The sequence below is a fragment of the Haloarcula sebkhae genome (assembly GCF_014647415.1).
Lineage (GTDB): Archaea > Halobacteriota > Halobacteria > Halobacteriales > Haloarculaceae > Haloarcula > Haloarcula sebkhae.
Window position 1 is genome coordinate 165762 of record NZ_BMPD01000003.1, and the last position, 111847, is coordinate 277608.

The 111847-nt window shown below is 62.9% G+C and carries 116 protein-coding genes and 2 tRNA genes (2 of these 118 only partly in view); 46 read left to right on the top strand and 72 right to left on the bottom strand.

Annotated features, from left to right (window positions below; translation table 11 throughout):
• Positions 1-544 carry the 3' portion of a universal stress protein gene (locus tag IEY38_RS10575; RefSeq protein ID WP_188977644.1) on the top strand. The gene continues 353 nt to the left of window position 1, outside the view, so 544 of the gene's 897 nt are visible here — the last part of the coding sequence; its start codon lies off the left edge, out of view; the stop codon is at positions 542-544.
• Between the two features lie 62 nt (positions 545-606).
• Positions 607-783 (top strand): hypothetical protein, encoded by a 177-nt coding sequence (locus IEY38_RS10580; protein WP_188977646.1) that lies wholly within the window; start codon positions 607-609, stop codon positions 781-783.
• A 52-nt stretch (positions 784-835) separates the two neighbouring features.
• On the opposite strand, the gene lysS is transcribed toward IEY38_RS10580, so the two are convergent.
• Positions 836-2473 carry a lysine--tRNA ligase gene (gene lysS / locus IEY38_RS10585; protein WP_188977648.1) on the bottom strand — a complete coding sequence of 546 codons (1638 nt, stop codon included), beginning with the start codon at positions 2471-2473 and terminating at the stop codon, positions 836-838.
• Positions 2474-3160 carry a UMP kinase gene (gene pyrH / locus IEY38_RS10590; protein WP_005536188.1) on the bottom strand — a complete coding sequence of 229 codons (687 nt, stop codon included), beginning with the start codon at positions 3158-3160 and terminating at the stop codon, positions 2474-2476. It abuts the gene before it with no gap.
• A gap of 419 nt (positions 3161-3579) precedes the next feature.
• Between pyrH and IEY38_RS10595 the strand changes: the two genes are divergently transcribed.
• Together IEY38_RS10595 and IEY38_RS10600 are read left to right on the top strand one after the other, a co-directional pair.
• A complete protein-coding gene (locus IEY38_RS10595) occupies positions 3580-3828 on the top strand; it encodes a DUF7123 family protein (RefSeq protein WP_004518404.1) in 249 nt (82 codons plus the stop codon).
• A 95-nt stretch (positions 3829-3923) separates the two neighbouring features.
• Positions 3924-5168, top strand: a complete 1245-nt coding sequence (locus tag IEY38_RS10600) for a site-2 protease family protein (protein ID WP_188977650.1) — start codon at positions 3924-3926, stop codon at positions 5166-5168.
• 30 nt (positions 5169-5198) lie between these two features.
• Here the strand turns inward: IEY38_RS10600 and thiL are convergent, their stop codons facing one another.
• Positions 5199-6065 (bottom strand): thiamine-phosphate kinase, encoded by an 867-nt coding sequence (gene thiL / locus IEY38_RS10605; RefSeq protein ID WP_188977652.1) that lies wholly within the window; start codon positions 6063-6065, stop codon positions 5199-5201.
• A 96-nt stretch (positions 6066-6161) separates the two neighbouring features.
• On the opposite strand from thiL, the gene IEY38_RS10610 reads away from it, so the two are divergent.
• The 4 genes from IEY38_RS10610 (at position 6162) to IEY38_RS10625 (ending at position 8823) form a co-directional block, all read left to right on the top strand.
• On the top strand, positions 6162-7196 hold the full coding sequence (locus IEY38_RS10610) for a lysylphosphatidylglycerol synthase transmembrane domain-containing protein (protein ID WP_188977653.1): 1035 nt from the start codon (positions 6162-6164) through the stop codon (positions 7194-7196).
• Positions 7197-7311: 115 nt separating this feature from the next.
• Positions 7312-7773, top strand: coding sequence for a 30S ribosomal protein S19e (locus IEY38_RS10615; RefSeq protein ID WP_188977655.1), 462 nt, complete (start codon positions 7312-7314; stop codon positions 7771-7773).
• A gap of 87 nt (positions 7774-7860) precedes the next feature.
• The gene (locus IEY38_RS10620; RefSeq protein ID WP_170097591.1) at positions 7861-8205 is read left to right on the top strand and encodes a DNA-binding protein; all 345 of its coding nucleotides are present in this window, start codon (positions 7861-7863) and stop codon (positions 8203-8205) included.
• Positions 8206-8823 carry a DUF7411 family protein gene (locus IEY38_RS10625; protein WP_188977657.1) on the top strand — a complete coding sequence of 206 codons (618 nt, stop codon included), beginning with the start codon at positions 8206-8208 and terminating at the stop codon, positions 8821-8823.
• Positions 8824-8858: 35 nt separating this feature from the next.
• Here IEY38_RS10625 and IEY38_RS10630 read toward each other — a convergent pair whose 3' ends face one another.
• Positions 8859-9524, bottom strand: a complete 666-nt coding sequence (locus IEY38_RS10630; RefSeq protein WP_188977659.1) for an RAD55 family ATPase — start codon at positions 9522-9524, stop codon at positions 8859-8861.
• 256 nt (positions 9525-9780) lie between these two features.
• Here IEY38_RS10630 and hisS point away from each other — a divergent pair, with 256 nt between their 5' ends.
• Both hisS and IEY38_RS10640 read left to right on the top strand, forming a co-directional pair.
• A complete protein-coding gene (gene hisS, locus IEY38_RS10635; protein ID WP_188977661.1) occupies positions 9781-11088 on the top strand; it encodes a histidine--tRNA ligase in 1308 nt (435 codons plus the stop codon).
• A gap of 61 nt (positions 11089-11149) precedes the next feature.
• On the top strand, positions 11150-11572 hold the full coding sequence (locus IEY38_RS10640; RefSeq protein ID WP_188977663.1) for an SHOCT domain-containing protein: 423 nt from the start codon (positions 11150-11152) through the stop codon (positions 11570-11572).
• 68 nt (positions 11573-11640) lie between these two features.
• On the opposite strand, the gene IEY38_RS10645 is transcribed toward IEY38_RS10640, so the two are convergent.
• Positions 11641-12147 (bottom strand): GNAT family N-acetyltransferase, encoded by a 507-nt coding sequence (locus IEY38_RS10645; RefSeq protein WP_188977665.1) that lies wholly within the window; start codon positions 12145-12147, stop codon positions 11641-11643.
• Between the two features lie 95 nt (positions 12148-12242).
• On the opposite strand from IEY38_RS10645, the gene truA reads away from it, so the two are divergent.
• The 6 genes from truA (at position 12243) to IEY38_RS10675 (ending at position 18770) form a co-directional block, all read left to right on the top strand.
• Positions 12243-13082 (top strand): tRNA pseudouridine(38-40) synthase TruA, encoded by an 840-nt coding sequence (gene truA / locus IEY38_RS10650; RefSeq protein WP_188977667.1) that lies wholly within the window; start codon positions 12243-12245, stop codon positions 13080-13082.
• 45 nt (positions 13083-13127) lie between these two features.
• Positions 13128-14918: an oligoendopeptidase F gene (gene pepF / locus IEY38_RS10655; RefSeq protein WP_188977669.1), complete on the top strand. Its 1791-nt coding sequence runs from the start codon at positions 13128-13130 to the stop codon at positions 14916-14918.
• A 148-nt stretch (positions 14919-15066) separates the two neighbouring features.
• Complete coding sequence (gene pan2, locus IEY38_RS10660; RefSeq protein WP_050037507.1) at positions 15067-16287, top strand: proteasome-activating nucleotidase Pan2; 1221 nt, start codon at positions 15067-15069, stop codon at positions 16285-16287.
• Between the two features lie 320 nt (positions 16288-16607).
• Entirely contained in the window at positions 16608-17822 is a 1215-nt protein-coding gene (locus tag IEY38_RS10665; protein ID WP_188977671.1) for an outer membrane protein assembly factor BamB family protein, read from the top strand.
• A 42-nt stretch (positions 17823-17864) separates the two neighbouring features.
• Positions 17865-18335: a pyruvoyl-dependent arginine decarboxylase gene (locus IEY38_RS10670; RefSeq protein ID WP_188977672.1), complete on the top strand. Its 471-nt coding sequence runs from the start codon at positions 17865-17867 to the stop codon at positions 18333-18335.
• An 81-nt stretch (positions 18336-18416) separates the two neighbouring features.
• Entirely contained in the window at positions 18417-18770 is a 354-nt protein-coding gene (locus IEY38_RS10675; protein ID WP_004593952.1) for a DUF5811 family protein, read from the top strand.
• A gap of 92 nt (positions 18771-18862) precedes the next feature.
• Here IEY38_RS10675 and IEY38_RS10680 read toward each other — a convergent pair whose 3' ends face one another.
• From IEY38_RS10680 to IEY38_RS10700, 5 genes are all read right to left on the bottom strand, one after another.
• Positions 18863-19177, bottom strand: coding sequence for a nucleoside triphosphate pyrophosphohydrolase (locus tag IEY38_RS10680; protein WP_188977674.1), 315 nt, complete (start codon positions 19175-19177; stop codon positions 18863-18865).
• 157 nt (positions 19178-19334) lie between these two features.
• Positions 19335-19529: a hypothetical protein gene (locus IEY38_RS10685; protein WP_005536162.1), complete on the bottom strand. Its 195-nt coding sequence runs from the start codon at positions 19527-19529 to the stop codon at positions 19335-19337.
• Positions 19530-19589: 60 nt separating this feature from the next.
• Positions 19590-19769 (bottom strand): hypothetical protein, encoded by a 180-nt coding sequence (locus IEY38_RS10690; protein WP_170097580.1) that lies wholly within the window; start codon positions 19767-19769, stop codon positions 19590-19592.
• 49 nt (positions 19770-19818) lie between these two features.
• Positions 19819-21624, bottom strand: coding sequence for a translation initiation factor IF-2 (infB, locus tag IEY38_RS10695; protein WP_188977676.1), 1806 nt, complete (start codon positions 21622-21624; stop codon positions 19819-19821).
• 94 nt (positions 21625-21718) lie between these two features.
• Positions 21719-22279, bottom strand: a complete 561-nt coding sequence (locus tag IEY38_RS10700; protein ID WP_188977678.1) for a plastocyanin/azurin family copper-binding protein — start codon at positions 22277-22279, stop codon at positions 21719-21721.
• A gap of 202 nt (positions 22280-22481) precedes the next feature.
• On the opposite strand from IEY38_RS10700, the gene IEY38_RS10705 reads away from it, so the two are divergent.
• Complete coding sequence (locus IEY38_RS10705) at positions 22482-22721, top strand: PRC-barrel domain-containing protein (protein ID WP_004518435.1); 240 nt, start codon at positions 22482-22484, stop codon at positions 22719-22721.
• Entirely contained in the window at positions 22722-23180 is a 459-nt protein-coding gene (locus IEY38_RS10710; RefSeq protein WP_004518436.1) for an NOB1 family endonuclease, read from the top strand.
• Here the strand turns inward: IEY38_RS10710 and IEY38_RS10715 are convergent.
• The 3 genes from IEY38_RS10715 to IEY38_RS10725 are packed head-to-tail and all read right to left on the bottom strand — an operon-like array spanning position 23177 to position 25856.
• Positions 23177-23323 (bottom strand): CopG family transcriptional regulator, encoded by a 147-nt coding sequence (locus IEY38_RS10715; protein WP_188977680.1) that lies wholly within the window; start codon positions 23321-23323, stop codon positions 23177-23179. The genes IEY38_RS10710 and IEY38_RS10715 overlap by 4 nt on opposite strands.
• Before the next feature lie 56 nt (positions 23324-23379).
• Entirely contained in the window at positions 23380-24522 is a 1143-nt protein-coding gene (locus IEY38_RS10720; protein ID WP_188977682.1) for a CPBP family intramembrane glutamic endopeptidase, read from the bottom strand.
• 23 nt (positions 24523-24545) lie between these two features.
• Entirely contained in the window at positions 24546-25856 is a 1311-nt protein-coding gene (locus tag IEY38_RS10725; protein WP_188977684.1) for a glucose-6-phosphate isomerase, read from the bottom strand.
• Positions 25857-25982: 126 nt separating this feature from the next.
• Between IEY38_RS10725 and IEY38_RS10730 the strand changes: the two genes are divergently transcribed.
• Positions 25983-26525, top strand: coding sequence for a hypothetical protein (locus IEY38_RS10730; protein ID WP_188977686.1), 543 nt, complete (start codon positions 25983-25985; stop codon positions 26523-26525).
• A gap of 95 nt (positions 26526-26620) precedes the next feature.
• Positions 26621-27088 carry a DUF5812 family protein gene (locus tag IEY38_RS10735; protein WP_188977688.1) on the top strand — a complete coding sequence of 156 codons (468 nt, stop codon included), beginning with the start codon at positions 26621-26623 and terminating at the stop codon, positions 27086-27088.
• Positions 27089-27111: 23 nt separating this feature from the next.
• Here the strand turns inward: IEY38_RS10735 and IEY38_RS10740 are convergent, their stop codons facing one another.
• Entirely contained in the window at positions 27112-27426 is a 315-nt protein-coding gene (locus tag IEY38_RS10740) for a hypothetical protein (RefSeq protein ID WP_005536152.1), read from the bottom strand.
• 100 nt (positions 27427-27526) lie between these two features.
• Here IEY38_RS10740 and secF point away from each other — a divergent pair, with 100 nt between their 5' ends.
• Both secF and IEY38_RS10750 read left to right on the top strand, forming a co-directional pair.
• A complete protein-coding gene (gene secF / locus IEY38_RS10745; RefSeq protein WP_188977690.1) occupies positions 27527-28414 on the top strand; it encodes a protein translocase subunit SecF in 888 nt (295 codons plus the stop codon).
• On the top strand, positions 28411-30030 hold the full coding sequence (locus tag IEY38_RS10750) for a preprotein translocase subunit SecD (RefSeq protein ID WP_188977692.1): 1620 nt from the start codon (positions 28411-28413) through the stop codon (positions 30028-30030). Before secF ends, IEY38_RS10750 begins: the two co-directional genes overlap by 4 nt.
• 145 nt (positions 30031-30175) lie before the next feature.
• Here the strand turns inward: IEY38_RS10750 and rnhB are convergent, their stop codons facing one another.
• The 3 genes from rnhB to IEY38_RS10765 all read right to left on the bottom strand — a co-directional run bounded on the left by rnhB (position 30176) and on the right by IEY38_RS10765 (position 33323).
• Positions 30176-30811, bottom strand: a complete 636-nt coding sequence (rnhB, locus tag IEY38_RS10755; protein ID WP_188977694.1) for a ribonuclease HII — start codon at positions 30809-30811, stop codon at positions 30176-30178.
• Positions 30812-30869: 58 nt separating this feature from the next.
• The gene (locus tag IEY38_RS10760; RefSeq protein ID WP_188977696.1) at positions 30870-32147 is read right to left on the bottom strand and encodes a tRNA pseudouridine(54/55) synthase Pus10; all 1278 of its coding nucleotides are present in this window, start codon (positions 32145-32147) and stop codon (positions 30870-30872) included.
• Between the two features lie 66 nt (positions 32148-32213).
• Positions 32214-33323, bottom strand: a complete 1110-nt coding sequence (locus IEY38_RS10765; protein ID WP_188977698.1) for a mechanosensitive ion channel family protein — start codon at positions 33321-33323, stop codon at positions 32214-32216.
• Positions 33324-33412: 89 nt separating this feature from the next.
• Here IEY38_RS10765 and IEY38_RS10770 point away from each other — a divergent pair, with 89 nt between their 5' ends.
• Both IEY38_RS10770 and IEY38_RS10775 read left to right on the top strand, forming a co-directional pair.
• Positions 33413-34225 carry an undecaprenyl-diphosphate phosphatase gene (locus tag IEY38_RS10770; RefSeq protein ID WP_188977700.1) on the top strand — a complete coding sequence of 271 codons (813 nt, stop codon included), beginning with the start codon at positions 33413-33415 and terminating at the stop codon, positions 34223-34225.
• 55 nt (positions 34226-34280) lie between these two features.
• Positions 34281-35147, top strand: coding sequence for a CheF family chemotaxis protein (locus IEY38_RS10775; protein ID WP_188977702.1), 867 nt, complete (start codon positions 34281-34283; stop codon positions 35145-35147).
• A 256-nt stretch (positions 35148-35403) separates the two neighbouring features.
• On the opposite strand, the gene IEY38_RS10780 is transcribed toward IEY38_RS10775, so the two are convergent.
• The 8 genes from IEY38_RS10780 to acs (IEY38_RS10815) form a co-directional block, all read right to left on the bottom strand.
• The gene (locus IEY38_RS10780) at positions 35404-35628 is read right to left on the bottom strand and encodes a hypothetical protein (protein WP_005536137.1); all 225 of its coding nucleotides are present in this window, start codon (positions 35626-35628) and stop codon (positions 35404-35406) included.
• Positions 35629-35842: 214 nt separating this feature from the next.
• Positions 35843-36058, bottom strand: a complete 216-nt coding sequence (locus tag IEY38_RS10785) for a hypothetical protein (RefSeq protein WP_170097564.1) — start codon at positions 36056-36058, stop codon at positions 35843-35845.
• Positions 36059-36110: 52 nt separating this feature from the next.
• Positions 36111-36584 (bottom strand): universal stress protein, encoded by a 474-nt coding sequence (locus IEY38_RS10790; protein ID WP_188977704.1) that lies wholly within the window; start codon positions 36582-36584, stop codon positions 36111-36113.
• Positions 36585-36588: 4 nt separating this feature from the next.
• The gene (locus IEY38_RS10795) at positions 36589-38259 is read right to left on the bottom strand and encodes a sodium:solute symporter family transporter (protein WP_188977706.1); all 1671 of its coding nucleotides are present in this window, start codon (positions 38257-38259) and stop codon (positions 36589-36591) included.
• Positions 38256-38690 carry a DUF4212 domain-containing protein gene (locus IEY38_RS10800; RefSeq protein WP_188977708.1) on the bottom strand — a complete coding sequence of 145 codons (435 nt, stop codon included), beginning with the start codon at positions 38688-38690 and terminating at the stop codon, positions 38256-38258. The genes IEY38_RS10795 and IEY38_RS10800 overlap by 4 nt, the downstream gene beginning before the upstream one ends.
• A gap of 44 nt (positions 38691-38734) precedes the next feature.
• Entirely contained in the window at positions 38735-40729 is a 1995-nt protein-coding gene (acs, locus tag IEY38_RS10805) for an acetate--CoA ligase (protein WP_188977710.1), read from the bottom strand.
• 70 nt (positions 40730-40799) lie between these two features.
• Positions 40800-42491, bottom strand: coding sequence for a bacterio-opsin activator domain-containing protein (locus IEY38_RS10810; protein ID WP_188977712.1), 1692 nt, complete (start codon positions 42489-42491; stop codon positions 40800-40802).
• A gap of 140 nt (positions 42492-42631) precedes the next feature.
• Positions 42632-44575 carry an acetate--CoA ligase gene (gene acs, locus IEY38_RS10815; RefSeq protein WP_188977714.1) on the bottom strand — a complete coding sequence of 648 codons (1944 nt, stop codon included), beginning with the start codon at positions 44573-44575 and terminating at the stop codon, positions 42632-42634.
• Positions 44576-44740: 165 nt separating this feature from the next.
• Between acs (IEY38_RS10815) and IEY38_RS10820 the strand changes: the two genes are divergently transcribed.
• The 3 genes from IEY38_RS10820 (at position 44741) to glmS (ending at position 48740) form a co-directional block, all read left to right on the top strand.
• Positions 44741-45601 carry a CheF family chemotaxis protein gene (locus IEY38_RS10820; RefSeq protein ID WP_188977716.1) on the top strand — a complete coding sequence of 287 codons (861 nt, stop codon included), beginning with the start codon at positions 44741-44743 and terminating at the stop codon, positions 45599-45601.
• A 158-nt stretch (positions 45602-45759) separates the two neighbouring features.
• A complete protein-coding gene (gene glmU / locus IEY38_RS10825; protein WP_188977718.1) occupies positions 45760-46950 on the top strand; it encodes a bifunctional sugar-1-phosphate nucleotidylyltransferase/acetyltransferase in 1191 nt (396 codons plus the stop codon).
• Entirely contained in the window at positions 46950-48740 is a 1791-nt protein-coding gene (gene glmS, locus IEY38_RS10830; RefSeq protein ID WP_188977720.1) for a glutamine--fructose-6-phosphate transaminase (isomerizing), read from the top strand. The genes glmU and glmS overlap by 1 nt, the downstream gene beginning before the upstream one ends.
• Positions 48741-49167: 427 nt before the next feature.
• Here glmS and IEY38_RS10835 read toward each other — a convergent pair whose 3' ends face one another.
• The 3 genes from IEY38_RS10835 to aglF all read right to left on the bottom strand — a co-directional run bounded on the left by IEY38_RS10835 (position 49168) and on the right by aglF (position 53046).
• Positions 49168-50283 carry a DUF4330 family protein gene (locus IEY38_RS10835; RefSeq protein WP_229775273.1) on the bottom strand — a complete coding sequence of 372 codons (1116 nt, stop codon included), beginning with the start codon at positions 50281-50283 and terminating at the stop codon, positions 49168-49170.
• A 277-nt stretch (positions 50284-50560) separates the two neighbouring features.
• On the bottom strand, positions 50561-51976 hold the full coding sequence (locus tag IEY38_RS10840) for a sugar transferase (protein WP_188977724.1): 1416 nt from the start codon (positions 51974-51976) through the stop codon (positions 50561-50563).
• A 314-nt stretch (positions 51977-52290) separates the two neighbouring features.
• Positions 52291-53046, bottom strand: coding sequence for a UTP--glucose-1-phosphate uridylyltransferase AglF (gene aglF / locus IEY38_RS10845; protein ID WP_005536118.1), 756 nt, complete (start codon positions 53044-53046; stop codon positions 52291-52293).
• 88 nt (positions 53047-53134) lie between these two features.
• Here aglF and aglM point away from each other — a divergent pair, with 88 nt between their 5' ends.
• Entirely contained in the window at positions 53135-54442 is a 1308-nt protein-coding gene (gene aglM / locus IEY38_RS10850; RefSeq protein WP_188977727.1) for a UDP-glucose 6-dehydrogenase AglM, read from the top strand.
• A gap of 5 nt (positions 54443-54447) precedes the next feature.
• On the opposite strand, the gene IEY38_RS10855 is transcribed toward aglM, so the two are convergent.
• The 7 genes from IEY38_RS10855 to IEY38_RS10885 form a co-directional block, all read right to left on the bottom strand.
• Complete coding sequence (locus IEY38_RS10855; protein ID WP_188977728.1) at positions 54448-54942, bottom strand: hypothetical protein; 495 nt, start codon at positions 54940-54942, stop codon at positions 54448-54450.
• Positions 54935-55408 (bottom strand): hypothetical protein, encoded by a 474-nt coding sequence (locus IEY38_RS10860; RefSeq protein WP_188977730.1) that lies wholly within the window; start codon positions 55406-55408, stop codon positions 54935-54937. Before IEY38_RS10860 ends, IEY38_RS10855 begins: the two co-directional genes overlap by 8 nt.
• A gap of 64 nt (positions 55409-55472) precedes the next feature.
• Positions 55473-57806, bottom strand: a complete 2334-nt coding sequence (locus tag IEY38_RS10865) for an STT3 domain-containing protein (protein ID WP_188977732.1) — start codon at positions 57804-57806, stop codon at positions 55473-55475.
• A 48-nt stretch (positions 57807-57854) separates the two neighbouring features.
• Positions 57855-58850, bottom strand: coding sequence for an NAD-dependent epimerase/dehydratase family protein (locus IEY38_RS10870; RefSeq protein WP_188977734.1), 996 nt, complete (start codon positions 58848-58850; stop codon positions 57855-57857).
• Positions 58843-59775, bottom strand: a complete 933-nt coding sequence (locus IEY38_RS10875; RefSeq protein ID WP_188977735.1) for an NAD-dependent epimerase/dehydratase family protein — start codon at positions 59773-59775, stop codon at positions 58843-58845. The genes IEY38_RS10870 and IEY38_RS10875 overlap by 8 nt, the downstream gene beginning before the upstream one ends.
• A gap of 2 nt (positions 59776-59777) precedes the next feature.
• Positions 59778-60950 (bottom strand): NAD-dependent epimerase/dehydratase family protein, encoded by a 1173-nt coding sequence (locus IEY38_RS10880; RefSeq protein WP_188977736.1) that lies wholly within the window; start codon positions 60948-60950, stop codon positions 59778-59780.
• Between the two features lie 123 nt (positions 60951-61073).
• On the bottom strand, positions 61074-61574 hold the full coding sequence (locus IEY38_RS10885) for a GDP-mannose mannosyl hydrolase (protein ID WP_229775274.1): 501 nt from the start codon (positions 61572-61574) through the stop codon (positions 61074-61076).
• A 57-nt stretch (positions 61575-61631) separates the two neighbouring features.
• Here IEY38_RS10885 and IEY38_RS10890 point away from each other — a divergent pair.
• A tRNA-Pro gene (locus IEY38_RS10890) sits at positions 61632-61704 on the top strand.
• A 178-nt stretch (positions 61705-61882) separates the two neighbouring features.
• On the opposite strand, the gene IEY38_RS10895 is transcribed toward IEY38_RS10890, so the two are convergent.
• The 3 genes from IEY38_RS10895 to IEY38_RS10905 all read right to left on the bottom strand — a co-directional run bounded on the left by IEY38_RS10895 (position 61883) and on the right by IEY38_RS10905 (position 64473).
• Positions 61883-63397 (bottom strand): hypothetical protein, encoded by a 1515-nt coding sequence (locus IEY38_RS10895; RefSeq protein WP_188977737.1) that lies wholly within the window; start codon positions 63395-63397, stop codon positions 61883-61885.
• 131 nt (positions 63398-63528) lie between these two features.
• Positions 63529-63945, bottom strand: a complete 417-nt coding sequence (locus tag IEY38_RS10900) for a CBS domain-containing protein (RefSeq protein WP_188977738.1) — start codon at positions 63943-63945, stop codon at positions 63529-63531.
• Between the two features lie 63 nt (positions 63946-64008).
• Positions 64009-64473: a nucleoside deaminase gene (locus IEY38_RS10905; RefSeq protein ID WP_188977739.1), complete on the bottom strand. Its 465-nt coding sequence runs from the start codon at positions 64471-64473 to the stop codon at positions 64009-64011.
• Between the two features lie 162 nt (positions 64474-64635).
• Here IEY38_RS10905 and trmY point away from each other — a divergent pair, with 162 nt between their 5' ends.
• From trmY to tgtA, 5 genes are all read left to right on the top strand, one after another.
• Entirely contained in the window at positions 64636-65232 is a 597-nt protein-coding gene (gene trmY / locus IEY38_RS10910; RefSeq protein WP_188977740.1) for a tRNA (pseudouridine(54)-N(1))-methyltransferase TrmY, read from the top strand.
• 128 nt (positions 65233-65360) lie between these two features.
• The gene (locus tag IEY38_RS10915) at positions 65361-67466 is read left to right on the top strand and encodes a hypothetical protein (RefSeq protein ID WP_188977742.1); all 2106 of its coding nucleotides are present in this window, start codon (positions 65361-65363) and stop codon (positions 67464-67466) included.
• Between the two features lie 41 nt (positions 67467-67507).
• Positions 67508-68053, top strand: coding sequence for an NUDIX hydrolase (locus IEY38_RS10920; protein WP_188977743.1), 546 nt, complete (start codon positions 67508-67510; stop codon positions 68051-68053).
• A 44-nt stretch (positions 68054-68097) separates the two neighbouring features.
• Positions 68098-68355, top strand: a complete 258-nt coding sequence (locus IEY38_RS10925) for a hypothetical protein (RefSeq protein WP_188977744.1) — start codon at positions 68098-68100, stop codon at positions 68353-68355.
• A gap of 120 nt (positions 68356-68475) precedes the next feature.
• Complete coding sequence (gene tgtA / locus IEY38_RS10930) at positions 68476-69948, top strand: tRNA guanosine(15) transglycosylase TgtA (RefSeq protein WP_188977745.1); 1473 nt, start codon at positions 68476-68478, stop codon at positions 69946-69948.
• A 26-nt stretch (positions 69949-69974) separates the two neighbouring features.
• Here tgtA and IEY38_RS10935 read toward each other — a convergent pair whose 3' ends face one another.
• Positions 69975-70850: an NAD-dependent epimerase/dehydratase family protein gene (locus IEY38_RS10935; RefSeq protein ID WP_188977746.1), complete on the bottom strand. Its 876-nt coding sequence runs from the start codon at positions 70848-70850 to the stop codon at positions 69975-69977.
• Positions 70851-70925: 75 nt separating this feature from the next.
• On the bottom strand, positions 70926-72071 hold the full coding sequence (locus IEY38_RS10940; protein WP_188978226.1) for an alginate lyase family protein: 1146 nt from the start codon (positions 72069-72071) through the stop codon (positions 70926-70928).
• Positions 72072-72436: 365 nt separating this feature from the next.
• Between IEY38_RS10940 and arcS the strand changes: the two genes are divergently transcribed.
• The 4 genes from arcS (at position 72437) to IEY38_RS10960 (ending at position 76059) form a co-directional block, all read left to right on the top strand.
• Positions 72437-74224 (top strand): archaeosine synthase subunit alpha, encoded by a 1788-nt coding sequence (gene arcS / locus IEY38_RS10945; protein WP_188977747.1) that lies wholly within the window; start codon positions 72437-72439, stop codon positions 74222-74224.
• 73 nt (positions 74225-74297) lie between these two features.
• Positions 74298-74705, top strand: a complete 408-nt coding sequence (locus IEY38_RS10950) for a VanZ family protein (protein WP_188977748.1) — start codon at positions 74298-74300, stop codon at positions 74703-74705.
• 38 nt (positions 74706-74743) lie between these two features.
• A complete protein-coding gene (locus IEY38_RS10955) occupies positions 74744-75820 on the top strand; it encodes an archaeosine biosynthesis radical SAM protein RaSEA (RefSeq protein WP_188977749.1) in 1077 nt (358 codons plus the stop codon).
• A 77-nt stretch (positions 75821-75897) separates the two neighbouring features.
• Positions 75898-76059, top strand: a complete 162-nt coding sequence (locus IEY38_RS10960; RefSeq protein WP_167320814.1) for a hypothetical protein — start codon at positions 75898-75900, stop codon at positions 76057-76059.
• A 32-nt stretch (positions 76060-76091) separates the two neighbouring features.
• Here the strand turns inward: IEY38_RS10960 and IEY38_RS10965 are convergent, their stop codons facing one another.
• From IEY38_RS10965 to IEY38_RS11000, 8 genes are all read right to left on the bottom strand, one after another.
• Positions 76092-76820 (bottom strand): TOBE domain-containing protein, encoded by a 729-nt coding sequence (locus tag IEY38_RS10965; protein WP_188977751.1) that lies wholly within the window; start codon positions 76818-76820, stop codon positions 76092-76094.
• An 84-nt stretch (positions 76821-76904) separates the two neighbouring features.
• The gene (locus tag IEY38_RS10970) at positions 76905-77669 is read right to left on the bottom strand and encodes an ABC transporter ATP-binding protein (protein ID WP_188977753.1); all 765 of its coding nucleotides are present in this window, start codon (positions 77667-77669) and stop codon (positions 76905-76907) included.
• Entirely contained in the window at positions 77669-78355 is a 687-nt protein-coding gene (locus tag IEY38_RS10975; RefSeq protein WP_188978229.1) for an ABC transporter permease, read from the bottom strand. Before IEY38_RS10975 ends, IEY38_RS10970 begins: the two co-directional genes overlap by 1 nt.
• Positions 78356-78387: 32 nt before the next feature.
• A complete protein-coding gene (locus tag IEY38_RS10980; RefSeq protein ID WP_188977755.1) occupies positions 78388-79350 on the bottom strand; it encodes a substrate-binding domain-containing protein in 963 nt (320 codons plus the stop codon).
• 460 nt (positions 79351-79810) lie between these two features.
• Complete coding sequence (gene purQ / locus IEY38_RS10985) at positions 79811-80488, bottom strand: phosphoribosylformylglycinamidine synthase I (RefSeq protein WP_188977757.1); 678 nt, start codon at positions 80486-80488, stop codon at positions 79811-79813.
• 52 nt (positions 80489-80540) lie between these two features.
• Positions 80541-80795 (bottom strand): phosphoribosylformylglycinamidine synthase subunit PurS, encoded by a 255-nt coding sequence (gene purS, locus IEY38_RS10990; protein ID WP_005536073.1) that lies wholly within the window; start codon positions 80793-80795, stop codon positions 80541-80543.
• 51 nt (positions 80796-80846) lie between these two features.
• Positions 80847-81506 (bottom strand): DUF7504 family protein, encoded by a 660-nt coding sequence (locus IEY38_RS10995; protein ID WP_188977759.1) that lies wholly within the window; start codon positions 81504-81506, stop codon positions 80847-80849.
• Positions 81506-82381 carry a GAF domain-containing protein gene (locus IEY38_RS11000; protein WP_188977761.1) on the bottom strand — a complete coding sequence of 292 codons (876 nt, stop codon included), beginning with the start codon at positions 82379-82381 and terminating at the stop codon, positions 81506-81508. Before IEY38_RS11000 ends, IEY38_RS10995 begins: the two co-directional genes overlap by 1 nt.
• A gap of 120 nt (positions 82382-82501) precedes the next feature.
• Between IEY38_RS11000 and IEY38_RS11005 the strand changes: the two genes are divergently transcribed.
• Positions 82502-83485: a formyltetrahydrofolate deformylase gene (locus IEY38_RS11005; RefSeq protein WP_005536070.1), complete on the top strand. Its 984-nt coding sequence runs from the start codon at positions 82502-82504 to the stop codon at positions 83483-83485.
• Between the two features lie 24 nt (positions 83486-83509).
• Here the strand turns inward: IEY38_RS11005 and IEY38_RS11010 are convergent, their stop codons facing one another.
• A complete protein-coding gene (locus tag IEY38_RS11010) occupies positions 83510-84544 on the bottom strand; it encodes a phosphoribosylaminoimidazolesuccinocarboxamide synthase (protein ID WP_188977763.1) in 1035 nt (344 codons plus the stop codon).
• Positions 84545-84706: 162 nt separating this feature from the next.
• Here IEY38_RS11010 and IEY38_RS11015 point away from each other — a divergent pair, with 162 nt between their 5' ends.
• Positions 84707-85723 carry a sodium:calcium antiporter gene (locus tag IEY38_RS11015; RefSeq protein ID WP_188977765.1) on the top strand — a complete coding sequence of 339 codons (1017 nt, stop codon included), beginning with the start codon at positions 84707-84709 and terminating at the stop codon, positions 85721-85723.
• Between the two features lie 105 nt (positions 85724-85828).
• Positions 85829-87181: a 7,8-didemethyl-8-hydroxy-5-deazariboflavin synthase subunit CofH gene (gene cofH / locus IEY38_RS11020; protein WP_188977767.1), complete on the top strand. Its 1353-nt coding sequence runs from the start codon at positions 85829-85831 to the stop codon at positions 87179-87181.
• 201 nt (positions 87182-87382) lie between these two features.
• Here the strand turns inward: cofH and cofG are convergent, their stop codons facing one another.
• The 7 genes from cofG to IEY38_RS11055 all read right to left on the bottom strand — a co-directional run bounded on the left by cofG (position 87383) and on the right by IEY38_RS11055 (position 94656).
• Positions 87383-88489: a 7,8-didemethyl-8-hydroxy-5-deazariboflavin synthase subunit CofG gene (gene cofG / locus IEY38_RS11025; protein ID WP_188977769.1), complete on the bottom strand. Its 1107-nt coding sequence runs from the start codon at positions 88487-88489 to the stop codon at positions 87383-87385.
• Between the two features lie 188 nt (positions 88490-88677).
• A complete protein-coding gene (gene sop1 / locus IEY38_RS11030; protein WP_188977771.1) occupies positions 88678-89388 on the bottom strand; it encodes a sensory rhodopsin I in 711 nt (236 codons plus the stop codon).
• On the bottom strand, positions 89388-90974 hold the full coding sequence (htr1, locus tag IEY38_RS11035; protein WP_188977773.1) for a sensory rhodopsin I transducer Htr1: 1587 nt from the start codon (positions 90972-90974) through the stop codon (positions 89388-89390). The genes sop1 and htr1 overlap by 1 nt, the downstream gene beginning before the upstream one ends.
• A gap of 83 nt (positions 90975-91057) precedes the next feature.
• Entirely contained in the window at positions 91058-91684 is a 627-nt protein-coding gene (gene cofC, locus IEY38_RS11040; RefSeq protein ID WP_188977775.1) for a 2-phospho-L-lactate guanylyltransferase, read from the bottom strand.
• The gene (locus tag IEY38_RS11045) at positions 91684-92460 is read right to left on the bottom strand and encodes a hypothetical protein (RefSeq protein WP_188977777.1); all 777 of its coding nucleotides are present in this window, start codon (positions 92458-92460) and stop codon (positions 91684-91686) included. The genes cofC and IEY38_RS11045 overlap by 1 nt, the downstream gene beginning before the upstream one ends.
• Positions 92438-93619 (bottom strand): tubulin/FtsZ family protein, encoded by a 1182-nt coding sequence (locus IEY38_RS11050; protein WP_005536054.1) that lies wholly within the window; start codon positions 93617-93619, stop codon positions 92438-92440. Before IEY38_RS11050 ends, IEY38_RS11045 begins: the two co-directional genes overlap by 23 nt.
• 137 nt (positions 93620-93756) lie before the next feature.
• On the bottom strand, positions 93757-94656 hold the full coding sequence (locus IEY38_RS11055; protein ID WP_188977779.1) for a complex I NDUFA9 subunit family protein: 900 nt from the start codon (positions 94654-94656) through the stop codon (positions 93757-93759).
• Positions 94657-94796: 140 nt separating this feature from the next.
• Here IEY38_RS11055 and tmk point away from each other — a divergent pair, with 140 nt between their 5' ends.
• Positions 94797-95384 carry a dTMP kinase gene (gene tmk, locus IEY38_RS11060; RefSeq protein WP_188977781.1) on the top strand — a complete coding sequence of 196 codons (588 nt, stop codon included), beginning with the start codon at positions 94797-94799 and terminating at the stop codon, positions 95382-95384.
• On the opposite strand, the gene IEY38_RS11065 is transcribed toward tmk, so the two are convergent.
• Positions 95381-95701, bottom strand: coding sequence for a hypothetical protein (locus IEY38_RS11065; RefSeq protein WP_188977783.1), 321 nt, complete (start codon positions 95699-95701; stop codon positions 95381-95383). The genes tmk and IEY38_RS11065 overlap by 4 nt on opposite strands.
• Before the next feature lie 52 nt (positions 95702-95753).
• On the bottom strand, positions 95754-95984 hold the full coding sequence (locus tag IEY38_RS11070; protein WP_170098490.1) for an Lrp/AsnC family transcriptional regulator: 231 nt from the start codon (positions 95982-95984) through the stop codon (positions 95754-95756).
• 140 nt (positions 95985-96124) lie between these two features.
• Here IEY38_RS11070 and IEY38_RS11075 point away from each other — a divergent pair, with 140 nt between their 5' ends.
• Positions 96125-96811 (top strand): potassium channel family protein, encoded by a 687-nt coding sequence (locus tag IEY38_RS11075; RefSeq protein ID WP_188977785.1) that lies wholly within the window; start codon positions 96125-96127, stop codon positions 96809-96811.
• Between the two features lie 2 nt (positions 96812-96813).
• Positions 96814-97044 (top strand): Lrp/AsnC family transcriptional regulator, encoded by a 231-nt coding sequence (locus IEY38_RS11080; protein WP_170098488.1) that lies wholly within the window; start codon positions 96814-96816, stop codon positions 97042-97044.
• A gap of 41 nt (positions 97045-97085) precedes the next feature.
• Here the strand turns inward: IEY38_RS11080 and IEY38_RS11085 are convergent, their stop codons facing one another.
• The 14 genes from IEY38_RS11085 to IEY38_RS11150 all read right to left on the bottom strand — a co-directional run bounded on the left by IEY38_RS11085 (position 97086) and on the right by IEY38_RS11150 (position 110302).
• Complete coding sequence (locus IEY38_RS11085; protein WP_188977787.1) at positions 97086-97598, bottom strand: DUF5813 family protein; 513 nt, start codon at positions 97596-97598, stop codon at positions 97086-97088.
• A gap of 251 nt (positions 97599-97849) precedes the next feature.
• Positions 97850-97934 (bottom strand) — tRNA-Leu (locus IEY38_RS11090).
• Positions 97935-98062: 128 nt separating this feature from the next.
• Positions 98063-98587 (bottom strand): DUF7529 family protein, encoded by a 525-nt coding sequence (locus IEY38_RS11095; RefSeq protein ID WP_188977789.1) that lies wholly within the window; start codon positions 98585-98587, stop codon positions 98063-98065.
• A gap of 37 nt (positions 98588-98624) precedes the next feature.
• Positions 98625-99032, bottom strand: a complete 408-nt coding sequence (locus tag IEY38_RS11100) for a DUF7555 family protein (protein ID WP_188977791.1) — start codon at positions 99030-99032, stop codon at positions 98625-98627.
• A complete protein-coding gene (locus tag IEY38_RS11105; protein WP_188977792.1) occupies positions 99025-100362 on the bottom strand; it encodes an ABC transporter ATP-binding protein in 1338 nt (445 codons plus the stop codon). Before IEY38_RS11105 ends, IEY38_RS11100 begins: the two co-directional genes overlap by 8 nt.
• Positions 100355-101566, bottom strand: coding sequence for an ABC transporter ATP-binding protein (locus IEY38_RS11110; protein WP_188977794.1), 1212 nt, complete (start codon positions 101564-101566; stop codon positions 100355-100357). The genes IEY38_RS11105 and IEY38_RS11110 overlap by 8 nt, the downstream gene beginning before the upstream one ends.
• On the bottom strand, positions 101563-103020 hold the full coding sequence (locus tag IEY38_RS11115; protein WP_188977796.1) for an ABC transporter permease: 1458 nt from the start codon (positions 103018-103020) through the stop codon (positions 101563-101565). The genes IEY38_RS11110 and IEY38_RS11115 overlap by 4 nt, the downstream gene beginning before the upstream one ends.
• Entirely contained in the window at positions 103020-104060 is a 1041-nt protein-coding gene (locus tag IEY38_RS11120; RefSeq protein ID WP_188977798.1) for an ABC transporter permease, read from the bottom strand. The genes IEY38_RS11115 and IEY38_RS11120 overlap by 1 nt, the downstream gene beginning before the upstream one ends.
• 112 nt (positions 104061-104172) lie before the next feature.
• Entirely contained in the window at positions 104173-106020 is a 1848-nt protein-coding gene (locus tag IEY38_RS11125; RefSeq protein ID WP_188978231.1) for an ABC transporter substrate-binding protein, read from the bottom strand.
• A 267-nt stretch (positions 106021-106287) separates the two neighbouring features.
• Positions 106288-106629, bottom strand: a complete 342-nt coding sequence (locus IEY38_RS11130; protein WP_005536032.1) for a hypothetical protein — start codon at positions 106627-106629, stop codon at positions 106288-106290.
• 54 nt (positions 106630-106683) lie between these two features.
• On the bottom strand, positions 106684-107472 hold the full coding sequence (locus tag IEY38_RS11135; RefSeq protein WP_188977800.1) for an MOSC domain-containing protein: 789 nt from the start codon (positions 107470-107472) through the stop codon (positions 106684-106686).
• A 39-nt stretch (positions 107473-107511) separates the two neighbouring features.
• Positions 107512-108060, bottom strand: a complete 549-nt coding sequence (locus IEY38_RS11140) for a peptidylprolyl isomerase (RefSeq protein ID WP_188977802.1) — start codon at positions 108058-108060, stop codon at positions 107512-107514.
• Positions 108061-108226: 166 nt separating this feature from the next.
• Positions 108227-109159 (bottom strand): alpha/beta fold hydrolase, encoded by a 933-nt coding sequence (locus tag IEY38_RS11145; RefSeq protein ID WP_188977804.1) that lies wholly within the window; start codon positions 109157-109159, stop codon positions 108227-108229.
• A 57-nt stretch (positions 109160-109216) separates the two neighbouring features.
• A complete protein-coding gene (locus tag IEY38_RS11150) occupies positions 109217-110302 on the bottom strand; it encodes an anthranilate phosphoribosyltransferase (protein WP_188977806.1) in 1086 nt (361 codons plus the stop codon).
• 109 nt (positions 110303-110411) lie between these two features.
• On the opposite strand from IEY38_RS11150, the gene ahbB reads away from it, so the two are divergent.
• Positions 110412-111449 carry a siroheme decarboxylase subunit beta gene (gene ahbB / locus IEY38_RS11155; RefSeq protein WP_188977808.1) on the top strand — a complete coding sequence of 346 codons (1038 nt, stop codon included), beginning with the start codon at positions 110412-110414 and terminating at the stop codon, positions 111447-111449.
• A gap of 73 nt (positions 111450-111522) precedes the next feature.
• Positions 111523-111847, top strand: partial view of a response regulator gene (locus tag IEY38_RS11160; RefSeq protein WP_188977809.1) — the 5' portion only. 275 nt of this gene lie beyond the right edge of the window; only the first 325 of its 600 coding nucleotides appear in the window; it begins with the start codon at positions 111523-111525; its stop codon lies off the right edge, out of view.

Consider the following 111847-nt stretch of genomic DNA (forward strand, 5'->3'; position numbering starts at 1 on the left):
CGGTGGTGTCACCGAACAGATCTTGCACCGAACTGCGGTGCCTGTACTCGTCGTTTCCGACGGGACACAGGTGGAAAGGGATGAGTTCGATTACTCGCAGATACTCCTCCCGACTGACGGCAGCGCGAACGCCGAAACGGCGACGCGACACGGCGCGGCGGTAGCAGACCGGTGCGATGCGACAGTCCACGTCCTCAATGTCGTCGATATCCAGGCCGCCGGCGGCGCGTTCAACGCTGGTGGCCTGAACGAGGTGTTCATCGAACGACTGGAAGACAACGGACGTGACGCCGTCGCAGCAACCGCCGACGAACTCGGACAGATATCTCCGGACGTATCAGTCCAAACTGCTGTGGAACAGACGACCTCGCTCGATGGCGTCGCCGCCGGCATTCAAGAGTACGTCTCCGATAACGACATCGACCTCGTCGTGATGGCGTCACACGGCCGTTCGAACCTGAAACGTCAGATACTCGGCAGTGTCACATCGCAATTGCTCCGAACTGTCGATATCCCCGTGCTAGTGACGCCCCGCTCGACCTGAGCGGGTGGACAAACCATCCGTTCTATGTATCGTGCGAACGTATCACAACACGGTGCCGGACAATGCCAGAAACCTGCGGGATCTGTGGCGAGACGGTCCCGTTCGACGCTACCGTCCACGCGATGTTTCACACGCACAGCGAGACGGGCGTCATTGACGTGTACGTCTGTCAGGACTGCTACGACGAGCGGCTCGGACCGATGTTCGAGCAGGCCGACACGCAGGAACAGTCGCCCTGAACGCGCCCCTTCGATGGGGTGGTACAGTCTGGTAAGACCTGCTTACCCAGGCTCACTCGTTCCGACGGAACCGCTCCACAACGAACTCCTGATCCAGCTTCGCGATGAACGTCCCGAGCTGTGGACCTTCGGTATCGTCGAACAGCAGCCGGTAGCCGGCCGAGAAGAACTCGCTGATGTCGATGTCGTTTCGCTTTGCCGTCTCGTATATTTCAGACTGAATCGCCTCGCCGTCGTGGCCTTCGGCGATGAAATCGGCCAGCTCGTCCAGCGCGGCCGCCGTCGCGTCGTCGAAGGACACGTCGGGCATCTCCGCTCGCTTGAGTTCGTAGTTGAACTCGTTGTTCGTCAGGCTGGCCCACTCTTGAGCACGCTCGACGCGAGCGAGCGCCTGTTCGACGGCCCACTCTGGTGCATCGTCCGGGATGTGCCCCTCTTTCCGGGCGATCTGCTCCCGCTGTTCCGGGTCGTCAGTCATCCCGAGCACGGCTGCGAACGTGTAGGGGATCCGAACCCGCTGTTCGCGCGGTTCGTCTACGACCATCGGGTAGGCCCGCTCGGCGAGTTCCACTTCGTCCTCGCTCCCGTCCGCCTCATCGAAGTAGCGCCGCTCGAACCGATCGAACTCGTCGACGAGCTGGTCGACGTTCTCGACGGAGAAGTCCCGCTGTTTCCGCGGGTCTTTCACGAAGAAGTACTTGAACACCTCCGGTTCGAGGATGTCGAGCACCTCGTCGACGGTGATGACGTTGCCCGACGACGAGGAGAGCGGCTCGCCGTCGAGCGTGAACCACTCGTACACCATCGGGACCGGCGGCTGGATGTCCAGCACGTTCTCGGCGACATCTTCGCCCGATGGCCAGGAGCCCTCGGCGTGGTCCTTGCCAAAGGGCTCGAAGTCGACACCCAGAATCTCCCACTGGCCGGGCCATTCGAACCGCCACGGGAGCTTCCCATCCCGGAGCGTCGCCGTCCCCTCGTGACCACAGCCCTCGATAGTCTGGTCGCCGGCTTCGACGTCTTCACAGACGTATTCGACTTCGCCGGCGTCGAGGTCGACCGCGGTGACGCCTTCGGTTATTTTCCCGCACTCTGCACACTGTGGCAGGAACGGGACGTAGTCGTCGTCGACCTTGTTCTGGTACTCCGAGAGCACGTCACGGGCTCGGTCAGCACGTTCGAGCACGCGGCGCGTGACTGCTTCGAACTCGCCGTCGGCGTACAGCTCGGTGTTCGAGACGAACTCCACGTCGACGCCGACCAGTTCGGCGCTTTTCCGGAGAAGGGTCGTGAAGTGAGCGCCGTAGGAGTCACAGCAACCGAAAGGGTCTGGAATGTCCGTGTAGGGCTTCCCGAGGTTCCGCCCGAGTGCGCCGGCGTCGACTTCGCCGAGACCGACGACGTTCCAGTCGAGGTCGGCGAGCTGGCGGGGGACCGCCCTGAGACGGTCCTTGTCGTCGGCGGTGAACACCTGCCGAACCTCGTGACCGCGGTCACGCAGGGCCTCAGCGACGTAGTAGCCCCGCATAATCTCGTTGAAGTGGCCGATGTGGGGGACGCCCGACGGGGAGACGCCGCCCTTGATGACGATCGGCTCGTCGGGGTCCCGTTCCTCGATGGCGTCGGCGACGGAGTCAGCCCAGAACGCCCGGGAACCGCCGCGGCCGACCTCGTAGGGGTCTTCCGCCATCTATGCCTCCGGGAGAATCTCGGACCCTTCGTACTCGCCGTCTTCGACCGCGCGCACGACGCGTTCGGGGTCAGTGCCGTCGAGCACTATTGTCCGGATGCCGGACCGCTGGATGATTTTCGCCGCCAGCAGGTCGACCGGTGCGCTGCTGCCGGCATCCATCTCGATATCGGCAATCACATCGACGAGCTCGCTCGCGCCGAGTTCGTCGAACCGCGTCGCGTCGTCGTCCTCGTTCGGGTCAGCATCGTAGACGCCCGGAACGGATGTCGCGTAGACGAGCAGATCAGCGCCGACGTACTCCGCGAAAGCGGCCGCCACGGCATCGGTGGTCTGTGCGGCGACGATGCCCCCGAGTACGGGGATATCTCCGCGACGGATGGCTTCCCGGCCCTCGTCGTAGCTCTCCGCGGGCGTCGGCGCGGCGCGGTCGTCTAGAGCAGCGATGAGTAGCCGGCCGTTCAGCCGCGTGACGGCGATGCCGAGCTGGTCGAGTTCGATCTCGTTCGCGCCGAGATCGCGGGCGCTGCCGATGTAGTCACGTGCGGTCGGGCCACCGCCGACGACGGTCCCGAGCGTGTGCCCCTGTGCATCGAGCGACTGGATGGCGTCGGCGTAGTCTGCAACCCGGTCCGCATCGAGATCCGGGGCCAGTACGCTTCCGCCAATGGAGACGACGACTTTCATTAGCCCGCCGTAACCGCGATGCACTCTTAAGGGTTGTCAAGCCCACTGACTCCCGTCTCTATACTCGGTCCCTTCTGGTCCCCACAGCGACTGCTGTCGGCCGCACACCGGTAGGAATCTCCGTATGACGTGTGCCCGACGTGCTGACGCACGTCTGACAGACCTGCTGTGCTACCAGTGAATAATGCTGTTTGTTGGGGACACAAAGGGTGATATCTCTCTTTCACAGACCGTTCAAACCACCACGAGACTAGACCCAATTCATCGGCTTAGAGGCCTTTGTAAAACGTCTAAAAGAATATGGAACGGTCGTAAAAAATGCGTTTTAGCTCGATTTGTCCTGAAAGTGACCGAAGTGGCCTGAAGGTTCCCCCCTTTATATACTCCCGGCGGGGTTACGAAGAAGTGAGGTGACAAAGATGAGCGCTACTGCAACGCCCTCCGGCGAGGAAGAGCCCTCCAAAGAAGAGCGACTGAAGTCGTTCCTCGCAGAGAAGGCAAGTGACGGCGAGATGTATTTCAAGAGCAAGTTCATCGCTGACGAAGTCGGTCTCTCCCCGAAAGAGATCGGTGCCCTGATGGTCAAGCTCAAGGACAGCGCGTCCGAGATCAACGTCGAAAAGTGGTCGTACACGAGCGCGACCACTTGGCGTATCGAACCGGCGTAGGCGACTGGTCCCCGTGTACAGTTTTCGGACGGAGTACCTGCTACCTATGTGATCGTTCGCGGAGTATTTGTGCCCGCATCGTTTACAAATAGTCGATGAGTGGCTCCGCCGCCGACCCGCCGTCGCCTGACCGACTGGCCGGCGTGTTCTCCGTCTCGTCAGTGCGGCGGGTGGACGGAACGGTCCAATATATTGGCGACCCGCTAGTGCCACCGGCTGCCGTCGCTGAGCAACTCAGGCCGGTGTTCAGACAGCAGGGCTACGACGTTCGGCTCGAAGAACTCGGTCCCGAATCGGCTGCGACGGCTGCCGCGACGAGCAATGGGGGCACTACTATTGTCGGTGATCTGGACGCCGATGACCCGATTACTCCCAATGGTTCGTTGAACGCACGCCAGAACCAGTACGCGTTGATTGCGGAACCCATGGACACGGACTCCGGCGTCCCGTGGCTCAACATCGGGCTCCTGCTGGCGACTATCGCGTCGACGCTCTACGTCGGCGCGACTGCCTGGTACTACATTCCGGTCGCCGAGGATCCGCTTCGCGTGTTCGAGGCCTGGCCGTTCGTGGTCGCGATGCTGGGCGTACTCGGCATTCACGAACTGGGTCACTATGCCGCCGCCCGCTACCACGGCGTCGACGTGACGCTCCCGTATTTCATCCCGTTTCCGTCGTATCTCGGCACGATGGGGGCGGTCATCAACATCCGGGGGCGCATCCCCGACCGGACGGCGCTGTTCGATATCGGTGTCGCCGGTCCGCTGGCCGGCCTTGTCGCGACGACAATCGTCACGGTCATCGGCCTCTCGATAGACCCGATCACGGTCCCGGAACGGGTGGCAAACAGCGACACCGGCGTCATCATCACGTTCAATTATCCGCTCCTGTTCCAGGCACTTGAGGCTCTGGTGAACGCACTGGGGCTCGGGACCGAGGTCGGCCCCGGCGAGTCGGTTCACCCGATCGTGTTCGCCGGCTGGGCCGGGATGTTCTTCACGTTCCTGAATCTGCTCCCAGTCGGGCAACTCGACGGCGGCCACATCGTGCGGTCCATCGTCGGGCAGCGCCAGGAGACCGTCGCCGCTGCGGTGCCCGGCGCGCTGTTCGCACTCGCCGGCTACCTGTATTTCACCCGCGACCCGCCGCCGGTCGGCTTCGGTGTCTGGGGGCTGTGGGTGTTCTGGGGCCTGTTCGCTACCGGGCTCGCGTATGCGGGTCCTGCCAGACCGACCGTGGACACGACGCTGGACCGGCGGCGGACGCTGCTTGGCGTGTTTACGTTCCTGCTTGGACTGGCCTGTTTCACGCCGGTCCCGTTCGAGATCAGCGCGATCTGACCGGTAGCCCGTGTCGCGACTGGACCGCCCTCAGTGTGAGTACCCTCGGTCTGGCAGCGTCTCGCCATCGAGTGTCACGCCGCGTTCGGTGGCCGTGCCGATCTGGTGGAGCGGGCACGGTACTGCCTCTCTGGCTTCGGGCACGTCGGACTCGGGCAGCGTACAGACCAGCTCGAAGTCCTCGCCGAAGAACACACCCAGCTCCCTGCGCTCCTGTTCAGTCTCCGCAAGCGCGTCGACTTGCGCGTCTATCGGCAGTGGCTCCTCGATAGCGAAGCCACAGCCGCTGGCCTCGGATAACTGGTGGAGCGAGCGGGCCAGCCCGTCGCTCGAATCCATCATCGCCGTCGCGTGCGGTCGGAGCGCAACGCCCGCACGTACGCGGGGTTCGAACTGGAATAGTTCGTTCGCCTGGTCGGCGTCCCCCCGGTCGAACAGTTCGAGGGCGGCGGCCGACCGGCCGAGCGTTCCGGTGACACAGACCGCGTCGCCGGGCGAAGCGCCCGAGCGCCGGACCGGGTTGGCTGTGGAGCCGATGGCCGTCGTCGCGACAGTGAACTCATCGTGGCTATCCAGGTCGCCGCCGACGTACTCCGCGCCGACCGCGTGACACACGTCCTGTGCGCCGTCGACGAACGCCGCGAGTTCGTCCGCCTCGAACGACGGCGCGCCGTACGCGGCCACCGCCGCCGTTGCCTCGGCTCCCATCGCCGCAACGTCCGACAGCGAGGCCGCGACAGCACGCCAGCCGGCTGTGTAGCGGGTCGTCCCCGCCGGGAAGTCCGTCCGCTCGTGGAGCATGTCGGTCGTGATAACTTGCCCATCCACGACGGCGCAGTCGTCGCCTGCGTCGGGAAGCCGGTCGGCCATCTCGGCGAGTGCGGCCCGCTCGTCCATACCCCGTCGTCGGGTTCCCGGGGCAAAACCTCCGGGGATATCCGCCGGCGGGACAGGGTCGGTGGGTTGAAACCGGAGACTGCCAATTCCACCCACATGGATGGGAACCGGATGGCGACTGTCGTTGGGTTCGCGGCGGCGCTCGCCGTCCTCGCAGGGCTGGTGTGGCTTGTCGGCATCAGCGAGACCGTGGACGCGCTCGCGACGGCAGATCCGTGGGCGCTTCTCGCTGTTGCGGGCATCGCCATGCTCTGGCTCGTCTCGTGGGGGCTGGCGCTGTGGACGGTCCTGCAAGCGCTCGGCGCACCGGTGGCGCCACACACTGCCGTGCTCGTGTTCGTCGCCGCCGTGTTCTCGAACAACGTCACGCCCTTCGGCCAGGCCGGCGGCGAGCCAGTGAGCGCACTGCTCATCTCGACGGCCGCCGACACCGAGTATGAGACCGGACTGGCGGCTATCGCCACCGTCGACACAGTCCACTTCCTCCCGTCGGTCGGGTACGCCATCATCGGCTTCACGTTTGTCGCCGCCGGTGCGGTCCAGCTAACACGGAATCTGGCGTTTGCTGCCGGCGCTGTCGCGGTGCTTGCAGTCGGTATCCCCACTGTTGCTGTCGTGGGCTGGCGACACCGGGACCGCGTGCAGGCGGCGGTCATTCGCGGTGTCGCACCGGCTCTGGCCGCGCTGTCGAACGTCGTGCCCCGATGGTCACCGCCCTCTGCGGCTAACATCGAGGCGCGAATTGAGGGGTTCTTCTCCGCCATCGAGCGAATCGCGACCGATCGGCGGACGGTCCTCCAAACCTTTGGGCTCTCGGCGTTTGGCTGGATCTGCCTGTCGGCGTCGCTGTGGACGTCGCTGTATGCCGTCGGGGCACCAGTTCCGGTCGAAGTTGTCCTGCTTGTCGTCCCCGTCGGGAGCATCGCCAGCGTCGTACCGCTTCCCGGCGGGTCCGGGGCTATCGAGACGGTACTCGTGACGCTGCTCGTCTCGACGGCCCCGATTTCGGCCGCGCTCGCTACCTCTGCGGTACTGATCCACCGTGTCGGAAGCTACCTGTTGCCGACGATTGTCGGTGGCGGCGTCGCCGCCGCGCTCAGTGTCGACCGGGCCACGTCGCCTGAAGAGTGACCGCCACGATTCAGGATGGGAGTGAGGGCATCGCTGCCCTATGGGCGAGTGAACGGTTCACGCCCGCCGACTGCGAACGACGCGTTTAAATGACGGCGACGGGAAGAAATCTGCAATGGCTACACTCTACGACGTTCCCCCCGAGGAACTCATCGAGGCACTCACGGAGACGCTCGCAGACGAAGACGACATCGAAGCGCCGGACTGGGCCGAGTTCACCAAGACCGGCGTCGACCGCGAACTCCCACCTGAGCAGGAGGACTTCTGGACGCGACGCGCCGCCAGCCTCCTCCGGAAGGTCGCTGTCGACGGCCCCGTCGGCGTCAACGCCCTCCGCTCCGAGTACGGCACCTCGAAGCAGGGGACGACCCGCTACCGAGTCCGCCCCCACCACAAGACCAAGGGCTCGGGCAACATCATTCGGACGGCGCTCCAGCAGCTCGAAGACGCCGGCTACGTCGAGACCAGCGAGAACGACGGCCGCCGTGTCACCGGTGAGGGCCGTAGCCTCCTCGACGACACCGCAGGCGACCTCCTGACGGAACTCGACCGTCCGGAACTCGAACGCTACGCGTAACTAACGCCTTTCTCGCTGTTTTTCACCTACCCCGTAGCCCCTGCTCCGAAATCGTTTTCCGACCGACTCCAGTATTTTCACACAACTATGAGTGGCGACCCCAGCGATGAGGAACTCGAAGAACTCCGGAAAAAGAAGATGGAGCAGCTCAAGGAACAGCAGGGCGACGAGGGCGAGGCGCAGGAGGCGGCCAAGCAGCAGGCCGACGCCCAGAAGCAGGCCGTCCTCAAGCAGAACCTCACCGACGGCGCACGCAAGCGGCTCAACACGGTGAAGATGTCGAAACCGCAGGTCGGCGAGCAAATCGAACAGCAGGTCGTCGCACTGGCCCAGAGCGGCCGCGTGCAGGGCCAGATCGACGAGGATCAGATGAAGGAACTCCTCTCGGAGCTGACCCCCGACTCCAAGAGCTTCGACATCAAGCGCCGGTAGATGGACTGTGCCCTGTTGTACAGCGGCGGAAAGGACTCGACGCTGGCAGCGCTCTTGCTCGACCCCTTCTACGACGTGACGCTCGTCAGCGGCTCTTTCGGCGTGCGTGACACTGAGCCTGCACAGGAGAGCGCAACGGCTGTCGGCTTCGACCACACGACGGTCGGTCTGGACCCGGACGTGGCCCACGCCGCCGTCGAGCAAATGTACGACGACGGCTACCCGCGAAACGGCATCCAGCAGGTCCACGAACACGCCGTCGAAACCGTCGCACGCGGTGACTGGCTTCCCGATGCAGGCGGTCTCGATACACTCGACGCCGTGGCTGACGGCACCCGCCGCGACGACCGGGTGCCGACCATCGAGCGCCCGCTCGCCCAGAGCGTCGAGGACCGCTTCGGCGTGGACTACCTCGCGCCACTTTCGGGCATCGGCCGCGGCGCTATCGACGCGATGGCCGCCGACAAACTCGTCGTCGAGAGCGGCCCCAGCGCCGAGATTCCGAAGGCCGACTACGAAGTCGAACTCCGCACGCTCTTGCGGGAGCGCTATGGTGAGGGTGCTGTAGCCGATGTCTTCCCCGAGCACACGCAATCTCGTGTGCAGGGCCTGCGGTAGCCGTGTCGGGTGTCTGCTCTACGTAGTTCGCCATCTCAGGCGATATCCCGGGTGGTGTCCACCCTGATGCGGTCGGTGAGGTCGAGGCATATCGGTTCGGTGAGCGCGCGGCCCCCGCGGAACTTCGGGACGAAGAGCCTGTTTTCGATAGCGTCGTCGTTTCGCTTTGTTTCGAGGTCGAGTACGACGTCGCTCGTGTACTCCGTCCGGTGGCGCTGTGACGGCGTGGCGCTGTGTTTGAGCGCGTACAGGACCGCAACGCTGTCGGTCTGTGTGAGCCTGGAGTGCAGCGTTTCGAGGAAGGCCCGAAATTCCCCCGTGTCGGCGCGTTCGAGCGGTTCGACCGGGTCGACGACGAGGAGCGATTCCTCGGTGACCTCCTCAGCGTGGGCGAGCGCATCGCTGACTGGGGCTTCCCGGTCCAGTTGGCTGACCGCGAGGTCGTCGTAGGTACCTCGCTGTGATCGCAGCGCTGACGTGACCGTCGTGGGTGCCTGTTCGCCGGAGAGATACACCGTCTCCTGCCGGGCGACGAACTCGGAGAGAAACAGCTCTGCCTGGCTCGCCGGCTCAGCGAGCAATGTGACGAGGCTGCCAGCTGGAATGCCGCCATCGAGCTTCCGGTCCAGTGCCCGAACTCCCGTCTCGAATCGTTGCGTCACTGTCTCACCCCGCGTGGCGTCCACCGGTTCACTGCCCATCCCATATAACGGGACTCAGTACCGCATGGCTTTGTTGTCCACCGTCTACCACGGATCGTCTTCTACACAGTGGGTCTCTAGCCCGCTCCCTACGGGCAGGTGTTAGTCACGCCCGACAGTTATGGGTAGAACGCTGGCAAGAGCAGCGGCCGCCCCCTCTTAGCGACTCTCTACCGGTAGGTGTCAGCCGTCGGTCTGTTGGTCGTGGCCAGCGTGAACAAACAGGTTCAAGCGAGCGCTCGCTGTAGACGCGGGTATGTACGACTCCGTCAAGGGCTTTCGCGATTTCTATCCCGAGGAGATGCAGGCTCGGCGGTGGGCCATGGACACGCTGGAAGACGTCGCACAGCGCTACGGCTTCCGGGAGATCGGCACGCCGGCGGTAGAACCGACCGAGATGTACGTCGACAAGAGCGGCGAGGAGATTGTCGAGGAACTGTACAGCTTCGAGGACAAGGGTGGGCGAGAGGTCGCACTTACGCCGGAACTGACGCCGACCGTCGCGCGGATGTTCGTCGCCAAGCAACAGGAACTCTCAAAGCCGATTAAGTGGGTTTCGACGCGACCGTTCTGGCGCTACGAGGAGCCCCAGCAGGGACGGTTCCGTGAGTTCTACCAGACCAACGTCGACATCTTCGGCTCGGCAGAGCCGACGGCCGACGCCGAGATTCTGGCTGTCGCCGTGGATATGCTCACCGACCTCGGGCTCACCGCCGAGGACTTTGAAATCCGCGTCTCGCACCGGGACATTCTCTCGGGCGTGCTGGAGTCGTTCGGGGCCGACGTGGACGTGCCCGAGGCTATTCGTGCGGTCGACAAGCGGGCGAAGGTCGACCACGACGACTACCTCGACGCGCTCGTCGAGGCGGGGCTCAACTACGGTCAGGCCGACAAGTTCGACGAGATGCTGCAGATCGACGCTCAAGAAATCGAAACGCTTGCGGACCTCACCGGCTCCGAGGATGTCCGCGCGGCGACCGACAATCTTCAGGCAGTGCTCGATGCGGCCGAGGACTTCGGCGTCCGCGACCACCTCACCGTCTCACTGACGACCGCACGCGGGCTGGACTACTACACCGGCGTTGTCTTCGAGTGCTTCGACTCGACGGGCGAGGTGTCCCGCTCGGTGTTCGGCGGCGGTCGCTACGACGACCTCATCGAGGGCTTCGGGGGCCAGCCGACGCCGGCCGTCGGGTTCGCGCCCGGCCACGCCACGCTTCAGTTGCTCTGCCAGCGCGCCGGCGTCTGGCCCGCCGAGGAGCTGTCGACAGACTACTACGTCCTGCAGGTCGGCGACACGCGCCCGACCGCGGCTCGCATCGCCCGTGACCTGCGTGAGCGGGGCCACGTCGTCGAGAGCGACGTTGCCGACCGGTCCTTTGGCGCGCAGATGGGCTACGCTGACGGTATCAACGCCGAAACGGTCGTCATCGTTGGCGAGCAGGATCTCGAAAACGACGAGGTAACGCTCAAGGAGATGGACGACGGCGAGCAGATCAGCGTCCCGCTCTCCGAGTTCCCCGGCGACCACGACCGGCCGACGTTCGAGGACTTCGCGGAGTAGCGCGACCCGGCAGTCGGGTTATGACAGTAATTTTTTGCGACTGCCGTGTTGAGTAGTCGACATGCAGCTCCCCTCCATCGCCCTCCCGAGGTGGAAGCTCGTCGCGACTATCGTGATCGTTTCGACGGGCGTCGCCATGCTCGGAGGGGCGGCCGGCCTCGGAAACGTGCTCACACCGCTGTCGATCATCCTCGGCTGGTTCATCCTGGCACCCCTCGTCGCCCTGTTGGGATCGGAACTGCCGATGATCGAGCCCCCGGAAGACGAGTCGGAGATGGACGGAACCGATGCGACCACCGCAGCGGAACCGACGGTAGACCCGGTCGACCAGCTCCGGGAGCGATACGCCCGCGGTGAACTGACGGACAGTGAGTTTGAGCGGCGACTGGACCGATTGCTGGAAACCGAATCACTCTCGGCGAACAGCGGAACGGAAAACGAGGTCCGTGAAACCAACAGAGAAGTCAGCCTCGAAACGGAATAAGATGGAGTCCGGCCACTACTTTCGTGTGACCACGATCCCTGCCTGAGGCCGTTCGGGAGTCAGTCCGGTCAGAGCGCCCGTTCCATTTCCATCTCCACGCGCTCTTTGGCGATCGTCTCGAAGCCGACCGACTCGTACAGCGCTCGGGCGACGTGGTTCGTGTTCGAGACGGAGAGCCAGACGCGGTCGAGCCCGTTTTCCTGCCCGTATCCGAGGAGCACGCGGATGAGCTGTGAGCCGATACCGGCGTGCTGGTAGTCCGGATGGACAAAAATCGCCAATTCCGAGGTGTCCTGATACGGGACGAGGACGGCGTGGCCGACGGCCCGATCCTCGTGCCAGACAACGACGTTCAGGCCGTCTTCGACAAGGTTCGGCAGCCAGTCGCGGATGTCCGCTTCAGTCCGGGGTGGGACGCCCTGTGACCGGGACTCAGTCCCGAAATCAGCATACATCTCCACCAGTGGGTCGATGTCGCCGTCATAGGCCTTGATTGTCACCGTCCGCCCGTCGTGGTCGGTGAACGTTTCGGGCGGGCGAGGGAAGTCGTGATCCGCCGCGGCGGCGTTGGACATGCTCCTGTCTTTGTCCTCAGGACGCCTAAGTTCGTCTATCCTTCCCAGCGACTGAGATTCGGGTGAGACAAGTGGCTCGCAGTCGACAAATCTGTATGCGCGCCTATCGCGTGGCCTACGACGGTCGACCGTATCACGGGTTCCAGCGCCAGCCCGACGTCGACACCGTCGAGGGGCGACTGCGCTCGGCGCTCGTTCGCCTCGGTGTCTGTGAGCGCGGTGGGGGGCTGCCCGGACGGTACGCGGCTGCAGGCCGGACTGACGCTGGCGTCTCCGCGCGAGCACAGACCATCGCCTTCGACGCGCCCGCGTGGCTCTCACCGGTGGCGTTCAACGGCGAACTCCCGGACGACATTCGGGTGTGGGCAAGCGCTGATGTCCCCGAGGACTTCCACGCGACCCACGACGCCACCGAGCGCACGTACACCTACTACCTGTACGCGCCGCCCGGAGACGACGTCCGCGTCGACCACTCCGACGACAGAACAGTCGACGACGAGCGGTGGGCCAAGGCCGTCGACGCACTCGCCGGGAGCCACGACTTCCACAACCTCACGTCCGACGACACCGGCACTCAGCGAACCGTCGACATCGACTGGGCACGGGACGGCCAGTTCCTCGTCGTCCAGTTCACGGCCGGTGGATTCTGCCGTCAGTTGGTCCGTCGACTCGTCTCACTCGCGGCGGCTGTCGCGGACGGCTCGGCACCGCTGTCGAAGGTCGACCGCATCTTCTCGCCCGAGCCTGTTAGCGGCCCTGACGGGGTTCCGTCGGCCTCGCCCGAACCGCTGGTGCTGACCGATGTCTGCTACCCGGACGTGCGCTTCACCCGAGACGAGGACGCCGTGGCTGACGCCCGAACGGTCTTTGCGCACCGGCGCGCGAACGCCTGCGCGACTGCACGGGTTGCCGGCAACATCACCGACGGGCTGTAGTTCCCGAAACGAAGGCTTACTTCGGCCCCGTCCCAAGAGCCGGCTATGAGTTCGGTACCCGCACGGAGCGACATCGACGAGGCGTACAAGTGGGACCTCGACTCCCTCTACGCCAGCGACGAGGACTGGGAAGCCGCCTACGAGGAGGCGGAGGCGCTAATCGAGGACCTGTCCGCCTACGAGGGACGGGCCACAGAGGACGCCGCCACCCTGCTTGCGACCCTGGAGACGTACGAGGAACTGATGCGGACGGTGTCGAACGTCGCGGCCTACGCTCGGATGCGCCGGGACGAGGACACGACGGACGACACCTATCAGGCACTGACCGCCCGCTCGCAGTCACTCTCCTCTGAGGCCAGTTCGGCTGCCTCGTTCCTCGACCCGGAACTGCAGGAGCTGGAGTACGACGATATCGAGGCGATGATTGACGAGGAACCGGCGCTGGAACCGTACGAGCACTACTTCGACGACGTGCTCCGGATGAAAGACCACACCCGCTCGGCCGAAGTCGAGAACCTGCTCGCCGAACTCGGCGAGGTCACCGGCGCGCCCGGCGAGGTGTACAACATGCTGGCCAACGCCGACATGGAGTTCCCGACCGTCGAGGACCCCGACGGGGAGCAACAGCCGATCACGCTCAACAACTTCACGACGCTGCAGAAACACCCCGACCGCGACTTCCGCCAGCGCGTCTACGAGGCGTTCTACGACGAGTGGGAGACTGTCCGCAACGCCGTCGGCACGGCCTACAAGAACGCCGTCAAGACGGACGTGAAGATGGCCAACGCCCGCAACTACGACACCGCCCGCGAGGCAGCACTGGACGGCCCGAACGTTCCCGTCGAGGTGTACGACACGCTGGTCGACACCGTCCACGACAGCCTCGATACGCTCCACCGCCACGCCGACCTCAAACGTCAGTCAATCGGTGCGGACGAGCTTCGGATGTGGGATCTTTACACCCCACTCGTGCAGGAGGAATCGCCCGAAATCGAGTACGAACAGGCCTGCGAGTATGTCACCGAGGCTGTCGCGCCGCTGGGCGATGACTACCAGTCGCGGCTCGCCGAGGGGCTGGACTCGCGGTGGGTCGATGTCTACGAGACCGAGCACAAGCAGTCTGGCGCGTACTCCGGCGGCACCTACGACTCCCAGCCGTTCATCCTGATGAACTATCAGGACGACGTGGAGTCGATGTACACGCTGGCCCACGAACTCGGCCACTCGATGCACTCCGAGTACACCAGCGAGGAGCAGCCCTTCGTCTACTCCGGCTACGAGATATTCGTCGCCGAGGTCGCGTCGACGGTCAACGAGACGCTGCTGACTCACCACCTGCTGGACACCGTCGAGGACGAGCGCCTGCGCCGACATATCCTCAACGAGTACCTCGAACGGTTCCGCTCCACCCTCTATCGGCAGACGATGTTCGCCGAGTTCGAGCACCGCACCCACGAGATGTCCGAGGCCGGCGAGCCGCTGACTCCCGACCGACTGGACGACCTCTACCGCGAGCTGAAAGGCGACTACTACGAGCCGGCGGTGCTCGACGACCGCATCGCCCGCGAGTGGATGCGTATCCCGCACTTCTACCGTGCGTTCTACGTCTACCAGTACGCGACCGGCATCTCGGCGGCCGTCGCGCTCGTCGACGGTATCCTCGACGAAGGCGAGCCCGCCGCCCAGCGGTATATCGACTTCCTCCGGAGTGGGTCGCGGCAGTACCCGCTGGAACTGCTTCGTGACGCCGGCGTCGACATGGCCAGTCCGGACCCCGTTGAGTCCGCGCTCTCGACGTACGGCGACTACCTCGACGAGTTTGCCGAGCTGTTGTAGGGTGGCCAGTAGCTATTCGGTGTCTGGCCGGCTGTTCGAGCCACCGGCCTAACCGAACGCTATAGCCCTGTCTCGACACGGATAACTGTTTCACCCCCTGTGACCCGAAGGCACTTTGTGTCTCAACCGTATAGTACCGACCATCCAAATGTCGCGCAGTCCCTCGCTTCCGGAACGACCACGGTTGGAACTTGATCCCGATATGACGCCTGACGAGCGTCTGGAGGCACTCCGGGAACATTTCAAAGAGATAGTACAGGTCAACGAACAGCTGACTGAGCAGCTCGACGCTGCCCGTGACCGGCAACACGACCTCACGGACGAGGTCGACCAGCTCGAACGGGAAAACGAGACGCTCAAGACCTCCTCGCTGTACATCGCGACGGCCGAGGAGCTGACCGACGACGGCGTCGTCGTCAAACAGCATGGCAACAATCAGGAAGTGTTGACGGAAGTCTCGCCGTCCATCCGTGACGGGCTGGAGGCTGGCGACCGCGTCGCCATCAACGACTCCTTCGGCGTCAAGCAGATCCTCGATCCCGAAACCGACGCCCGCGCGCAGGCGATGCAGGTCGACGGCTCGCCGGACGTTTCCTACTCGGACATCGGCGGCCTCGAAGAACAGATCCGCGAGGTTCGGGAAGCCGTCGAGGAGCCGCTGGTCAACGCCGAGCAGTTCCGCGAGGTCGGTATCGAACCACCGAGTGGCGTCTTGCTGCACGGCCCGCCCGGCACCGGGAAGACGATGCTGGCGAAGGCCGTCGCCAACGAGACCGACGCGACGTTCATCAAGATGGCCGGCTCCGAACTAGTCCGGAAGTTCATCGGCGAGGGGGCGCGACTGGTACGGGACCTGTTCGAACTCGCTGCCGAGCGCGAACCGGCTATCATCTTCATCGACGAGATCGACGCCATCGCGGCCAAGCGAACGGAGTCGAAGACCTCCGGTGACGCCGAGGTCCAGCGGACGATGATGCAACTGCTCTCGGAGATGGACGGCTTCGACGAGCGCGGCGAGATCCGCATCATCGCCGCGACGAACCGCTTCGACATGCTCGACCGCGCCATCCTCCGCCCCGGCCGCTTCGACCGCCTTATCGAAGTCCCGAACCCAGATGTCGAAGGCCGCGAGCGCATCCTCGAAATCCACACGCAGGAGATGAACCTTGATGACGACGTGGATCTGGGCGCGTTTGCCACCGAGACCGACGGCCTCTCTGGCGCGGAACTGGCCTCGCTGGCGACTGAGGCTGGGATGTTCGCTATCCGCGACGGCCGGACGACGGTCCAGCAGTCAGACCTCCACGACGCCTTAGAGAAGATCGAAGCCGACGACGACGCCAGCAGCGTCCCGGTCGCGTTCGCCTAACCACCTTTTTCAGCGTCGGGGTCGCGCTGAGCGCGCGACTCGCTCTCTGCTCACGGGCGCAAAGCGCCCGTTCGCATGGTCAGCGGAACCGGAGGTTCCGCTCGACTCGAAAAACGTGGGCGAAAAAGGCCGGCCGCTCGCTCTGCTCGCGGCCGGAGAAACCGCGGCCGTTGGCCGCGGTATGCTGACTGGACGATGCTATCGCTCTTGTTCTGTAGCAGTTTCGGCGCCTCGCTGGACCTGTTTGCACCGCTGTTGGTCTCACCGCGATAGCCCTTACTCCCGCCTGATTTAAGCCACCGCGCCCGGTATCGGCGCTCGTGACAGAGCGCGGACGGACGCGGCGGGTGTTTCTGGGGACGCTCGCAGCGACGACAGTCGGGTCGGTCGCGGGGTGTCAGTCACAGTTCAATCCGCTTGCATCGACGGCGCTCGACGAACACGCCGCCACGCAGTTCCGGCAGGGGCTCCTGAATCAGGGGTATCAGGACACGTCGGTTCCGGACGCCGTTTCGCGGGCCTGGGAACTGCCGACCAATCGCGGGGACCACACCGCTGCGAAAGGCAGTCCTGCGCTGGCACCGACAGGCGACCTGATTCTGGCCGACGATACCGGCCGCGTGCGGGCCATCGCGCCGGACGGCGAGGTCCAGTGGTCGACGATGATTACACAGGCGACGCGCGGGAGCCACGGCACGCCGGCCATCGCCAACGACACCGTCTACATCGGGGCCTACGACGGCGCGCTGTCGGCACTGGATCTCGAAACCGGGCGGCGACGCTGGCGGACGGAACTGGGTGATGCGATCGGTGCGAGTCCGACCTACTACAACGGGTCGCTGTACGTCGCTGTCGAGCACGCGGCTCCGAGCGGCAGCGTCGTCGCTGTCAGCGCCGCGACCGGCGACGTGCAGTGGCGCGACAGCCGGCCGACCGACCACCCCCACTCGACGGTGGCACTGGACCGCGAGCACGGCCGATTGTTGTTTGGCTCCAACGATGGCTACTGCTACGCGTGGTCGTTTCCGGGCTTAGAGCGACGCTGGCGGTACGACACCGGCGGCGACGTGAAAGCCCCCATTGCCGTCGCCGACGGGACAGCCATCGTGCCGTCGTGGGCCGAGACGGTCACCGCCGTCGACGTGACCGACGGCTCGGACCTGTGGACCTTCGAGGCCGACGCCGACGTGATGTGTGCGCCGGCGGTCCACGACGGCACCGTCTACGTCGGTAGCCACGACGACCGGGTGTACGCACTCGACCTCGCCAGCGGTGAGGAGCAGTGGCGGTACGACACTGGCGGGTGGATCATCGGGAGCGTCGTCGCCACCCCGGATCACGTGCTCGTCGGGTCCTACGACGGGCGGCTGTACGCGCTGGAGCGGGATTCGGGTGCGGTGGCCTGGACCACCGAGAACCGTGGCCACGTGACGAGTGCACCGCTGGTGACCGCTGACGGCATCTACTACACGGAGCGCGCCGCCGATGGCGACCCGGACCGCCCAGGGATGTGCTATGGGCTCACCTCGACGTAGCGAAGCGAAACCCCTTACATCGCGGACCGTCGACAGTCGGATATGAGTACCATCCGGGTCGTGTGGGGGACTGCGACCGGCCCGACCGCGCTAGCCGCGTACGATGCGGCACTCGCCGAGGCGGGCGTCCACAACTACAACCTCATCTCGCTCTCGTCGGTCATTCCCGCCGAGCCGACTATCGAGGTGGTGGAGACGGCACCGGACCTGGGACCGCCCGGCGAAGCGCTAGAGGTCGTCCAGTCCTCGGCAACCGCCGCTCCGGGCGAGCGCGGCGCAGCGGGCATCGGCTGGGCCCGCAGCGAGGAGGGGCCGGGTATCTTCTACGAGGTCGACGGCACCAGCGAGGACGCGGTTCGGATGGAAATCCGTGAAGGGCTGGCCTCCGGTCGGGACCTCCGAGACTGGGAGTTCGTCGAGGAGAACGTCTACGTCGAGTCGGCGTCCGACGAGGACGAGTACGCGAGCGCCGTCGTTCTCGCCACCTACGGCGAGAGCCACCCCGTCGTGTAGTGCGTGTGCCGACGGTGCCGGTCAGAACTGTGCTCGACACTGGGTTTTTAGTGCTCCCCCCCATAGAAACAGAGAACGTTCATGTACGGTAATACGTCGTTTGGTGGGGAGACTGAGGAAGTGACGCTGACCGCGGAACAGCGCGAGAACCTTCGCCGGGACCTCTCGAGCGTCGCCGCCCGGACCCGCGAACTCCTGCCCGGCGAGTTCGTCGTCGGCTCGGAAATCAGCAACAGCACGACAGGCCCACGGGCCACGATCGCAGTCCAGCCCCCGGTTGGGTCGGTTGTCAGCGCCGACTACACGCCCGAGGACCCGGAGAGCGCGAGCATCTCCGACGCTGAGCGCGACGACCTCGCGCAGGGTATCGCTGCCTCTGCCGCGCTGCAGGTCAAGCAAGTAATGGGCGACGACACATCGCCGACAGCACAGTAACAGCCGCCGCTATTTTTGTCGTTGCAGATGGACAAATAGAGCCTTCAGAACACTCGTATTTCAGCCCACAGAGAGAACGTAATATAGAACCTCTACTCGTCGACTCGTTTGAGAACAATACCCTCATCAAAGCGCCCTCTTTGTTCGGCTTTCAGTGCTCGCTCGTCCTGTAATTCCTCACGGGTTAGACCCCTGTCTTTTCGAATCGCATGGATTACTTCAAGAATATCTACCAGTTCCTCAATATCATGGCTTTCTCGATACTCTGCCACCTCTTCTTCTAACTTATCGACCAGTCGTTCGGAGTACTCGTCTTCGCCTGCAAGTGAGACTGTTGGCGTTTCCCCGTTGTGTTCAATCACTTTTGGAATCTTGTTTCGAACCAATTTATCAAATTTTCTCGCCATATCATCTAATTCTGACACTATCTCTTAGAGGTGGTGATGAACAATTCCCGGGAAATGTTGTTAGAAATATGACCGGCGCTACGGGGGATAACTCGTTTGTTAATAATTCTATCACATGCTCAAGCCGAAGCGGTGGGTAGATAGGGACACTCAGCCGTCAGGAGCGTTGCCCGTCCGGGACCGGCGGGTCGTAAAACAGCGCGTAGCCGATGGAGCCGGTCGCCGGGAGACTGCCGGCACTCAGTGCAGTCACGAAACTGATCGAGGTGACGACTGCGCCGAGCGACGCCAGTAGCATCGAGAGGGCGATGCTGGCAAGCACGAGGTCGGGCATCGACGGAGACCCGGTCATTCGTGTCTGTACAGAGACACGCCTCCTAATTAAATATTATTACTCGGTGCTCAGCACTCGTCAGGCGGCCCCCGTTCTATCAAGGTAGTTAGTCACAAGCATCGGTGCGATGACCCCGACGCCTAGGAGTATAGCGAGTGTGACAGTCGACGGGACATCCGTCAACATCGTGCTCGCGTACCCGAGGACGAGGGCTACGATGATGAAACCGCCGACGATTTTGTTCTCGCGGGAGACCATACGCTCCGCTACACTGGGTCAGTACAAAATCCTGTCGGGAAAATAACCGTTACTTCCCCCAGAAGGGGTCGCGGTTCCGGTGTTTTTCCAGATACATCGACAGCGCCTCGCGCTCGTCGACGGAGATGTCCTCCTTCAGTTCCTGTTCGAGAATTTTCGCGTGCTTCTCCGGGATTTCGACCCAGAGGTCGTCGCCTTCCTCGATCTGGCGGCCGACGGTCGGCCCCTGAATCGAGACGGCCATGCGCTCGCCGGCGCGGGCCGAGTCGACGTCCTCGCCCTCGTCCTGAATCGTTTTGAGGGTCCCGACGCGGTTCGCTTCGCCGCCGTCCCACCTGATGACGTTGACGTTCCGGCGGAGTTCACCGGAGAGGATTTCGACGCCGACGACGGCGGGGTCAGACTGGCGGAAGGTGTGGTCCTGCAGAATCCGGAACTTCGCGGGACGCGTGATGTTCTCCAGAATCTGCTCCTGCTGGGCCTCCTCGATGGCGGTAACGTGGTCGTCGTAGGACTCGACGAGCTGGTAGATGACGTCGTCCTCGAACAGTTCCACGTCCTCCTGTTCGGCGAGGTCCCGCGCGTCGTCGAGGACCTCGACGCTGAAGGCCAGAATCGCCTGATTGGTCGGCTCGCCGGCGGTTTCGGCGACTCGTACGTCCCGTGGGGCGACCGCGCCCACTTCGGCCCGCATCACCGGGATCTCTTCCTCTTCGAGCGTACTGGAAAGAGCTTCGAGCGACCCGAGCGTGTCGGCCTTGATGACGACCCCTTCTTCCTGGGTCGTCACCTCGATCTCGGCGAGTTCCTCCTCCACCTCGGCGATGACCTCTTTGCGGTCGCGGTTGCGAATGACGCGGATCGGCGCGCCGGCCATCGCATCGCCGAGCTCCGGCGCGGCGATTTTGACACCGTCGGCGGCCGCGACCTGCTCGACCTGTTCGAACTCCTGTTCGGTCCGGATCTCTTCAAGTGGGCGCGGGCGGAGCAGGGCGCGCACGTCGGTAACGATTGGGCCCTGAAGCCCGCCGACGACGATGGTATCGTCGTTGCGGATCGTCCCGTCGTAGATGATGGCGTCGAGCGTCGTCCCGAACCCCTGGGTGTCTTTCACTTCGAGGACGGTCCCGACGCCAGGACCGCTGGTGTCGATCTCCATCTCCTCTTTCATGTACCGCTGAGATAGCCCCATCATCACCGTCAGCAGGTCGGGGATGCCCTCGCTCGTCTCGGCCGAGACCGGAACGACACCGATGTTGGCCTGGAAGTTCTGGACGCGCCAGTACATATCCGCGGAGAAGCCGTTGTCCGAGAGTTCGCCGATAATCTCGTACAGCTTCTCGTTGAGGTCGGACTGGACGCGGTCGGACTGGGCGTCCATCGTCTGCTGGACCGGCTGCCCTTCGTTGGGGTTCCAGCCCGGGACAGTGTCAATCTTGTTTGCGGCGACGATGAACGGCGTCTGCGTTCGCTTGAGAATATCGATGGCCTCCAACGTCTGGGGCTGGAAGCCGTCGTTGACGTCGACGACGAGGATGGCGATATCGGCGAGCGCGCCCCCACGGGAGCGGAGCGTCGAGAAGGAATGGTGGCCCGGCGTGTCGATGAACAGCAGCCCAGGCAGGTCGAAGTCCGTCGGGTCGACCAGATCGCCCGCGATCTCCGAAATCACGTCCAGCGGAACGGCCGTTGCGCCGATGTGCTGTGTAATCGCGCCCGATTCGCCGGCGGTGACGGCTGACCCGCGGATCTTGTCGAGCAGGCTCGTCTTCCCGTGGTCGACGTGGCCCAGAACGGCGACGATGGGCGTCCGCAGGGTGTCGTCGGTGGCTGTGGTGGGGTCCGTGTCAGACATAGATGGCTCCAGAAGTTGTCAGAACCGAGTCGTCGGTGGCAGTTAAGTTCGTCGTCATCAAACGCGCGCGACCGAACGTGGGGCTAAGCGGGCGTCACTCAGTTACAGTGAACAACCCCGTCATGCCGAGGCTCTGGTGGGGGACACAGTGGTACTCGTACTCCCCGGGAACCTCGAACGTGTAGGCGTACTCGTAGCCCGAACTGTACGTCTTCCCGTCATCTCCGGGCGTCCCGGACCAGTCGCTACCGGACGGCGTCGCAGTCGGCTTGACGTTGTGGCCGCCGGCCTCCCATACCCACAGGACGGTGCTTCCGACAGGGACCTCGAAGGATTCGGGCTCGAAGACGAAATCGCCCGGCGCGACGGCGACTTCTTGATCGGCGTCGACCGGTGTTTCGGTGGGTGTCGGTGTCTCAGTGGCCGTGGCAGTCGGTGTTGCCGTCTCAGTCGGTGTTTCAGTTCGGGTGGCGGTCTCCGCTGGCGTCGTCACCGAATCAGTTGGCGTTCCCGTCGCAGTCCGGGTCGGTGCTTGCGTAGCGGTGGCTGTCTCCGTCGGGGACGGTTCACCGCTGTCGCCACCACTACAGCCCGCGATAGTCCCGGTGACGACGGCCGTGAGCGCGCCGAGGAACTGACGCCTGTTCCGGTCCATGTCGTACGCCTGGGGTGCCTGTCGCTTAGGGCTGCTGCCTGCTGTGACTGTGCCGATCCCGGTCACGGAGCGGCTTCACCGGCAATCTCGACACTCGCTGACGCATGGCTTCTATCCGTGACCGTCGCTATCGCCGGAGATCGTCGCTCACCTCTCGAACATCCCCGTGGCGTTTATGTAACCTCGTTCGGAACAAGGGGGTATGGCCGCGATACTTGCGGAAAACCTGTCGGGCAAAGACGTGATGGGGACTGACGGCGCTGAGATCGGCAGTCTCTACAACATCACGATGGACTTCTCCTCGGGCGCGCTGCACAACCTCGTCATCGACCCCGCGGAGTCGCTCCGCAACACGAACTTCGAGTACAGTGACCAGGGCCGCCTGCTTGTCCCGGTTGAACGGGTCAAGGCGGTGAAAGACCACATGATTGTCAAACGCTAGATGTACGTTCTTGACTCCTCGGCATTTATCAACGAGTATCACACCGACGAGCAGATAGCGACGATTCCACTCGTCAGAGAGGAACTGGAAGACGAGGCCGCCTATCGCTTCGACGCCCTCGAAGGCTCGGGGATGCACCTTCACATTCCCGAGGACAACACCGTCGAACGCATCGAGCGCGCCGCCAGCGAAACTGGTGACCTCGCGGAGCTCTCAGAAACTGACATCCGGCTGATCGCGGCCGCGTTCGAACTCGACAGCCGTCTCGTCACAGACGATTACGCGATGCAAAACGTCGCGGAGAAACTCGACGTGGCGGTTGAAGTCATCGCCCGTGAGGGGATCTCCGAACAGCGCGAGTGGCTGTTCCAGTGTGCCGGCTGTGGCCGCGAGTTCGACGAGAACCGCGACCGCTGTCCCATCTGTGGTAGCTCACTCTCGCGAAAGAACCCGGCTTAGACGGTCTGTTCGTCCCGGGCTTCGAGCCCGAGGTCGACCAGCTGCGACAGCACTTCTTCCTCTGTGATGCCGTAGCGACGCGCAAGCGTTTCGATAATCCGCGCTTGCTCGTCATCACAGACGATGGTGAACCGCCGAGCCATGCCATCGCCTACAACAGTCGTTTGCATAAATACCCGTCAGACAGCAGTCAGACGGCTCAAATCGCCGCATTTCCTGTAATCTCGATGTACAATGTGAGAAACTGGATGGCGTTGAACGCGCCGTGGATGAAGATCGGCACGAGCAGGTTCTCGGTCTTGAGATAGCTCAGGCCCAGCAGCGTCGAGAGGACGAACACCAGCAGCAATGAGAGGACAGTCTGTGTCGGCGTCCCGGTGCTGTACTGTCCGAAGTGAACGACGCCGAAAACGGCACTGGTGAGTATAATCGCCTGAAGACCACTGAAATCATCGTAGAGGTACTTCTGGATGAGGTTTCGGTAGATAAACTCCTCGCTCGGCGCGATAGTGAGAAACGCCAGCGGGATCATCACGAGCAGGAACGACGGGTCCTCGCGGGCCAGTTCCTCGACGCTGCTTCGCGCGGCTTCCAGCCCGAGTGCCTGAATGAGGTAACTGAAGCCAAACAGCGCGACCATGAGGACGACGACGCCGCCAACGCTGTAGCCGATGTCACGGAGGCTGGGTCGCCGCAGGTCCAGATCGGTCCAGGTCCGGTCCAGCCGGCTGGCGACGGCCGCCCCGAAACCGACGAAGCCGACGCCGATGCCGATAGTGAGCGTAACGTACGCGGGGCCGGTGACAGTCCCACCTTCCAGCGCCGCGGCGCTGACCAGCCCTCCCGCCGCGACCCCGAGAACGACGAACTGGGCGAACACCGTGCCCACGAGGAAGCCGGCCAGCCCGATCCCTGTTGCGACCGAGAGCGCTCTGGCAACCGTGTACAGCCGGTCGTTCGGCACGTCGGTCACCAGCGCCCAGCCCAGCGCAATCGTCACACCTCCGGCCAGCACCGTGAGATAGACCGCGATGCCGACGGTCGCCTCGACGCCAGTACGGAACTCCGGCCCGAAGAAGGCGACGAGCGTCGCGAGCGCTGCGATGACGGCCGCGCCTGTCGCGCCCAGCCCTGCCTGTCTACGGTCAAGTGCGCCGTGACGGACAAGTGAGAAAGCGAGCGCGGCGACGACGAATCCGCCGGCGGCGACCTGTCGGGCGGTGATCGGGCCGACAGTCGTCGGCGGTGTCATCCAGCCGACGACGCCAGTTTCTGTGGCGACGAGTACGACGAGACCGAGGCCAGCGGCGAGCACACCCCAGTTCGCGGCAGTGTCGTCCATTATCGGCAGTCCGTTGCGCCGGCCTAAAGGGACTCCGTTTCGCCGATCCGCAGTCGCTCACGCTCATCGATGACCGCCGTCTCGTCGGTCGCCTCGCCGCGGATGAGCGCCCGCGTGGCGTTTTTGCCCCACTCGACGGCCGGCTGAGTGAACGTCTCCACGTCCGCGAGTTCGCCGACAAGGACACAGGCGGCTTCCATCGCGTACAGCAGTTCGCCGACGCTTTCGGCGTCGAGGCGGTCGATTTCGACTTCCAGCGCGGGCCGCTCAGCAGCCGGCAGGCTCGCCACTGTCGCCTCGTACTCGGCGTCGATAAGGCCGCCGAGGTCGGTTCCGGCGAGATACGACAGGTCCTCGTGGTCCGGGTTGGGAATCGCCACGTCGGCGCGCTCCCGCGGCCGAACGAACGTGACGACTTTGTCGCGGTGGCCAGCGCGGTACAGCTGGAGCTGTGAGTGCTGATCGGTCGCGCCCAGCGCCCGCGCCGGCGTCTGGCCTCTCCCGTCCTTACCCAGACTCTCGGCCCAGAGCTGTGCGAACCACTCGCCGAAGGACTCCAGTCGCTCGGCATAGGGCATGACGGCGTTGACTGTCGCGCCCGCTTCTTCGAGTGCGTAGGTCATCGCGCCGTAGGCGTAGGCCGGCGAGTCGTACAGCGACGGTGCGAGGTCGTCAGCTGCTTTTCGGCCTCCGGCAAGTAGGCCCTCGATGTCGATGTCAAGAATTGCCGGTGGGACGAGCCCGACCGCCGACAGCGCGCTGAACCGGCCCGGGACGCCCTCGGGGACCGGCAGCGTCGGCAGGTCGTGCTGGTCAGCGAGCGCCCGGAGCGGGCCGGATTCGCCCGTCGTGACGACGATGCGCTCGGTCCAGTCGACGCCGCGGTTCTCGTAGGCCTCGCGGACGACGAGGAAGTTCGCCAGCGTCTCCGCCGTCGTCCCCGAACGAGAGACGACGTTGATCGCGGTGTCGGCGAGCGAGAGGCCATCGAGCGTCCGCCGGACGTGCTCCGGGTCGACGTTGTCCAGAACGACGTGACTGCCCGGCTCGTCGGCAAGCGCCTCTGTGATGGTTTTCGCCCCCAGCGCGGAACCACCGATGCCGACGGTGATGACCGATTCGGCGTCGGCGACCGGTGCGACGGCATCCCGAATCACCGCGGCGTCGGTTACTTCGGGGAGGTTCAGCGACGCGTAGCCGAACTCGTCGTCGTCCATTCCCTGCTCGATACGGTCGTGGGCCGCGGCCACCCGCTCGTCTAGGTCGTCCAGCGTCGCTCGCTCGACGCCCGGATCGGCGGCACTGGCAAGCGCGGCTCCGATATCGACGTGCATACTGGGGGTGTCGACGGGCGGATACAAACAACTCCCGGACGGCACGGCAAGCAGCAGACGTGGCTCCGTTGTCACCGCTGGTCGGACAACACCGCGCTTAACCACGCGCTCGCCTAACCCACAGGTATGACAGACGCGACGGCAGAGCAGTCCGTCACAGCCGACGATGACAAGCCCGAACCATACAACGGGCTCCCCGGCGCGTTCCCGTACGCGTTCCGGGCCAGTGACTCGTTGCTGTTCAAAGCCTACGTCCCGGTCGCGCTGTTGCTGTCCGTGGCGATTACGCTCGTGTTCAGCTTCGGCCTGATAACGCAACTTGCCGAAACCGGGAGCGTCCGCGGCGGAACGTTCACGTTTTCGCGGAGCTTCTTCCTGTTCATCGGACTGTTGCTGGTCGCGCCGCTGCTGGCCCCCGTCCTTTCTGTCGCCCGTCGCCATCGACGGACCGGGTCCTCGGTCGGCTACGACCGCGCTCTCGCCCTCTCCGCGTTCGTGTTCATCGGATCGATATATCTCGCGCTGTTGACCTCCGCCCCGGCGGAGCTTCGCGAGCCGACACAGAGCGTCGTCGTCGGGTTCTTCTACTCGCTGCCGCCGATTGCCGGCGTCGTCCCGCCGCTGCTCGCGACGCTGGCGATATATCTGACCCACCGGCTGTTGAAGTAGCGCCGCAGGCCTACGGCCCTCCGCTCCCCTGCGATGACACCCCAGTCCGTTCCCGGGTCGAAACGGGCAAGAACGCCCGCCACAAATCTGTGTCTATGACAGCGATTGAAGGGACATTTCTTGTCACGAACGCCGACGACGCGTCGGCGACGCTTCGGAACGTCGCGGACTCACAGGTGCTGACACTGTCGGACAATCCTGGCGTTGAGGCCGGCGAGGTAGTAGAGGGGACAGTCGAACCGGAGCCGCCGATGGAAGTCACGTACACCGTCACCGAAGTCGCCGAGCGGCGAACGGTCCCCGTCGAGACAGCCGATCTCGCGCCGACGACACAGGCGACCGAAATCGCGGCCGAACAGGCCACCGGCGAGCTGACGACGGTCGAACGCGCCGGAGAGGGCGAGATACACGTCCTGACGGTCCCGGAAGACGAGACAGCCGAGGCCGCGGCGGATATCGTCGACGACGAGGCGACCCTCTCGCGGGCGGCTCGGCTCGGCGTCGACCGTGTCGAGGTTCGGACTGCAGAAGGCGTCGTCAGCGTGCGCTACCTGCCGGACTGACGCGTTCTTTCACCCCTCTCTTCCTATTCGGTCGGCCCGGCGGCGCTCTGGACCTGCCAGCCGCCAGCGACGCCACACGCCTCGCGCTCGGTGTACACGAACTCGGTGTCTTCGGTCACCGCTGTGCCGCCGTCGACGGATTCGACCCGGAGCGGGAAGTCTAGCGTGTCGCCACAGCAGCCGACGCCGACGAACTCCGTCCATACGTCGCCCGGCGCGGCGGTGTCGTGTGTCTTCCCGAGGTACGCACGGAACGGCGAGCCGTCGATTTTGTCGCGGCCCCACCCGCTGAGGTCTGCCGGGTAGGAGAGTTCGACCCTGATTGCGCGCTCTGACATACCAGACCTACGTGATAGACTGTCATAGATGTACGGCACAGCGGATGTCAGCGGCAGTGATTGAGAAGGCTTATTCGGGCCCGTCTCACATCGTTCGGTCATGTTCGAGTTCGAGGTCCCGGAAGTCGATTACACCCGGTATTCGAACCGCCAACTGGTGGCGGTTCCGCTGGCGGTGCTCGTCCTCTCGCTCGCCGTTATCGGCGGCTGGTGGGCGGTCACCGGGGCACCAGTTGACCGGGGTATCGACTTTACTGGCGGGACGGAATTAACGGTAGGGACAAACGCGACGCTCACGAACGAGGAAATCGAAGCCACATTTGACGAGCCGGTTGTTTCAGTACAGGGTATCACGACGACTTCGGATTCCACGTACAAGAACCAGTACGTCGTCACGTTCGACAACTCGACCAGCGTGTCTTCGGTTCGGTCCTCTGTCCAGTCAGCAGAAGAACTGTCGCTGCTGGGGAGCGGAACGACATCACCGCTGTTTGGCGGTCAAAACCAGCGTCTCGCAGTCATCGGTGTCGGGGTCGCGTTCTTGGGGATGAGCCTGCTCGCCTTCGCCTTCTTCCGAACGTTCGTCCCGAGTATCGCCATTGTTATTTCGGCGTTTTCGGACATCATGATTCCGCTCGCGATAATGAATCTCCTAGGAATCAAGCTTTCACTGGGAATCGTCGCAGCATTTCTCATGCTGATCGGGTATTCTGTTGACTCTGATATTCTGTTGAACAACCATGTCCTCAGACGCTCAGGCGGGTTCTACGAATCGACGTACCGTGCGATGCGAACCGGTGTGACGATGACGCTAACCTCGATTGCAGCAATGATCGTGATGGCGGTCGCGGCCACAATATTCGGGATTGGCCTGATGGCCGACATCGGCCTGATACTGGTCATCGGACTGACGGCAGATCTAATGAATACGTACTTACTCAACGTTACGTTGCTTCGCTGGTACAAGTACGAGGGGGCAAACCGATGAGTACCCTTCGCGAAAATTGGCGAGTCACTGTACTGGTCGCGCTTCTCTTAACCAGTGCTATCGCACTGTTTGTTCCCGGTGTTCCTCCGGGAACGGGTGCCGACGCTCCTGAGCAGGGAAGCACATCCGAGCAGCTAACGAACCTCAACTACGGCATTCAGCTCAGCGGTGGGACCCGTCTTCGTGCCCCTATCGTTGGCATCACTGCGGAAAACGTCAACGTGACACAGGCGGATTCGACCCAACTTGAGCAAACAGTGGCCGACGAACTTGACCTTGACACAGTTGACGTCCGGGTCCGGCCTATCTCCTCTGAGCGAAGCACGGGTGCTGTTGAGGTCGTTACAAAGAACGTCACTCATCAGGAACTCCGAACGGCACTTGAGAACAGCGGGTACCAGCCGACCAACGTACGTGACGGCGTAACTCCGGAGACGCGTCGGCAAATGGTCGAGGCCGTTGATGAGAAACTCCGGACCTCAGCGCTCAGCGGTGCGTCAGTCCAGATAGTCAACGTTCCCGGTGGCCAACACTTCCTCAGCATTACTGCCCCAGACCGGGACCGAGAAGAGCTCGTCGACCTGCTGAACGAGCGGGGCACGGTCAAAATATACGCTGTGTATCCCGGCGGTGAAAACGGCTCCTTCGTCCGCGAGGAGGTGCTCAAACGTTCGCAGATGAGTGATATCTCAGCCGCAAACAGGGAAGGCGTTGGTTGGGCAGTGTACATCACAGTCAGCCCGGATGCTGCCGATGGGTTCGCACAGCGAATGGTCGATGCCGGATTCGGTGACGGGGCTCCCTGTGGCAACTACAACCACTCGGATATTCAGCAAACAACCGCTGGTGAGTCGGCTGGCCCTGCACTTTCTAACGACGAACCCGGCTGTCTGGTCCATACGTTAAACGGTGAGGTTGTCACAGCCCGGGGCGTAACGCCAGGTCTCGGTGAGAGCTTTGCCAACGGCGACTTTGCCAACGACCCTGTGTACGTGATGCAAACCGGAAGCTCGGAAAACCCCGCTGAAACGGCCAGCGAAATCGAACTGAACCTTCGGGCCGGGCAGCTTCCGGCACCTCTTGATCTCTCCGAGGACTCCGGATCGTCGCTCGACCCGGCACTTGCCGAGCAGTTCAAGCAGAATTCGCTGTTGACCGGACTATTGGCAGTCCTTGCAGTTAGTCTCGTGGTCTACATGCGATACAAACGGGCTGAGGTCGTCGTTCCGATGGTCGCCACCGCGCTCTCGGAGGTGTTCATCCTCCTCGGGTTCGTCGCATTCGTGCAGTATCCACTGAACCTCTCGCATCTGGCCGGGTTTATCGCGGTCATCGGCACGGGGGTGGACGACCTCATTATCATCGCCGACGAGATCCTGCAGGAGGGGGAAGTCGAGACGGGACGCGTGTTCCAGAGCCGCTTCCGCAAGGCGTTCTGGGTCATTGGTGCGGCCGCAGCCACGACGATCATGGCGATGAGTCCGCTGATGGTTCTGCCCCTTGGCGACCTCTCCGGGTTCGCTATCATCACGATCGTCGGCGTCCTCATCGGCGTGCTCGTGACGCGCCCGGCCTACGGTGACATCTTGCGAAACCTCGTGTTGGACGAGGACTGAGGCCGTCGGCTGTACGCCTTTCACGAACTCCGCCACCGCGAGTGCTTTGTCTCAGTTACACCCAACAGTATGGGCGGTTCCTATTTTCTGCCTATTACCCAGGACTAGTTCGTTCCGAGAACACCACGCTCGTTGTCGTCCTCGTTCAAAAGTCGCCCAGCGTCGACTGTGACGCCGCCGCCAGCACGTCGTCACACGTCGACCACGAGCGGCGAGCACACGCGGGCAGTTCGCCGTGGCGATCGACGTAGTCCGCCAAGAAGGCCCGCGTCGTCGGGTCGCTGGGGTAACCCGAACCCACGTCGCCGTACTCCGCAGCCAGTTCTGCGACGTGTGCGTCGCGGGCCACCTTCGCGATGATTGAGGCTGCACCGACCACCGTGTCCGTCTCGTCGGCCCCGTGTTCCGCGGTCACGGTCACGTCGGCGTCGACCGCGTCTGCAACTCGGCGACCGAACCGCGTCGCGTCGGTGTCGCCGGCGTCGACCGTGCCCGAGAGGGCGTCACGGGCCACCGTCGAGAGCGCCGTTGCCTGTGCATCGACGGTCAGTGTGTTCATGTCCGTCTCGTCGGCGTCGATGCGTTCGACCGGGACCTCGGCGACACCGACGGCGTCTGCCGACTCGCGGATTTCCTCGGCGAGTCGCTCGCGTCGCTCCGGCTTGATGTCCTTCGAGTCGCCGACTCCATCGGGCAGGGTCACGGGGTCGGCTCTAACGGCGGCGGCGAACATCGATCCCAATACCGGTCCTTTCCCGGCTTCGTCGACGCCGAATCGCATGGGTGTCTCCTCGGTGGCGGCGCAAAAACAGCTTCCGGTTGGACAGTGACCCAGCGCGCTACTCCTTGAGATACTCGTCAGTCGCAAACGGTTCGTCCTCGCCCTGCACGTCGATCACGTCGAGTGCGGTCACCACGGCGTCGGTGTCGAGCAGGCCGGCCAGACTCGGCTCCGTGCGCCCCTCGTCGCTGGAGACGAGTTCCTTCACGTACAGGCCGCCCTCGCCGTGGATGCGGAGTTCGGCGTGGCGGTCGTCAGTCAGTTCGCCCTCGGCGTCGTACACCGTCCGCGTCCGGGTGATATCGGCCCGTCGGTGGGTCACTCGCTGGGGCGTCTCCTGCTGGATGGTTGCCCCGTCCAGTTCTGCCAGTGCGTCCTGCAGGGCGTCGGCGTCGACCGCGTCGCCGAACTCCACGTCCATCCGGTAGGTCTTCGAGGCGTCCAGTTCCTTGACGCGCTCGACCATCTCGTGGGTCGCCAGGTGGAGGTTCGTCACTTCGACCTTGCCGTCGGCGAAGGCGTTGATGTCGGCTTCGAGTTCGTCGGCATCCACGTCGCGTTTGCGCGGCTCCATCACCTCGATGACGAACGGGCGGCCGGAGTCGAGCATCCGTGCGTCCACGTCCTCACGGCCGGCGCCGTGGAACACGGCTTCCTCGCCGTCCATCGCTTCACGGACGACGGGTGCGGACAGTTGCTCGACGCTCTCGTCGTAGCGGTAGCCGCTGCCGTCACAGCCGTCACAGGGCTCGCCCTGCCACAGCCCGGTCCCGTTGCAGTCGTTGCAGGGCCACTTCGTCTGGGGAATGTCGCGTTCGAGCTTCCGGTAGCGGCCGTAGACGAACGCCGAGTTGACGTGTGTCTCTACTTCGTCCGTTGCGAGGTCGAGCGTGAGCTGGACTGCTGGACGGCCGAACTCCACTTCCGCGTCGGTCAGGTCGCCGATCCGCTTGCCGACCTCGCGGTTGAGTTCGGTCTTCAGCGCTTCACCAGCGTCGGGGTCTAAGCCTACGTCTTCCCGGAGCAGTTCGTCGTTCTCTTCGAGCAGCGGCGGCACCTTCGTCCCGACCTGGTAGGTGTCGAACTCGTAACCGCGGACGGCGCTTGCGGCCTGCTCGGCCCACCAGTCGAAGCGGTCACACTCTCCTTCACAGACCCAGCAGTCCTCGCTTTCTTCGAAGGGGTCGTTGTCTGCGAGCGCGAGCGTCACCCGCAGGGCGTGGCCCCGTTCGGCGTTGGCCAGCCCGAAACTCCGGTCGGCGAAGAGCCGGCCGAGACAGGAATCACACAGCGGCCCGGTGGCAAGCGCCGCACGGGCGTCCTCGAGTATACTCATTGCCTGAGCCGACGCGTCGCCCCCGTAATTGCGTTTCGACCTCTCGGTCGTGGGAGAGAGTCGGCCTCACTCCCCGGTAACGGTCTCGTCATCCGCGCCCGTCGGCGGCGATTGGTCGAACAGTTCGCCCGGAATCTCCTCGGCCGAGATGGAGATCGACCGCTGGGGGAACGGGATATCGATATCCTCTGCCCGGAATCGCTTGTAGATCGCGCTGTTGAGTTCGTGAGTCGCCCGAGCTGTCAGAGCCGGATTACTGACCCAGCACAGCAGTTCGAAGTTCAGCGCTGAGTCGCCGAACTCCCGGAACCGGACCCGCGGGTTCGGCCGCTCCTGTACGAGGTCCTCGGCTTCGGCCAGTTCCAGAAGGATCTCCTCGACCCGGTCGATATCCGTCCCGTAGGCGACGCCGACGGGGACGCGAATCCGGCGCTTGCGCCGCGGCGTCGACTCGTTGACGATGGCGGCGTTGTTGAGTTTCGAGTTCGGGACGGTGACGAGGATGTCATCGCGGGTGCGGATGACCGTCGACCGGACGGAGATATCCTCGACGCGGCCGCGTTCGCCAGTTTCGAGGACGACGAAATCGCCGACTGCGTATGTCCCGTCGAGGTACAGCGACAGCGAGCCGAAAAAGTTCGCCAGTGTGTCCCGGGCCGCCAGCCCGACGATGATGCCCATAATCCCCGCCGAGGCCAGCAGCGGCGTCACGTCGATGTCCCACAGAATCAACAAAAGTAGGACGCCTCCGCCCGAGATGAGTGCGCTCCAGACGTTCTGGAGGATGGGGACCATCTGGCGGTCGATGTATGCTGAATCTGTCGCGATAGCGGACGCCTGACGACCGATTCGAAGCAGTGTCACCATCCAGACGATGACGACCAGCGAGAGCGTCCCGGCCTCCAGCGAGACAGCGATGGCCGGGCGAATGTCGTAAATCTGCGCGCCGGCGTACGCACCGCCGAGGCCGACTGTGACGTACACGGCGGTGTGAATTCCACGGAAGACGATGTCGTCGATGTCGCCCTCGATGTGCGGCGTGACCCGCTTGAGCAGTCGGTCACCGAGGACGCGGATGACCAGTGCGAGCGCGACGCCGCTACCGACGAGCACCAGAAACCCCTGCCAGGCTGGCAGTCCTGACAGCAGGTCTACCACCTCGCTTCCCAGTTGCATACCCCCGCTTGGACACCGGGGCTATATATACTGCCACGTCGACGGCCCGAACCGAACGGCCTTTGTCCCGCGGCGTCCGCTCCGTGGGTATGAACCCGATTCTCGTCGCTATTCTGCTGGGCCTGCTGCAAGGGGTGCTGGAGTGGATTCCAGTCTCCAGTGAGGGCGGCGTTGCCCTCGCGTCGACGGTGGTCACAGGCGTCTCACCCGCCGCTGCGACCCGCCTCGCACTCTTTCTCCACGCCGGAACGGCAGTTGCGGCCACGGCCTACTACCGCACCGAGGTCCGAACTATCCTCCATTCGATCCGGGAACTCTCTCGCCGGCCGTTCGCCGACGAGACGGCGGATCTCTCGTTTATCGTCATCGCGACGGCGGCGACCGCCGTCACCGGCCTCCCCGCGTATCTAGCTCTCGACGCGGCCGTTTCGGAGCTTGAGGGTGGTCTCTTTCTGGCGCTGGTCGGCGGCCTGCTCGTCATCACCGGCCTCCTCCAGCGCTTCGCCGCGGCGCTGTCACTGGGCGAGCGTGAGGTTCCGGACGGGCTCGACGCCGTTCTGGTCGGCGTGTTGCAGGGACTGGCCATCCTCCCTGGCGTCTCCCGGTCCGGGACGACGGTAAGCGCGCTGTTGCTCCGGGGCCACGAGGGCGAGTCGTCGCTTCGGCTCTCGTTTCTGCTGTCGATTCCGGCTGCGCTCGCTGCCAACGCACTGGTTCTCGTCGACGACGGCGTCCCCGCAATCGACCCGCTGCCAGCTGTCGTCGCGCTCGTCGTGAGCGCTGTCGTCGGCTACCTCACCGTCGACGCGCTGGTCCGACTGGTGCGGCAGGTCCCGTTCTGGGCGGTCTGTACAGTGTTCGGCGGTCTCGGCGTCATCGGTGGGTTGCTTGTCGCGCTGTGAGAGCGGTGCTGGAACTTATTTACCCTTCGGCGTCAAATCTCTAATATCAGCGGCTATGAGTGGTGACGAACGCAAGCTAGTCGACACGTCGGGGGACTTCCAGTACGTCGTCCGCGACGGCGACACGGTGACCGACCCGAAGTGGCGCTCCTGTCGACTTATCGTCACCAACAAGCGACTCATTCTGGCGACGAACGGCTCGAAACAGCCCATTCCGCACTCAAACATCACCCTCCCGTCGAACCCCGACGATCTGGTTCCCGACGGTGGAACTGGCGGCGCAACTGCGCTGGAGGTGGGCAATAACGTCCTTCTCGTCGATACGCCGAATCTGGACGACTTCGAGACGGAGTACGTTCGCGCGACGCTGCAGGGCGAGGTCATTCTCGCGCGACAGCAAGCGGTCGTCGGCGGTGTCGTTCAGGAGGACGCCGAGTGGAGCAAAGCGCGGTTTCAACTGGACGACGACATCATCCGCCTCCAGTTCCCCGGCGGCAAGAGTATGTCCTTCGAAATCGAGGATGTCGGCACTATCGAAACCGGGACTAGTACGGTGATGGGTCAGGAGCGGGAGGTCATTGAGGTCGAACACACTGACGACCAGGACCGTAGCGTCGAAACCCACATTTCGGGGATGGACCACCACACGCGGGCGCTGAAGACGCTGTTTACCCGCGTTATTGAGGACCGCGAGGACGATTACGAACTCTCAGAGATGGAGAGCCAGGTGTTGATGGCGCTGTACTCCGGCGTCTCTCCGTTTGAAATGTCTGATTTCGTCGGAACCACGCCTGACGAGGTCGAGGAAATCTATCAGAAACTGCTTGAGATTGGTGCGGTTGACGAGGTCCGGGTTCGGACCGAAGTCGCGCTGAACGCGCAGGGGCGGAATATGGCGAGTGAAGCGATGAGTGAGAAGTAGAGGGGGCGCGAACGTAGTGAGCGGCCCTTGGATAGCGAACGGGGAGCGTTAGCGACCCGTGAGCCATAGTACGGCGCTACGCACCGCTGAACGACTGCCTTCGGCTCCGCTCCGGAAAATCATGCGGGGACCAGTCCCGAGTCGGAGTCGTAGGACAGCCTCGCCGAACGGCGCGCCCAGTGTGAGCCACAATAGCAGTTCGCCTGCCGCGCCCCACGGCTCGACGGACTCGCGGGCCGCTCCCGTCTCGCCGCCGTTACTCGGGCAGGTACTCGACGTCCTCAGCCTCCGTCACTGACACCCCATCCGGGAGTTCTGACTCCGGAACTGGCGTCAGCGTGAGGACTTCACCCGCCTCGGTCTGTACCCACTCCTGTCCTGTCGCTTGACTCCAATCGTGTGGCTCCCAGAACCCCGACTCGAAGCGCATCCAGATGTCGAGACCACTGTAGTACTCTCCCGTCGAACTTTCGTATATCATTGCTGACTCAACAGCGACTGCTGCCGTCGAAGAAGTCAATTCACCTACATGGTATTATTACTACCGGCAGGGCGGAAATTCGCCGGGCTTGAGAATGGAGGGATGCTTGGATAGCACGGGTACAGCGGTGGTTCGGCCACTGTCTGAATATATTTCACATGGGAGTCGTGAACTGACTGTGAATCAGTCGCAATCGTGAAAAACGGAGGGTGGACTACTGCTGTTCCATCGCCACCTCAAGCGACCAGAAGAAGCCGTAGTACGCGACGACGCCGGCGGCGAGCGTCAGGTAGTAAGCCCACTGTGGAGCCGATAGCAAATCGAAGATGACGCTCACCGCAGTCACCCAGGCGATAGCGAACACGAGGTCGACGAACATACCCCGTTTGTGGTCGCGCACGTGGTCGCGGAGGGTGTCGACGACGCTCATCGGTCCCCTCGCACCATCCATGGCGGTCGTAGTCGGTTCTGTCCCATGCTATTCACGCTTCGATATCCGTCTCGCCGTGGACGTCGACGACGAGCACCGGCAGTCGCGTCCGGCGCAGCACCTTCTCCGTGACGCTACCGAGGATGACACGTTTGAGGCCCGAGCGGCCGTGGGACCCCATCACGACGAGGTCGATGTCGTTGTCCTCGACGAACTTTCGGATGGCGCGGGCCGGTTCGCCAGCAGTGATGTGTTCTTCCACGTCGACGCCGTGCTCGGCGGCGCGGTCGCGGACGTAGCCGGTGGCTTCGTCTGCGTCGGATTTGACCTCTGTCATCTCCTCCAAGTTCCCCTGTCGGATACGGTCGACCTGCTCTGTCCCCAGCGAGTAGCTGGTGGCGTCGACGTCGACGACGTACAGCGCGTGGACCGTCGCGCCGTACTTCGAGGCGAGATCGACTGCCTGATCGACCGCGTTTTCGGCGGTTTCGCTGCCGTCGGTCGGAACGAGGATGTTGTCGTACATTGGTTTAGTCGTCCGCGGGGGTGCCGCCGCCGGTGTTGTCGCCGACGACGTCTGCGGCGGTTTCCTGCTGTCCCATCGGTTCGGGGCTGTGACACTGTCGAACCATTTTCTTCGTCTCCAGCGGCGGCTCCGGCGTCGCCAGCGAGACGGCGATGGTCACGATGAACACGAGCGGCGTCCCGATCAGCGCAGCGCCGATTGGTGGGACGTACTGGGCGTATATCGGAACGAGCGCGCCGCTCTCTCCAGCGGCTGTGCCGAGCGCGCCGATGTAGTTCGGCAGGACGCTGTTGATAATCGAGGTGATCCAGATGAGCAGACCGAGCACCATCCCGGCCAGTGCGCCCTGGCGGTTCGTGTTCTCCCACCAGAGGCCGAGGAAGAACATCGGGAACAGGACGACGCCAGCCAGCGAGAACGCGTAGGCGACCAGCTCGCCGATGAGCGCTGGTGGATTGAACGCGGTCACCGTCACCAGCGCGCCCATGCCAATAATCGTCCCGCGACCGATGAGCACCTGCTGTCGCTGGGTCGCATCGGGATTAATTAGCTCGGTGTAGATGTCGTGTGCGACCGCGGAGGAGGCTGTGATGAACAGGCCAGCCGTCGTCGCGATAGCCGCGGCCATCGCACCGGCCGCCACGAGGCCGACGAACCACGTCGGGAGGTTGGCGAACTGTGCGGCGAGCACGACGATCACGTCACCTTCAGCGCCGGACATGCCGCCTTCCGCGGCGTAGGCGCTCGCGCCCGTCGTCGCTTGGAAGAGGTCGACGCCGAAGGCCGCCATCGCGGGCGACGCCCAGTAGAGCAGGAGAATGAATAACAGCCCCCATACGCAGGACCAGCGAGCGACGCGCTCACTTCTGACCGTGTAGAATCGGACGAGGACGTGCGGGAGGCCACAGGTCCCGACAATGAGCGAGAACGCCGTCGCGATCCAGAGGTAGAACGGCTGGTTCACGAACGGCGCAGAGAACTCGCGGCCGAGGTCGGCGATCAGCGCGCCGTACTCGATCTGCGGGAGAACCGTCGAGTATCCCTGCGAGAAGCCGACGACGTACACGCCCGCGAGGAACGCGACGATGAGGATCGTGTACTGGACGGCCATGTTCTTGGTCGCGCCCAACATCCCCGAGAGCGCGAGGTAGCCGACGGTGATCGTCATCATCACGACGATCATCGGAATGATGTCGAGCCCGAAGACGTACTGCCCGACCAGTCCCATGCCGCGGGCCTGCCCGACGGAGTAGACGTACGCGATGAGCAGCGTGGTGAACGCGGCCAGCGCGCGGGCAGTCGGTGAGTTGAACCGGTCACCCACGAAGTCCGGCGCGGTGTACTTTCCGAACCGCCGCATCTGCGCCGCTAGGAAGATGAGCAGGACGAAGTAGCCGGTCGTCCAGCCGACGATGAACGCCAGCCCGTAGAAGCCAGAGAGCGCGACCAGCCCGGCGAGTCCCAGATACGAAGCCGCGGACATCCAGTTCGCGCCGATGGCCATCCCGTTCTCGATGTTGCCGATGCCGCGGCCCGCGACCCACATCCCCTCGGTGTCGGCCACCTTGAACACGTAGCCGATGACGAGGAACGACGCCATCATCAGGAAGACGATGATCGCCGGGACGAGCTTGAACGAGATGTCGAGCGCATCGGCCTGTAGCGGGACTGTCACTGCTCGACACCTCCGTCAGTGGCTGCTGGCTCGCCCGCCTCGGGAGCCGTGTTTTCGACGGACTCGGAATCGATGCCGTACTTCTGGTCGAGCCGGTCCCGGTAGCGCGTGTAGACGACCGCCAGAATGAGCGCGCCCGTGGGTGCACCGAACGAGACGAGGAAATAGTGCAGCGGAAAACCGAACAGGGGCGTCTGCACGGTCATCATCTCCGGCGCGAGTGCGGTCAGCGTCACCGGGCCGAACACGACCAGCGCCCAGAGCAGGAAACTACTCCAGATGATCTTCAGGTGGTCCCGCATAAACGGCGTGCTCGGCCGTAGCAGGTTCACTTCCCTGTCGAGGTAGTCGATGTCGTCGTGGTCGTCGTCAGCGCCACTTTCTGGTTGGATAGTTGACTCTTCTCGGTCCACAGGCGTGTCTCTTGACATGGGTTGATAGGTTGAAAATTCGTGGTGCTGTTCGCCGCTACGGCTCAGTCTCCCTGAACCTTGGTCTCGATATCACTGACGACATCAGGGTTTCGTAGCGTACTCGTATCGCCCAGTTCTTCGCCGTTCGCGATGTCTTCTAGCAGGCGGCGCATGATTTTCCCGGAGCGGGTCTTCGGCAGCTCGGGCGTGAAGATGACGGCTTCCGGCCGGGCAATCGGTCCGATAGCGTCCTCAACACCGTCGATAATCGCGCTTCGAAGCTCCTCGTCCTCTTCGTAGCCGTCCTCGGTAATGACGTACGCGTACACCGCCTCGCCCTTGATGTCGTGGTCGCCACCGACGACGGCGGCTTCAGCGACACCTTCCACGCCGACGATGGCACTCTCGATCTCCATCGTCCCGAGGCGGTGGCCGGAGACGTTGATCACGTCGTCGACCCGTCCCAGCACGGTGATGTAGCCGTCATCGTCGATTTTCGCGCCGTCTTCGGGGAAGTACACCCAGTCGTCGGAGTCGTCGCTGTCGGTGTCCGAGTACTCCGCCCAGTACTCGTTGATAAACCGCTCGTCGTTCTTGTACAGCGTCCGGAGCATCCCGGGCCACGGCTTGTCGACGGTCAGGTAGCCGGCGCGACCGGGTTCGACTTCCTCACCCTCGGTGTCGACGATGCGTACGTCGTTGCCCGGCAGCGGCGGCCCGGCCGATCCGGGTTTCATGTCCTTGACGCCGGGCAGCGTCGTTATCATCATGCCGCCAGTCTCGGTCTGCCACCAGGTGTCGACGACGGGACACTCTTCGTTGCCGATGTGCTTGTAGTACCATTTCCAGGCCCGGGGGTTGATTGGCTCGCCGACCGTGCCCAGCAGTCGCAGGCTGGAGAGGTCGTGTTTTTCGGGGTACTCCTTGCCCCACTTCATGAACGCGCGAATGGCCGTCGGCGCGGTGTAGAGCTGATCGGCCTCGTACTCCTCGACAATGTCCCAGAGACGGTCCTTGTCGGGGTAGTCCGGCGTCCCCTCGTACATCATCGTCGTGGTGCCCAGCGCAAGCGGGCCGTAGACGATGTAGGAGTGGCCGGTAATCCAGCCGATGTCGGCAGAGCAGAAGTACGTGTCCTCGGGTTTGATATCGAGCACCGCCTGGGAGGTCCAGGCCGCCCAGGCGAGGTAGCCACCGGTAGAGTGTTTGACGCCCTTCGGTTTCCCGGTCGTCCCGGAGGTGTACATGAGGAACAGCATGTCCTCGGCGTCGCGGTCGACCGGGTCGACCGTTGCACCCTCATTGTCCGCGATGACGTCCTCGAAGGCGACCTGATTGTCCGCGTAGTCGTGGTCGAAGCCGTCACCGTCCATCAGGCGCTCGGCGACGATGGCGCGTTCGACCTCGTGGTCGACGCCGCTCAGTCCTTCGTTGGCTTTGTCGAGATGGTCGAGCGGGTCACCACGGCGGTAGTAGCCGTCGCAGGTGACCAGATACTCCGAGTCGGCGGCGTTCATCCGCGTCGCGAGCGCGTCCGCAGAGAAGCCGGCGAACACGACGGAGTGAGGCGCGCCGATGCGGGCACAGGCCAGCATGGCGATGGGGAGCTGTGGAATCATCGGCATATACATCGTCACGACGTCGTCCTCGCCGACGCCCATCTCCCGCAGGCCAGCTGCGAACTCGTTGACTTTCCGGTGGAGTTCCTCGTAGGTGTAGGTGATGTTGTCTTCCTCGACCGGTTCGCCGACCCATTCGATAGCGGCTTCGTCGCCGCGCTCGTCGAGGTGCCGGTCCAGGCAGTTCGCCGAGGCGTTTAGCGTCCCGTCCGTGAACCACTCGTAGAACGGCGGGTTCGAGTCGTCGAGTACCTGATCGTAGTCCTCCTCCCAGTCGAGGAGGTCGGCGGCTCCCTCCCAGCACTCCGGCCAGTTCTCCTCGAACTCGTCGTAGATACCCTCGTCTGTCACGTTCGCCTGCTCGACGAACGACTCCGGGGGCTCGAAAACCTCCTGCTCCGCAAGCCGCGCTTCTAGCTGGACATCTTCATCTGACATGGTCTATCATCGATATTTCACAGCGGCCATATAAACAGGGGGTCTAACTACGATAACATGAAACAGGGTTTCAGTTGTCGGTCGGCCGTCGCGGCTCAGCCGGCCGCTCGTCGAAAAACGCGGTTAGAACCTTCTGCTGTGCCTTCCTGAGGTGGTTGTGCAACGTCGGCGACGAGACGTCCAGCGAGTCCGCTAGCTCCTCAGCGGTCGAGCCCCGAGGCCACTCGAAATAGCCGCTGTGGTAGGCCGCCTGAAGAACGGTTTCCTGCCGGTCTGAGAGGGTATCGGTCAGTCGGTCGCGGAATCCGGTGTCCGTCTCGGCCGGCCGTTCCGTCTCTCGCTTCGCTGCTAACGATGTCTCTCTGTAGGCATTGGTGATGGCGTTGACTGTCGGTCTGATGTCGGCCTCACCGGGAAGCTCGACTGCGATCGTCGCAACACCGTCAGTAGCTGTCACAGACCGGATGCGCCCGCCGCTCTCCACCAGTTGGAGTGCTGGCGTGTCGGTGACGACGACCTCCAGCAACACGCCGTCGCTGTGCTCTTCGAGGAGCCTGGCGTCGGTCACGCCGTCGTCGTCGTCCGCATACGAGAGTATCGCGTCGGCCGAGGCGCCTTCGACCATCAGGTAGTACAGCAGCGATTGACCCCCAACGGGGACGACGCCGGACAGTTCGACCGTACACTGTAGCGCCTCGGAGACGCCGGCGGTAAAGGTTCGCTCGTCCCCACAGTGAAACTCCAGCTCGGTCACCGTGTCGGCAAGCAGGAGCCGTTTGCGTTCGGTGGCGACCTGCGCGTGGCCGACCTGGACGCCGAGTGCGGACAGTACGGCGCGTTCCGCATGGGTAAGCTCCTCGCTGGCACCGATCCCAATGACACCGGAAACGGCATTTTCCCTGACAAGCGGGACTAGCGCGACCGGACCGGTGCTGTCGTCGACGACACGAACCTCGCCCAACTCAAGCGAAGCGGTGACTGACTCGATGTGGGACTCGATCTGCTGCTCGACAGCCGCTTCCGAAATCTCTGCCGTCGCGCGCGGTGTCAGTCCATCACCGGTCCGTTCGGCGACCCAGGCGAACTCGAAGCCTGCTGCCCCTGTTAGGTGGTCACAGACCGTTGTCGCAATCGCTTCACCAGTTGCAGCGGCCGCAAGCGCCTCGCTGACCGCCGTAATCCAGTCGACGGTTCGCTGCGGCTCGCTTGCGGACGCCTGCCCGCCGGCCCCGTCGACGGCCGCAACGATGGTTTCGCGGTCTGGTTCGTCAAGCAGCGGGTCCAGCCGGTCGAGTCGGTCCCAGCCGCCGAGCGCACAGACGACGTCTGGCGGAACGCCGTCGTCCAGCAGGCTCGCCGCGAACCGCCACCGGAGGTCACGCGAGGAAACCCCCTTCAGGTGTGGTGTCGTCTCAGCGGTTCGGTCGGCTACCTCGCTGACCAGCATCTGGAGCCGACGCGGAGAGACGGAAAACAGCGGCTCGTCGTCGTCCACCCCGGCCGCGTTCGCGTACTTCCGCATGTCGTGTTCGACTGAATCCGGGAGGTACGTCTCGCGGACCACGTCGCCGTCCTCCCGAACAGCCAGCAGGCGATATCCCTCGAACTCGATGATATCGGCCAGCCGTACGGCGGTCATCTCTGCTGGGCGGAGTCCGACCTCCGCACCGAGCCGGAGCACGAGATCGGACCGGTGTGTCTCGGCCGCCCGCCGGAGCTGTTCGTACCCTCGCTCACTGATGCGGTCCGCTTCGCCATCCATATGTTTCGGAGATTCACAGAATATCGAAATAAGTATTGCGCCCAGCCCGCCGATTCCAACGAGAAGAGGACAGTAAAACGGTCAGCAAAGACGCCGTCGCCGCGAGTACGCTTCGGTGATATAGAAAGATACGAAACAGCTCACTCTCTTCTCGTCGTCGACTGGATCTCGCCGAGAATTTCGGGGTTACGTAGCGCGCTGGTATCGCCCAGTTCGTCGTCGTTCGCCACTGCGGTCAGCAGGCGGCGCATAACTTTGCCCGACCGTGTTTTGGGGAGGTCGGGTGTGAACACGATCTCCTTGGGGCGAGCGATACCGCCGATAGCGTTGACAATAGCGTCTTCGATGGCTGCCCGGAGTTCACTCTCGGCGTAGCCGTCTTCCGGGGAGGCGAACGCGTACACCGCCGTTCCGGTCGTCTCGTCGTCGGCACCGACGACGGCAGCTTCGGCGACGCCGGTAACGCCGGCGACCGTCGACTCCAGTTCCTTGGTGCTGAACCGCCGGCCGGCGACGTTGATGGCGTCGTCGATCCGGCCGAGGAACGTGATGTAGCCGTTATCGTCGACTGAGACGCTGTCTTCGGGGTAGTACCGCCACTCTTTGGCGTTGTCCGGGACGCTACCCCAGCCTGTCCCGTCGAGCAGTGCCCGCGGCATCCCCGGCCAGGGTCGCGTCACGACGAGTTCGCCGGCCGTGTCCGACTCGGCGACCACACCAGAGAGGTCGACGACGGACGCCTCGATTCCCGGTAGCGGCGTTCCCGCGGCCCCGGGTTTCATCTCGTCAACGCCGGGCAGCGTCGACACGAGCACCGCGCCGGTTTCGGTCTGCCACCAGGTGTCGACAACCGGGCACTCGCCGCCGCCGATGTGTTCGCGATACCACTCCCAGGCGCTCGCGTCCATCGGTTCGCCGACGGTGCCCAGCAGGCGCAGGCTGGAGAGGTCGTGCTTCGCGGGGTACTCCTCGCCCCACTTCATGAACGCGCGGACGGCCGTCGGTGCGGTGTAGAACACATCGACGGCGTACTTTTCAATGAGCTTCCACAGCTGGTCCTTGTTGGGGTGGTCCGCCGTGCCGTTGTACAGCACTGTTGTCGTTCCGAGCGCGAGCGGGCCGTAGACGATGTAGGAGTGGCCGGTGATCCAGCCGATGTCGGCCGAACACCAGTACGTGTCCTCGGGCTTGATGTCGAGAACTGACTGGGCGGTCCAGGCGACGTGTGCGAGATAGCCACCGGTCGTGTGCGTGACGGCCTTCGGCTGGCCGGTCGTCCCCGATGTGTAGATGCGAAAGAGCGGATCGTCCGCCGCCCGCGAGACGGGCTCGACTTCGGCCCCCTCGTGTGCCGCTAGCAGGTCGTGATAGTCGTCGTAGTCGTCGCCTAAATGCACGTCACGGCCCAGTCGGTCGAGCACCACGACCGATACGTCGTGGTCGACGGCGATTCGTGCGTTATCGGCCTTGTTCTTTTGTGCGACGGCGCTGCCGCGGCGGTAGTAGCCGTCACAGGTGATGAGGTACTCCGACTCGGCCCGCTCCATTCGCGTCGCCAGCGCGTCTGCGGAGAACCCGGCGAAGACGACGTTGTGTGGCACGCCAAGGCGTGCGCAGGCCAGCATCGCGACCGGGAGTTCGGGTACCATCGGCAGGTACAGCGTCACCACGTCGTCCGTGCCGACGCCGCGGTCCCGCAGTGCCGCAGCGAAGGCGTTGACCTCCCGGTACAGTTCGAGGTAGGTGTAGGTGCGGGATTCGCCGAGGTGGCCCTCCCAGACCAGTGCGAGTTGGTTCTTCCGCTCAGGGAGGTGCCGGTCGAGGCAGTTGTATGCGGCGTTTAATCGGCCACCGGAGAACCACTCGAACGGTGGCCCGTCCGTCCCACGGAGTACTGTCTCGAACGGCTCCGCCCAGTCGAGTAACTCGGCGGCTTCGCGCCAGCAATCGGGCCACTCCTGCTCGAAGCGGTCGTAGACAGCCGGGTCAGTCACGTTCGCCTGTTCGACGAACCAGTCCGGTGGTTCGACTGTCTCTCGCCCCGTCTGGGACTGTCCCCGATCCGATTCGTCACCCCGTGTCATCAATTGACGATACATCGCCGCACGCAAAAAATATCCTATCTAATTGTGGACGATTCCGCTGTGAGCGGGCCGCCAGTGCAGTCGGCCGTTCTCACTTTCGACACTGGCGACGGAACTTATATTGAGTCCTGCGGACAACGGATGTACGAGAGGCCGGTACGGGGTATGAGCGACACTGAAAAGAAGATTGCCGATACGAAGGGGCAGTTCCTTCAGGCGGTCTCACAGGGCCAGCGGCTGACCGACGCCGAGTGGCGAAACTGTCGCATCGTCCTCACCACCGAGCGAGTCGCCCTGCTGGGCGACGAGAAGCGACAGATCTCACTGACCGACATCGACCGTATCGCCGACCGATTCGACGTCAACCAGCAGAGCGCCGGTGTCTCCGACTACGTCGCCCTCTACGTCGGTGAGGACGTCATCCTCGTATCGGCGTCGAACCACGAGGCGTTCGAGACCGATTTTTACCGGGCGAGTCTCGACGGCGCAATCGTGCTGGTTCAACACCCGGCACTGAAAGGCGGCGTCGTCCAGTCCGCCGAGTGGACGAAAGGCCGACTCAAGGTGACCGACGAGGCGCTGAAGCTCGCGATGGCCGACGGGCAAGCGGTTGTCATCGACCGCGCCGACATCGGCGACCTCACAGTCGAAGAGAAACAGGTCAGCGGCGAGGAGCGGACGGTCATTCAGGTCGAGCACAGCGAGGACGACATCAGCGTCGAAACACACCTCGCGGGCGAGGAGTTTCACGCCACTGTCCTCCGAACGATGCTCGAAGAGAGCGCCGAGCAGAACCAGGCCGATCTGGACCTGAGTTCGACGGAGAAACGGGTCATCATGGCGCTGCACTCCGGCGTCTCGCCGTTCGACATCCCCAACTTCGTCGGCATCGACGTCGAGAAAACCGAGGAAATCTTCGACCGCCTGATCGAACTCGACGTAATAAGCGTGCTCCGAGAACGGACTGAAGTGAACCTGACGACGAAGGGTCGTCGGGTCGCCGGCGAGCGGATGGGCGAGCAGTAGCCCGCAGTTCTGGACTGGGAAGCGTTGCGACGATTGAATGTCACGGTCGCCTGATACGTTTGATTTTCACACCCCAATTTGGACATGCGTGGCGAGTAGCCACCGACGAATCTCGGTAAGGCCGCCATATTGAAGCCCTTCCTCCGTCTGCAACAAGTATGCACATCGATACGGCTGTGGTCCTCGCTGCGGGTGAGGGGACTCGCCTCCGGCCGTTGACGCGAAACCGGCCAAAACCAATGTTACCGGCCGCAAACCGTCCGATCCTCGAACACGTTTTCGACGCGCTGGTCGAGGCAGGCATCGAGAAACTGGTCGTCGTCGTCGGCTACAAGCGCGACCGCGTTCAGGACCACTTCGGTCCGACGTACCGTGGCGTTCCGATCTCCTACGTGAGCCAGACGAAACAGCTCGGCAGTGGGCACGCACTCCTTCAGGCACGGAACGCTGTCGACGGCCCGGTTCTGGTGATGAACGGTGATCGCCTCGTCGACGCGGCCACTATCGAGGCGGTAGATACCTCCTACGCGGAAACCGGGCATACAAGCATCGCTGTCGTCGAACGACAGGACACCAGCCGGTACGGTGCTGTCGAAGTACAGGACGGCGACATCGTTGATATCGTCGAAAAGCCCCAGCGTGACGAGTTCAGACTCATCAACGGCGGCGTGTACGCTTTCGACGGTGATATCTTTGAAGCGATTGACGAAACGACGCGCCACGCCGGCGAACTCGGGCTGACCGACACTATCGAACTCCTGCTAGAATCTCATCGCATTCAGGCAGTCGAGGTCGACGGGATGTGGGTCGACGCGACCTATCCATGGGACCTCCTGACCGTGGCCCGCGAGGTGCTGGCGCGTGGTCGGGTCGTTGAATCGGCTCGCGACGAGCAGGTCTGGGTCGATAACTCCGCACGTGTCCACGACGAGGCGACTCTCCAGTCACCGGCCGTCATCGGCCCGGACTGTGAGATCGGGCCGGACGCTGTCATCGGTCCGAACGTCGCGCTCGGGCGCAACGTCACTATCGGGGCCAACAGCGTCATCCAGCACACTGTCCTTGACGCTGACACGCGTGTCGACCCGAGTTCAACCCTCGTCGACACTGTCACCGGCCAAGACGTGAACCTGGGCGTCAATACGGTCGTCCCCGGCGGCCCAGCCGATGTCCAGGTCGGCACAGAAGTGTTTGAGGACCAGCGGCTAGGCGCCGTCATCGCCGACCGTGCTGTTGCGCTCGGGGACGTGAGCTTCGTCTCCGGGTCGCTCGTGGGCCCCAACGCTCAGCTCGCCACTGGCGTGACAGTCGATGGAACTGTCCGCGAGGGTGCGGAGGTGGTCCGCTGATGTGTGGAATCATCGGCTGTGTCGGCCGCGGCGACGAAACGCTCGACACGCTCGTCCACGGCCTTTCGAAACTGGAGTACCGCGGGTACGACTCTGCCGGCGTCGCGCTTGCGAACAGCCACATCGACCTGTGCAAACACTCCGGCAAAATCGCCGACTTGCGCGAGGCGCTGTCGGAACGGACGCTCTCAGGCTCGGTCGGTATCGGCCACACCCGCTGGAGTACGCACGGACCACCTACCGACGAGAACGCCCATCCGCATCAGGACTGCACCGGCGACGTCGCAGTTGTCCACAACGGCATCATCGAGAACTACCAGTCGTTGCGGGACGAACTCGTCAGCGCCGGCCACACCTTCGCATCTGACACCGATACGGAGGTCGTCCCCCATCTCATTGAGGACGCACTGGACGCTGGAGCTGACCCTGAAGACGCTGTCAGAGAGACGGTCGACCGACTTGAGGGAAGCTACGCCGTCGCTGTCGTCGTTGCCGGCTGTGACTCGGTATTTGCTGCGCGAAACGACTCGCCACTCGTGCTAGGCATCGACGACGACGCGACGTATCTGGCCAGTGATGTGCCCGCCTTCCGGGACTTCACTGACAAAGTTGTCTACCTCGCTGACGGCGAGTTCGCCCGCCTCAACGGTGCCGGATGGACCGTCACTGACACCGACGGGACTGTCATCGAGAAGGACATTGACACTGTCCAGTGGGACCCCGAGGAGACCGGCAAAAGCGGCTACGACCACTTCATGCTCAAAGAGATTCACGAGCAACCGCGCGCGCTCCGGCAGTGTCTGCGGGGTCGAGTCGACGAACTCGCCGGCACGGTCGATATCGGCGACCTCGGCGACCTCTCCCCGACCGGCGTCCAGTTCGTCGCCTGCGGGACTTCCTACCACGCTGCTCTACACGGCGCGCAACTGTTCCGCGAGGCCGGTATCCCCGCTCAGGCGTTCCTCGCCAGCGAATACGCGACCGCGACCCCACCGATCGGCGATGCGCTCGTCGTCGGCGTCACCCAGAGCGGCGAAACCGCGGACACGCTTTCGGCACTTCGGGCGGCCCGTCGCCGCGGCGCGCGCACGCTGGCCGTGACTAACGTCGTCGGCTCCACCGCGGCCCGCGAGTGCGACCACGCGCTGTACATCCGTGCCGGGCCGGAAATCGGCGTCGCCGCGACCAAGACCTTCGCCTCCCAGCTAGCCGCGCTGAACCTGCTTGCCCTCGGAACGTCGACGACCGGCGACGCCCGGCAGGTAATCAGCGCACTCCGCGACCTGCCCGGCCACGTCCAGGAGGTCCTCGACGAATCTGCCGCTCAGGAGGTCGCTGAATTGTACCAGGACGCCGACGCGTACTTCTTCATCGGCCGCGGGTATCAGGAACCCGTAGCGCTCGAAGGCGCGCTAAAGATGAAAGAGATTACCTACAAGCATGCTGAGGGTTTTGCTGCGGGTGAGCTGAAACACGGCCCGCTGGCGCTGGTGACCGGAAACACGCCGGTGTTCGCTATCGTGACCGGTGACGACGAACGCGCCCGTAAGACGATCGGGAACGTCAAAGAGGTCGAAGCGCGCGACGCCCCGGTGGTCGCGATCACGGATGGACAGAGTGACGTTGAACGATACGCCGACCACGTGCTCCAAATTCCAGAGACCCATCCGCGAGCCGCTGCAGTGCTTGCGAACACGCATCTACAGTTGGTGTCGTATCACACGGCCGCGTTGCTGGGGCGAAACATCGACAAGCCGCGCAACCTAGCAAAAAGCGTGACAGTCGAATGAGTCGCGTGTAGCTGGCTACTCGCGCTGCTCGTGGTTTTCTGGTGATTCCGGCGGTTCGAGGAGCTCTATTGCCAGCCTGACTGCTTTTGAACCTGAGAGGATATTTTGAACGGACTGGGCCATTGAGGTGAGACTAGAATTTTCCCAGAATCGCGAATCTTGAGGCTTGAAAGCGTCAAGAACAGAGAGTAACGGACCGATAGTGTGTGTCTTACGTAGATCGATGACGATGATCGCTGGCTCCGGTTCTGTCGTGAGCCAGCGGTAGATTCTGGATGCGCTAGCTATCTCGAGTACCTGAACACAAATTCTGCTGAGTGCCGAGTGCTCGAAACCCCGTGTGAACGCGTCGGAAAGCGACTTGAGTGCCGAATTCTCGACAGCCGACTGGAGACGCTGTTTTACCATTGTGGCGTCTCTGTGATCCTCATTGGTAGCCTGAAACCACGGTCGCTTTGATCGTTACGGTACCCAGGTCCAGTATCACGACGCGTCCCTGCTGGAGTGTCTGGCCTTTGAATGTAACACCGGTATCAGTCTCTCGGACAGAGAGGTTTGCAGTGAAGGTGACGTCTTGGTTTATCGGGTGTGCTTGTTCGTATATATCTCCATTCTCTCCCTTGGTGACGATTGTCGCGTTTTCACGTTGCACAGCCGAAATCCGCGCGATGGTTTCACCACCGAACGACTCTGTCATCCCCGGAGAAATGCTGTTAGCGAGCAGTGGAGACACGTTTGATAACTGTAACTTAACATCACGTGTTGCGGGCTGGCCGCGCTGAGTCATCGCACCCACCCGTGTAATTTCTCCCTTAACGAGTCCTGCTCCTGTCGGGAGGGAGAGGCTTGCTCCCGGTCGGATCCTCGTCTCGCCGAACGCCTGCTGCCCACCGTTGGTCACGCTCTGGAGTGTCAACCCGAGGAAGACAGTCTTTTTATCGGGGTTGTTGGTCCCGTATGTTGTAACCGACTCGATAGTCGCCACTTCTCGTCCTTGTACACGGATCGGTTGTCCCTCGCTGAGACGTCTAGCGTCGGTTTCCGACAAATTTGCTCTGACTACTACTTTTGTCTCAGTCGTGGTCAGTTCGGAGCCACCACCAACATCACGAATCGTCCCTTTTGTCGAGTAGGTCTCAGTTAGCACCTCAAGCTGTCGACCGTATCGTGGTGGTGCGCCGCTGTATTGGATAGTCTCTCCCGAAGACGGAGCTGACAATTCGGCTCGAACCACTGCTCGGGTCGACTCATCTTGTGGGGTGAAATATATATCAGTGATTGTTAAGTCCGCATTCTCCGACGGGCTGTAGCTATCACCGATCGATATTTGCGAGGTAATATATTCCGGTTGAGTACCGAGATCCAGTGTCACATTGGTTGTCCCGGTTGTCGGTGCTGAGCTCGACTCGCCGTCACCTGTCAGTACTAGGCTAGCCCCAGCAACAAGTACAGCAATAATAAAGACAACGACGAGGGCATCGATGATATTGATAACGCCAAACAGATTCCCTTCGTCGTCGATGATACCGAGTGACTCTTTCATCGACTTCATACAGGGCCATTTCCCGGCCAGTGTATGGCCTTTTCGCTTGGTCCCTGTAACTTTACAACAGGACTCTGTTGATCGTTTTATGCAATCTCTCACTGACTCTGGTGTCCTCTCTCACGAATGGCGTAGAAGCTGCTTACGCTCTTCGTAACTGCTGCTCTGTACTACTCATGACAGAACTGAGTGGTTTTGATACGGCGGTAACAACTCTTCAAGACTGTTCGGTTGTAGAACCTGTCCAATTGAAGGGTTACACGGTGTATAAACGGCCCTACGGATTTTTATACGCGACTATTATATCGATAATAACGCTCCAGATCTGTCTCGAAACGAGTTTCATATCATAGCTAAACGACTGGTCGCGCACGTACTCTAGATCGTATCGCAGCTTTTCGCTCGGCTCTTTCCCAGTCACATGATTAACCTGAGCAGGCCCGGTTAGGCCCGGTTTGACGAACCATCGTTTCTGCCAGTCAACGACGCCGGTCTGGATATCCGAGTCCAGTTCCGGACGTTCGGGCCGTGGACCGACAACGCTCATATCGCCCCGCAGTATCGACCAGAGCTGTGGTATCTCGTCAAGATGCGTCTGTCGGAGCACTCGCCCGACTGATGTCACGCGTGGGTCGATTCCACCTGCATCCTCGTCACTGATTTTCGCGCCGGTCTCGTCTTCGGCGTTCTCGATCATCGACCGGAACTTGTAGATCGAGAAGGTTTCGCCGAACACTGCTGTTCGGTCTTGTCGGTACAGTATCGAGCCGCCGTCCTCCAGCTTTATTGCGACTACAATTCCGATAATCACCGGCGATAGCGCGACCAGTCCAGCCGATGCGAACGCGATATCGAACGCGCGCTTGAGAATGTAGTCCTGTATGTCCCACGGCTCGATCTCCACGTCGACTAGCGTTCCGACCCCACTGCTGGTGGTCAGTACGGAGTCTGTGTGGTTTCGGTGGACTTTCGCGTTGACGCCGTACTCGTAACAGGCGTCGAGAGCGCCGAAGAACTCTGCCCGGTCGGCGTGTTCAAACGCCAGCACAACAGTATCGACATCATACTTGACGAGTACGTCCTCGATTCGCGAGAGGCCACCCAGCCGTTCCAACCCGCTGGGGTTCGTTCCGCCGTCAGCGATGGCTTCGGTCCGTTCGATTGCCGTCATAACGCTCGTTGGACAGAGATAGCCCAGAAGTGTCCCGTCGACCTCACTTGCTACTTCCTCTATCACCTTGAGGTCGTCCCCAACGACGATGGTTCGTTCGCCGTTTGACGACGGTCGCTTGCGAATCCACACGAACCACGCGGGCAGTGCGACCAGTAACAACGGGGTCACTAACACGACAGTCAAGCGCGGTAGTTTGTATGAATAGTCGAAGTAGCCGATTGTCGCCAGAACGAGAGCTGCCACGAGCACCCGCTTCTGGGCCAGCGCTACAGCGTCGAGAATTCTCCGCGGACGGGGTTTGTACAGCGGGAGGAACACGCTGACGACGACTGCGGTCGTGACTATGAGTTCGATCGTGAACTCCGGCCCCTCTGGGGGATCGGTCGGCAACCGACTGAGTATTGGGATGGTTGTCGCCATCGACTGGATGGTAGCGTTGTTAACAAGTGCGACGGCGACCGCTGTCAGCACGACGACGCCGGCTACACTTGCGACCCGGTACCGCCAGCCACTATCCATTATCAGTGTGATTGCCGAGTTCCGGGATAAGTCCTGCGTCCCGGGACTCAAATACTGAAGCTACTGTGCGTGGACACGCAGTCCAACCGCCCTGAATTCGTGAGTCGATGTATCGACAGCGAACGTACCAGCGCAGTTGTGTCAGCTATCACAACGCCGCTCCGACTCGCGTTGTGCCTGTTCCGCTTGGCGCTGTCCGATGGATATCGTCTCACGATGTTGTCCAGACTTCCGATTGAAATGCCGTACAACTGTGTGGCCTACATGACCGCGTAGGTACACTAGTTACTGGCGAGACGACCCGGTTTAATGTCTCACTCGCTTGCAGCGATGTTCTCGGCGGACCGCTCCGGATCAACCTCGCCCTGTAGCCGTTTCTCGGCCTGATCTCGGTCCTCGGGATAGCCGATATCGTTCCGCCAGCCATCCATGCGGATCGCATCGATCGTTCGCCCAGAGTGCAACAGGAGGTCAATCGCATCACTGATTTCGTACTCGCCGCGGTTGGAGGGCTGCACCAGATGACAGGCGTGGAAGATGGCCGGCGTGAACGTATAGAACCCGGTCATCACTAGGTTCGACGGCGGGTCCTCGGGTTTCTCGACAACTTCTGTGATCTCGCCGTACTTGTTGGTGTCACAGACACCATACCGCCCGGCCTCATCCCATGGGACTTCCTCAACGAGGAAAGCGGCGTCGGCACGTTCTTCGGCCTGACGGTTGACGACATCTTGGAGGTTCGCTTCGAAGATATTGTCACCGAGCATCAGCATGAAGTCGTCGTCGACGTGCTCTTCGACAGTTAGGAGCGCGTGGGCGAGGCCGTTTTGCTCGCGCTGGTGGGTGTAGGTGATCGGGACGCCATCGAACTCGTCCTCGTAGTGATTAATGATGGCCTGCTTCTTGTAGCCGACAACTACCAGCAGTTCGTCAGCGCCTAGCTCGATCAACTGCTCGAAGCAGTGGGTCAGAATCGGTTTCCCCGCGACCTCTACCATCCCCTTTGGCTTGTCTTCAGTCAGCGGGCGGAGACGGGTTCCCTCACCAGCGGCGAGTACGACAGCTTTCATATCTCTCAATTCGTTGGCCGTCCGATAAAACTCTTGTCGAATTATAAGATCCGAATTATAATATCCGCGCCTCGACTACTGCCGCCTGATGAACGTCAGTATTGTCGGGAGCGGATACGTCGGAACGACGGTCGCGGCGTGTCTTGCGGATCTCGGGCATGAAGTCGTAACGATAGATATCGACGAAGACATCGTCGACGCAATCAACGACGGCGAGTCGCCGATACACGAACCTGGCCTCGACGAACTCGTCGCCGAACACGGCGGCGGTCGACTTCGGGCAAGCACCGACTACGAGGAAATACTCGACACTGAGCTGACGATGTTGGCGCTCCCAACTCCCTCGAACGACGATGGAAGCATCGACCTCCAGTTCATGGAAGCCGGTGCGGCATCCGTCGGCGAGGCACTGGCTGGCGCTGAGAACGCGGCGGCGGACCCACACCTCGTCGTCACGAAGTCGACTGTCGTCCCGAACACGACCGAAGATCGGCTCGCTCCACGTATCGCTGACGCCGGTCTCGAACGCGGGACGGACTTCCTCGTCGCGTCTAATCCCGAGTTCCAACGCGAGGGGACGGCTGTCGCGGACTTCCTGAATCCCGATAAACTCGTCTTCGGAACGGACGACGACCGCGCAACGGAACTTCTCCACGACCTCTATGCGCCGCTGCGCGAGGCCGCTGACGGTGACGTGCCGGTCGTCGAAACCGGTATCGCCGAGGCCGAGATGATAAAGTACGCCAACAACACGTTCCTCGCGACGAAAGTCAGCCTCATCAACGATATCGGGAACATCTGCAAGGAGTTCGGCGTCGACGCCTACGAGGTCGCTGACGCGATCGGACTCGACGACCGCATCGGCGAGCAGTTCCTCCGCAGTGGTGTCGGCTGGGGCGGCAGTTGTTTCCCGAAGGACACGGACGCCATCATCGCCGCGGCGCGGGAGCAGGGATACGACTCCGCAGTCCTCTCGGCGGCCGTGGAGCTGAACGATGCCCAGCCCAAGCGCCTCCTCGCTCTCCTCGATGACCACGTCGACGTGTCCGGGAAACGCGTCGCCGTTCTCGGGCTGGCGTTCAAACCTGGCACCGACGACATCCGGAACACGCGAGCGGTACCGGTCATCGAGGGGCTGCAGGAGCGTGGCGCAGACATCGTCGCCTACGACCCTGTCGCGACCGAGAATATGCGCGAGCGCTATCCTGATATCCAGTACGCTGACTCGGCCGCGACTGCTCTTGAGGGTGCGTCCGGCGCCGTTGTCGTCACTGATTGGGACGAGTTTGCGGCTCTCGACGCTGAATTCGAGGACATGGCCGACCCAGTCGTCGTCGACGGCCGACGCATCATCGAGCGGCGCGACGGCATCACTTACGAAGGATTGACCTGGTAACGCGGTTAGCTATGCGCTCGTACTCGCCTGTCGAGGACTGCGACCGTGCCAGCAGCGAGTAGCGCCACCACGAGTACGGTTGGGTCCGAAGACACGTACAGGCTCGGCGTCGGTGGCCGCCAGCTCGTGAACGGATACAGCCAGGCGCTCGCTCTCCCGTCAGCGTACACTCGCATCCCATCGAGCAGGAGCGATGTGAGGCCGCCGAACGTCACGAGGCCGAACACTGGTCTCCAGTGCCGACGCTCGAACGCGACGGCGATGATACCGGCCAGTAGCAGGACTCCGCCGAGTGTGGAGAGCGGGTCATACGAAAACGGGAATCCAAGTATAGATTCGACCGTTCTCTCCTCAAGGACGATTTTTATTTTCATCAGATCGGGAATCGCCGCACCGCCCATCCCGACGACGACCCAGCGCTGATCGAGCCAGTCGACGCGCCAACTCGCGACCGTGCAAAAAATATACGGAACGAGAAGGTGGGTCAGCAGGTCAGCCATCGCGGGCCTCCAGCGTCCACGTCTCTCGGTCAATTCGCCAATACCGGAAGAACAGGAGCAGGAATCCGAGCGCGCCGACAGCCGAGGCGCCGTACTTGTAGAACTCCGCCCACCGACTGCTGTTGACGACTTCGACGCGCTCGGCCGCTATCGTCTGATTAGGTTCAAGCGTTCCGTACACTTGGACGACGCCACCGGGTTCGACGGCTGTCTTTATCCCGGTGACCCTGAGTGTGATAGCTGCCCCATCGCTCTCGACATTGATTTCCATCTCGCTATCGCTGGTCTCTGTCACCGTACCAAACACCACGAGCTGCTGCCCGGCGTACGACTCGTACCCAGTCGAAAGGTCTGCAGCATCTGGATACGGGGACCACTGCTCTTCTGTAACTGCCGCGTGGACGAGCAATCCCCCGAGTGTCAGACACAGCACAAGCACGATGCTGACACGAACCCAGACGCGCACATCCTCTGTTCTCTCGGTGGGTACAATGGTCGTTTCGCTTCAGAACCACAGACGTCTCTAAAAGTCACCCGACAGTGACGTTACCGCCGTCGTACACTGTCTGTTCTGTGACTTCGACGGTCGTTTCACTTCCGCTATCGGTCGTCACGATGTACGTCCCGGGGTTTCCGACGGTAACAGTGAACGCACCGTTCCGGTCGGCTGTCGTCTGGCGTTCGTAAGCTATCTCTCTGTCCGAGACAGCGACCGTCGTTTCGACCGAAACGGTTGCATTCGGGGCCACGGTGCCCTTTACCGTCCCACCGGGGACGACCGCGAACGCCTTGTGGCTCCCGTCTTCGCTCGTGAAGAGTGGTCGGTAGTGGGCCAGGCCGTCCACATTCCCGTTCTGGCTTCCGAAGTGCTGGTGTAGTCGGACGTACATCGTGGTCGGTTCTTCGATATCGGTTTCCGTCGTTACAACGTACCCGACCCGGCCGGAAATCCGATTGTGGGCCTTCTCGGGGTCTGTCGCTGCGACGACCGGTTCGTACGTCCCGCGAGCATACCCGTAGCTCTGGGACTCGCCGTTGACGAAGTAGTTGTACACTCGGTTCTGCCCCCAGCGGCTGAGGACGTAGCTTTCGGGGTATTCGAGTCCACGCTCGGCGGCATCCGCCTCGATTGCAGTCGCCGCGTCGTACGTCCCGTCCTCGACGAGTACCTGACTCGTTTTGACCGGAACCTGCACCATCCCGAGGGCCCCGAACAGCAGAAACAGCACGAACAGCGACGCAACTGCGCGGGTGTCCGGAACGAGTACGTCCCGCAGGTCCCTATCACCAGTCGTCAGCACCGGCCGGGAGAGATCGACCCACGAGGCGACCCAGACGAACGCGAGGCCGGCGAACAGCGCGAGAAACGGGGCCAGTTCGCCGACGAAACGGACCTGAATCACTGCGAGGGCGAACAGTACCCAGGCGTAGCTACTGGCGACGAGCCAGCCGCTCCGGTCGCTCCGAGCGAGGTCGACGCCCCACACCATCGCCGGGAGCGCCAGGAACAACGTCAGGCCGAGCAGAAACAGGAAGCCGAAAGCGTCCGCGCTGAATAGTCCGTATGTCTCAGCGGTCCCGTTGGATCGAAACAGCGTATCGAGCCGCCTGCTGAACGTTCCCCACTGTTCTGTGAGGCCGAAACGGAAGACGACGAGGCCGACGACGCCCAGCCCGATATCGACCGCGGCCAGTTGCCTGGCGGTGGTACCGAACCGCCTGGCTGCCTCTGCTGTCGCGATGACAACAGCGGTGCCCGCCGTCAACAGCGCCGGTGTGCCAGCCACAAGCGCAGTTTGCCAACCAGTGGCCGCATGGACACTCCAAGCGAGTATCGCTCCGAGGCTAACGCCGGCAAGGACTGGCGTGTTCCCGACCAGTGCCGACCGGTCGTTCGAGACATCCAGCAGTGTCTGTCCTAACACTACTAGACTGACCGGTAGGACGAGCAACGGCCCGGCCTCCCACGCAAGCACCTGGCCGGCGATCCCGACGCCGATACCGACTGCGGCAATCCACGGCTGTGGTCGACGAAGTGATGTTCGGTTCGTGGCCGTCGTTAGCGCGACTACGAGTGCAAGGGCGGTGAGTCCCAGCCAGGGATAGTCGAAGGCATGGTGATCTGCGAAACCCAGGCTCGTCCGGAAGGCGTGGCCGGGAATAAACGCCAGAAAGAGGACCGATGCAAGACCGACGCGCCGGTCGCTAGACACCCGAACTGCGAGCAGATAGAGCAGGACGCTCGTGACGAGTGCTGACACGACCGGGTACCAGGCGAGAACGTGGCCGATAACTTCCTTGCTCCCGCCGAAGAGGCTGGAAACCCACCAGAGCGTCGCGATAGTGAGTGGTTCTCCTTTCGTTAGTGCCCGTGGCAGCACGGAGAGCGCCCCGAAATCGGCCGCACTGCCGGCGTTCGCTGCGACCTGTTCGACGTGGTACCTGTAGTAGTAGGGGTCGTTACTCGACAGAACGATGTCGCCGCAGCGATATATCGATCCGATGACGTATGTTCGGGCGATGAAGACGACCGCTAGGGTGGCGACGAGTAGGCCGGTTGCTCGCGCGTCGAAATCAAAGCGTAATGCGTCACCGAGCGCCAGCCCGTGCCCGCTGTCGTTACGGACTTCGGATTCGCCGTTGAGCGCGGCCCGCACAGCATCGGGATCAGCGACGCGGTACTCGTCACCGTCCTTCTCGACGATGCCCGTGGAGACGAGTTCGCCGAACTGGCCCGAATCGATGGGAATGTCGTCGAACGTCCAACCGTCCTGTTCGTCGTCGACGGCCAGAACCGCCGCTGTCGCGTCTCGTAGCTCGGGCCGGTCATCGAGTACCGCTCCCGCCCCGGGCGTATCGCTCATGTATCCTCTCTTTCCGGTCTGGCGAATAAATCCATCGGGACTCGCCGTCTACGTGTTTGCCGACTCTAGCGCCGCTCGAATCGCCGATTCAACGTCGTGTTCCGGCGTCCAGCCCAGTACGTCGGTCGTCCGGTCGGTGTCGACCGGGAACGAATCGACGAGTGTCTCGTCGTCGCCCCGTGGGTTTTCGACCAGTTCCATGTCGGCATCGATGTCGGCGGCTGAGGCGGCGATATCCTTGACGAGTTCGGCGACGGTGTGAACGCCCGGGTCTTCGTCGCTCGCGATCTCGTATTTCTTGACGCCGGTCTCGCCGCGGTCCAGTTGCTCAAGTAGCCGTTCGCAGCTATCGACGTAGGCCCGGGCCACGTCCTTGACGTGAATGAAGTTGCGGGACTGGGTTCCGGGCTCGTAGACGGTCAGCGTCTCGCCGGCGAGCGCCCGGTTCACGAAGAAGTTGATGACGGTCCCCTTCGAGACGGTCTGACCGTCTATCTCGTGGCTCCCGTAGAGGTTCGAGATCATGAACTGATGGGCCGGGAACGCGCCGTCGGCGTACGTCTCGATGGCGCGCTCGTTGAGTAGTTTCGTCCGCCCGTACCAGTTCAGCGGGTCTCGCGGGTGGTCGACTGTGATTGGGAACTCTCGCGGGTCGCCGATGACGGCCATCGAGAACGGGAAGATCAGCGCTGCGCCGGTCTTGCGGCAGAACCAGGCGACGTTGTCGGTTCCCTGCACGTTGACCTCGTAGGCCAGATCCTGCTTTTCGTCGCAGTCGTCGACACCGGAGATCGCGGCGAGGTGCATCACGACGTCGGCCCCGTCTAGCGCCGCTTCCAGACGGTCCCGGTTCCGGATGTCGACGTGTTCGATGTCGACATCGCCGACGGACCGCACGGTACCGAGATAGAAGTTGTCGATAGCGGTGATCTCCCAGTCGGGGTGGGCCTGCTGTAGTTCGTAGATGACGCGGCTACCGATGTAGCCCGCTCCGCCGGTGACGGCGATGTGGGGCGTCTCGCTGGTAGGTTCTGTCTCAGACATTGGTGGTGAATTTCTCCGCGAGGTCGCGGACGCCCTCACGGAGCGTCCACGATGGTTCGAAGCCGGTCCGGCTCAGTCGGTCGAAGTTGACGTGATAGGACGGACCGGGATGCTCGTCTTCGAGATAGGTCACGTCGACCGGAGCGACCTCGTCGGCGACGATGTCGGCGATCTCAGATATCTGGTAGTTCGCGTCCATCGATCCGACATTGTACACTGGTTCGTCCCAGGACTCGCGATCGCACGCCGCCTCCGCGTAGGCACGGGCGGCGTCTTGGACGTGGATGAACGGCCGCCAGTTCGAACCGTCGCCGTAGACGGTGAGCGGGCGGCCCGTGAGTGCGCGGAACACGAAGTAGTTCACGACGAGGTTGAACCGGACGCCCGGCGAGTGGCCGAAGTTGGTGGCCATCCGCAGGGCGGTACCGGTCATGTCGAACTCCTCGCAGTACTCCTGCAGTAGCGTCTCGGACTGCAGTTTCGTCTCCGCGTAGGGGTTGATCGGGTCCGGATCGACTGTCTCGTCGATGTCGGTGCTGGTCGCGCGGCCGTAGACGTTACACGAGGAGGCGAAGACAACGTGGTCGACGCCGAGTTTGCCGGCCGCAGTCAGGACGTTTTCGGTGCCGTCGTAGTTGATGGCGAAGGTCTCGTCGCGGCGCTCGTGTGTGCTCGACGCCCCGGTGATGGCAGCGAGGTGGATGACGCGGTCGACGCCGCGCATGGCGCTCTCCACGTCGCCGTACTCGCGGACGTCGCCCCGGCGAAATTCGAGGCCGTCCCCCAGCGTTCCCAGCAGCGCCCGCGGCGACCCCGAGGAGAGGTCATCGAAGACGACGATGTCGTCCACGCGGTCGTCTGCCCGGAGCAACGGTATCAGCGCGCTGCCGATGTAGCCACAGGCCCCGGTGACCAGCACGTCCATCGTCAGTCCTCGCTTAGGACGCCCGGGAGGAAACGGTCCTCGTGAGCCTTGATGGTGTCGGCGTAGCGGGTCAGCGTCTCGAAGATGTCGCCGACGCCGTCCTCGAAGGACTGGGACTGGCCGCCGATGCGGTCGGCGTACCGGTCGTTCTCGATCTCCATCTTGTGGGTCTCGTCCTCGTCGCGGGGGTTCTCGAAGTGCTCGACATCAACATCAAGGTCGTACTCGCTGCCCACGTCTGCAATTGTCTCGGCGATCTCGACGATGCTGATGGCGCGCGTGACCTGATTGTACACCGTCAGTCCCTCGGGACGCTCGTCTGGGTCGGTCAGGGCAACTTCAGCCAGCCCTTCAACGGCGTCTTCGAGCGAGATGAACGGCTTGCGCTGCTCGCCTTTGCCGTAGACGGTAACGGGATAGCCCGCGACAGCCTGCGCACAGAAGCGGTGGGTAACCGTCCCGAAGTAGTAGTCGAAGTCGAAGCGAGTCTTGAGCCGGTCGTCCGCGCGAGTTTCTTCGGTTTCGGTCCCGTAGACGATTGCCGTTCGCACGTCAGAAATCGGGATGTCGAACTGCGTGTGGGCCAGCCGCATGTTCTGTGCGTCAAAGCCCTTCGTCGCGTGGTACCAGCTCCCGCCCATGTTGGGGAACGGAACGTCGTCGCGCTCGCCTTGGTTCTCCATCGTCGCGCCGCCTTCGGGAATCGGGAACTCCGGCGCGCCGTAGACGCCCGTCGTCGTCGTCTCGACGAAGTGGGTGTCAGTGAGGTCGTGTTCTTCGAGGCCCCACAGGAGGTTCCGCGTCGCCTGGAGATTGTTGTGCTGGGTGTAGTTCGCCCGCTCGCCGTTGATCTGGGAGTACGGCGCGGACGGCTGTGCGGCGGTGTGGACCACGACTTCTGGCTCGTGGACCGCCAGCAGTTCGTCGACGAAGGACTTCTCGGCGAGGTCGCCCTCGACGAAGGAGAGGTTCGTCAGGCCGTGGACCTCGCGGGCCGCGTCGAGGCGTTCGTCGATGCTGGCCACTGGTGTCGCGCTCGTCGCGCCGACGTCCTCGACCCACTCTCTTCGGGCGAAGTTGTCGACCAGCAGCACTCGCTCGTCCGTTCGGTCCGCGATCCGCAGTGCGGCCGGCCACCCGACGTAGCCGTCGCCGCCAGTGATGAGGATGGTCATAGTTACTCAGTTAGTGAGTAACTACGATGCGTAATCAATCTTCTGGTCAGTTACCTGCTAGTCTCGTCCAGCCTGACTGCTCATGAGATACGCATTCGGCCTCAAAACAACAATTTTCACCCGCTACTGGCCGATATCGAATCGATCGAAGTACTCCAAGACGTATCGGTTCGCATCCGCCGGTGGCTCCGTGACAACACGATAGGCGTCGTGCTGGTCGTCGAGTGTAATTTTCGCCCCGTCGTCGGGGACGACTCGGTAGACGACTGGTACTGTGTGTCGGGTGTCGACGCCGTCGACCGACGACGTGTCCCAGAAGTGTTCGCTGACGCCAAGTCGTTCCGTTTCAACCGACGTGAGGCCGAGTTCCTCCGCGGCGATGCGTGGTGCTGCGTCGTCCAGTCGCTCACCCTTGTAGAGGCGGCTCCCCGGCCAGAACCACTCGCCTTTGGCTGGCTCGTTCTGTCGTCGTGTGAGTACGATGCCGCCCTCGTACTCGACAACGAGGTCGACACAGGGTTGGGGCATGCTGTCGAGACAGGTCGCGAACGTCGCTGTCGGAATGCGTTCGTCGTGGATATCCATGTCTTCGGCTTGTGGGCCGCCGATGAAAGCACTCTCCATCTCGCCGTTTCGCAACCGTTAAAACTGACCCTGTCTTCTATCCGATTGCTATCGCACGGGCCGGTGGGGTAGCCTGGTATCCTTCGGCCTTCGGGTGGCCGTAACCGCGATTCGAATTCGCGCCGGCCCACTTTTCCAATTCAAACCGGTCAGAGACATTTTTCGGTTTACAGGTACCGTGTCGTGTCCTCGTGAGTGACGGAACTGTGCGCTCGTGGCGCTTTGCTCCGCGGTGGTTCGAATTCGGCCTGCTTCCCGTTTTCAATTACGGAGCCGAGACGAAACAAGACCCCTCTCAGCGCCGATTATTAGCCTGTGTTCCGACCCCGAGCAGTCTTGTAGGCCTGTCCGCGGAACCGGAACCGACGACTGTTCGAATCGTAGCCGAGCACGCCGTCCACAGCCCGCTCGTCGGTCCGGACAACGACATGACGCACATCGTCGGTCAGGAACGGGAGGGCGTTACGAAGTCCACCCTCGTACGTGGCGAACCGACCGCTTGCCATGACCTGCTCGGCAATAACCCGCTCGCTCGCGCTGCTGGTGCGAGTCAGCGAGAACGTCGCGTCGGCAGGATGCTCCCCATCGCCGTGGCGGCTAGTCGTCACCATGATCGTGTCGTTGTCACGCGCTATCGAGACGCCGTCGGTTGGCGTCACGGCAGCCCGGTCGCCGACCAGTTCGACCAGCGCACCGCTGTTGGCCGTCGCGTGGCCGTAGCCGGCGACGACGGCGTACTCGCCGCCGCCGAGGTAGCCCTGCGTGAGGCCGTCACAACGGCAGTCGCCGGTGCTGCACCCGACCGACTGTCGGTTAAACGCCCGGAGGCCCCACTGTTCTCGACCGCCTGGCGACAGAAGCCGACAGTCCGCGGTGTGCCCTATCGGTGCGATGTGGAACCACTCGCCGTCGACCAGTTTGTAAAGGTCCCAGTGGCCACACTGCAGTCGCTTGTGGCTATTGTTGACTACCTCGAAGCCGATCTGTGCGTCCAGTTGTACTCGCTCGGCGGTCGGGCGAACGAAGGCTGGGGTCGCCGGCTCTGCTTCGTGGAACCACTGAACACCACCGTCGCCGGGAAACGACGGGAGCGAGCGGCCGGCGAACCGGGATTCTGTCTCCGGGCCGGGATGCTGTGTGTCCCAGACCGTGACTGAGAGCGTTTCGTCCTGACCGCGGAACTCGTAGGTCCCGGCCGGCCGCCCGGACTGGCCCGGCTCGCCGACAAGCGTGTACTCCAGCTGGAGCCATTCACCGGGGGCCAGCCGGCGGGTGTCGGGCATCCACGGGCCGACGTCGTCGACGCGCCAGTATCCCTCGTCTGTTCGGCCGAGTGAGGGGACTTCGTCGGCGAGTTCGTTGTTGGCCGTGGGTGCGAGATGGAGGCGTGCCTCGTGGTCGTAGCCGCTGGGCTGGCGGCTGTATGTCTGTCCGATGCCTGGAATCGCCTCAATTCTGAACGTGTTCTCGAACTCGTTGCTATTCTGGAGCCAGCCACGAAGCGTAGCCGGGTGGTCGTCGGTCGCCGTCCGGTCGAACCAGAGCCCGATTCGCGCCCTGTCGTCGGTGTGGAGTCCTGCCGAACTGAGGGCGTAGCTTCGCGGCCCGGTTTCCAGTTTGACGACGGTCGTTGGATTCTCGGGTCGGGGCGGGTCGTCAGTGGGCGTCTCCGCACTGTTGGGGTCTGTCTCTGCCGGTGACTGGTCCGGTTGCGGTACAGGCGTCACGCTGTCAGTTTCGTCCGTCCCGGGGGTACCGAACGAACAGCCGGCAAGCCCAGCCAGCGCACCCGGAACCGACGCGAGGAGGGCACGTCTGCGCATGGTCAGCGATTCGTCGCTCCGGGTAAACCCTTTCTGGACGCTTAGACGGCGTTTGTAGCGTTTTTAGGATTCGATCTGAAAACGAACTCCCGACTACGCCTCCATAGCCCCGACCGTTCGAGTTCGGGCTGTCACCCCTCTGCGAACATCTCAACGACGCGGTCTAGGTCGGGTGACAGTTCCTGCATCACGTCTGTCGTCGTGAGAATACCGACGCTGTCGGCCTGTCCGTCGACCACGAGCCGCTTGATGCTGTGCTCGACCATCGTATCAATGGCTTCCTCTAGCGGGGCACCGGGTTCGATGGTCTTGACAGGGGTCGTCATCAGGTCACCAACTGGCGTCGTATCCGGGTCGATCCCATCGCGGAGGCCAGCGATAATGTCTGTCTTCGTGAGTATCCCTCGCCCGTACTCGGTTTCAACGACGACAGGACCGACCGCTTCGGACGCAAGAAGCTTCGAAACATCTCGAGCGGAAAGCTCGCTGTCGACGGTTTTCACCGGCTTCGTCATCATCTGCCCGATTGATGTGTCAAGTGAATTCATACCATTGGTTAGCGAACACACATAATAAGTCATTTGACTCCCGCAATCGGTGCTGGCCTGGCTTTACCAGTCAAAGTCCTCGTGAATCGCCAGTCCCACCTCCTGACATATCGGTCCGACGACCTCGGTGACGCCGGCGAGAATTTCGCTGGAACGGACGGACGCCTCGTGGCCGCTGAACCTGCTCATCTCGTCGCTGCTGACGCTGTACACGACCCGGCCGAGACCAGCGTACCGGAGGCCGCCGGCACACATCGGGCACGGTTCGGTACTCGTGTACATCACAATTTCCGCGCGCTCGTCCGGGCCAAACTCACGCATTGCCCGGTGCGCCAGTTGGAGTTCCGGATGGCGGCGCACATCGGATTCGGTGAGAACGCGGTTCGACGCCTCCATGACGATCTCGTCGTCACGAACGAGTACAGATCCGAACGGCCGGTCACCGCGGTCGACAGCGGTCCGAGCCAGCTCGAACGCACGCTGTATATGCGTTTCGTGGTCGAACTCGTCGAACTCTGAAACGGACATAACGGCGCTTCGACCCGCAGTCGGAAGTAGGCTCGGCGAGGGACACCACCGCCGTGGCCTCGACTGTGGCCCCCACTCGGCATCTGGCTCCCCGTCAGCATGGATGAAAGCTGACGGGTTCGCGGTCGATGCACGTAAGTCTCTGACCGGCTTCGCACCCGTATGCGCCAGTTCGTCATCATCGGTCACGACGCCCCGACGACGCCGGATTTCTCGCTCGACGATCTGGCCGGCGCGGCCGGCCGGCTCGACGTGCTCTGTCGGTGTGTCACCAGCGCGTTTTTCCTGAGCCACGCCATCCGCGAGGACGTACGAGTACACCTCGTTCTATCGGATGAGTACACTGTCACGTTCGAGGGAAGCGACCTCCGCCGGCTGAACCCAGACGAACGGTCCACGGCGGCGCTGATACGCAAGGCGCTAGAAGAGCGCGAGGAAGCTATCGGGCACATTCCGGTCGAAACGTCGCCAGGGGTTTCGCTCACGCGACGGGGGTTCGAGGGGACGCTCGACGACGCGGCGAGCCGCGGAACTGTCGTCCAGTTGCACGAGGACGGCGACCCCGTCGTCGACGTTGCCCCGCCGTCTGACCCGGTGTTTGTCCTCTCGGATCATCACGACTTTCGGGACGAGGAAGCGGCGCTGCTGGCTGACCACGCGGACGAGCGCGTCTCGATTGGCCCGAAGGCACTCCATGCTGATCACTCGATCACGGTCGCGCACAACTATCTGGACACGGCAGGGTTCGAGCAGTACTGACGGGGCACGCTTGGAGACTGCCAGAAGGGTTTTCCTCCGCGGTTCGCTGAATGATGTATGCAATTATTGGGTTCGGAGACAGCGACGGGTCGCGCTGTCCCACGACGCACCGAAGCGACGGGGGATCGATGACTGACCGGGAAAGCTTGTCCCGTCGTGCGGTTCTGCAGACGGTCGCCGGAGCCGGTCTCGCATCTGTCGCCGGCTGTTCGGCGCTCGAAAGCGAGGGGGACGACGCGGCCTCAACAGTCGAGGGCGAACGAGCCGAAGAACTAGCCCGGCGGTTCGCACCGACGCTGTATTTTGACCGGACGGAGCCGTGGTTCCCGACGGACCCACGGCCGTACACCAGCGAACGGGACGGCGAGACCATCGTTGACGGATTCGACGCGTTTGACGGGTATCACGAGCGGATGAGCGACGGCAACCCGCCGGACCCGACGGCGTTCTACAACGTTGTCGAGTACGAGAGCTCCCCACTCGCCGTCGTCCAGTTCTGGTTCTACTCGGCGTTCGACCAGTTCACGACGAACTTCCACTGGCACGACTGGGAGGTCCTCCACGTGTTCGTCGACACGGAGACTGGCGACCCGCAACTGTACGTCGCTAGCTCCCATTCCCGGAAAGTACCCAACAACGAGTTTCTCGACCCGGACCCGGAGATGGTCCCGCGCATCCTCACGGAACTGGGGTCACACTCCAGCGCACTGTCGGTCAACGATGTCCGCGACCGCTTCACCCGGCTGCCGGAGGGCGACCAGTTCGCGGATATCACGAACAGCGCCGTCGAAACCATCGAGGACCTCGCGGAGATCCCGGTCGCCTACGGTCTCCCACGCGACGAAGGGTCCCGGCTCCCCTATCTCGTGCCGGAGTACGAGGGCGCACCGCTGTACGAACACGAGCGGCTCCCGTCGGTCAGCCGCGAGGACCTCATCTCGGAGTCGCTCACCGTCCGCTCGTTCGACAGCCTCACCGAACCGCCGTCGGACCTGCCGACGCGGGAGACGGGACTCGTGTTCCAGCACACCGACCGCGGCGAGGCTGACCCGGACATCGAGTACGACCTCGTGCCGAGCAGCGAACTGGAACACATCTCCGATTTCACCGGCCCGCAGTTGAGCTTCGAGTTCGCCGTGCCCGAGTTCGCCGAGGACGCCGTCGCGGGCCACATCACAACGACGGGCGCGCCTTGGGACCAGCCACGGTACGAGAACCCCGCCGCGGATATCTCCGAGCCGAACCACCGGGCGGCGCTGGCCGAGCGCTACGACGCCATCGGGGCACCAGCGGAGATACGGACCGTCGTTGCCAGCCTCTCGGAGGCCGTCTCGAACGACGACGCGCCCGAGGACGAAGGGCTCACGACCGAGGACACCACCGTCGAGTCTGTCGCCCTGCTGGAGAGCGACCCCGAGGCCGTCCCGACTTTTTCAGGTCTGGCTGTCGTTCAGGATGTGCCTGCGGGCGAACACCGGTTCACCGTCAACGGGGCCGGTGTCGCGCCACACAGCGAAACTGTCTCAGTTCCCGACGCGGAGACGGCCGACGGACCGACCAGAGCGGGGGTCGACGGCGAGGTCCCGCTCGTCGCCCGGGAGAACGCGGCCCGCCTCGAAGTCGACCCGTCGGGAGCCGATAGTGACCTCACCGACCTCGCCATCGAAGACGACTTCGCCGGCCGGCTGTACGACGCCCCGCTCTCGGAACCCGATGCCGTGTACGTCCACGGCGGCGGCGCGTACACGACGGAGGTCCGGGACCGCGACGACGAGATCGGTGCGTTCCGGGTGAATCCGGACCCTGAGGCCGACACCGCCGCACAGATCGAACAGCCCCAGACTGGCAAGGCGTCGCTGGCGTCGTTCCTCGTCGATATCGCCGAGGAGACGCGCCAAGCGGTGCGTGCAGAGATGGACGATGACGTCGACGACGACGACAATGACGACAACCCCGGGAGCGGCGGTGGCTCCGAGAACGCTATCCAGGGCCTCGAACGGGCGCTTGCGGCTGTCGTTGAGGCCGCCAGGCGGGCGACGGAACGCGCCGAGGCCGGTGACCGCGGGAACGCCGACAAGCAACTCCAGGCTGTCGCTGATCGACTCCAACGCGTCGCGGCCAGAATCGAGGAGGCCAGCGACGACCTCTCGGACCCACTGTCGAACGCGGCCCGGAAACGCCTCGAACAGGCAGACCGGCGGACCGAGCAGGCTCTGGCCGCCGACAAACTGTAAGGACCCGTGCTGATTTTGCCGGTGGGGCCTACACTCCCGGTATGGACGAGGAACTCGCTTGGGAGACGCTCGATGCCGAAACCGCCTACGCCTGTCCGGGGTTCGATGTCATCCGTGAGGACGTACGCCTGCCCGACGGTACGGAGGGTAAGTTCGATTACGTACAACACGGCGAGAGCGTCATCGTGCTCCCGTTCACCCCCGACGGTGACGTGGTTGTTATCGAGGAGTGGCGACAGCCAGTCCGCCGGGTCAACTACGGCTTGCCTGCCGGGACGATGGAAGACGAAGACGACGATCCGAGCGCCGCCGCCGCTCGCGAACTCCGCGAGGAAACCGGGTACGAGGCAGATACGTTCGACCACCTCTACACGGGCGAACCGGCCAACGGCAACACCGATTACGTGTTCCACTACTACGTCGCACGCGGATGCGAGGCGACGGCCGACCAGAATCTAGACCACAACGAATCGATCCGGGTCGACACTGCCGACTTCGACTCGCTGGTCCAGTCAGTGCGCGACGGCACGCTCCGTGACAGTCGGTCTGCCGTAGGTATCATGTACTATGCCCTGTTCGAGCGCTGAACTGACGACAGTTTGAAAACCTGTGGAATGGTACCATTCAACATATGGCCTCGATCGCACTCGACGAACAGACGGAACGCCGGCTGGATAAACTGCGCGCGGCCGTCCGCCGTCGGACCGGCCAGCCGGTTTCGCGGGCTGAATTGCTCGAACGGCTTGTCGAGGACGCCTACGGGTCCCACGGCCAAGTGGTTGCTATGTTCCGAACGTCACAGGCGTACGTCGCCGACGAAGACTCCGGGACCGTCCACCGGCCCGAGCGCAAACTGGTGCCCGGCGGAGCAGAACAGCCCGACGAATAGCGGCGCTGTGCCGGCCGGCGCATCGCTCGGCCCCACCGCCGCTCCCGGCTTCCGCCAGCGACGAACGGCCAGCCACGGGGGAACACAACCCTTAGGCCCGCCCACCGACGACGACGTGTAATGACGAATTTCGAGGTCCGCCAGTACGACGCAGCGGGCCGGCTGGGCGAGCTAACGGTGCCACGGGCCGGCGTCACCGTCGAGACGCCGACGATCCTGCCGGTGGTCAATCCGCACGTCCAGACGGTCGCACCGGCAACGCTGGCGTCGGAGTTCGGGGCGGAGATACTCATCACGAACAGCTACATCCTGCATGGCTCCGACGACCTCCGCGAGCCAGTGCTGGAGCAGGGCCTCCACGACCTGCTCGGGTTCGACGGAGCTATCATGACCGACTCCGGGTCCTTCCAGCTCGCCGAGTACGGCGACATCGACGTGACGACCGAGGAGATTCTGGAGTTCCAGTATGAAATTGGCTCTGACATCGGCACGCCGGTGGACATCCCGACGCCGCCGGATGTGGATCGAGAGCGGGCGACCGCGGAACTCAAAACGACCCAGGAACGGCTCGAACACGCCGCCACCGTCGACACCGGCGAGATGCTCGTCAGCGCACCAGTTCAGGGTGCGACGTATCCGGACCTGCGGGAGCGGGCCGCCGCGGACGCCGTCTCTACGGGACTGGACGTGTTCCCGCTGGGAGCTGTCGTCCCGCTGATGAACGAGTACCGCTACGCCGACCTCGCGGATGTCGTCGCGGCCTGCAAGCGTGGGCTGGGAGAGGTCGGCCCGGTCCACCTGTTCGGCGCGGGCCACCCGATGATGTTCGCGATGGCTGCGGCGCTTGGCTGTGACCTGTTCGATTCGGCGGCGTACGCGCTGTACGCCCGCGACGACCGCTATCTCACGGTGCAGGGGACGGAACTGCTGTCCGAACTGACCTACTTCCCGTGTCACTGCCCGGTCTGTACCGACCACACGCCGGCGGAGCTCGACGCGATGGACGCCGACACGCGCGAGGAACTGCTCGCGCGACACAACCTCCACGTCACATACGGCGAGATTCGGACGGTCAAACAGGCGATTCGCTCGGGCAACCTCATGGAACTGGTCGACAGTCGCGCTCGCGGCCATCCGGCCATGCTCGACGGCTACCGCGCGCTGCTTGACCACGCCGAGCAACTCGAACGCACCGACCCGGTCTCGAAGGACGCGTTCTTTTACACCTCGAACGAAAGCGCCCGCCGGCTCGAGGTCCGACGCCATCAGGACCGGCTGGAGCGCCTCCCGGTCGAGGGCGAGGAGGTGCTGCTGACCGAAGGCAGTTCCAGTGCACAGTACGACGAGAACTGGGGCGTTCTGCCCCCGTTCGGTCCGTATCCGCGCGAACTCGCCGATACCTATCCACTGACTGCGGAAACGCCCGACCGAACCGACCGAGCGGCCTACGAAGCCGCAGCGACGGGGGTCAGACGATTGGTCGAACTCCACCCCGACGTGTCCTTCACGCTAGTCCACGACGACTGGCCGGCGACGGCGCTCGACCGCGTGCCCGATAGCGTTCGCCTGCGTGACCTGCACGCCCGCGACTGACGGTTCACCTGTTCGACTGTCGGCAGTCAGACCGTCGGCACGTCTACGTCTTCGTCGGCCGCCTCTCGCCAGGAACGGGTCGGCTCCCAGCCCAGCATCGCTGTGGCTTTGGCTGTCGAATACGCCGCGGCGTTCCCCTCGACCGTGCAGTCGTCCGGAACACTCCCGTACTGCTCGCGCATGAGTTCGACCAGCGGCCGACCCAGTGCGTTATCGGGGCCGACGCAGTTGAACGCCTCGTGCCCCGCGATCTCGGCAGTGAGGGCGGCCTCGACGAGGTCAGCCACGTCTCGAACATCAACGTACGACCAGTAGTTACCCGCCCCTGCCGCAAGGTCGTCGACGTACTCCTCGTCTCGACAGGGGTACTCACTGGGGATCTGTATCCACGACGGGCGGATCGACGCCACGGAGATGCCGTCTCGGCGCGCAATCGTCTTCCCGATCTCCTCTGTGACGACCTTTGAGAGCCCATAGTCGTCCTCTGGCCTGCACGCGTGCCCTTCGGTAATCGGGAGTTCGTCCGGCAGGGGGGTCTCCTCGGCGAAGAAGAAGCCGTACGTGCCATCTGAAGAGCCCTGTACCACGTCAGCGCCGACGCGGCCGGCCGCCGAGAGGACGTTATGTGCTGCCAGTGTGTTGTTCTGGAACAGGTCTACGCCGGGGTGGTTCCCAGCCACCGGGATCGCTGCCCAGTGGACCACTGCATCCGGGTCAATGGCGGTGAGCGCGTCGAAGACGCTTCCGGCGTCTGTCAGGTCGAGTGCCCGGTACCCGACAGCCGGATGGCCCCCATCGTCTGGTAGTTGGCGGTCAAATACTGTTACGTCGTGCGGTCCGACGAGGCGGTCGACGATCCAGCGACCGGAATGTCCCCGGCCACCGGTCACGACTACATCCATACCGGACCTGACGCCGCCGGCATCCAAAGCGTGACGGTGTCGCCGTTTCCCCTGGAGCGGTGCTTGCCTTACTCACTACAGGTCAAGCCGGAACCGCTCACCGTGTGTGAACGTCGTCCAGCCAAGGATGCGTTCGTCCCGATGCGGTCGATCGGGGTTGTCGATCGCTGCCTGCTGCGCCGAGACGTATGTCGGGACGTTCTTCACCGGCTGCCCGCCCTGTTTGAGCGCTTCCAGATACGTGTCTTTCTCGTAGTACGAGTAGGCCACCTCGTACAGCGAAGACGCCGACTCCTGTTTTCTGGCGGGGAAGCCGTCATTATTGACGAACCGGTCGGGGTCGCCCTCGCCCATCGCTTCCCAGACCTCTGGGTCACCCACGTATGGCGCGTGGGCGTCGAGAATCCGCTCGATCGCCCTTCTGTCGCCATCGAACTTCTGGTACTCGTACAGGGTGGGGCCATCGAGTTTGTCGGCATAGAGTCGACTGAGTTCCGCGGCGGTGACCAGTGCCTTCGCCGCATACAGCGAGTATGCGAGGCTCGATGCACGAATGATCTCGTTCTCCAGCAGGCCGTCCTCGCGGAGTTGGTTGAAGCCGGTCTCACGGTTCCGTTGCATGGCCTTCCGGAACCGGTCCCAGTCCCGGAGATACACGGAACCGGCGGCGTGGGTCATCTCCTGCCAGTTGAAGATGTTCTGCTGGCCCATTTCGGTCGGAATATTATGCCCCACGTCGTCCAGAAACGTCCGGACCCACTCCTGCAGGTCGGCCTCCACGCCGACGCTGTCGTCGTTCCACGCCTCGTGGCCACGAACGAGTTCCGCGCCCCACCACATTTTCGGGAGCGTAATGAACTGTTCGATGCTGTTCGTTTTTACCGGAGCCATGTAGGTCTCCGAACGCAGGAACCAGTGGTCCAGCAGCTCGATTGCTTTCTCGGCATACTGGTCCGCGCCGGTGTACTGGTAGGCGAGGCCGAGGTCGCGGATCCGGTCCCCCGTCCTGATAGCGGCGACGTAATCTTTGCGCGCTCCTGGGTCTTCGGGCCCTTTCGTTTTGAACTCGTGGCCGTCGTCGTTGTCCGTGACGCTCTCGGGATCCGCTTCCATCGCGTTTCGAACATCCTTCATGAATGCCTCGTGGGCGCTTGTCCACGGGCTGTCGCCGTCCTCGACACGGGACTGTATCGCAGCCAGTGTGTCGAGATGGACGAACATCGCGGGCCTGCTTTCACCTGTCGACTCTGACACCTGTTCTGTCGGTACCGGCTCCGTCTCGGGTGGCGCGGCCCTTGCATCCGAATCCCCTGAGGAGAGGCCCGAACAGCCCCCAAGCGCTGCGGCTGCTCCCGAAAGGGCGATCAACACGTCTCGTCGTGTCTGTCGCTGCACAGACGGTCAGTCATCCTCGGTAGATTTAGTTAGGGGCCAGCTAATCGGCGGATAACGACCTGTTCGCGATAACCATGGCCACATAATTCTCGGCCGGGACGAAGTCTGCTACATTTGAATCGCCCTTCACTCACGATGGCGGTGGTAGCCCAAAGGCAAGATAGTTGGTCGCGCGTGGCTGACGCCATTGCATGACCGACTACTTCGAGATCCACGAGCGCGACAGCGCCGCGCGAGTGGGTGAACTACGCCTCGCCGACTCCGTGACGACGCCGGCGCTGGTCGACGACGTGGACACCGACACGCCGGGCAACTGTCGACATGTCCTTGATGATGCTGGAAGCCGCTGGTCCACCGAGCGAGACGCCCCAGACGGTGACGAGTCGCTGCTCACCGTATTGCCCCATCGGGGACTCCCCGCCGGCACCCCGGACGAGGTCGCCGAGGCCTTCGCCGTCGACTATCCAGATGTCACGTTCCCGAGCGCGGCCGTCGTCTCGCCCGATACTGCGGCCGACCACGGCAGTGACGCCTACGTGCTCGCCGGTGCGCCCGGCTACGTCGGGCACGCGTCAGCGTTCGTCGACGCCGTCACCACTGTCCGGGAGCGTATCCCCGCTGACACCGCGCTCTACCTGCCCGGCGTCGCCACGCCGCGAAACGTCGCGACGCTCGTCTATGCCGGTGTCGACCTCGTGGACCCCGACCGCGCTGTCATCCGCGGCACCGAGGGCCGATATCTCACGACCGACGAGGCGTACTTCCTCGAAGACCTCGATGAACTGCCGTGTGCGTGTCCGGCCTGCCAGCAGCCACGCGAGGAGTTCGACCGGCAGGACTGCGTCGAACACAACGTCAACGCGCTCGCTGCGGAACTCCGGCGCGTCCGCCGCCGCATCCGCGACGGTCGCCTTCGAGACTACGTCGAGGGACAGGCCAGACAGGACAACTGGCTCACCGCGACGTTCCGACGGCTGGACCAGCAGTACAGCTATCTGGAGGAGCGAACGCCGCTCATTCGGCGGGCCGACCTCTCGGCGGCCAGTGACGACTCGCTCCGCCGGGTCGAGATTCAGCGCTTCGCCGAGCGGGTCACCGACCGCTACGTGCCGCGTTTCGACGACCGGCCGCTCGTGCTGGTCCCGTGTTCGGCCCGAAAGCCCTACAGCGACTCACAGAGCCACAAACAGTACCACGACGCCATCAAGTGGCGCGCCCACGTCGTCTCGATGACCTCGCCTATCGGCGTCGTGCCACAGGAACTCGAACTCACCTACCCAGCCCAGCACTACGACTCCGTCGTCACAGGTAACTGGACCGCCACCGAGATCGAGTTCGTCAGTCGCGTGCTCGAACGCTATTTAGAAGGCACCGACTACCCGGAGATTATTGCTCACGTTCCCGGCGAAGGCTACCGCGACATCTGTGAGCGCGTGGCCGACTCACTGGGACGGGAGTTTACCTACACGGTCACCGACCACCCGACGACGGCGGATTCGCTGGGGAACCTCGCTGCCGAACTGGAGGGCTGGGACCGCTATCCGAAACGGGAACGCGAACACAACACTATCCGCGCCGTCGCCGACTACCAGTTTGGCGAAGGCGCGGGCGACGAACTGTTCGACGACCTTTCGACGCAGGGCCGGTACCCACAACTGCGTGCCGACGACGCCGACGGGGAGCAGCTGGCGGCGCTGGCCCAGCAGTACGGCGTCCTCTCGCTGACCACTGCCGGGGCGCGTCGCTGGGTCGAGAGCGACGTCCCGACCAAGACGGTCGAAATTGAACCGTTCGTTCCCCACGGCTCGGTGCTTGCGCCGGGAATCACCGACGCCAGCGACGATATCCGCGTCGGCGACGACGTGGTTATTCAGGGCGACGCGGCCTTCGGCGTCGGTCGCGCCCAGATGAGTGGCCCGGAGATGCAGTCCTCGACGCGAGGTATCGCCGTCCAGATGCGCCACGTCGACGAGCAGTAGGCCGCTCCGCTGGTGTCGGGTACTGCCGTCGCCTGACCACGCGACTTATCTATCGAACGGAAGAACCGCCACTATGGACGTATCGGGGTTCCGCCGCTACCTCCCTGCGGTCGGCTTTTCACTGTTGGTACTGGTCACGTCGCTTCTGCCGGTTCCCGAAGGGGTGGGCGAGCAGGTCCCCGCACTCCTCGGTTTCGCGCTAGATAAGTGGGTTCACGCGGCGAGTTACGGGACACTGGCAGTACTGCTCGCGTGGGGTCGGCGGGCCCGCGATGTGATTACCGTTGCAGCACTCGTGGCACTCGCTATCTGCTACGGGGCTGGTGTAGAATTGCTTCAGGGTTTCGTCCCCTCGCGCGGAACGAGCGGCGCTGATTTCTTCGCTAACTCCGTCGGGGCTGCGCTGGCCGGGTTGGCGTGGCTCGTGGCCCACCGAACCGGCGCACTTTCCGACCAAACCGGCCCACAATCCCGGCAGTAACGAAGCGGCTTTACGCGCTCATCGGCTACCTCGCCCCAATGAGCAAGCCCAGTCCTGAAGTCTACGAGGAGGGCAAGGGCATGGACGCCCACAACTCCGTGATGCGTGACATCCGGTCGCGCAACGACTCCACGTATGACCCTCGCGAGCCGACCCGTGTATGGCTCGACGAGGACAACACACCCGATGGTGTCTACCAGAGCCTGACTATCATCCTGAACACCGGCGGCTGCCGGTGGGCACGCGCCGGCGGCTGTACGATGTGTGGCTACGTCGCCGAGAGCGTCGAGGGCGGGACCGTCGCCCACGAAGACCTGATGGCCCAGATCCAGCACTGCCTGGATCACGAGGCGGAGAACAGTGACGAACAGAGCGGTCTCATCAAGATATACACCTCGGGGAGTTTCCTCGACGAGCGCGAGGTGCCGGCGGAAACCCGTCAGGCCATCGCCGAAACCTTCGCCGACCGCGAGCGTATCGTCGTCGAGTCGCTGCCGGACTTCGTCGACGAGGAGACGGTCGGCGACTTCGTCGATGTGGGCCTAGAGACGGACGTGGCGGTCGGTCTGGAGACAGCGACCGACCGCGTCCGCCACGACTGTGTGAACAAGTACTTCGACTTTGCCGACTTCGAGGCGGCCTCCGAGGCGGCGCAGGCCGCCGGTGCCGGCGTCAAGGCGTACCTGCTGATGAAGCCGCCGTTCCTCTCCGAAGCCGAGGCCGTCGAGGATATGAAGCGGTCGGTGCGACGCTGCGCGGCCGTCGACGGCTGTCACACCGTCTCGATGAACCCCTGTAACGTCCAGCGCTACACGATGGTCGAGGAACTGTACCACGACGGCGGCTACCGGCCGCCGTGGCTCTGGTCGGTCGCCGAGGTGCTGGAGTCGACCGCCGACGAGGATGTCATCGTCGTCTCGGACCCGGTCGGCCACGGCAGCGACCGCGGCCCGCACAACTGCGGCGACTGTGACGACAAAGTCCAGCGCGCTATCAAGGACTTCGACCTCCGGCAGGACCCGTCGGTGTTCGAGCAGGTGAGCTGCGAGTGCGAGGCGACGTGGGACGCCGTCATCGAACGCGAGCGTAGCTACTCGCTCCCGCTCGCTCGATAGGGACTTCGAGCACTAGAGACCGTGTGACGGGCTGTCGACCAACGCTTATCCGTCTTTCGCGCATAATACTGTTCGATATGACCCCGAACGGTGACCAGGACAGGCGCAGTTTCAATACACGCGGGACAGTCACGGAATGTGACCTGTGCGGTGAACGGCGGCAGTGTATCGACGACGATGGGATGGTCGCCTGCAGTGCCTGCCAATCCGACCTGTTGCCGTCCGGCTGGGGTCTCTGAGGCTACTTCTGGTGCCTCCTCGTGCCACTTGCTCACGATGACTCATCCGGCCCCGACTGTTCGATAGCGGGAATGACGCCGACGGTTGCGGTTGCTTTGAACGAGGCGACAAGCTCCGCGCCTGTGGTGATGTCGAGTTTATCGAGGCTCGTGTCAGTCACCAGCGCCGACAGCGTCATGTCTGGGTCGACTGCCAGTGCGACCAGCGCGATAGAGGTCCCCTTCTCGATACGCTCGACGCTGCCGACGAACTGATTTCTCGCACTCGTCCCCGCTGGTTCGGGAGCTTCGTTCGGTGCGTTCAGCGTCACCGTATCGGCGCGGATGCCGACTTCCACCGCGTCGCCGGGGCCCGCCTCGGTGTCGACGATGGCCCGGACCGTCCCCGGCGGCGTCTCGACGGTCGCCAGTTCGCCGTCCCGGTCCACGACCGTCCCCTGGAGGACTGTCTCCGCTGTCGTTGCCACCCCGTCGAACTCGGCTTGCAGTCGCTGAAAGCGGGCCAGCAGTTGCTCGGCAGCGGTCGTCAGTTCGCTGCCGCCGCCCCCGCTACCACCGCGACTGCGGTCGACCAGCGGACCGAACGCGTCTTCAAGCTCCACGATGCGGCGCTGGGCGTGCGCGTACGACCGGCCCAGCGCGTCGGCGGCGGCGTTCAGCGACCCGTGGGCGGCGACCGCTTGCAGGAGCGTCCGGTCGCGGGCGGTCAGCGCCACGTCGCCCTGCTCCAGTTGCACTTCGACGTCTGCAGTCGCGTCCATATCTCGACAACGTCGTCCCCTGACAAAGGTATTGCCGCCGACCACCGCTGTCTACCACTGGTGATCGGGGTGGAGTACGAACGGTCAGTAGACCAGTTCGCCGGAGATGAACTTCTGTGTGCGGTGGTCCGACGGGTTCTGGAAAATCACTTCCGTCGGGGCTATTTCAGTTATCTGCTCGTCGAGTAGCACTGCGACCCGGTCTGCCACCCGCTCCGCCTGGTGCATGTCGTGTGTCGCCACCACGACGCCGATACCCCGGTTCCGGGCCTCGGCAATCGCGTCCTCGATAACTGCGGTGTTCCGTGGGTCCAGATCGGATGTCGGTTCGTCGAGTAACAACAGGTCCGGGTCGTAGGCCAGTGCACGGGCAAACGACACCCGCTGAGCCTCGCCGCCCGAGAGCGAGTCCGCGTGCTGGTCCATCTTCTCGGTCAGCCCGACGACATCGAGGGCCTCGCGAACGGCGTCCGCAGTCCCGTTCGAGCGAACTATCGACTGTAGTTCACGCTGCAATCGGGCTGTCCACGTCCTGCGGATACGAAGCCCGTATTCGACGTTACGAGCGACCGGCGCATCGAACAGGCTCGCTTCCTGGAACACCATGCCGATGCGCCGACGCAGCGAGAGTCGTGTCGCCTCGTCGACGGCCCACACGTCTGTGCCGTCAAAGGTGACCGTTCCGTCGTCCGGTTCCAGCGAGAACGCGAGCAGTCGGAGCAGCGTCGTCTTCCCAACGCCCGACGGGCCGATGACGGCGAGGACCTCGCCGGGTTCGATATCGATAGACAGGTCCCGGAACACGTAGTCGTCCCCGTAGGCGTGTGACACGTCCGTGACTTCGAGCATTATCGCTGTACCCCCTGGTCGCCCAGTCGGACGACGATAGCGTTGACCGTCAACACGAGCGTGACCAGCACAGCCCCGAGAATCATCGCTGTCTCGTACTGCCCCTGCCGGGCTTCGAGCTGAATCGCGGTCGTCAGCGTTCGGGTCTTCGAGATGCCCCTCGCGCTCGTGATGTTGCCGCCGACGATGAGCACGGACCCGACTTCGCTGATGGCACGGCCAAAGCCCGCAAGCACTGCCGTCGCGATGCCGTATCGTGCTTCCTTGAGCACGACCAGTGCTACGTCAAGGCGTGTTCCGCCGAGAACGTGTGCGGCGTCGCGGACGTTCTCGTCGACGCCGCTGATGGCCGCGAGGCTGATGGCCGTGATCGGCGGCGTCGCGAGGACGAACTGCGACATGATCATCGCCTCCTTGGTGAATATCAGCTCTAGGTCCCCCAGCGGCCCCTGATTCGAGACAGTAAACAGCACGAGGAGACCGACAACCACGCTGGGAAACCCCATCCCCGTGTTGATGACTGATTTCACGAACTGCTTGCCGGGAAAGTCAGAAAACCCCATCACCACGGCGATGGGAAGGCTGAACAGCGTGCTCAGTGTCACGGCTATGACACTCACGTATAGTGAGACGTAAATGACACTCGACACGTACCCTTCCCGGAACGGAAGGTCGACGACGGCCATCGGCAGGTATCCGACTGACTCGAGGGGCACGCTTACTCGTCCGAGTCGCTACTCCACCCTTCCGGCACGTACTGCTGGAAGTTGGGATCCTCGGAGACGGCTTCGGGGAAGAACAGCTGTTCCCCGTTGACCTGATAGTTCGCAATCGCGTCCTGGGTTCCGGGGCTGGTGATCCATCCGATGTATGCCATCGCCAGGTCGTAGTTCGCGTTGTCGTGGACGCTGGGGTTGACCGCCATAATCCCGTAGGGGTTCGCGAGGATCTCCGGCCCGTCCTCTATCGGCCCCTGCACCAGAATGACGAGGTCGATCTCCGAGCGCTGTGAGATGTACGTCCCGCGGTCCGAGAGCGTGTACGCGCCCTGCTGGTTTGCGACATTCAGTGCCTCGCCCATCCCGGTTCCGGTTTCCTGATACCAGTCGCCGCCCGGTTCGGTTCCTGCCGCCTCCCAGAGGTTGAGTTCCTTGGTGTGGGTGCCGGAGTTGTCCCCGCGCGAGACGAACTGGGCCTCCGACTCGGCGATAGTTGTCAGTGCCTCGGTCGCCGAACCCATGCCCTGAATCCCTGCCGGGTCGTCCTCGGGACCGACGATGACGAAGTCGTTGAACATCAGGTCCCGGCGGTTGACCCCGTACCCGTTGCGCATGAACTCGTCTTCGAGGCCGCGGGCGTGGACCATCACGATGTCCGAGTCACCGTTGCGGGCCGATTCGAGAGCCGCACCGGTCCCCTGTGCGACTGCATCGACCGACACGCCGTACATATCCTCGAAGTCGGGGTGGATCTCATCGAGCAGGCCCGTATCGTACGTGCTTGTCGTCGTCGTAAGCGTCAGGGTCTCCCCAGCCACCCCTGGCTGACCGCCGCCCCCCGATTCCGCTTCTGTTTCCGCTTCGGTCTGGCCGCTGCTTTCCCCGGACTGGGCACACCCGGCGGTAGTTGCTAACGCGCCTGTCCCTATCGCTGCAATGAACTCTCGTCGTTGTATCGGCATAGATACAGCGTTGACCCAACAGCAAATATAATTTATGATGGATGAACCGACGTATCTATTCTGTTAGGTCTGTATTGGCGAAAGCGGTGGCGGACTCCCTCGCGGCTCGTTGTCCTGAGAGGCACTAGCGACAGCGTAGTCACGCGCGCTCGACACAACGCGAGTGGGGGAAGGCTGCCCTGTTAGCGATGATTCGTTGCCGAGAGCAACTGCGAGTGGCTGATGCACTCTATCGCCATCAGCCACAGGCAAACGCGTTCTTCTCCTCGATTACACTTCCACTCCGGTACGCGTGTGTTTATACGGCTTGACCGCCAAAACGGAGATAGGGACCGCCGGACTATGTCACACGCTCCGCTGGTCCCTTCCCCTTTGAAACAAAACCAGATAGCTACGCGGCCGTTCGGATGCGTCCCAGTCTGTTATGAAACCGCCATAGTGACAGTTGGGTCTGTGAACGCTAGTCAGCGAAGCCCGTGAGAACGCCGCGGCCGTCGGTCCGACCGAGGTCCGACAGTGTCGCCCGCTCCGGGTGGGGCATCATGACGGCGACGTGCTCGGCTTCGCCGGTGACGCCGGCCACACTGTGCTTCGAGCCGTTCGGGTTCGCCTCGGGTGTGACAGTCCCGTCCTCGTCACAGTACTTGAACAGGATCCGGTCCTCGGCTTCGAGTTCATCCAGACGCTCGTCGGTGATCTCGTAGCGACCCTCGCCGTGAGCGATCGGGAGCTCGACGACCTCGCCGTCCTCGTACTGGCTGGTCCAGGGCGTGTCGGCGTTCTCGACGCGCAGGTGGACGTGCTCACACTGGAAGCGGGCGCTCTCGTTGGTCGTGAACGCGCCGGGAGTCAGCGACGACTCACAGCCGATCTGTGCGCCGTTGCAGATGCCCAGTACCGGCGTTCCCTCGCTCGCGGCTTCGCGGATTTCGGCCATGATCGGCGAGCGGGCGGCCATCGCGCCGGCACGGAGGTAATCGCCGTAGGAGAAGCCACCGGGGAGGACGACGCCGTCGACGTCTGCCGGAAGGCCGTCCTCGTGCCAGACGAGTTCGGCGTCGAAGTCAAGCGACTCCAGCGCCTGCACGGCGTCGCGGTCGCAGTTCGAGCCGCCGAACTGGATGACGGCAATGGTCACGCGAGCCACCCCGTGTGGGAACAGACGATTGCCGTCAGTTTCGAGGTGATAGTCATTCTGCCTGTGCCACCTCAATGTCGTAGTCGTGGATGGTGGGGTTCGCGAGGAGCCGCTCGGCCATCTCCTCGGCGCGCTCGGCCGCGTCGTCGGCACTGTCGGCGTCGAGATCCAGTTCGAACACGTCCGCCGAGCGGAGGTCGTTCAGATCGAAACCGAGCCGTTCTAGTGAGCGCTGTGTCGTCTCGGCCTCGGGGTCGAGGACGCCCCGCTTGAGCCGGACTGTGACGGTCGCGGTAAAGGCAGTCATTACTGGCAAGCGAGCGGGCAGCGGAGAAAACGCTTGTGTTCTCCCGACAGGTCACGTCCCGACCGGCGTCCAGTTGGTCGGCTGGTCGCGCAGGCCGGCCACCCGGAGATCGAGGGCACCCTGGTCGGCGCGAACGTCGACCCGCCCGTCAAAGAACTGTGCCACGCTTTCGACGACCTGCTCCTCGTGGGCGTTCGGGTCGAGTACGCAGATACCCAGCCCGTCCGCAGTTCCGATCCGGCCGGTGATCGTGTTGAGGAACCGGTACACCGCCCTGACGTCGTCGCTGTAGACGAGCAACGGCGTCAGCGTGATGATCCCGGTCCGAACCCGCGTGTAGCCGCTGGCGTACGTCGATTCGTACTGGCCGGAGTACTCGATACCGATGCCGGTCAGGTCCGCCGGCGTGTTGACTGTCGACACGCTGTCTTCCGGCAGGTCGCCGCTCTCCTGTGCGCAGTCGATGACGCGGACTCGCTCGCGGTCGAGCACGCCGCCGTGGCGCTCGAAGTCCGCCAACATCGTTGTGGCATCCTTGTCTGTCGCAACGAGGACGGTTCCGCCGTCGGCGTCGGAGCTACAGAGCAGTCGCAGTCCCATCTCCCGTGCGCCGCTCAGAACTGGGCCGGTCACGAGCAGGCTCGTCCCCGGTTCGACCGGATTCAGCGGCAGGCCGTCGAACGTGTATCGGTCGTCCCGTCGCTGTGCCATCAGGGAGCCCCCTGCAGCCGGCGTCGCAACAGCAGTTGTTCCTCGACCTCGTCAGCGAACCGCTGGAGGTCGTCTATCTCTGTCTGCGTGTATCGCCGCGGTTCGCCGTCGGTACAACAGACGGCACCGATCGCGCTCCCCTCTTCGTCTGTGATCCGGACGCCGGCATAGGACCTAATGTCGAGCTGTTTCAGCGCGTCGACCTCGGCGAAGCGTGGGTCTTCGTGGGTGTCTTCGACAACCATCGTCTCGTCTGAGAGAATCGTGTGGGTACAGATGGTGTCCTCGCGGGCGAGGGTCCGCCAGTTGGCTCCCTCACACGCCACGAACCGCTCCTCGTGTTCGTCCATGAGGCCGACGAAGGCCACGTCGATGTCGAAGTGGCTGGCCATAAGCGCCGTCAGCCGGTCGAACGCGTCGATCGCCGCCAGCTGGTCGACGTCGTACCGCTGGACGGCAGACAGCCGCTCTGACTCGGTCTCCGGAACCGGATAGGCCGCCTGCGTTACCTCGGCGGCAGCCATGGCAGCCACATCCGCAAGCCGCTCCCGGGACTCCGGGACCGTCCGCGGCACGTATTCGACGACCTGTTCGGGACCGCCACGGGGGAGATCCGACGGTGCGTGTTCGGTATAGAGGATCACTACACAGGCCGGGTTCACCGAACGAACCGCGTCTACCACGTCGAACCCATCCCCATCCGGGAGATCGAAGGCCGTCACAACGCAGTCGACCGACCGGTCAAGTGCTGCGGTCAACGTATCGAGGGACCTAACTCCTTCGACTGCGAGTCCGGCGTCACCAAGTGCGTCGGCCGTCTCGGCGCGCTCGTCGGTGTCCGACTGCGCACAGAGAACGGTCGGCGAATCACTCATCACTGCCGTACATACACCGACTGATACACAAAGGGTTGGTGGCCACGCTCGGTGGAAAACGAAGGCTTTTGCCGTGGGACTGCCGACTCTGCGTCAAATGAATCACGACGCTGTCCGGAGGTGGGTATCGTGACTCGCGATCTGACTGAGATTACGGTCGTCGGTGAGGACGACACGGGCCTCATCGCCGAAGTGACCTCGCTCCTGTTCGAGCGCAGCATCAACATCGAGGACCTCGACCAGGCCGTCCGGGAGGGCGTCTTCCGGATGACCATGCGCGTCGACACGTCCGAGATGGTGACGACGGAGGAGAAACTCCGCGAAGACCTCACCGAACTCGGTGACGGACTCGGCGTCGACGTGCAGGTCCGGTTCCCCGCCGACCGCGAGACCCAGACCATCGCCGTCCTCGTCACGAAGGAGTCACACTGCCTGGAGGCGCTGTTCGAGGCGTGGGCCAACGGCGACCTCGGGGCCGACATCGAGGTGGTCATCGGGAACCACGACGACCTCGAACCGCTGGCAGACAAGTACGACGTTCCGTTCCACGACATCGGCGACGAGAAGGGGACGCCGGACGAGGACCAACTGCTCGACTTGCTCGCGCAGTACGACGCCGACCTCATCGCGCTGGCCCGGTATATGCGTATCCTCTCGCCCGATGTTGTCTTCCGCTACGAGAGCCGCATCATCAACGTCCACCCGAGCCTGCTGCCCGCCTTCCCCGGCGCGTCGGCGTACATGCAGGCCATTGAGGAGGGCGTCCGCATCGCCGGCGTCACGGCCCACTACGTGACGACGGATCTGGATCAGGGACCAATCATCACCCAGCGCGCGTTCAATGTCCCTGACGATGCCACCGAAGAGGAACTCCAGCAGATCGGCCAGCCGCTGGAAGCCGAGGCGCTCATCGAGGCTATCAAGCTCCATCTCAACGACGAAGTGAACGTCCACCGCGGCCGGACGAAGCTTCGGGACCCCGAGGAGACCTCGGCCCAGCTCGGCGCACCGGAAAAACTCGATCAGTTGAACCCCGACCGTCCCATCGACGGCCTCGGCGAGTTCGTCGCCGAGGACGACGGTGAGATCGAGGCTGACGACTGAAAACGCGCTATCTTTTTAAACCTCTCAGAGTTCACCAGCGGCGCTGACGGCATCGTCGAGCGACGGCGCGTCGAACACGTCGCTGCCGACGTAGGCGTTCGTGCCGGCGCAGTAGAGGTCCCGCGCGACCTGGATTACGTCCTCGTCGAGCGGCTGCGGCGACTCGTCACAGAGTGCTTTCCAGTCGGCGACGCCCTCAGTGTCGGCCTGCTGTTTGGCCTCGCTTACGGCTTCGACCCACGCGGACTGGGTGCGCTTGTGGTACTGGCGGATGACCTCCTTCGAGACCTGTTGGCCCTCGTAGGAGAAGCGGTTCTCGTCGAACGTACCGACCACATCGGCTACGCGGATCTCCCCGTCGTAGTACAGACACTCGATTTTCCCGTCCTCGTGGACGAGGTTGGCCTCGGCGGCCTGCTCGGTGACGATGTGGTTGACCGCACGGGCCAGTTCTTCGAGGCGATCGATGCTGGCCGTGCCGGCGATCCGGTCGGCTGCCTCCCGGTCGAGGTAGCGGTCTTGCTCCTCGTATTTCGTCGAGAACTCGACGATGGGCTCGTCGAGGTCGACGACCTCGTCGGGCCAGGTGTCGTAGTCAAGGCCGTGGTCGGCCGGCTCGGTCCGGGACCGAAGTGACGACCCGACACCGACTCGATTCCGGAAGACGATCTCCAGCGGGATGAGATAGTTCTCGTCGGCCCCCGCGTGGTAGGCGTCGTAGTCGTAGCTCCCGTCTTCGAAGGGAAGGTCCGGGACCTGTGTGAGTTCGATAACCATCTCCTCGGGGGCGGCGTCGGCCGACAGCGCCTCGCCGAGGTCGAGTACCTCGTCGCTGCCGGGGAGCCTGACGCCCTCGTAGTGTGTCGGGACGTGGTTCTCCTCCAGTAGCTGGAAGTTGTACGCGCCCATCGTACACAGCGACGCGCCCTTGTCGGGGATCTGGTCCGGCATCTTCCCCCAGTCGAAGACGGAGTAGTCGTCCGTGAACACGAACGCGCCGCGGCCGAGCCCCTCAGCCGTCGCCGGTTCGTCCACGCGGAATTCCTTGACGCTCGTCATTGTGCCCGCCTTTCGGGCCGGGGACAAAGACGTTTCTCATACTGTTGGCTGTAACTATTGTAAGATATTCGCGGTAGCGAAATTCTTTCCAGACTTACAGCCGGCAGTATCACTCGCGCTCGGAAGGCAACGTTTTCTGTCGGGCTGTCGACTGACCGTCTGATGGCTTCCAGTCTGTTGGTCGAGGCCGCGATCATCGTCGCCGCGACGGTCGCGATCTGGAAAGGAAGCGACTGGCTCGAAGCATCGAGTGAACGGCTCGCGACGTACTACGGTCTCCCGGAAGTCGTTCAGGGCGCGATTATCGTTGCCGTCGGATCGAGTTTTCCGGAGCTTGCGACCGTCGTCGTCGCGGCACTTGGCGGGTCGATGCCGCTTGGCGTCGGCGCAATCGTCGGTTCAGCGATATTCAACGTCCTCGTCATCCCCGCAGCCGCGGGCGTCGCGACCGATGACGAACTCGAATCGAGTCGGACGCTCGTCTACAAGGAGGCGCAGTTCTATATGCTTGCCGTCTCAGTCCTGCTCATCACGATGGCGCTTGCGGTCATCTACTACCCCGGTGAGGCGACGCTCACGGGCGTCATCACGCGGCCGCTGGCGGCGATTCCGCTCGCGCTCTACGGGCTGTACGTCTTCATCCAGTACCAGGACACAGCTGACCACGATCCGGGAGACGACTGGACCGCCGGCATCTCTGTCGGGCGGCAGTGGCTCTTCCTCCTGCTGGGCCTGGCTGTCATTCTCGTGGCTGTGGAAAACCTCGTCCACGCCGTCAGGGTCATCGGTCGGGCCGCCGGCGTTCAGGAGTTCCTGCTCGGCGTGACGATTCTGGCGGCAGCGACGAGCCTCCCCGACACGCTCGTCAGTGTCAGAGCAGCCCGCGACGACCGCGGGGTCACGTCGCTCGCGAACGTTCTTGGGTCGAACACGTTCGACTTGCTCGTCGCCATCCCGCTTGGCGTTCTCATTGCAGGCACGTGGACCGTCGACTTCGCGATGGCCGTGCCGATGTTCGGCGTCCTGACCGGGGCGACGATTCTCCTGTTTACTGTTCTCCGGACCGACCTCGTGTTGAGCGAACCCGAATCCTATGCGTTACTCGGCGCATACGCGGCTTTCGTCGCCTGGGTTATCATCGAGACTGCAGGCTGGGTCGGCGGCGTATTGCCGACTTGATGGGCAACTGCAGTCGCTTGTGTGCCGGAACACGGGGACCTGTCGACCTTGTGGACCATGTGCGTACCCATACGTTTTTGACCGTTCTTTCCCTCCTGTCCAGCAATGCCGGACGTCCCAGAGACCGTCGGTACTCCGGACGGTTCCACCGAGTTCGAGCACCGTCCGACGACTGACCAGTCGTTCGAGAACGCGCTCGCCAAGGCGAGAAACGGGACGCGACTGACAGTCGACGACGCCGTCGAACTCTTGACCACGGGCACCGATCGGGACGGCATCGACCACGACCGGAAAGAGCAGGTGCTCGAAGCGGCTGACCGACGCCGGGCGGAGGTCGTCGGCGACGAGGTCACCTTCGTCGCGAACCTCAACAACAACGTCACGACGGCCTGCAACACGGGCTGTCTGTTCTGTAATTTCAAGGACCGCTCTGAGCAGTTCCGGAGCGACTATCAGGAGGACCATGGCGGCTTCACCAAGACACCGAGTGAATCCCGAAAAATCGTACAGGACGCCCTCGACCGGGGCATCTACGAGGTCTGTTCGGTGTCGGGACTCCACCCCGCCCTCGCGCTGGACGACGAACACAGAGAGATACTGGAGACGAGCGATCGTGGGGACCTGAACTACCGCTCGCCCGACGAGTACGAGAAAGACCCAGCTACCTACTGCGAGCAACTCAGCGCGATGAACGTCGGCGATGTCCACCTCCACTCGATGACGCCAGAAGAGGCCTATCACGCCCGCCGCGGCACCGACTGGTCCTACGAGGAGGTGTTCGGCCGACTGCAAGACGCCGGCCTCGACAGCGTTCCGGGTACGGCTGCAGAGATCCTCGTCGACGAGGTCCGTGACGTCATCTGTCCGGGGAAGATCCGCACCGACGAGTGGCTCGAAGCCATGGAGGCGGCCGCATCGGTCGGCCTCGACATGACCTCGACGATGATGTACGGCCACGTCGAGAACGAGCGCCACCGCGCGCTGCACCTGCAGCGCATCCGCGACCTGCAGGACCGGACCGGGGCGATCACGGAGTTCGTCCCGCTATCATTCGTTCACGAGGAGACGCCGCTGTACGAGCGTGGCATGGTCGACGGTGGCGCGACCATCGATGAGGACGAACTGCTGATCGCCGTCTCACGGCTCTTCCTCGACAACGTCGACCACATCCAGGCCTCGTGGGTCAAATACGGCGACACGCAAGGGCTGAAGATGCTCACCTGCGGTGCGGATGACTTCATGGGGACTATTCTCTCCGAGGAGATCACCAAACGTGCCGGCGGCGACTACGGCGAGTTCCGTTCGTTTCAGGAGTACGCCGATATGATCACTGCCATCGGCCGCACGCCCGTCGAGCGATCGACGGACTACGAACAGCGCCGCGTCATCGATCCCGACGCCGACGTACTCGGCCCGCAACTCGGGCCACAGGCTGACGGAACGCCGTTGCTTGAGTAAAGTAGTGGACCACGGCTGGGCACTGGCCGTGGTCAACGTGGTAGAGTATTTCGCCTGGCACTGCTGTCAGAGGCACGCCCAGGCATGATACATATTGGTCCGCCAGCGTTTGTGTAGATATCGCCTAGGCGACTAGGTGATTGATGTCCGGTGTCTGTTCTGGCCGTGCTGACCGTTCCCCTGAGGGGCTGATCACCAGTTTCACAGCGTCACTGGATTCACACCCCGGTCCAGTATCGACCGGAACCGCTCGCCAGCCTCGTCGTCAGCCTCGATGGCCGCCTCGATGGGCTTCGAGAGCCAGCCGTCGTCGACGAACCGGTCGTAGACGGGCAGCCGTTCCGTCAGTGGTACCTCGGCGGCGTCGGCGACAGCCGTCAGTTCCTGCAGCGCGGGCCACTCGTACTCGGGGTTGATGTGGTCAACCGTGACCGGGGAGACGCCGCCCAGGTCGTCGATGCCGCAGTCGGTCAGGTCGCGGGCGGGCGCGAGGTTCGGGGGGACCTGTACGGACACCTCCTCGGGAAGCGCCGCGCGGGCCATCGCCGTCACCCGGCGCATCGTCGCCAGATCGGGAGAGCCGCCCTGCCAGCGCTCGTTCTCGACGACGGGCTGGACGATGACTTCCTGGATGTGACCGTAGCGTTCGTGCATCTCGCGGATGGCGAGCAAGCTCTCGGCGCGGTGGTGCCAGTCCTCGCCGATACCGACGAGGATACCGGTCGTGAACGGCACGCCCAGTTCGCCGGCCACCCGGAGGGTATTGAGTCGCTGACCGGGACTTTTGGCTCGCGGGCCGCCGTGGGCCTGTACGGTCGTGGTCGTCTCTAGCATCACGCCCATCGAGGCGTTCAGGTCGGCGACGTGGGCCATCTGCTCGCGTGTCTGATCGCCCGGATTCGCGTGCGGGAGCAATCCCTCTTCAAGGGCGATTTCGCAGGCTTCCCGGAGGTATTCGTGGATGGAGTCGTGGCCCCACTCGGCAAGCTGGTCGTGGATCGCTGTGTAGCGGTCGTCCGGATCGTCGCCGAAGGTGAACAGCGCCTCGGTACAGCCGGCGTCGGCCCCGCGACGGCAGGTCTCGCGGATCTCCTCGGGGTCCATCAGCTCCGCCTGCCCCGGCGGGTCGTAGTACGTGCAGTAGGTGCAGGTGTATCGGCAGGCGGTCGTCAGCGGCAGGAACACGTTCCGGCAATAGGACAGCGCCGACGCGGCCTCGACGTCTTCGGGCATCACCGACAGCAGTCGCTCGATGTCGGCGTCCGGGATCTCGATAGCGACGTCATACGCGTCCGTGCCGGGTATCACGTCCCGGGGTGTGCACCCCACGAACAAAAACCTTCAGTCGTGTGTGATGGCCTGTGCCAGTAGTTGTGGACGGTCGAAACTGGCCACACGACAACAGAACCAGTGTGTCGCTACACGCCGGTCGCCTGTGAACCGTTATCCGCTCCGAAGTACCGCGTGATCGACGATACTTCGGTGGTCGTTGCTGCTCAGTCCGCCGGCGTTACTGTGGCGTCGCCCGAATCCCGAAGCAGTTTTGTGGCGAACACCTGCCGTCGGGCGTAGAAGAAGTACACGTAGGGGACCTTCGCCAGCAGGTCGAGGAACGCGTAGGTGATGCTGACACCGACGTAGGTCGCGAATCCAAGTCCTTCGGGGCCGGCAAGCCAGACGAGCGGATACGCGATCCACAGCAGTCCGACGTGGTTCTTGAGGAGGCTAAACAGGCCGATACGCTGTGGGTCGTCCGGAACCGAGCGCGGGAAGACGAGGTACAGGTAGGCAAACAGCAAGACGTGGAACACTGCCGAGACGCCGAACAGTGCCCATTTCAGTGTCCCAGCAGCGACGACCGCTCCGACGCCTGCAAGTATCATCAGGGCGTCCGCCGCCATGACCCCGAAAATCGCGCGTCGCGACGCGCCGGCAGTATACCCGATAAACCCGACCAGCAGCGGCGTCGTCACCACCCAGTCGAGATATCGGAACCCAACGAGTGTCGTCTCGCCGATGGTTACGGTACCAATACCGAACGCCATGGCGACGTACGAGAGCCCCGCAACCCCGGGTATAAGCGCCAATGCCGCCAGAACCGACCGCTCGTCGGGCCCCTCAAGCGACGCATAGAGGAACCCGACGATGGCGACACCGACCGCAAAGCCCGCGGCGGTTATCCCGTACACGACTGAAACAGCGTCCATCAGTCGTCACCTCCAATTGACGGCGACCCTACGGCGCGCGTCTGGCTTGCCGCTGTGGTATCTGTGTTCACAGTAAACAGTCGAACTCGAGATTCGAGGTCGTCGACCGCGGTTTCGCGGAAGGAATCGAGCGAGTCGGAGATCGACTTGACAACGTCCCGCTGTCGACGGATCTGTGTCGACATTTCTTCGGCAGTCGTCGCTGTCTCCGCGCTTGCTTCAGTGACAACCTCTATAGAGTCGGCCGTCGCTTGAACGGTATCAGCCTGCTCCGAGGTAGTCTGTCGCATCTCCTCGATGGATGCCGAGATGTCGTCGACGGCTTCCGCGATTGTCGCAATTTCCGACAGGGCCGACTCGACAGTCTCAGCCCCGGTGTCGACTCGCGTTTCCGTCGCCCGTATCGAGGCGGTCACCTCTTCTGTCTGCTCAGACACCTCAGCGATGACCGTTGCTATCTCGTCAGCTCGTGACTGTGTCTCTTCAGCCAGTGACTTGACTTCGTCTGCAACGACGCTGAACCCGTTCCCGTCCGCACCGCTGCCCTGTCCACCAGCGCGAGCGGCCTCTATCGACGCGTTCAGCGCCAGCATATTCGTCTGCTCTGCAATCTCGGAGATGATGTCCGCAATGTCGGTGATTTCTGCCATTCGCTGCTGGAGGGTTTCGACCTGTGTGACAGCGTCAGCTGCATCAGCCTGTATCTGGTCCATCTCCGTCAGGGCAGTCTCAGAAGCCGTTCGAGCGTCGTTGCTGGCCTCCTCGACCTCACGGCTCCGGTCTGCGAGGTCGTCAATTGTCGCGGCGATTTCCTCTGCTGATGCGCTCACGTCTTGAATATCGACTGCAGCCGATTCGAGCTTCGTCTGCTGGTCGGTTGCTTGCGTCTGGATATCGGCGACGGTTTCGACAGCCGCGTCGACCTCCTGTTGCACCTGTTGACTCGTTTCGGTTATCTCGTCAGTTTCGGTCGTGATACGCTCCGAAACGGCGGTGACGGTCTCGATTATTTCCTGTAGCTCATCCATCATCCTATTGAAGGACTGGCCGACGGTTTCCATCGCCTCATACTCAGTGGCTACATCGACACGCTGCGTGAGATCGCCGTCTGCAGCATCTGCCATGACTGTCCCGTACTCTGTTGCAATCTCTTGGTAGGCTGTGGCGAGTTCCCTTGCTTCCTCCTCAGCGGCCTCTGCTTCGGCCTGTGCCTCGTTTGCGTCAATCTGTGCCTGTTCGAGGTCTGCTCTCGCAGCCTCCATCTCTGATAGTCGGTCGCGCAACGATACGCGCATCTGTTCGATGGAGTCAGCAAGGTCCCCGAACTCGTCGGTACGTGTCGAGTCGATTTCGGTATCGAGGTCCCCGTCTGCCACCCGCTGTGTCTGTGCTGATAACTCGGTGATGCTGGCAACCGTTTCGGCTGCGTTGATTGAGCCAAGTGTCAGTAAGCCGGCGATGCCGGCGACGACTGTCGATGCAACATCTTGTGTTACCACCCCAACAGTGATAAGCAGGGTAGCCGTTGCGATGTATCCGACACCGAGCTTGGCCCCATAGCTCTGCTTGACACTAGAAACAGTCACATATGGATAGTAGTCTGCAACTACCTAAATGTAAACTCGGAAGTATCAGTACTGATACTAGAGCAATTGGCTTCTAGATGAAACTACCGACATCGCTGCACGTCGACCCGCCCATCGGCGGCTGTCAGCTCGAACCCTGACTGTTCGAGCCAGTCCGCGGCCGCACCGTCGCTGTGTAGCAGCACCTCAGCGAGGTCGCCCGGTTCATCGATGTCGGTCGCGAGCCGCCGAGAGTCGACTTCGGCAACGCTGGCTCCCAGGTCCTGAGCGTTTTCGCGGTGGTCACGAATAGATGCGCCGTGGTAGTCGACCCTGAATTCGGGGTGTCGGCAGACGAAGGCGTTCGTCCCGCCACCTAGACCGGGGGCCAGCACGACGTCGGCGTCGGGGGCAAGCAGTCGCTCGATGCTTTTCGGCGTTACGAGCGGCAGATCTGCCATCACGACGGCAAGAGCTTCGTCGCCGTTAGTCACTGTCGACGCGAGCAGGTCGTTGACGAGCGGGTCGAGCCTACGGTCGTCGACAGTGACCGGCACGGCACAGTCGAGTGGTGCTGTCGAGATGACTTCAGGTTCGTGGCCCGCCGCTGTCACCGCGTCGACGACGTCTGCAAGCATCGCTTCGGCAAAATCACGGCGCTCGTCGGGAGAAAGAACGGATGCAAGTCGCGTTTTGGGGTCAGACCCCGAGACGGGGACGACGAGACGCATTACAGCTTGGAGTACTCGTCCTCACTCATCTGGGTGTACGCGTAGTAGCCGCCACCGACCAGCAACAGGAGGACGACGAGTCCGCCGCCGACCAGCAGGAGCGTTTGCTGAGTCTGGGCGCTCTGCTGGGCCTGCTGTGCCTGATTCTCGGCCTGTCCGGCGAGATCTTGGGCGTTCTGGAAGTTCCCGTTCTCGTATGAGGAGATGGCGCTACTGACTAGCTCCTCGGCGTTTTCGTTCCCACCGGCTTCGTCGATTGCGGCCTGCGCGTCGTCGATTGCCTGTCTCGCTGACTGGCTCTCTTCAGTGTAGTGGTGGACGGTATCGTTGCGGAACTCGTCCTCGTTGCTCCCACTGATACGACTGAGCGAGGCGACCTGATAGTCCTGTGCCGGGTCGTACGTGTAGTTCGAGATGGCCGGCGTCGTGCCGACGAGCTCGACGCGAACCTGGTCTCCGTTATTGTCGATCTCCAGATCCTGCTCGAAGGACTGGTCGCCATAGGTTTCTTGGCTCACCTGGCTACCCGCACGTAACACGGTAACCGTCCAACTAACCTCCTGGAGCTCGGTCGAACCAGCGAGCGTCCATTCGTTCGGCGCGTCGGTGAACGGGTCGTCGATAGTGTACGTCACCGACACCTCTTCGTCGACGGCCGTCTCGGTCGGGACTCCCTCGGCAGAGACAGAGAACGCACTCGCTGTGCCGGCGGTCGCGAGCAGCGCGACAACACAGAGGAGTGCGGCTGTCTTGTTAGAACAGCGGATCAAGTTCATCTTCGTCGTCTTCGACCAAGTCCTCTAAGTTATCTTCGCTTTGGTTACGGATATCGTCGATGTTGTCCTGGGCCTCGATGGCGACCTGCTGGAGTTCCTTGATGCGGGGAACGTTGTGGACGCCGGCCAGCAGGATGGACGCGGCCACTTTCGGGGCGTTGGTCGGATAGTCGCCACCGCGGACCTCCATCGAACCGGTCTGCTCCTCGAGCCACTTCCGGCCGCGCTCGATTCCCTTCCGGTTCAGGTGTTCCGGCGGCCCCGCCATCACGAGCAGGGCACGCTCTGCACCTTCAATCTCACAGGGAAGCGTCAGTCGGCCGAGTGCGGCTTTCCGGACAAGCGATGTGATACGGTTCGTCGTGTTCGCCGTGTCCATCCCGTCGTCTGACGAGTCGTCGCCCTTGAACCGCGAGAGCAGACCGCCGCCGCCGGAGGATACCTCGACATCCTCGGAGGCGTAGCCGACGGTGGACACGCCGCCACCGTCGAGCGTGTTGATGATCTCGGAGGAGTCGACGACGCTTTCGGCGACGTTGTCGCCGGCCTCGATTTCGCCAGCCCCGAACAGCACGCCGAAGCGCCGGACGATCTCCTCGTTGATGTGGTCGTAGCCGCCCTCGACGGATTCACCGGTCTGTCGCCAGGCGTCGTTGTCGAACACCATCAGGTTGTCCACCTCGCGCACGAACGTCTGGAACGAGCGAGCGGCGTTGAGGGTGTAGATGCCACCCTCGTCGCTGCCCGGCAGGACGCCCAGCCCGTACACCGGTTCGGTGTAGATGCGCTTGAGGTGTTTCGCGACGACCGGCGATCCGCCCGACCCCGTCCCGCCGCCGAGCCCGGCGACGATGAGGAAGGCGTCGACTTCGTGAACGGGGATGTTGTCGATCGCACCCTGCACCTCGTCGATGTCCTCTTCGGCGATCTCCGCGCCGAGTTCGTTGTCCGCACCCACGCCGTGGCCCTTGACGCGAGCCTGACCAATGAGTACTCGATTCTCTTCCGGAATGTGTTCTAGCCCAAGCAGGTCTGCTTTTGCTGTATTGACCGCAACAGCAGAGCGGACGATTCCCGAGCCGGTCTCCTTGTCGTACTCGAGGAACTTGTCCACAATTTTGCCACCGGCCTGCCCGAAGCCGATCATCGCCAGTTTCATTATATAGTTCTCCGCTTAAAGGGTCAAAGAGCGATAGCGAGTATAAGTGTTTTGCCCGGATCTCAGCCCTGAAAGCCAGGATTGAAAATCAATACTAGCTAACATAACTACATTTAGGGGGTGACTACTGCCGACACTTATCCGCGGAGGTATCCGCTGAGTGTCGTTAAAGAGCCACTACTGGCGCCGAACGCGTCGATTTCGTTCGTTGCCGGAGTGTTATCGAATTTGAGTGAGCGGTACTGGTCGGCACCCATCGGGAACCCGACGCTCCCCAGAACAGAGAGACCGACCTTCGCTAGCGGCATCGGGAGCGGGACGATGCTTACCGACGATCCCTCGGCATCGTACACCTGATTGGTCACGTCCCTGAGCGTCAGCACTTCCGGTCCACCGACCTCGTAGGTCTCGCCGACGTGCGCCGCGGATTCGATGCTATCGACGAGCATCGGCACGAGGTCACCGACCCAGATGGGCTGGAACTTCGTCTGTCTGCCGCCGCCGGGAAGCGGATACAGCGGGACGCCGGGCGCGAACATCCCCTTGAGACGCTTCGTGAACGAGACGAACTCCCCGCCCTCACCGAAGACGACCGATGGTCGGAAGATGGTCCAGTCCAGCGAAGACTCCGTAACGACCTGTTCGGCCTGGCCCTTCGACCGGATGTAATGCGTGTCGCCATTGGGGTCTGCACCCAGTGCGCTCAGCTGGACGAACCGTTCGACGCCGTGTTCCTCCGCGGCCTGCACGCTGTTTTCGGTCCCGCCGAGATGGATGCGTTCGTGCATCTTGTCCCCGCCATCCGGCTTGAACAGGGGCGACAGTGCGACCAGGAAATACACCGCGTCCTGATCTTCGAACGCCCCCTCGATGCTTCCGTAGTCTGTGACATCTCCGGCGACGGTTTCGACGCTGTCTGGTAGCGTCGCGTCCTCCGGTGATCGGGACAGCGCAGTGACGGTGTGTCCTCGCTCATCGAGTTCGCGGCACAGGTGTTGTCCGATGAAGCCAGTCCCGCCGACGACAAGTACATCCATAGGCTCCAGTACGGTCGGTAGAACCGTAAAGGTGGGCGTATTTCTTTGCCCGACCGGCCCGCAGTCCGGTCACTTGTGTCAGTCTACATATGAACCGACCAGGTCGGGGCGCTTACATCCCCCCACACAGATTGTGAGGTATGCTCGTCACGCTCGAAGGACTGGACGGGAGCGGCAAGACGACCGTGTGGGAACGGCTCCGGAGCGACGACACGGTCCCAGACGACGCCGTCTTCACGCGCGAACCGACCGACACCTGGTACGGGGACGCCGTCCAGCGCTCCATCGACGACGACGACGCGGACTCGCTGGCCGAACTGTTCCTCTACACGGCCGACCACGCCGCGCATCTCTCGAACACGGTCCGACCGGCACTCGGCGAGGATAGGCTCGTCGTCTCCGACCGCTACAGCGACTCGCGGTACGCCTATCAGGGTGCGACACTCGAAGCGGCCGGGACGTTCGACGACCCGCTGTCGTACGTCCGGGAAGTTCACGCCCCGTGGACCCGTCCGCCGGACCGGACCGTGTATCTCGATCTCGATCCCGAAACCGCCGCACGGCGAAGCGGCGCGACGAACAAGTTCGAAACTGCTGACTATCTTTCAACGGTTCGGGACAACTACGAGCGACTCATTGACACCGACCCGGAGCGGTTCGTACGAGTCGACGCGACCGCCGACCCGGACACCGTGTACGAACGCGTCCGAGCGGCGATTCTCGATTAGTCCATCGACGCCGGCAGTTCGACCTCGTCGGGGGCAGGCATCCAGAAGTAGTCGAACGTCATCCCGGTAGCGAGTGGAACAACGACAGTCACGAGCAGCACGGCTGTCGTGGACCCGAGGTCCGGGCCGAGACTGAACACACCACTCAACACCAGCAGGATGACGACCATGACGACCGGACAGAGGAGCAGCGAGTAAACGAAGCTTCCCCACCGCGTGTGCAAGCGGACGCGAAAAAAGCGCGTCATGAGCGCCGTCACAGCACTGTTGACCAGCACGATGACGAGCAGGCCGATAATACCGGCGACACTGACCATGTTCGCCGTAGGGCGGCAAGTCCCTTTGCGGTGTCGGAACAGCGCGGGGCGCTCACTCCAAACAGATGTACGTGCGCGTGTCGTCGACGCCGTTGAGATCCCGGACGTGGCCCGAGACCGACTGCATGATATCGTACACCTCCGTGCCCGTTGCTTCGGCGATAATGTCGTACTGTCCGGCGACGATATGTGCCTCGGTGATGCCTTCAGCGTCGCGAACTGCCGCAAGGAGTTCTTCGGATTTGCCGGCAGCCGTCTTGACCATAATGAACGCGCTGACCATATTGTGGTGTGTTGTGTCATGGCACGAAAAAGGTTCCGTCAGAGAAAAACAATGGCTTTGTTGTTTGATATCGTGGTTAAGGCGTCTGGTGGTTCCACCGGGTGGGTACTTTTATTCACCCCCGTCCCATAGGAGAGTGTATGCGATTCGTTATCGTGGGTGCAGGTCGTGTCGGACTGCGGACGGCTCGCGTCCTGCAAGAGAGTGGCCACGAAGTTGTCCTCATCGAGCGCGATGAGAACGCAGTTGAGCGCGCACGAACGGCTGGCTTCGAGGTGATCGCGGGCGACGGCGCTATCGAGGAGACGCTCGGCAACGCCGATCTCGAAGCTGCCGACGCGCTCGGCGCGCTCACCGGCGACCTGAACGACAACTTCGTCGCCTGTATGATCGCCAAGGAACACGGCTGTCGAACCGTTATGCGTATCGACGAGGACTACCGCGAGGAGATTTACCGACGCTACGCCTCCGACGTTGACGAGATTATCTACCCCGAACGGCTGGGCGCTATCGCCGCCAAGAACGCGTTGCTGGGCGGGAACATCCGCGCAGTCGCTGACATCGCACAGAACCTCCAGCTCGTGGAGTTCACGATCCAGCGGCAGTCGCCGATGGAAGGGTACACGCTGTCCGAACTGGAGCTTCCGTCGGACTCTCGGCTGATGGCTCACGGGAAAGGCGAGGCCCCGCTTGCCATCCCGAATCCGGACGAAACGCTGGAGGCCGGTGACCGAGTCGTGATACTGGCCGACTTCGAGACGCTCTCGGATGTCCGAAGCATTGTCGTTGGCGAATCAGAGCCCGCAACCGCGCTCGGAGGTGCCTGAATATGGTCGTTGCCTACGTGATGGTCAAAGCCCACACCGGTGACGCGGACCGTCTGAAAGACGACATCGAAGCCGTCGACGGCGTTGTCGAGGCCCACATCGTCGCCGGTGACGTCGACTTTATCGCAAAAGTAAACGTGGAGACGCCCGCCGAAGTCAAGGACGTCGCAGCGACACATATCCAGGAAATCCAGGGCGTCGAAACGACACAGACCTATATCGCGATGGATTGAGACGGAGCGCTCTCTCTGTTTCCGTGCCTGGAACCGTACAGCTACAGCGGCGTCCCGCCACGAGAGCCCTCGCTCCCGCCGGTACTCGCAGAGTTGAGTAAGTCAGCCACGACGCCGACGTAGTCGTAGCCGGGAATGACGCCCTCCACGTACGTCCCCTCGACGTACTCGACGAAGGTCTTGGCGACGTCCGCGGCCTGCCGTTCGCCACCCATCGTGTACTCGAAGGTGACCACGACCTGCTCGCCGTCTTCGACGACGCTGTAATCGTCCAGTTCGACGGCAGTTCGGGTCGCTTTCGGCGCGTCTTCCAGCCGCCGCTCCAGCGTCTCAAGCCAGCCATCGATGACGGCGTCACCGACCTCGTCGCTTGTCGCGGCCTGTAGCGACGGTGCTCTGACCGTCACCTCGTAGTTTGTCCGCCACTCCTCGCCCTCGGTCGCAGTCACGCGGCCGTCGAAGTTCGTCGTCTCGACAGCATAGCTATCTCCGGCTGGGACGAGCGCATCGTGTCGGCCGAACGCTTCGGCAACGTCGTCTGGCACATCAGTCATTACGCCAGCATAGGCCACAGACGTGCAAAAACGCGTCGTGTCCGGACACTCTCTGTCGTGTCGCTACCGCACCCGAATCTGTCACCTACACAAGCTATGCCATATCTGAGACACGCCGGACCACCGTGCGTGTCTCCAGTGAGCGATCAGCGTTGCATCTTGTGACCGTTTGCGGCGAACTGCTTCTGAGTTCTGCTGGACGGTGGGTCGCACCACGCTTGCACTGCTCTTCGTGTCCACTTGTCGCAGAATGCGAGGGATGGGATTCGAACCCACGGACCCCTACGGGAGCGGGTCTTAAGCCCACCGCCTTTGGCCAAGCTCGGCTACCCTCGCGCAGATTGAACTCTGCGGGGGCTAGTGAATGGTCCTTTCGGTCTTGGACTGCGAGGTGGGCACTCCTGCTTCATCACAGCCACGTCGGCAGCGAACGATTCAGCTGTCACTACCTCCGATGCCGATCCCTATTCCTCAACTGGGAGTCTATCGATCGGAAGGAACTTCGTTCGGTCCGCGTGGTCGAACGTTGCGACCGGTGTCCCGTCCAGTTTCCTGAGCAACGTCTGGAACGTCGCACCGTCGTTCGCAGCGGTAACTGCGTTTCCGGCGTCTCGGAGTTCGTACGCGCCAGCGATGAACAGCGACGCGGCGTCCGGGTCGAAGTACTCGACGGCCAGAAACACCTGTTCTCCGACTGTCCGCCGGTACACGTCGTACGCTTCGAGGGGATTCGATTCGACCAGCCGCGTCACGTCCTCGGACTTGTTGCCCGGAATGACGAACACGAGTTCGAGTCCGTCACCGCCGTCGACTGTCTGCAGGCCCGCATCCCCGGCTGGGACGACGACGGCCTCACGGCCGTTAGAACGCCGCTGGTCAGCCAGTGCCTGTGTCTCTTCTAACGTCTGTTTCCACGATGCCTTGCGGTCGTCCGAACCGGCGGCAAGCCGTTCGATGTCGTCCGTCCCCTCGCCACCTGTCTTTACCATACCCTGTCGTTACGCCCGCGGGAGGTAAATGGTGGTGTCACTGGACGCCGAAGACGACCTCCATGCTCAGGGAGAGCCCGAGGACGAACAGACTCGCAACGAAGAGCTTCACCGGCGGCGAGAGTCGATCTTCGGGCGGGGCGAGCGTATCGAGCGGCGGGGCGACACGGGCCAGCGCTGACTCGAACGGCGTCCGCTCGCGTGCTGACACGCCGAACGACACGTCGGACCCGTCTGGCTCGTCGGAATCGATAGAGGGCGCACGCCACAGCGTGACCGAGGCGTAGCCGAACAGCGCGAACCCGATAAAAAACAGGACGAACTTCACTGTCACCCAGCCACCGCCACGGAGCGGCGAGAGCACGCCGCCCATAAGCGTAGCTGTGAGCGTTACACCGAGGGCGTACCACAGCAGATCGAGTACCTTTCCCGCCAGGTTATCCATCGTGCGTGTCGTAGCCACGTTGGCGGAGTTCGTCGCCAGGGGAGACGTGCTCCTGTGCATGCCGGTGACAGAAGCTCATCTGCCTGTCGTCGACATCGTAGTACTGCGGCGTTTCGGTGTCACACTGACTGCCGAACACTTCTCTGAGGTAGGCACGAGCGGCGTCGGGGTCGCCATCACTGAGATACGTCGCCGCCTGCTCGACGTGCTCCTGTACGTCTGGCGGAAGGGTCACGTCGTCGAACTCCTCTTCGACGATCTCCTCGCTGTCGGCCAGCGCGGTGTCGAACCCGAGCCGCTCCTTGAGCCGCTCACCGACCGACTGCTCCGCGCGGGACCGCTCGCGAATGACGTCACGGAACTCTCGGATCCGGTCCCACACCGCATCGCTAGCGTCTATGTCCTCTGGCCGAATCCGGACGGGACACCGCGTTGCGAAGGGACATCCTTCCGGCGGGTCCCGCGGACTCGGTGGTGATCCTGGCAGGGTAATCCGGTCCACCTGAACCGTGGGGTCTGGTTCCGGAATCGCCGACAGCAATGCGCGCGTGTAGGGGTTCTCCGGGCTTTGGAACAGCTGTTCCGTCGGCCCGACCTCCATGAGGTTCCCGAGATACATCACCCCGACGCGGTCACAGATGTGCCGAACCACGCTCAGGTCGTGCGCGATGAAGAGATACGTGAGGCCGAACTCCTCTTGCAGTTCCTCTAGCAGATTGAGTATCTGGGCCTGAACGGACACGTCGAGTGCCGAAACGGGCTCGTCGAGGACGACGAACTCCGGTTCGAGTGCGAGTGCGCGAGCAATGCCGATTCGCTGTCGCTGTCCGCCGGAGAACTGGTGGGGATACCGGTAGTAGTGCTCCGGCATGAGCCCGACCTGGTCGAGCAGTGTCCGCACCTTCTCCCGGCGCTCGCGGGCCGTGCCCTGTTCGTGAACGTCCAGCGGTTCGCGGATGATCTCGCCGACAGTCATCCGGTCGTTGAGGCTCGACTCGGGGTCCTGAAACACCATCTGAGCGTTGCGGCGCCACTCCTTGAGGTCGCCGCCGCTGAGTTCGGTTATATCCGTTCCATCGAAGGAGACCGCCCCGGACGTGGCCGTCTCCAGTTGGATGAGCGTCCGACCGAGAGTCGTCTTGCCACAGCCGGATTCACCGACCAGTCCGAACGTCTCGCCGCGTGCAATCTCGAAGTTCACGCCGTCGACGGCTTTTACGGGATCGCTTCCAAGCAGCCCGCCGTCTTCGTAGTACGTCTTCAGATCCTGCACATCGACCAACGTCTCGCCGGTCTGGTGGGACACAGTATCGACGACTGATTCACTCATCTGAGCCACCCCCCTCACTGTGTCCGCCGGTGTCACCGGCACTGTGGCCGTGGCCGCCATCGGCCCGTGCGTCGCTGTCTTCGGGACCAGTATCCTCACTAGCTTTTCGGCGCTCAGCCGGCCAGTCATCCGCCGACAGTGCTTCGTCTGCTTCGACGCCTGTCTGGTCCGCGTTCTCTTCGTGCTGTGTCACAGTGTCGTCGGTAGGCATATCTTCGGGATACAGGAGACACGCGGCAGTGTGGTCCGCTGATTCGCCGACCTCGACATGCGCGGGATGGACCCGCTCACACTCGTCGAAGCCCTTTGGGCACCGACTGACGAACCGGCAGTACGACGCCGATTCGTGCGGCGTCGGTACGTCCCCTTCGATAGTGGGTAGCCGATCCGTACTGGGGTTCCGGCCAGGAATGCTCTGCAGGAGTCCCTGCGTGTATGGATGGTGTGGGTTCGCGAACAGTTCCTCTACGGGTGCTTGCTCGACGACTTCGCCGGCGTACATCACGGCGACGCGGTCGGCGACCTCCGCGATGACGCCCATGTCGTGTGTAATGAACATGATACCGATGTCACGCTCCGTCTGGATTTCCTGTAACAGGTCCAATATCTGGGCCTGAATGGTGACATCGAGTGCTGTCGTCGGCTCGTCACAGATGAGCAGATCTGGGTCACAGGCCAGTGCCATCGCGATGACGGCTCGCTGACGCATCCCGCCGGAGAACTCGTGTGGGTACTCATCGACACGCCGCGCCGCATCGGGGATGCCGACTGCACGCAGCAGTTCGATGGCTTCCGACTTGGCCTCGGCGCCTTCCATATCACGGTGGAGCTCAAGCGCCTCGATGATCTGGTTCCCGACAGTGTACACCGGGTTGAGCGAGCTCAGCGGGTCCTGAAACACCATCGCGATGTCGCCGCCACGAACTGACCGGTATTGCTTCTCCGAAAGCGTCGTCAGCTCTCGCCCGTCCAACCGTATGGACGACTCTTCGCGGATTTCGCCCGGACTGTCGACCAGTCCCATTATCGAGCGCGCGGTGACGCTCTTACCCGAACCGGATTCGCCGACGATACCGAGCGTCTCGCCGCGTTCGATATCGAATGAAACGCCGTCGACAGCGCGGATCTCCTCTTTATCACTGTGGAACACGGTCCGGAGGTTGTCAACGGCCAGCAGCGGCTCGCCGTCTTCGGTGTGGCTCATCCGCCACCACCTCCGGCGGCCGCGCCAGCTGCACCGCCTTCAGCACCCTCGCTCTGTGGGTCGATAGCGTCACGGATTCCGTCGCTCAACGCGTTGAATCCGGTGACAACCAGCGTAATCAGGAGCCCCGGAATGAGCGAGATGTGCCAGGACTGACTGGCGACGTACTGCTGCCCGATGTTGATCGCCCGCCCCCATTCAGGAGTCGGGGCGTTAATCCCGAGTCCGATGAACGAGAGGGCAGAGACGGAAATAATGACGCCACCGAGCGTCAGGGAGGCGTAAACCAGGAGATAGCCGAGGATATACGGAGCCATATGTTTCCGCATAATCACAGTGGGTCGCTGGCCGTAACTCTTTGCCGCGTCGACCCACTCCTGTTCGCCGACCTGTAACGCAGGGCCACGTATCGCTCGCCATAGCCCCGGCCAGCGTATCAACGCAAACAGGAGGATGAACAGCATTGCCCCGTTGTATAACTCTGATATCCAGTGGTTCTGGAACACCACCGTCGCAAGAATCACCAACAGCAATGCTGGCATTGCTTGCACGGAGTCACTGGTCAGTACCACGATGAGATCAGCCGCCCCTTTGTAGTAGGCGGTAACTAAGGCCAGTGTTGTTGCGATAAATCCTGCAATCGCCATCGACCCGAGGCCGATGAACAGCGACAACCGTGCGCCAAAGGCGAGGAAGGTAAACAGGTCCTTGCCGCTGACGAGCGTTCCGACAGGGTGGAACCGCCCAAAGTCGTCATAACTCCAGACGCCGACATTGCTGTCCCCACTACCACGGGAGGCGGAACCGAGGTTCGCCTCGCCGATAGTAACCGTTTCGACCGTCTCCGTGTCCTCGTTGTAGTACTGCATATCGTAGGAGTACGGTCCTTCAATATTCTCTTCGGCCGTCGTTGGGCCGATAACCGGTGCGAACGCGGCCATCGTAACGAAGAAGACGACGACAGCGAGTCCGAACAGACCCCAGTAGTGGCTTCGGAGTCGGTCGATGACGTCGTCAGTTGGCGTCCAGTCAGCAGCACGATAGTGCCGGCGGAAGAGCACGTAGCCGTACCACAGCCAGCCCAGCAGGACTGCAACGTATGCATACACCAGCAGGAAACGGATGAGCCATGCGTACTTCGGCTCGAGGCCGAGGAACGTGCCCTGCCAGGCGCTCCCGTCGTAGTACCCCCGGTTGGGTATCAGTTCTCGGCTCAGCAGATGTGGCAGTTCGCCGAAGTAGGCTGAGGCACTGGCGAACGCCTCGGCGCCGGGTGCTCCCGGGAGCAACCCGAGCCCAGCGCCTATCGCGCCAAGCAACCCATCGAGGTACGTTGGTCCTTCAAGCAGTAACAGGACACAGAGGATGGCACCCCACAGCAGCGCCGGCCCGGGGTGTGCCTTGAGCCGGTCCCGCAACGGCTGATCGATGTCTTCGGTGGGTTCTGTCTCCATCATGCGTCGTACCCCACGCGTGGATCGATGATTGTGTACGCGAAGTCCTGTACGATATTCAGCCCGACGATGAGGAGGATGAACAGATACATCAGTGTTCCAACAAGCGGCAGGTCACCCTGCTTTGCCGCCTTGACGAACAGCAGGCCGATGCCATTGATTGAGAAGACAGTCTCGACGAGCACTGACCCGCCGATCAGGATGAACGCTTCGGCAGTGATTACCGGTACAAGCGGAATCAGCGCGTTCCGGAAGATGTGCTTCCAGACCAGCACTCGCGGTGAGACGCCTTTGGCCTTGGCCGTTTCGACGTACTTCGAGTTGATCGTTTCGAGAACGGCAGTTCGGCCGATACGCATCTCCGTACCCATCGACGCGGACCCGAGCACCAGTGCGGGCGGCAGTATCTGCTTTGTCGCTTTCGCGAGGTTGGTCCATGCCTGTCCCGGGTCCGTTATCAGCCTCGCGGGATTCCTCAGCACGGCGAGGTTTGGCGAGGTGACGACGTTCGTCTCCACGATGAAGCTGGTCCAGCTGAACCCAAACAGCTGTTCCGACTGCGAGAGTACCGTCACCAGAATGACCGCGAGCCAGAAGTTCGGCATCGCTCGCCAGACAATCCCACCGAAGGAGGCGAAGTAGTCCGAGAACGTATTGGGATTCAGGCCGGCGTAGAAGCCGAGCGGAATGCCGATTCCGAGGGCGATCAGGACTGCCCAGAATCCGAGCCAGATCGTCCGCGGTGCGTAGCTGATGATGAGGTCGACGGCCGGCGTCCCGGAGTTGATCACCCACGACTGGCCCAGATCGAACAGGAACAGGTTTCCCATAAAGTCGAAGTACTGTTCCCAGAGCGGCTCATTCAGCCCCAACCGTTGCTCGATCTGTTGAATCGCGCGAGCGTCACCTTTCGGACCGAGGATCGCCGCTGCAGGACTGAGCGGTCCCAGCCGGATAATTGCGAACGTTACTGTCGTTCCGAATATAATAACGGGGATTGACAGTACCAAGCGCTTGAGCATATACGTAGCGCGGCTCATGGCTTAGCTTGTCTCCGTTGTACGGGTACTTGTGAGTTCATAATCTCTGAGGGCTGCGAAGTTGTTCCCGCCACCAACCGTGACGGGGACGATTACGTCAGCAGGGACGCGATTACTCTCTGTCTCCGAGCGACACAGTGTTCATCTTCTGTCGGCTCGGTCCCATCCCGGCTGGCGGCGTAAAGTCAACGTGGTCGTACCAGAACAGCTCCCTCAGCTCGTGATACACCGGCAGCATTGCGACGTCTTCCCAGTTGGCGTTCTCAAGCTGGATGTACGCGTCGTTCCGGGCGGCCTGGTCTTCCTCTGTCGGTGCTGGGTTGTCGCCGATTGACTGATACGCCTCCTCAGCCCGCTGTGCAGCGTCGCCGTTCTCCGGCTGCCAGTTGACGTACGAAATCGGGAAATCGAGGCTTGTATCGGTCTGTGGCGGGTTCAGCAGCTGGAGGAAGTTGTCCGGGGCGGGCCAGTCGGCGACCCAACCAAGCGAGTACATCTCTAGCTCGCCGTTGCGACCACGTTCGAGGAGCGTGTTGAACGGTGCCTGATTGACTTCGAGGTCGATGAAGACACTCTCAAGCTGGTCCCGAAGGATGCTTGCGGTTTCGCTCCAGGTACCGGACTCGTAGATTGTCAGCTCCATGGCAAAACGCTCGTTTTCGCCGTAGCCAGCCTCTTCCATCACCGAGCGGGCCTCTCCGAGCTGGCTGTCGTCGTAGCCGTACGGGTACTCGTTTTCGGCGCGGTCGTTGTAGTTCTGGGGGCCGCCGGGGAAGATGGATTTCGGCGTGAAGTTGTACGCGGGTTCGCCGCGCTGTTTGAACACCTGCTCGACAACGGTGTGCTGGTTCATCGCGTACGCGACCGCCTGACGGACCGGCTTGGGCACGCTGGCCATATCAAAGCCGAGATAGAACACACCGATGGTCGACACACCGGAGTAATTGGCCGTGGCGCCGTTGCGCAACTCGCCGTAGGTCCCGTTCTGACGACCCTGGTCGTCTTCCTCCTCGACAGATACCTTCCCGGGGTCGTACTGCGCTGTGGGGAGCTCGAAGATGTCGGCATTGCGGTTCATCGCGTAGTTGTAATTGGCCGAATCGCTCTCGATGACCGCAAAGTGGACGCCATCGACGCTCGGGCTCTCGCCGTAATAGTCGTCGTACGCGCTGACCCTGGCCTCAGTGCCAGAGTCCCACGTATCGAACTCGAATGGCCCGTTCCCGACTGGGCTCGAACTGGAGAACTCGGCCTGTGTCACCTCACCCTCGTACCCTTCGATGTCGCCGACCATGCCCTCAGGAACTGGGGCGAAAGAAGTGTACGCAAGCATTTCCAGCGTGGACGCAAACGGCGATTCCAGCTGGATTTCGAGCGTCGTTTCGTCGACAGCTTCGACGCCAAGCGTCCCTGGCTTGTACACTTCCTGTTCCTCGCCGTCGACCGTCTCGGTCGTCGTTTCGTGTGTCACGCCCAGTGAGTCTAGAACGAAATAGGCACGACTGGAGTTGTCAGATGCAGTCAGCCGCTCGAATGAGTAGACGAAGTCACTGGCGGTTACGGTGTCCCCGTTGTGGAAGGTCGCATCTTTCAACTGGAACGTGTAGGTTGTGAAGTCATCAGATACCTCATAGTCCGCAGCCATAAGCCCCTCTACAGCGGGCTGCGCGTCGGGATAGTTCATCAGCGGGTCGAACATCTGCTGGATAACGATTCCTGACTGGGTGTCGGTCGACTCAATCGGATCCATCGTCGTCATCGTGCCCGTGTTGACCCGCCAGAGGTCACCGTCCTCTTTTAGGTCGGTCCCGACATCGCCTCCGCTGGAGTCCGTCGAGTCCATACCGCCGCCAGTTCCTTCCTCTGCTCCCTCAGTCTCGTCGCTATCACTGGAACATCCCGCCAGCGCTGCGGCCGCCGCAGCACTGCCCGTTGCTTTCAGAAACGATCGCCGTTCCATGCTACTTGAACGTGGCATATTGATACCCAAATTGCCCCCTACAAATAGAAGTTATGTCATACAGTAGCTTGAAATATTAAACTGCTCGCATGAAGAAATTCAGTTTATTATCTATAGTAATCTTACATGATATATACTGTAGCGATTGTTCCCTGCATACAGATATTCCACCCCATAGAACCGGATTATCGGTGTCATTGACCGCACGCACCGGTATCTACGTGGACTGACAGATGGCAGTAACCGCTGTCGCGATCAGCAACTGCGCTACCAGTCGACGGAGAGTGACCCGTCGCCGTTCGGGTCTGGGGCGATTTCTTCGTTCGTTCGCCGGTCGACGACGTGGATGATGCCACGGTCTTTCTTCGCCGGGCAGGCCTCCGCGGCCGCGACATTGTGATCGAGTTCCTCCTCGTCGATGAAGTAGGTCTCGGGCTTGGCGATGCCGGTGTCCAGGTCGAGCGTCCAGTTGCGCGACTTCTCGGCGCACTTGCCCGCGCCGAAGCACTTGTTGGCCTCGAAGATGATCTTGTACGGTTTCTCCTCGATTGGGGGGCCGTCCTGTTCGCCGATTTCGCTCGGGTCGACGTGGTCGTCCGCGTCTGCCATTACACTCTGTTCGAGGCGGACCGCCTTTCGATTGTCGGTCTCGCTGCCGTTCCTTCATGACGTTTCGACTGCCGGCACGACCTCGACAGCGTCTCCGACGGCAAGGTCCGAACCGCGGTCGGCCTCGGGAACGCGGGCGATGAGCATTAGCGTGTAAAAGTGATCGAAGGCGTCGCGGTCGGCCCACTCCGGAAACGTCTCTTGCCGGCGTTCGATGAACTGTTCCCGGAATTCCGGTGTTTTCTCGCCGGTGTCGGGGTCCCGCTGAGGGACCACGCAGCGACCGCAGGGAGTCACCCCTTCGAAGCGAACGCCGCCGGCCCGGAAGGCAGGAGCGTCCGCGCCGACGAAGCGGTCCTCCCAGAACGCCGGGACCCCGCCGATTTCCACGTTCGCCCGGAGTCGCCGTCGCAGCCCTTCAACGGTCACGTCGTCGAACCACGACGCTACGGTTTCCAGCGTCGCGGTGCTGATGACTGACGGCCCCATCTCCCGGCGGTCGACGTAGCCAAGCGTCTCGTCGCGCTCGACAGTCAGGTCCACACCGAAAAATTCGCTGAGCCACTCAGCAGCCCGGGTGCGCTCACCTGCATCCCGGAGTTCGAACGACGCGCTGTCGCCATCGGTGGTGACCGACAGCGTTGCCGTTTCTGCGTCGTAGTTGGTGTCGATGTCGTGGACGCGGTCGGTCCGCTTCCCGTTGACCACGTCGCCGCCGGCGTCGAACATGGCGAACTCGCGGTCGTGCGCCAGCGTCCCGCCCGGGCGGATCGATACAGATTTGCAGTCCATGCCGTCCAGCGCCTTGACGGGGTAGACGGTGAGTCGCTCGACGTGTGCCACTATCGGCTACTCGGTCGGAACGACGAAAACGTTGTGTGGTTACCGGTGAATCTCGACGGATTCGAGCAGCATCTCCTCGGTCGGCGCGTCGTTGCGGTCGGTGTCGACGCTACCGATGGACTCGACGACCTCCATCCCGTCGATGACCTTCCCGAAGACGGCGTGTTTGCCGTCGAGGTGGGGCTGAGCGTCGAGGGTAATGAAGAACTGCGAGCCGTTGGTGTTCGGGCCGCTGTTGGCCATGCTGAGGACGCCCGGACCGTCGTGGCTGAGTTCGTCGTGGAACTCGTCGTTGAAGGAGTAGCCGGGGCCGCCGCGGCCAGTGCCGGTCGGGTCGCCCATCTGGATCATGAAGTCCTCGATGATCCGATGGATGTCGATGTCGGTGTACAGCGGATCGATGCGTTTCTCGCCGGATTCTGGGTCTTCCCACGCGCCGGTTCCCGGGCCGATTTCGGTTCCGTCGTAGTCGTCGGCACCCTCAGCCAGGCCGACGAAGTTCTCGACGGTGGTCGGCACGCGCTCGTCGTACAGTTCGACTTCGATCTCGCCCTCTGTTGTATGGAGGGTCGCAGTCAGGTCACTCATACTCAATCGGAGGGAAGCCCGGCAGAAAAGCCTGCCCACTGACCGAGAGTTCAAGTACTGAAACGAGGCCATCGCCGCCATGGCTTGAGTAGCTGTCGCGTGGCGAGTCGCGGGAGTCCGACACGCCGCCACGCGAGCGAGAGTGTCGGCTGTTCGCTATACCGGGCTACGGTAGGTGTGACAGCAGCAGCTCCGACACCTGCTCGGGGGCGTCGAACTGGACCCAGTGGCTCGCCGCTGGGAGCCGCTCGACCCGACAGTCCGGAATCCATTCTTCGAGGTCCTGCGTTAGCGCGAGAGAGAGTGCGTCGTCCTGCACACCCCAGACAAGGAGCGTCGATGCTATCACCGGACGGTCGCCGACGCCGCCCTTCGTGACAGTCAGCTTCGCGTTCCGCCGGACGAGCGCCCGGTAATAGTTGACTGCGGCCGTGCGTGCGCCCGGCTGCCCGAGCGCCCGCTTGTACCGCCGCACGTCAGTCTCGGTGAACGCGTCGGGACGAGTCGGCCCGTCAGTGAGAATACGCTCCAGCATGGTGAAATCCTTCCAGCCGAGGCTGGCCTCCGGCAGCACGGGAAGCTGGAAGAACAGCACGTACCAGGACCGGAGCAGCTGGTCGACAGAGCGGCGGAGCTCTCGCTCGTACGCCGTCGGGTGGGGTGCATTCAGGACCGCGAGCTGGTCGACGACATCGGGCCGGTCGATGGCGGTCTGCCAGGCGATTACACCGCCCCAGTCGTGACCGACGACATGGGCCTGTTCGCGGTCGAGGGCTGAGACGAGGCCAGCGACATCGGCGACCAACTCGTCGATATGATACGCTGCGACGCCGTCGGGCTTGTCGGAGTGGTTGTAGCCCCGGAGATCCGGTGCGACCACGCGGTAGCCGGCGTCCGCGAGCGCCGGAATCTGATGTTTCCAGGCGTACCAGAACTCCGGAAAGCCGTGTAACAGGACGACGAGGTCACCGTCCGGCGGGCCGGCGGTCACGGTGTGGAGTCTGATACCGTTGGTACCGACCAGCTCGTGGACCCCGGGCGTCTCCGACGCGGGTACCGTCCACGCAGTGCTGTCACGAGCGCTAGCGTGTTGTCCCATCAGAACGACTTCGCCCGCTCGGTAGAAGTGGGTTCCGCTCTGCCCGCCGTCGCCGGATTAGAAGGCCCGAAGCTCGTCGAGTGTCGCCGCTGCGCTACCGTCGGCAATTGCCTCACGGGCCTGCTCAAGACCGTCCTGAATGCTATCAGCGTCCTCACGGGCATAGATGCGGAGCGCGGCGTTGAGCGCGACAGCGTCGGCGAAGCCGTCCTCGCGCTCGCCGGCCAGCACGGCCTCGGTTATCGCCGCCGACTCCTCGGCCACGTCCTCGACCTGCAGGTCCTCGCTTTCGATGTCCATTCCGTACTCGCCGGTACGGATCTCGAAGTCCGCGATGTCCTCGTCGTCGGACTCGTCGCCGGCGACGGGCCATTCGGCGACGATGGTCTCGCCGGGGCGAACGTCGTCGTAGCCCTCCATGCCCTGGAAAAACAGGGCACGCTCGACGCTGCTGGTCTCAGATTGGGTGAGCGTACGGACCATCTTCTTCGCGAAGGCCAGATGGTAGAAGCTGCCCAGATGCACGCTGGCGTTAGCCGGGTTCGCGAGCGTTTCGACAGTGTTGACGAAGGTCCGGACGCCCATGTTGTCGCGGCGCTCGAACAGGGCGTCGATGCCGGGGTTGAATTCCGGCTGATAGTAGAAGCCAAAGCCGACCTCATCGACCATGTCGGCGCTTTCGCTTGGCTCGATTTCCGTTCGGACTCCCAGTTCGTCCAGTACGTGCTTGTAGGCGTCCTGCTTCTGTGTCGGGACGCGGTCGCCGGAGTGGACGACAACGGGCGTGCCCGCGGCGGCGGCGACGACACCTGCGCCGACGCCGAGAATAGCCGACCGGCCCTTCCCGTCGTAGTTGGCCCCGCAGTCGACTGGGTCAGCGTCCGGCGTGGCTGTCTCGACTGACTCCTCGGACATCACGTCGACGTACGCACCCAGCTCTTCGGGGGTGTTGCGTTTCCAGCGGTTGGCGAGCCAGAACGCGCCGAGCGTCGTGTGATCGGGTTCGTCGCCGAGGATGCGCTGGAACGCCTCCCGGGCCTGTGTGCGGGACATATCGTCGGCCGATTTGTGACCGGAGCCGACGACTTCCGTCATGAGTCGTTTGAGCGGCCATTCGCCGTACTCCCGGGTCGCTTGCGCCATGGAAACGTGTTCGGGCCAGAGTTCAAAAGCCCCTGCGTTTCGTTCTCAATCTGTGGGAACCGACCGCCTTCCCGAAAGGGATACACGACTACGCTCCTAATCGAACACAATGAGTCTCAAGTCGGGTGAGTGGCGCGAGCAGATCGATGCGGTAGACGCTGCGCTCATCGACGAGTTCCAGAGTGACTTCCCGATTCAAGAACGTCCCTTCGAAGCTGTCGGTGACGCGCTGGAGGTCCCGGCAGGGGAAGCACTCGACCGGGTCAAAACGCTCCGCGAGGACGGTATCTTCCGTCGGTTCGGCCCGGTCCTCAATCCGCCGGTCATCGGCTCTTCGACGCTGGCTGCCGTCAGTGCCCCGGAGGACCGGTTCGACGAGGTGGCAGAGATAATCAATGGGTACCGACAGGTGAACCACAACTACGCTCGCGACCACGAGTGGAACATGTGGTTCGTTGTCACTGCAGGCTCCCGACAGCGGCGCGACGAGATCCTGTCCGATATCGAGGAGCGAACCGGCTGTTCGGTACTCGTCTTGCCGATGTTGACCGACTACTACATTGATCTGGAGTTTCCTGTTGTCAACGGTGACCGGTTCGCCCGGGAGAGTCTGGAGACGACCGACGCTACTGCGACCCGAATAAGCGAAGACGCCGCCGCGGACCTCTCGGAACTGGATCGACGGTTGTTGCTCGAAATCCAGACCGGCTTCCCGCTCGTCGCGACGCCCTACCGGGACGTGGCAGACGCTGTCGATGCCGATGTCTCCGAAGTGCTCTCGGCCATCAGGCGGCTCAAGCGAGCCGGCTGTATCAAGCGTATCGGCTGTGTCGTGAATCACATCGTCACCGGGTTCGACAACAACTGCATGGTCGTCTGGGACGTGCCGGACGACGCTCTCGACGAGCGCGGACAGGCAGTCGGCGAACTCCCCTATGTCACGCTCTGCTATCACCGGCCACGCCGCCCGGAGCAGGACTGGCAGTACAACCTCTTTACAATGATCCACGGACGCCAAGCGGACATCGTGGACGAGAAGATAGACGAACTCGCGACCGACCACCTCCCGTACGACCACGGCCGGCTGTACTCGACGGAGACGCTCAAACAGACTGGGGCACGATACGACGACATCGTCGGCCAGTAACCGTTCTCAGTCAGGGTGTCCCGGGAACGGTGGCCGGAACCCTTTTGCAATTATACTGTAAACATGCTAGCTAATGACAAAGGGTCGGCAAGCGACAATCCTCGTTGTCGACGACGAACCAGCCGTGGCCGACGTGTACGCGGACCAGTTAGGGGACCGGTACACAGTCGAGACGGCATACAGTGGTGAGGCCGCCCTTTCGAAGCTAGATTCCGCAGTCGATGTTGTCCTGTTAGACCGACGGATGCCGGACCTCTCCGGCGACGAGGTACTGTCGGCGATCCGTGAGAAACGCTACGACACGCGCGTAGCGATGGTGACCGCAGTGGACCCCGATTTCGATATCATCGAGATGCCCTTCGATGACTACGTCTTGAAACCGGTGTCGAAAGAGGACC

What these genes read in the sequence shown, in the direction of transcription:
- IEY38_RS10580 (WP_188977646.1), top strand. Translation starts at nt 607, where the DNA reads ATGCCAGAAACCTGCGGGATCTGTGGCGAGACGGTCCCGTTCGACGCT.
- lysS (WP_188977648.1), bottom strand. Translation starts at nt 2,473, where the DNA reads ATGGCGGAAGACCCCTACGAGGTCGGCCGCGGCGGTTCCCGGGCGTTC.
- pyrH (WP_005536188.1), bottom strand. Translation starts at nt 3,160, where the DNA reads ATGAAAGTCGTCGTCTCCATTGGCGGAAGCGTACTGGCCCCGGATCTC.
- IEY38_RS10595 (WP_004518404.1), top strand. Translation starts at nt 3,580, where the DNA reads ATGAGCGCTACTGCAACGCCCTCCGGCGAGGAAGAGCCCTCCAAAGAA.
- IEY38_RS10600 (WP_188977650.1), top strand. Translation starts at nt 3,924, where the DNA reads ATGAGTGGCTCCGCCGCCGACCCGCCGTCGCCTGACCGACTGGCCGGC.
- thiL (WP_188977652.1), bottom strand. Translation starts at nt 6,065, where the DNA reads ATGGACGAGCGGGCCGCACTCGCCGAGATGGCCGACCGGCTTCCCGAC.
- IEY38_RS10610 (WP_188977653.1), top strand. Translation starts at nt 6,162, where the DNA reads ATGGATGGGAACCGGATGGCGACTGTCGTTGGGTTCGCGGCGGCGCTC.
- IEY38_RS10615 (WP_188977655.1), top strand. Translation starts at nt 7,312, where the DNA reads ATGGCTACACTCTACGACGTTCCCCCCGAGGAACTCATCGAGGCACTC.
- IEY38_RS10620 (WP_170097591.1), top strand. Translation starts at nt 7,861, where the DNA reads ATGAGTGGCGACCCCAGCGATGAGGAACTCGAAGAACTCCGGAAAAAG.
- IEY38_RS10625 (WP_188977657.1), top strand. Translation starts at nt 8,206, where the DNA reads ATGGACTGTGCCCTGTTGTACAGCGGCGGAAAGGACTCGACGCTGGCA.
- IEY38_RS10630 (WP_188977659.1), bottom strand. Translation starts at nt 9,524, where the DNA reads ATGGGCAGTGAACCGGTGGACGCCACGCGGGGTGAGACAGTGACGCAA.
- hisS (WP_188977661.1), top strand. Translation starts at nt 9,781, where the DNA reads ATGTACGACTCCGTCAAGGGCTTTCGCGATTTCTATCCCGAGGAGATG.
- IEY38_RS10640 (WP_188977663.1), top strand. Translation starts at nt 11,150, where the DNA reads ATGCAGCTCCCCTCCATCGCCCTCCCGAGGTGGAAGCTCGTCGCGACT.
- IEY38_RS10645 (WP_188977665.1), bottom strand. Translation starts at nt 12,147, where the DNA reads ATGTCCAACGCCGCCGCGGCGGATCACGACTTCCCTCGCCCGCCCGAA.
- truA (WP_188977667.1), top strand. Translation starts at nt 12,243, where the DNA reads ATGCGCGCCTATCGCGTGGCCTACGACGGTCGACCGTATCACGGGTTC.
- pepF (WP_188977669.1), top strand. Translation starts at nt 13,128, where the DNA reads ATGAGTTCGGTACCCGCACGGAGCGACATCGACGAGGCGTACAAGTGG.
- pan2 (WP_050037507.1), top strand. Translation starts at nt 15,067, where the DNA reads ATGTCGCGCAGTCCCTCGCTTCCGGAACGACCACGGTTGGAACTTGAT.
- IEY38_RS10670 (WP_188977672.1), top strand. Translation starts at nt 17,865, where the DNA reads ATGAGTACCATCCGGGTCGTGTGGGGGACTGCGACCGGCCCGACCGCG.
- IEY38_RS10675 (WP_004593952.1), top strand. Translation starts at nt 18,417, where the DNA reads ATGTACGGTAATACGTCGTTTGGTGGGGAGACTGAGGAAGTGACGCTG.
- IEY38_RS10680 (WP_188977674.1), bottom strand. Translation starts at nt 19,177, where the DNA reads ATGGCGAGAAAATTTGATAAATTGGTTCGAAACAAGATTCCAAAAGTG.
- IEY38_RS10685 (WP_005536162.1), bottom strand. Translation starts at nt 19,529, where the DNA reads ATGACCGGGTCTCCGTCGATGCCCGACCTCGTGCTTGCCAGCATCGCC.
- IEY38_RS10690 (WP_170097580.1), bottom strand. Translation starts at nt 19,769, where the DNA reads ATGGTCTCCCGCGAGAACAAAATCGTCGGCGGTTTCATCATCGTAGCC.
- infB (WP_188977676.1), bottom strand. Translation starts at nt 21,624, where the DNA reads ATGTCTGACACGGACCCCACCACAGCCACCGACGACACCCTGCGGACG.
- IEY38_RS10700 (WP_188977678.1), bottom strand. Translation starts at nt 22,279, where the DNA reads ATGGACCGGAACAGGCGTCAGTTCCTCGGCGCGCTCACGGCCGTCGTC.
- IEY38_RS10705 (WP_004518435.1), top strand. Translation starts at nt 22,482, where the DNA reads ATGGCCGCGATACTTGCGGAAAACCTGTCGGGCAAAGACGTGATGGGG.
- IEY38_RS10710 (WP_004518436.1), top strand. Translation starts at nt 22,722, where the DNA reads ATGTACGTTCTTGACTCCTCGGCATTTATCAACGAGTATCACACCGAC.
- IEY38_RS10715 (WP_188977680.1), bottom strand. Translation starts at nt 23,323, where the DNA reads ATGGCTCGGCGGTTCACCATCGTCTGTGATGACGAGCAAGCGCGGATT.
- IEY38_RS10720 (WP_188977682.1), bottom strand. Translation starts at nt 24,522, where the DNA reads ATGGACGACACTGCCGCGAACTGGGGTGTGCTCGCCGCTGGCCTCGGT.
- IEY38_RS10725 (WP_188977684.1), bottom strand. Translation starts at nt 25,856, where the DNA reads ATGCACGTCGATATCGGAGCCGCGCTTGCCAGTGCCGCCGATCCGGGC.
- IEY38_RS10730 (WP_188977686.1), top strand. Translation starts at nt 25,983, where the DNA reads ATGACAGACGCGACGGCAGAGCAGTCCGTCACAGCCGACGATGACAAG.
- IEY38_RS10735 (WP_188977688.1), top strand. Translation starts at nt 26,621, where the DNA reads ATGACAGCGATTGAAGGGACATTTCTTGTCACGAACGCCGACGACGCG.
- IEY38_RS10740 (WP_005536152.1), bottom strand. Translation starts at nt 27,426, where the DNA reads ATGTCAGAGCGCGCAATCAGGGTCGAACTCTCCTACCCGGCAGACCTC.
- secF (WP_188977690.1), top strand. Translation starts at nt 27,527, where the DNA reads ATGTTCGAGTTCGAGGTCCCGGAAGTCGATTACACCCGGTATTCGAAC.
- IEY38_RS10750 (WP_188977692.1), top strand. Translation starts at nt 28,411, where the DNA reads ATGAGTACCCTTCGCGAAAATTGGCGAGTCACTGTACTGGTCGCGCTT.
- rnhB (WP_188977694.1), bottom strand. Translation starts at nt 30,811, where the DNA reads ATGCGATTCGGCGTCGACGAAGCCGGGAAAGGACCGGTATTGGGATCG.
- IEY38_RS10760 (WP_188977696.1), bottom strand. Translation starts at nt 32,147, where the DNA reads ATGAGTATACTCGAGGACGCCCGTGCGGCGCTTGCCACCGGGCCGCTG.
- IEY38_RS10765 (WP_188977698.1), bottom strand. Translation starts at nt 33,323, where the DNA reads ATGCAACTGGGAAGCGAGGTGGTAGACCTGCTGTCAGGACTGCCAGCC.
- IEY38_RS10770 (WP_188977700.1), top strand. Translation starts at nt 33,413, where the DNA reads ATGAACCCGATTCTCGTCGCTATTCTGCTGGGCCTGCTGCAAGGGGTG.
- IEY38_RS10775 (WP_188977702.1), top strand. Translation starts at nt 34,281, where the DNA reads ATGAGTGGTGACGAACGCAAGCTAGTCGACACGTCGGGGGACTTCCAG.
- IEY38_RS10780 (WP_005536137.1), bottom strand. Translation starts at nt 35,628, where the DNA reads ATGATATACGAAAGTTCGACGGGAGAGTACTACAGTGGTCTCGACATC.
- IEY38_RS10785 (WP_170097564.1), bottom strand. Translation starts at nt 36,058, where the DNA reads ATGAGCGTCGTCGACACCCTCCGCGACCACGTGCGCGACCACAAACGG.
- IEY38_RS10790 (WP_188977704.1), bottom strand. Translation starts at nt 36,584, where the DNA reads ATGTACGACAACATCCTCGTTCCGACCGACGGCAGCGAAACCGCCGAA.
- IEY38_RS10800 (WP_188977708.1), bottom strand. Translation starts at nt 38,690, where the DNA reads ATGTCAAGAGACACGCCTGTGGACCGAGAAGAGTCAACTATCCAACCA.
- acs (WP_188977710.1), bottom strand. Translation starts at nt 40,729, where the DNA reads ATGTCAGATGAAGATGTCCAGCTAGAAGCGCGGCTTGCGGAGCAGGAG.
- IEY38_RS10810 (WP_188977712.1), bottom strand. Translation starts at nt 42,491, where the DNA reads ATGGATGGCGAAGCGGACCGCATCAGTGAGCGAGGGTACGAACAGCTC.
- acs (WP_188977714.1), bottom strand. Translation starts at nt 44,575, where the DNA reads ATGACACGGGGTGACGAATCGGATCGGGGACAGTCCCAGACGGGGCGA.
- IEY38_RS10820 (WP_188977716.1), top strand. Translation starts at nt 44,741, where the DNA reads ATGAGCGACACTGAAAAGAAGATTGCCGATACGAAGGGGCAGTTCCTT.
- glmU (WP_188977718.1), top strand. Translation starts at nt 45,760, where the DNA reads ATGCACATCGATACGGCTGTGGTCCTCGCTGCGGGTGAGGGGACTCGC.
- glmS (WP_188977720.1), top strand. Translation starts at nt 46,950, where the DNA reads ATGTGTGGAATCATCGGCTGTGTCGGCCGCGGCGACGAAACGCTCGAC.
- IEY38_RS10835 (WP_229775273.1), bottom strand. Translation starts at nt 50,283, where the DNA reads ATGAAAGAGTCACTCGGTATCATCGACGACGAAGGGAATCTGTTTGGC.
- IEY38_RS10840 (WP_188977724.1), bottom strand. Translation starts at nt 51,976, where the DNA reads ATGGATAGTGGCTGGCGGTACCGGGTCGCAAGTGTAGCCGGCGTCGTC.
- aglF (WP_005536118.1), bottom strand. Translation starts at nt 53,046, where the DNA reads ATGAAAGCTGTCGTACTCGCCGCTGGTGAGGGAACCCGTCTCCGCCCG.
- aglM (WP_188977727.1), top strand. Translation starts at nt 53,135, where the DNA reads ATGAACGTCAGTATTGTCGGGAGCGGATACGTCGGAACGACGGTCGCG.
- IEY38_RS10855 (WP_188977728.1), bottom strand. Translation starts at nt 54,942, where the DNA reads ATGGCTGACCTGCTGACCCACCTTCTCGTTCCGTATATTTTTTGCACG.
- IEY38_RS10865 (WP_188977732.1), bottom strand. Translation starts at nt 57,806, where the DNA reads ATGAGCGATACGCCCGGGGCGGGAGCGGTACTCGATGACCGGCCCGAG.
- IEY38_RS10870 (WP_188977734.1), bottom strand. Translation starts at nt 58,850, where the DNA reads ATGTCTGAGACAGAACCTACCAGCGAGACGCCCCACATCGCCGTCACC.
- IEY38_RS10875 (WP_188977735.1), bottom strand. Translation starts at nt 59,775, where the DNA reads ATGGACGTGCTGGTCACCGGGGCCTGTGGCTACATCGGCAGCGCGCTG.
- IEY38_RS10880 (WP_188977736.1), bottom strand. Translation starts at nt 60,950, where the DNA reads ATGACCATCCTCATCACTGGCGGCGACGGCTACGTCGGGTGGCCGGCC.
- IEY38_RS10885 (WP_229775274.1), bottom strand. Translation starts at nt 61,574, where the DNA reads ATGGAGAGTGCTTTCATCGGCGGCCCACAAGCCGAAGACATGGATATC.
- IEY38_RS10895 (WP_188977737.1), bottom strand. Translation starts at nt 63,397, where the DNA reads ATGCGCAGACGTGCCCTCCTCGCGTCGGTTCCGGGTGCGCTGGCTGGG.
- IEY38_RS10900 (WP_188977738.1), bottom strand. Translation starts at nt 63,945, where the DNA reads ATGAATTCACTTGACACATCAATCGGGCAGATGATGACGAAGCCGGTG.
- IEY38_RS10905 (WP_188977739.1), bottom strand. Translation starts at nt 64,473, where the DNA reads ATGTCCGTTTCAGAGTTCGACGAGTTCGACCACGAAACGCATATACAG.
- trmY (WP_188977740.1), top strand. Translation starts at nt 64,636, where the DNA reads ATGCGCCAGTTCGTCATCATCGGTCACGACGCCCCGACGACGCCGGAT.
- IEY38_RS10915 (WP_188977742.1), top strand. Translation starts at nt 65,361, where the DNA reads ATGACTGACCGGGAAAGCTTGTCCCGTCGTGCGGTTCTGCAGACGGTC.
- IEY38_RS10920 (WP_188977743.1), top strand. Translation starts at nt 67,508, where the DNA reads ATGGACGAGGAACTCGCTTGGGAGACGCTCGATGCCGAAACCGCCTAC.
- IEY38_RS10925 (WP_188977744.1), top strand. Translation starts at nt 68,098, where the DNA reads ATGGCCTCGATCGCACTCGACGAACAGACGGAACGCCGGCTGGATAAA.
- tgtA (WP_188977745.1), top strand. Translation starts at nt 68,476, where the DNA reads ATGACGAATTTCGAGGTCCGCCAGTACGACGCAGCGGGCCGGCTGGGC.
- IEY38_RS10935 (WP_188977746.1), bottom strand. Translation starts at nt 70,850, where the DNA reads ATGGATGTAGTCGTGACCGGTGGCCGGGGACATTCCGGTCGCTGGATC.
- IEY38_RS10940 (WP_188978226.1), bottom strand. Translation starts at nt 72,071, where the DNA reads ATGTTCGTCCATCTCGACACACTGGCTGCGATACAGTCCCGTGTCGAG.
- arcS (WP_188977747.1), top strand. Translation starts at nt 72,437, where the DNA reads ATGACCGACTACTTCGAGATCCACGAGCGCGACAGCGCCGCGCGAGTG.
- IEY38_RS10950 (WP_188977748.1), top strand. Translation starts at nt 74,298, where the DNA reads ATGGACGTATCGGGGTTCCGCCGCTACCTCCCTGCGGTCGGCTTTTCA.
- IEY38_RS10955 (WP_188977749.1), top strand. Translation starts at nt 74,744, where the DNA reads ATGAGCAAGCCCAGTCCTGAAGTCTACGAGGAGGGCAAGGGCATGGAC.
- IEY38_RS10960 (WP_167320814.1), top strand. Translation starts at nt 75,898, where the DNA reads ATGACCCCGAACGGTGACCAGGACAGGCGCAGTTTCAATACACGCGGG.
- IEY38_RS10965 (WP_188977751.1), bottom strand. Translation starts at nt 76,820, where the DNA reads ATGGACGCGACTGCAGACGTCGAAGTGCAACTGGAGCAGGGCGACGTG.
- IEY38_RS10970 (WP_188977753.1), bottom strand. Translation starts at nt 77,669, where the DNA reads ATGCTCGAAGTCACGGACGTGTCACACGCCTACGGGGACGACTACGTG.
- IEY38_RS10975 (WP_188978229.1), bottom strand. Translation starts at nt 78,355, where the DNA reads ATGGCCGTCGTCGACCTTCCGTTCCGGGAAGGGTACGTGTCGAGTGTC.
- IEY38_RS10980 (WP_188977755.1), bottom strand. Translation starts at nt 79,350, where the DNA reads ATGCCGATACAACGACGAGAGTTCATTGCAGCGATAGGGACAGGCGCG.
- purS (WP_005536073.1), bottom strand. Translation starts at nt 80,795, where the DNA reads ATGACTGCCTTTACCGCGACCGTCACAGTCCGGCTCAAGCGGGGCGTC.
- IEY38_RS10995 (WP_188977759.1), bottom strand. Translation starts at nt 81,506, where the DNA reads ATGGCACAGCGACGGGACGACCGATACACGTTCGACGGCCTGCCGCTG.
- IEY38_RS11000 (WP_188977761.1), bottom strand. Translation starts at nt 82,381, where the DNA reads ATGAGTGATTCGCCGACCGTTCTCTGTGCGCAGTCGGACACCGACGAG.
- IEY38_RS11010 (WP_188977763.1), bottom strand. Translation starts at nt 84,544, where the DNA reads ATGACGAGCGTCAAGGAATTCCGCGTGGACGAACCGGCGACGGCTGAG.
- IEY38_RS11015 (WP_188977765.1), top strand. Translation starts at nt 84,707, where the DNA reads ATGGCTTCCAGTCTGTTGGTCGAGGCCGCGATCATCGTCGCCGCGACG.
- cofH (WP_188977767.1), top strand. Translation starts at nt 85,829, where the DNA reads ATGCCGGACGTCCCAGAGACCGTCGGTACTCCGGACGGTTCCACCGAG.
- sop1 (WP_188977771.1), bottom strand. Translation starts at nt 89,388, where the DNA reads ATGGACGCTGTTTCAGTCGTGTACGGGATAACCGCCGCGGGCTTTGCG.
- cofC (WP_188977775.1), bottom strand. Translation starts at nt 91,684, where the DNA reads ATGCGTCTCGTCGTCCCCGTCTCGGGGTCTGACCCCAAAACGCGACTT.
- IEY38_RS11045 (WP_188977777.1), bottom strand. Translation starts at nt 92,460, where the DNA reads ATGAACTTGATCCGCTGTTCTAACAAGACAGCCGCACTCCTCTGTGTT.
- IEY38_RS11050 (WP_005536054.1), bottom strand. Translation starts at nt 93,619, where the DNA reads ATGAAACTGGCGATGATCGGCTTCGGGCAGGCCGGTGGCAAAATTGTG.
- IEY38_RS11055 (WP_188977779.1), bottom strand. Translation starts at nt 94,656, where the DNA reads ATGGATGTACTTGTCGTCGGCGGGACTGGCTTCATCGGACAACACCTG.
- tmk (WP_188977781.1), top strand. Translation starts at nt 94,797, where the DNA reads ATGCTCGTCACGCTCGAAGGACTGGACGGGAGCGGCAAGACGACCGTG.
- IEY38_RS11065 (WP_188977783.1), bottom strand. Translation starts at nt 95,701, where the DNA reads ATGGTCAGTGTCGCCGGTATTATCGGCCTGCTCGTCATCGTGCTGGTC.
- IEY38_RS11070 (WP_170098490.1), bottom strand. Translation starts at nt 95,984, where the DNA reads ATGGTCAGCGCGTTCATTATGGTCAAGACGGCTGCCGGCAAATCCGAA.
- IEY38_RS11075 (WP_188977785.1), top strand. Translation starts at nt 96,125, where the DNA reads ATGCGATTCGTTATCGTGGGTGCAGGTCGTGTCGGACTGCGGACGGCT.
- IEY38_RS11080 (WP_170098488.1), top strand. Translation starts at nt 96,814, where the DNA reads ATGGTCGTTGCCTACGTGATGGTCAAAGCCCACACCGGTGACGCGGAC.
- IEY38_RS11085 (WP_188977787.1), bottom strand. Translation starts at nt 97,598, where the DNA reads ATGACTGATGTGCCAGACGACGTTGCCGAAGCGTTCGGCCGACACGAT.
- IEY38_RS11095 (WP_188977789.1), bottom strand. Translation starts at nt 98,587, where the DNA reads ATGGTAAAGACAGGTGGCGAGGGGACGGACGACATCGAACGGCTTGCC.
- IEY38_RS11100 (WP_188977791.1), bottom strand. Translation starts at nt 99,032, where the DNA reads ATGGATAACCTGGCGGGAAAGGTACTCGATCTGCTGTGGTACGCCCTC.
- IEY38_RS11105 (WP_188977792.1), bottom strand. Translation starts at nt 100,362, where the DNA reads ATGAGTGAATCAGTCGTCGATACTGTGTCCCACCAGACCGGCGAGACG.
- IEY38_RS11110 (WP_188977794.1), bottom strand. Translation starts at nt 101,566, where the DNA reads ATGAGCCACACCGAAGACGGCGAGCCGCTGCTGGCCGTTGACAACCTC.
- IEY38_RS11115 (WP_188977796.1), bottom strand. Translation starts at nt 103,020, where the DNA reads ATGGAGACAGAACCCACCGAAGACATCGATCAGCCGTTGCGGGACCGG.
- IEY38_RS11120 (WP_188977798.1), bottom strand. Translation starts at nt 104,060, where the DNA reads ATGAGCCGCGCTACGTATATGCTCAAGCGCTTGGTACTGTCAATCCCC.
- IEY38_RS11125 (WP_188978231.1), bottom strand. Translation starts at nt 106,020, where the DNA reads ATGGAACGGCGATCGTTTCTGAAAGCAACGGGCAGTGCTGCGGCGGCC.
- IEY38_RS11130 (WP_005536032.1), bottom strand. Translation starts at nt 106,629, where the DNA reads ATGGCAGACGCGGACGACCACGTCGACCCGAGCGAAATCGGCGAACAG.
- IEY38_RS11140 (WP_188977802.1), bottom strand. Translation starts at nt 108,060, where the DNA reads ATGAGTGACCTGACTGCGACCCTCCATACAACAGAGGGCGAGATCGAA.
- IEY38_RS11145 (WP_188977804.1), bottom strand. Translation starts at nt 109,159, where the DNA reads ATGGGACAACACGCTAGCGCTCGTGACAGCACTGCGTGGACGGTACCC.
- IEY38_RS11150 (WP_188977806.1), bottom strand. Translation starts at nt 110,302, where the DNA reads ATGGCGCAAGCGACCCGGGAGTACGGCGAATGGCCGCTCAAACGACTC.
- ahbB (WP_188977808.1), top strand. Translation starts at nt 110,412, where the DNA reads ATGAGTCTCAAGTCGGGTGAGTGGCGCGAGCAGATCGATGCGGTAGAC.